General features: G+C 72.2%; 119 protein-coding genes and 2 pseudogenes (1 of these 121 cut by a window edge). 36 read left to right on the forward strand and 85 right to left on the reverse strand.

Features of this window, described 5'->3' with window-relative positions:
* Window positions 1-504 precede the first annotated feature (504 nt).
* The 3 genes from ACWDRR_RS18225 to ACWDRR_RS18235 all read left to right on the forward strand — a co-directional run bounded on the left by ACWDRR_RS18225 (window position 505) and on the right by ACWDRR_RS18235 (window position 3,123).
* Entirely contained in the window at window positions 505-729 is a 225-nt protein-coding gene (locus tag ACWDRR_RS18225; RefSeq protein ID WP_449773193.1) for a hypothetical protein, read from the forward strand.
* Between the two features lie 257 nt (window positions 730-986).
* Window positions 987-1,400, forward strand: coding sequence for a plasmid mobilization protein (locus ACWDRR_RS18230; RefSeq protein ID WP_449773194.1), 414 nt, complete (start codon window positions 987-989; stop codon window positions 1,398-1,400).
* Window positions 1,401-1,428: 28 nt separating this feature from the next.
* Window positions 1,429-3,123 carry a relaxase/mobilization nuclease domain-containing protein gene (locus ACWDRR_RS18235; protein WP_449773195.1) on the forward strand — a complete coding sequence of 565 codons (1,695 nt, stop codon included), beginning with the start codon at window positions 1,429-1,431 and terminating at the stop codon, window positions 3,121-3,123.
* Between the two features lie 79 nt (window positions 3,124-3,202).
* On the opposite strand, the gene ACWDRR_RS18240 is transcribed toward ACWDRR_RS18235, so the two are convergent.
* On the reverse strand, window positions 3,203-3,478 hold the full coding sequence (locus ACWDRR_RS18240; RefSeq protein ID WP_449773196.1) for a hypothetical protein: 276 nt from the start codon (window positions 3,476-3,478) through the stop codon (window positions 3,203-3,205).
* A 169-nt stretch (window positions 3,479-3,647) separates the two neighbouring features.
* On the reverse strand, window positions 3,648-4,115 hold the full coding sequence (locus ACWDRR_RS18245) for a hypothetical protein (RefSeq protein ID WP_449773197.1): 468 nt from the start codon (window positions 4,113-4,115) through the stop codon (window positions 3,648-3,650).
* Between the two features lie 310 nt (window positions 4,116-4,425).
* On the opposite strand from ACWDRR_RS18245, the gene ACWDRR_RS18250 reads away from it, so the two are divergent.
* The 5 genes from ACWDRR_RS18250 (at window position 4,426) to ACWDRR_RS18270 (ending at window position 9,918) form a co-directional block, all read left to right on the forward strand.
* Entirely contained in the window at window positions 4,426-5,745 is a 1,320-nt protein-coding gene (locus ACWDRR_RS18250; RefSeq protein WP_449773198.1) for an MFS transporter, read from the forward strand.
* Window positions 5,746-5,783: 38 nt separating this feature from the next.
* Complete coding sequence (locus ACWDRR_RS18255) at window positions 5,784-6,911, forward strand: GNAT family N-acetyltransferase (protein WP_449773199.1); 1,128 nt, start codon at window positions 5,784-5,786, stop codon at window positions 6,909-6,911.
* Window positions 6,912-6,967: 56 nt separating this feature from the next.
* Window positions 6,968-8,236 (forward strand): ATP-grasp domain-containing protein, encoded by a 1,269-nt coding sequence (locus tag ACWDRR_RS18260; RefSeq protein ID WP_449773200.1) that lies wholly within the window; start codon window positions 6,968-6,970, stop codon window positions 8,234-8,236.
* A gap of 119 nt (window positions 8,237-8,355) precedes the next feature.
* Window positions 8,356-9,348 (forward strand): hypothetical protein, encoded by a 993-nt coding sequence (locus ACWDRR_RS18265; RefSeq protein WP_449773201.1) that lies wholly within the window; start codon window positions 8,356-8,358, stop codon window positions 9,346-9,348.
* 165 nt (window positions 9,349-9,513) lie between these two features.
* Window positions 9,514-9,918, forward strand: coding sequence for a hypothetical protein (locus ACWDRR_RS18270; RefSeq protein WP_449773202.1), 405 nt, complete (start codon window positions 9,514-9,516; stop codon window positions 9,916-9,918).
* 137 nt (window positions 9,919-10,055) lie between these two features.
* Here ACWDRR_RS18270 and ACWDRR_RS18275 read toward each other — a convergent pair whose 3' ends face one another.
* The 46 genes and pseudogenes from ACWDRR_RS18275 to ACWDRR_RS18500 form a co-directional block, all read right to left on the reverse strand.
* A complete protein-coding gene (locus tag ACWDRR_RS18275) occupies window positions 10,056-10,424 on the reverse strand; it encodes a hypothetical protein (RefSeq protein WP_449773203.1) in 369 nt (122 codons plus the stop codon).
* A complete protein-coding gene (locus ACWDRR_RS18280; protein WP_449773204.1) occupies window positions 10,421-10,834 on the reverse strand; it encodes a hypothetical protein in 414 nt (137 codons plus the stop codon). The genes ACWDRR_RS18275 and ACWDRR_RS18280 overlap by 4 nt, the downstream gene beginning before the upstream one ends.
* A 91-nt stretch (window positions 10,835-10,925) precedes the next feature.
* The gene (locus tag ACWDRR_RS18285) at window positions 10,926-11,096 is read right to left on the reverse strand and encodes a hypothetical protein (RefSeq protein WP_449773205.1); all 171 of its coding nucleotides are present in this window, start codon (window positions 11,094-11,096) and stop codon (window positions 10,926-10,928) included.
* An 83-nt stretch (window positions 11,097-11,179) separates the two neighbouring features.
* Window positions 11,180-11,548 (reverse strand): DUF317 domain-containing protein, encoded by a 369-nt coding sequence (locus tag ACWDRR_RS18290; protein WP_449773206.1) that lies wholly within the window; start codon window positions 11,546-11,548, stop codon window positions 11,180-11,182.
* A 276-nt stretch (window positions 11,549-11,824) separates the two neighbouring features.
* Window positions 11,825-13,627, reverse strand: coding sequence for a hypothetical protein (locus ACWDRR_RS18295; RefSeq protein WP_449773207.1), 1,803 nt, complete (start codon window positions 13,625-13,627; stop codon window positions 11,825-11,827).
* Window positions 13,624-14,844 (reverse strand): AAA family ATPase, encoded by a 1,221-nt coding sequence (locus ACWDRR_RS18300; protein WP_449773208.1) that lies wholly within the window; start codon window positions 14,842-14,844, stop codon window positions 13,624-13,626. Before ACWDRR_RS18300 ends, ACWDRR_RS18295 begins: the two co-directional genes overlap by 4 nt.
* 45 nt (window positions 14,845-14,889) lie before the next feature.
* Window positions 14,890-16,470: a type II toxin-antitoxin system HicA family toxin gene (locus ACWDRR_RS18305; protein WP_449773209.1), complete on the reverse strand. Its 1,581-nt coding sequence runs from the start codon at window positions 16,468-16,470 to the stop codon at window positions 14,890-14,892.
* A gap of 366 nt (window positions 16,471-16,836) precedes the next feature.
* A complete protein-coding gene (locus tag ACWDRR_RS18310) occupies window positions 16,837-17,034 on the reverse strand; it encodes a hypothetical protein (protein ID WP_449773325.1) in 198 nt (65 codons plus the stop codon).
* 176 nt (window positions 17,035-17,210) lie between these two features.
* Window positions 17,211-18,908, reverse strand: coding sequence for a DUF317 domain-containing protein (locus tag ACWDRR_RS18315; RefSeq protein WP_449773326.1), 1,698 nt, complete (start codon window positions 18,906-18,908; stop codon window positions 17,211-17,213).
* Entirely contained in the window at window positions 18,875-19,660 is a 786-nt protein-coding gene (locus tag ACWDRR_RS18320) for a hypothetical protein (RefSeq protein ID WP_449773210.1), read from the reverse strand. Before ACWDRR_RS18320 ends, ACWDRR_RS18315 begins: the two co-directional genes overlap by 34 nt.
* Before the next feature lie 13 nt (window positions 19,661-19,673).
* A complete protein-coding gene (locus ACWDRR_RS18325; RefSeq protein ID WP_449773211.1) occupies window positions 19,674-20,249 on the reverse strand; it encodes a hypothetical protein in 576 nt (191 codons plus the stop codon).
* Complete coding sequence (locus ACWDRR_RS18330; RefSeq protein WP_449773212.1) at window positions 20,246-21,829, reverse strand: DUF317 domain-containing protein; 1,584 nt, start codon at window positions 21,827-21,829, stop codon at window positions 20,246-20,248. The genes ACWDRR_RS18325 and ACWDRR_RS18330 overlap by 4 nt, the downstream gene beginning before the upstream one ends.
* A 35-nt stretch (window positions 21,830-21,864) precedes the next feature.
* Entirely contained in the window at window positions 21,865-22,638 is a 774-nt protein-coding gene (locus ACWDRR_RS18335) for a hypothetical protein (RefSeq protein ID WP_449773213.1), read from the reverse strand.
* A 201-nt stretch (window positions 22,639-22,839) separates the two neighbouring features.
* On the reverse strand, window positions 22,840-23,730 hold the full coding sequence (locus tag ACWDRR_RS18340; RefSeq protein ID WP_449773214.1) for a hypothetical protein: 891 nt from the start codon (window positions 23,728-23,730) through the stop codon (window positions 22,840-22,842).
* Window positions 23,727-24,593 (reverse strand): hypothetical protein, encoded by an 867-nt coding sequence (locus tag ACWDRR_RS18345; protein WP_449773215.1) that lies wholly within the window; start codon window positions 24,591-24,593, stop codon window positions 23,727-23,729. Before ACWDRR_RS18345 ends, ACWDRR_RS18340 begins: the two co-directional genes overlap by 4 nt.
* Complete coding sequence (locus ACWDRR_RS18350) at window positions 24,590-24,913, reverse strand: hypothetical protein (RefSeq protein ID WP_449773216.1); 324 nt, start codon at window positions 24,911-24,913, stop codon at window positions 24,590-24,592. The genes ACWDRR_RS18345 and ACWDRR_RS18350 overlap by 4 nt, the downstream gene beginning before the upstream one ends.
* Window positions 24,914-25,020: 107 nt before the next feature.
* Entirely contained in the window at window positions 25,021-25,704 is a 684-nt protein-coding gene (locus ACWDRR_RS18355; RefSeq protein ID WP_449773217.1) for a hypothetical protein, read from the reverse strand.
* A 125-nt stretch (window positions 25,705-25,829) separates the two neighbouring features.
* Window positions 25,830-26,603, reverse strand: a complete 774-nt coding sequence (locus ACWDRR_RS18360; protein ID WP_449773218.1) for a hypothetical protein — start codon at window positions 26,601-26,603, stop codon at window positions 25,830-25,832.
* 15 nt (window positions 26,604-26,618) lie between these two features.
* Complete coding sequence (locus ACWDRR_RS18365) at window positions 26,619-27,545, reverse strand: DUF4259 domain-containing protein (RefSeq protein WP_449773327.1); 927 nt, start codon at window positions 27,543-27,545, stop codon at window positions 26,619-26,621.
* A gap of 64 nt (window positions 27,546-27,609) precedes the next feature.
* Window positions 27,610-28,386 (reverse strand): hypothetical protein, encoded by a 777-nt coding sequence (locus tag ACWDRR_RS18370; RefSeq protein ID WP_449773219.1) that lies wholly within the window; start codon window positions 28,384-28,386, stop codon window positions 27,610-27,612.
* Between the two features lie 41 nt (window positions 28,387-28,427).
* Window positions 28,428-29,129 (reverse strand): HAD family hydrolase, encoded by a 702-nt coding sequence (locus ACWDRR_RS18375; RefSeq protein ID WP_449773220.1) that lies wholly within the window; start codon window positions 29,127-29,129, stop codon window positions 28,428-28,430.
* 30 nt (window positions 29,130-29,159) lie between these two features.
* Entirely contained in the window at window positions 29,160-30,416 is a 1,257-nt protein-coding gene (locus ACWDRR_RS18380; protein WP_449773221.1) for an MFS transporter, read from the reverse strand.
* Window positions 30,417-30,457: 41 nt separating this feature from the next.
* Window positions 30,458-31,330 (reverse strand): winged helix-turn-helix transcriptional regulator, encoded by an 873-nt coding sequence (locus ACWDRR_RS18385; RefSeq protein ID WP_449773222.1) that lies wholly within the window; start codon window positions 31,328-31,330, stop codon window positions 30,458-30,460.
* A gap of 45 nt (window positions 31,331-31,375) precedes the next feature.
* Window positions 31,376-31,879: a hypothetical protein gene (locus tag ACWDRR_RS18390; protein ID WP_449773223.1), complete on the reverse strand. Its 504-nt coding sequence runs from the start codon at window positions 31,877-31,879 to the stop codon at window positions 31,376-31,378.
* Window positions 31,876-32,631, reverse strand: a complete 756-nt coding sequence (locus tag ACWDRR_RS18395) for a hypothetical protein (protein WP_449773224.1) — start codon at window positions 32,629-32,631, stop codon at window positions 31,876-31,878. The genes ACWDRR_RS18390 and ACWDRR_RS18395 overlap by 4 nt, the downstream gene beginning before the upstream one ends.
* 16 nt (window positions 32,632-32,647) lie before the next feature.
* Entirely contained in the window at window positions 32,648-33,223 is a 576-nt protein-coding gene (locus ACWDRR_RS18400) for a DUF4913 domain-containing protein (RefSeq protein WP_449773225.1), read from the reverse strand.
* Between the two features lie 373 nt (window positions 33,224-33,596).
* Window positions 33,597-33,833, reverse strand: coding sequence for a hypothetical protein (locus tag ACWDRR_RS18405; RefSeq protein WP_449773226.1), 237 nt, complete (start codon window positions 33,831-33,833; stop codon window positions 33,597-33,599).
* Between the two features lie 211 nt (window positions 33,834-34,044).
* Window positions 34,045-34,398 (reverse strand): annotated as a pseudogene (locus tag ACWDRR_RS18410) (DNA cytosine methyltransferase); the annotation flags it as partial.
* A gap of 174 nt (window positions 34,399-34,572) precedes the next feature.
* Window positions 34,573-35,067: a hypothetical protein gene (locus ACWDRR_RS18415; protein WP_449773227.1), complete on the reverse strand. Its 495-nt coding sequence runs from the start codon at window positions 35,065-35,067 to the stop codon at window positions 34,573-34,575.
* Between the two features lie 159 nt (window positions 35,068-35,226).
* The gene (locus ACWDRR_RS18420) at window positions 35,227-35,712 is read right to left on the reverse strand and encodes a hypothetical protein (RefSeq protein WP_449773228.1); all 486 of its coding nucleotides are present in this window, start codon (window positions 35,710-35,712) and stop codon (window positions 35,227-35,229) included.
* 216 nt (window positions 35,713-35,928) lie between these two features.
* The gene (locus tag ACWDRR_RS18425) at window positions 35,929-36,576 is read right to left on the reverse strand and encodes a hypothetical protein (RefSeq protein WP_449773229.1); all 648 of its coding nucleotides are present in this window, start codon (window positions 36,574-36,576) and stop codon (window positions 35,929-35,931) included.
* Window positions 36,573-37,166, reverse strand: a complete 594-nt coding sequence (locus ACWDRR_RS18430; protein ID WP_449773230.1) for a hypothetical protein — start codon at window positions 37,164-37,166, stop codon at window positions 36,573-36,575. The genes ACWDRR_RS18425 and ACWDRR_RS18430 overlap by 4 nt, the downstream gene beginning before the upstream one ends.
* Window positions 37,163-37,735: a hypothetical protein gene (locus ACWDRR_RS18435; protein WP_449773231.1), complete on the reverse strand. Its 573-nt coding sequence runs from the start codon at window positions 37,733-37,735 to the stop codon at window positions 37,163-37,165. Before ACWDRR_RS18435 ends, ACWDRR_RS18430 begins: the two co-directional genes overlap by 4 nt.
* Window positions 37,736-37,787: 52 nt before the next feature.
* A complete protein-coding gene (locus tag ACWDRR_RS18440; RefSeq protein ID WP_449773232.1) occupies window positions 37,788-38,948 on the reverse strand; it encodes a DnaB-like helicase N-terminal domain-containing protein in 1,161 nt (386 codons plus the stop codon).
* 202 nt (window positions 38,949-39,150) lie between these two features.
* Window positions 39,151-39,942: a hypothetical protein gene (locus tag ACWDRR_RS18445; RefSeq protein WP_449773233.1), complete on the reverse strand. Its 792-nt coding sequence runs from the start codon at window positions 39,940-39,942 to the stop codon at window positions 39,151-39,153.
* A gap of 135 nt (window positions 39,943-40,077) precedes the next feature.
* Window positions 40,078-40,449: a hypothetical protein gene (locus tag ACWDRR_RS18450; protein WP_449773234.1), complete on the reverse strand. Its 372-nt coding sequence runs from the start codon at window positions 40,447-40,449 to the stop codon at window positions 40,078-40,080.
* The gene (locus tag ACWDRR_RS18455) at window positions 40,446-41,285 is read right to left on the reverse strand and encodes a hypothetical protein (protein ID WP_449773328.1); all 840 of its coding nucleotides are present in this window, start codon (window positions 41,283-41,285) and stop codon (window positions 40,446-40,448) included. The genes ACWDRR_RS18450 and ACWDRR_RS18455 overlap by 4 nt, the downstream gene beginning before the upstream one ends.
* A gap of 62 nt (window positions 41,286-41,347) precedes the next feature.
* A pseudogene (locus tag ACWDRR_RS18460) lies at window positions 41,348-43,115 on the reverse strand (type IV secretory system conjugative DNA transfer family protein).
* 161 nt (window positions 43,116-43,276) lie between these two features.
* Window positions 43,277-43,771 (reverse strand): hypothetical protein, encoded by a 495-nt coding sequence (locus tag ACWDRR_RS18465; RefSeq protein ID WP_449773235.1) that lies wholly within the window; start codon window positions 43,769-43,771, stop codon window positions 43,277-43,279.
* Window positions 43,772-44,026: 255 nt separating this feature from the next.
* A complete protein-coding gene (locus tag ACWDRR_RS18470; RefSeq protein ID WP_449773236.1) occupies window positions 44,027-44,830 on the reverse strand; it encodes a DUF317 domain-containing protein in 804 nt (267 codons plus the stop codon).
* Window positions 44,831-44,849: 19 nt separating this feature from the next.
* Complete coding sequence (locus tag ACWDRR_RS18475) at window positions 44,850-45,305, reverse strand: hypothetical protein (protein WP_449773237.1); 456 nt, start codon at window positions 45,303-45,305, stop codon at window positions 44,850-44,852.
* Between the two features lie 11 nt (window positions 45,306-45,316).
* Entirely contained in the window at window positions 45,317-45,910 is a 594-nt protein-coding gene (locus ACWDRR_RS18480; protein WP_449773238.1) for a hypothetical protein, read from the reverse strand.
* Between the two features lies 1 nt (window position 45,911).
* Window positions 45,912-46,298, reverse strand: a complete 387-nt coding sequence (locus ACWDRR_RS18485) for a hypothetical protein (protein ID WP_449773239.1) — start codon at window positions 46,296-46,298, stop codon at window positions 45,912-45,914.
* A 90-nt stretch (window positions 46,299-46,388) separates the two neighbouring features.
* The gene (locus tag ACWDRR_RS18490; RefSeq protein ID WP_449773240.1) at window positions 46,389-47,003 is read right to left on the reverse strand and encodes a hypothetical protein; all 615 of its coding nucleotides are present in this window, start codon (window positions 47,001-47,003) and stop codon (window positions 46,389-46,391) included.
* A gap of 245 nt (window positions 47,004-47,248) precedes the next feature.
* The gene (locus ACWDRR_RS18495; protein WP_449773241.1) at window positions 47,249-47,728 is read right to left on the reverse strand and encodes a hypothetical protein; all 480 of its coding nucleotides are present in this window, start codon (window positions 47,726-47,728) and stop codon (window positions 47,249-47,251) included.
* Between the two features lie 32 nt (window positions 47,729-47,760).
* Window positions 47,761-48,468: a hypothetical protein gene (locus tag ACWDRR_RS18500; RefSeq protein WP_449773242.1), complete on the reverse strand. Its 708-nt coding sequence runs from the start codon at window positions 48,466-48,468 to the stop codon at window positions 47,761-47,763.
* Between the two features lie 15 nt (window positions 48,469-48,483).
* Here ACWDRR_RS18500 and ACWDRR_RS18505 point away from each other — a divergent pair, with 15 nt between their 5' ends.
* Complete coding sequence (locus ACWDRR_RS18505; protein WP_449773243.1) at window positions 48,484-48,864, forward strand: hypothetical protein; 381 nt, start codon at window positions 48,484-48,486, stop codon at window positions 48,862-48,864.
* 104 nt (window positions 48,865-48,968) lie between these two features.
* Here the strand turns inward: ACWDRR_RS18505 and ACWDRR_RS18510 are convergent, their stop codons facing one another.
* The 11 genes from ACWDRR_RS18510 to ACWDRR_RS18560 all read right to left on the reverse strand — a co-directional run bounded on the left by ACWDRR_RS18510 (window position 48,969) and on the right by ACWDRR_RS18560 (window position 58,802).
* A complete protein-coding gene (locus ACWDRR_RS18510) occupies window positions 48,969-49,379 on the reverse strand; it encodes a hypothetical protein (RefSeq protein WP_449773244.1) in 411 nt (136 codons plus the stop codon).
* Between the two features lie 26 nt (window positions 49,380-49,405).
* The gene (locus ACWDRR_RS18515; protein WP_449773245.1) at window positions 49,406-50,167 is read right to left on the reverse strand and encodes a hypothetical protein; all 762 of its coding nucleotides are present in this window, start codon (window positions 50,165-50,167) and stop codon (window positions 49,406-49,408) included.
* An 11-nt stretch (window positions 50,168-50,178) separates the two neighbouring features.
* Window positions 50,179-50,592: a hypothetical protein gene (locus ACWDRR_RS18520; protein WP_449773246.1), complete on the reverse strand. Its 414-nt coding sequence runs from the start codon at window positions 50,590-50,592 to the stop codon at window positions 50,179-50,181.
* A 45-nt stretch (window positions 50,593-50,637) separates the two neighbouring features.
* Window positions 50,638-51,096, reverse strand: coding sequence for a hypothetical protein (locus ACWDRR_RS18525; RefSeq protein ID WP_449773247.1), 459 nt, complete (start codon window positions 51,094-51,096; stop codon window positions 50,638-50,640).
* A gap of 413 nt (window positions 51,097-51,509) precedes the next feature.
* Window positions 51,510-52,781 carry an ATP-binding protein gene (locus tag ACWDRR_RS18530; RefSeq protein ID WP_449773248.1) on the reverse strand — a complete coding sequence of 424 codons (1,272 nt, stop codon included), beginning with the start codon at window positions 52,779-52,781 and terminating at the stop codon, window positions 51,510-51,512.
* A 251-nt stretch (window positions 52,782-53,032) separates the two neighbouring features.
* Window positions 53,033-53,473 (reverse strand): DUF6238 family protein, encoded by a 441-nt coding sequence (locus ACWDRR_RS18535; protein WP_449773249.1) that lies wholly within the window; start codon window positions 53,471-53,473, stop codon window positions 53,033-53,035.
* Window positions 53,474-53,485: 12 nt separating this feature from the next.
* Window positions 53,486-54,949, reverse strand: a complete 1,464-nt coding sequence (locus ACWDRR_RS18540) for an SCO6880 family protein (RefSeq protein ID WP_449773250.1) — start codon at window positions 54,947-54,949, stop codon at window positions 53,486-53,488.
* Between the two features lie 67 nt (window positions 54,950-55,016).
* Entirely contained in the window at window positions 55,017-56,486 is a 1,470-nt protein-coding gene (locus ACWDRR_RS18545; RefSeq protein ID WP_449773329.1) for an SCO6881 family protein, read from the reverse strand.
* Between the two features lie 39 nt (window positions 56,487-56,525).
* The gene (locus ACWDRR_RS18550; protein WP_449773251.1) at window positions 56,526-57,224 is read right to left on the reverse strand and encodes a hypothetical protein; all 699 of its coding nucleotides are present in this window, start codon (window positions 57,222-57,224) and stop codon (window positions 56,526-56,528) included.
* The gene (locus ACWDRR_RS18555; protein WP_449773252.1) at window positions 57,224-57,541 is read right to left on the reverse strand and encodes a DUF6112 family protein; all 318 of its coding nucleotides are present in this window, start codon (window positions 57,539-57,541) and stop codon (window positions 57,224-57,226) included. The genes ACWDRR_RS18550 and ACWDRR_RS18555 overlap by 1 nt, the downstream gene beginning before the upstream one ends.
* A gap of 97 nt (window positions 57,542-57,638) precedes the next feature.
* The gene (locus ACWDRR_RS18560) at window positions 57,639-58,802 is read right to left on the reverse strand and encodes a C40 family peptidase (protein ID WP_449773253.1); all 1,164 of its coding nucleotides are present in this window, start codon (window positions 58,800-58,802) and stop codon (window positions 57,639-57,641) included.
* Window positions 58,803-59,515: 713 nt separating this feature from the next.
* Between ACWDRR_RS18560 and ACWDRR_RS18565 the strand changes: the two genes are divergently transcribed.
* The 13 genes from ACWDRR_RS18565 (at window position 59,516) to ACWDRR_RS18625 (ending at window position 73,087) form a co-directional block, all read left to right on the forward strand.
* A complete protein-coding gene (locus ACWDRR_RS18565) occupies window positions 59,516-60,289 on the forward strand; it encodes a DNA-methyltransferase (RefSeq protein ID WP_449773254.1) in 774 nt (257 codons plus the stop codon).
* 110 nt (window positions 60,290-60,399) lie between these two features.
* On the forward strand, window positions 60,400-61,077 hold the full coding sequence (locus ACWDRR_RS18570; protein ID WP_449773255.1) for a DUF317 domain-containing protein: 678 nt from the start codon (window positions 60,400-60,402) through the stop codon (window positions 61,075-61,077).
* 44 nt (window positions 61,078-61,121) lie between these two features.
* Window positions 61,122-62,585: a DUF317 domain-containing protein gene (locus ACWDRR_RS18575; RefSeq protein ID WP_449773256.1), complete on the forward strand. Its 1,464-nt coding sequence runs from the start codon at window positions 61,122-61,124 to the stop codon at window positions 62,583-62,585.
* A gap of 54 nt (window positions 62,586-62,639) precedes the next feature.
* On the forward strand, window positions 62,640-62,804 hold the full coding sequence (locus tag ACWDRR_RS18580) for a hypothetical protein (protein WP_449773257.1): 165 nt from the start codon (window positions 62,640-62,642) through the stop codon (window positions 62,802-62,804).
* Window positions 62,801-63,832, forward strand: a complete 1,032-nt coding sequence (locus ACWDRR_RS18585; protein WP_449773258.1) for a hypothetical protein — start codon at window positions 62,801-62,803, stop codon at window positions 63,830-63,832. Before ACWDRR_RS18580 ends, ACWDRR_RS18585 begins: the two co-directional genes overlap by 4 nt.
* A 198-nt stretch (window positions 63,833-64,030) precedes the next feature.
* Window positions 64,031-64,915: a DUF317 domain-containing protein gene (locus ACWDRR_RS18590; protein ID WP_449773259.1), complete on the forward strand. Its 885-nt coding sequence runs from the start codon at window positions 64,031-64,033 to the stop codon at window positions 64,913-64,915.
* Between the two features lie 221 nt (window positions 64,916-65,136).
* Window positions 65,137-67,110, forward strand: coding sequence for a DUF317 domain-containing protein (locus tag ACWDRR_RS18595; protein WP_449773330.1), 1,974 nt, complete (start codon window positions 65,137-65,139; stop codon window positions 67,108-67,110).
* A 61-nt stretch (window positions 67,111-67,171) separates the two neighbouring features.
* Entirely contained in the window at window positions 67,172-68,101 is a 930-nt protein-coding gene (locus ACWDRR_RS18600) for a DUF4259 domain-containing protein (RefSeq protein WP_449773260.1), read from the forward strand.
* Window positions 68,102-68,196: 95 nt separating this feature from the next.
* The gene (locus ACWDRR_RS18605) at window positions 68,197-69,048 is read left to right on the forward strand and encodes a hypothetical protein (RefSeq protein ID WP_449773261.1); all 852 of its coding nucleotides are present in this window, start codon (window positions 68,197-68,199) and stop codon (window positions 69,046-69,048) included.
* A 63-nt stretch (window positions 69,049-69,111) separates the two neighbouring features.
* Window positions 69,112-70,644 (forward strand): DUF317 domain-containing protein, encoded by a 1,533-nt coding sequence (locus tag ACWDRR_RS18610; protein ID WP_449773262.1) that lies wholly within the window; start codon window positions 69,112-69,114, stop codon window positions 70,642-70,644.
* Between the two features lie 116 nt (window positions 70,645-70,760).
* On the forward strand, window positions 70,761-71,171 hold the full coding sequence (locus ACWDRR_RS18615) for a hypothetical protein (RefSeq protein WP_449773263.1): 411 nt from the start codon (window positions 70,761-70,763) through the stop codon (window positions 71,169-71,171).
* A gap of 173 nt (window positions 71,172-71,344) precedes the next feature.
* Window positions 71,345-72,157, forward strand: coding sequence for a hypothetical protein (locus ACWDRR_RS18620; protein ID WP_449773264.1), 813 nt, complete (start codon window positions 71,345-71,347; stop codon window positions 72,155-72,157).
* A gap of 318 nt (window positions 72,158-72,475) precedes the next feature.
* Window positions 72,476-73,087, forward strand: coding sequence for a hypothetical protein (locus ACWDRR_RS18625; RefSeq protein WP_449773265.1), 612 nt, complete (start codon window positions 72,476-72,478; stop codon window positions 73,085-73,087).
* Between the two features lie 94 nt (window positions 73,088-73,181).
* On the opposite strand, the gene ACWDRR_RS18630 is transcribed toward ACWDRR_RS18625, so the two are convergent.
* The 3 genes from ACWDRR_RS18630 to ACWDRR_RS18640 form a co-directional block, all read right to left on the reverse strand.
* Window positions 73,182-74,039, reverse strand: a complete 858-nt coding sequence (locus ACWDRR_RS18630; protein WP_449773266.1) for a DUF5655 domain-containing protein — start codon at window positions 74,037-74,039, stop codon at window positions 73,182-73,184.
* Window positions 74,040-74,898: 859 nt separating this feature from the next.
* Window positions 74,899-76,308 (reverse strand): tyrosine-type recombinase/integrase, encoded by a 1,410-nt coding sequence (locus ACWDRR_RS18635; RefSeq protein WP_449773267.1) that lies wholly within the window; start codon window positions 76,306-76,308, stop codon window positions 74,899-74,901.
* Window positions 76,309-76,418: 110 nt separating this feature from the next.
* A complete protein-coding gene (locus ACWDRR_RS18640; protein ID WP_449773268.1) occupies window positions 76,419-77,060 on the reverse strand; it encodes a hypothetical protein in 642 nt (213 codons plus the stop codon).
* 93 nt (window positions 77,061-77,153) lie between these two features.
* Here ACWDRR_RS18640 and ACWDRR_RS18645 point away from each other — a divergent pair, with 93 nt between their 5' ends.
* Window positions 77,154-77,600 (forward strand): helix-turn-helix transcriptional regulator, encoded by a 447-nt coding sequence (locus ACWDRR_RS18645; protein ID WP_449773269.1) that lies wholly within the window; start codon window positions 77,154-77,156, stop codon window positions 77,598-77,600.
* A gap of 152 nt (window positions 77,601-77,752) precedes the next feature.
* Here the strand turns inward: ACWDRR_RS18645 and ACWDRR_RS18650 are convergent, their stop codons facing one another.
* The 3 genes from ACWDRR_RS18650 to ACWDRR_RS18660 all read right to left on the reverse strand — a co-directional run bounded on the left by ACWDRR_RS18650 (window position 77,753) and on the right by ACWDRR_RS18660 (window position 81,141).
* The gene (locus tag ACWDRR_RS18650) at window positions 77,753-78,355 is read right to left on the reverse strand and encodes a 3'-5' exonuclease (protein WP_449773270.1); all 603 of its coding nucleotides are present in this window, start codon (window positions 78,353-78,355) and stop codon (window positions 77,753-77,755) included.
* Window positions 78,356-78,418: 63 nt separating this feature from the next.
* Entirely contained in the window at window positions 78,419-80,371 is a 1,953-nt protein-coding gene (locus ACWDRR_RS18655) for an ABC transporter ATP-binding protein (protein WP_449773271.1), read from the reverse strand.
* Between the two features lie 266 nt (window positions 80,372-80,637).
* Complete coding sequence (locus ACWDRR_RS18660) at window positions 80,638-81,141, reverse strand: TauD/TfdA dioxygenase family protein (RefSeq protein WP_449773272.1); 504 nt, start codon at window positions 81,139-81,141, stop codon at window positions 80,638-80,640.
* A 455-nt stretch (window positions 81,142-81,596) separates the two neighbouring features.
* On the opposite strand from ACWDRR_RS18660, the gene ACWDRR_RS18665 reads away from it, so the two are divergent.
* The 8 genes from ACWDRR_RS18665 to ACWDRR_RS18700 all read left to right on the forward strand — a co-directional run bounded on the left by ACWDRR_RS18665 (window position 81,597) and on the right by ACWDRR_RS18700 (window position 90,833).
* Complete coding sequence (locus ACWDRR_RS18665) at window positions 81,597-82,763, forward strand: aldo/keto reductase (RefSeq protein WP_449773273.1); 1,167 nt, start codon at window positions 81,597-81,599, stop codon at window positions 82,761-82,763.
* 33 nt (window positions 82,764-82,796) lie between these two features.
* Complete coding sequence (locus ACWDRR_RS18670; protein ID WP_449773274.1) at window positions 82,797-84,044, forward strand: methyltransferase domain-containing protein; 1,248 nt, start codon at window positions 82,797-82,799, stop codon at window positions 84,042-84,044.
* 119 nt (window positions 84,045-84,163) lie between these two features.
* Entirely contained in the window at window positions 84,164-84,883 is a 720-nt protein-coding gene (locus tag ACWDRR_RS18675; protein ID WP_449773275.1) for a uracil-DNA glycosylase family protein, read from the forward strand.
* Window positions 84,884-84,974: 91 nt separating this feature from the next.
* The gene (locus ACWDRR_RS18680) at window positions 84,975-85,751 is read left to right on the forward strand and encodes a nucleoside 2-deoxyribosyltransferase (protein ID WP_449773276.1); all 777 of its coding nucleotides are present in this window, start codon (window positions 84,975-84,977) and stop codon (window positions 85,749-85,751) included.
* Between the two features lie 162 nt (window positions 85,752-85,913).
* Window positions 85,914-87,695: an AMP-binding protein gene (locus tag ACWDRR_RS18685; protein ID WP_449773277.1), complete on the forward strand. Its 1,782-nt coding sequence runs from the start codon at window positions 85,914-85,916 to the stop codon at window positions 87,693-87,695.
* Entirely contained in the window at window positions 87,692-88,828 is a 1,137-nt protein-coding gene (locus ACWDRR_RS18690) for a beta-ketoacyl synthase N-terminal-like domain-containing protein (RefSeq protein WP_449773278.1), read from the forward strand. Before ACWDRR_RS18685 ends, ACWDRR_RS18690 begins: the two co-directional genes overlap by 4 nt.
* Window positions 88,825-89,841 carry a beta-ketoacyl synthase N-terminal-like domain-containing protein gene (locus ACWDRR_RS18695; RefSeq protein ID WP_449773279.1) on the forward strand — a complete coding sequence of 339 codons (1,017 nt, stop codon included), beginning with the start codon at window positions 88,825-88,827 and terminating at the stop codon, window positions 89,839-89,841. Before ACWDRR_RS18690 ends, ACWDRR_RS18695 begins: the two co-directional genes overlap by 4 nt.
* On the forward strand, window positions 89,838-90,833 hold the full coding sequence (locus ACWDRR_RS18700; RefSeq protein WP_449773280.1) for an alpha/beta fold hydrolase: 996 nt from the start codon (window positions 89,838-89,840) through the stop codon (window positions 90,831-90,833). The genes ACWDRR_RS18695 and ACWDRR_RS18700 overlap by 4 nt, the downstream gene beginning before the upstream one ends.
* Before the next feature lie 77 nt (window positions 90,834-90,910).
* Here the strand turns inward: ACWDRR_RS18700 and ACWDRR_RS18705 are convergent, their stop codons facing one another.
* A complete protein-coding gene (locus tag ACWDRR_RS18705; RefSeq protein WP_449773281.1) occupies window positions 90,911-91,300 on the reverse strand; it encodes a hypothetical protein in 390 nt (129 codons plus the stop codon).
* Window positions 91,301-91,872: 572 nt separating this feature from the next.
* Between ACWDRR_RS18705 and ACWDRR_RS18710 the strand changes: the two genes are divergently transcribed.
* The gene (locus ACWDRR_RS18710; RefSeq protein ID WP_449773282.1) at window positions 91,873-92,976 is read left to right on the forward strand and encodes a phosphotransferase enzyme family protein; all 1,104 of its coding nucleotides are present in this window, start codon (window positions 91,873-91,875) and stop codon (window positions 92,974-92,976) included.
* A 177-nt stretch (window positions 92,977-93,153) separates the two neighbouring features.
* Here ACWDRR_RS18710 and ACWDRR_RS18715 read toward each other — a convergent pair whose 3' ends face one another.
* The 14 genes from ACWDRR_RS18715 to ACWDRR_RS18780 form a co-directional block, all read right to left on the reverse strand.
* Window positions 93,154-93,675, reverse strand: coding sequence for an NUDIX domain-containing protein (locus ACWDRR_RS18715; RefSeq protein ID WP_449773283.1), 522 nt, complete (start codon window positions 93,673-93,675; stop codon window positions 93,154-93,156).
* Between the two features lie 85 nt (window positions 93,676-93,760).
* Window positions 93,761-94,240, reverse strand: coding sequence for a PPC domain-containing DNA-binding protein (locus ACWDRR_RS18720; protein WP_449773284.1), 480 nt, complete (start codon window positions 94,238-94,240; stop codon window positions 93,761-93,763).
* Window positions 94,240-95,265 (reverse strand): asparaginase, encoded by a 1,026-nt coding sequence (locus ACWDRR_RS18725; RefSeq protein WP_449773285.1) that lies wholly within the window; start codon window positions 95,263-95,265, stop codon window positions 94,240-94,242. Before ACWDRR_RS18725 ends, ACWDRR_RS18720 begins: the two co-directional genes overlap by 1 nt.
* A gap of 42 nt (window positions 95,266-95,307) precedes the next feature.
* Window positions 95,308-96,846, reverse strand: coding sequence for a hypothetical protein (locus ACWDRR_RS18730; protein ID WP_449773286.1), 1,539 nt, complete (start codon window positions 96,844-96,846; stop codon window positions 95,308-95,310).
* 72 nt (window positions 96,847-96,918) lie between these two features.
* Window positions 96,919-97,635, reverse strand: a complete 717-nt coding sequence (locus ACWDRR_RS18735; RefSeq protein ID WP_449773287.1) for a hypothetical protein — start codon at window positions 97,633-97,635, stop codon at window positions 96,919-96,921.
* Window positions 97,636-97,640: 5 nt separating this feature from the next.
* The gene (locus ACWDRR_RS18740; protein WP_449773288.1) at window positions 97,641-98,540 is read right to left on the reverse strand and encodes an SAM-dependent methyltransferase; all 900 of its coding nucleotides are present in this window, start codon (window positions 98,538-98,540) and stop codon (window positions 97,641-97,643) included.
* 68 nt (window positions 98,541-98,608) lie between these two features.
* Window positions 98,609-98,803 carry a DUF5999 family protein gene (locus ACWDRR_RS18745; RefSeq protein ID WP_449773289.1) on the reverse strand — a complete coding sequence of 65 codons (195 nt, stop codon included), beginning with the start codon at window positions 98,801-98,803 and terminating at the stop codon, window positions 98,609-98,611.
* Window positions 98,804-98,828: 25 nt separating this feature from the next.
* A complete protein-coding gene (locus tag ACWDRR_RS18750) occupies window positions 98,829-99,290 on the reverse strand; it encodes a hypothetical protein (protein WP_449773290.1) in 462 nt (153 codons plus the stop codon).
* Window positions 99,287-100,537, reverse strand: a complete 1,251-nt coding sequence (locus ACWDRR_RS18755) for an acyl-CoA dehydrogenase family protein (protein WP_449773291.1) — start codon at window positions 100,535-100,537, stop codon at window positions 99,287-99,289. Before ACWDRR_RS18755 ends, ACWDRR_RS18750 begins: the two co-directional genes overlap by 4 nt.
* Window positions 100,538-100,563: 26 nt before the next feature.
* Window positions 100,564-101,088, reverse strand: coding sequence for a GAF domain-containing protein (locus ACWDRR_RS18760; protein ID WP_449773292.1), 525 nt, complete (start codon window positions 101,086-101,088; stop codon window positions 100,564-100,566).
* On the reverse strand, window positions 101,085-101,648 hold the full coding sequence (locus ACWDRR_RS18765) for a GTP-binding protein (RefSeq protein ID WP_449773331.1): 564 nt from the start codon (window positions 101,646-101,648) through the stop codon (window positions 101,085-101,087). The genes ACWDRR_RS18760 and ACWDRR_RS18765 overlap by 4 nt, the downstream gene beginning before the upstream one ends.
* 25 nt (window positions 101,649-101,673) lie before the next feature.
* Window positions 101,674-102,057 (reverse strand): DUF742 domain-containing protein, encoded by a 384-nt coding sequence (locus ACWDRR_RS18770; protein ID WP_449773293.1) that lies wholly within the window; start codon window positions 102,055-102,057, stop codon window positions 101,674-101,676.
* Between the two features lies 1 nt (window position 102,058).
* On the reverse strand, window positions 102,059-102,511 hold the full coding sequence (locus ACWDRR_RS18775; protein WP_449773294.1) for a roadblock/LC7 domain-containing protein: 453 nt from the start codon (window positions 102,509-102,511) through the stop codon (window positions 102,059-102,061).
* 13 nt (window positions 102,512-102,524) lie between these two features.
* Window positions 102,525-103,886 (reverse strand): ATP-binding protein, encoded by a 1,362-nt coding sequence (locus tag ACWDRR_RS18780; RefSeq protein WP_449773295.1) that lies wholly within the window; start codon window positions 103,884-103,886, stop codon window positions 102,525-102,527.
* Window positions 103,887-104,336: 450 nt separating this feature from the next.
* Here ACWDRR_RS18780 and ACWDRR_RS18785 point away from each other — a divergent pair, with 450 nt between their 5' ends.
* Window positions 104,337-104,825, forward strand: a complete 489-nt coding sequence (locus tag ACWDRR_RS18785; RefSeq protein ID WP_449773296.1) for an ATP-binding protein — start codon at window positions 104,337-104,339, stop codon at window positions 104,823-104,825.
* On the forward strand, window positions 104,825-105,847 hold the full coding sequence (locus ACWDRR_RS18790) for an aldo/keto reductase (protein WP_449773297.1): 1,023 nt from the start codon (window positions 104,825-104,827) through the stop codon (window positions 105,845-105,847). The genes ACWDRR_RS18785 and ACWDRR_RS18790 overlap by 1 nt, the downstream gene beginning before the upstream one ends.
* A gap of 24 nt (window positions 105,848-105,871) precedes the next feature.
* Here ACWDRR_RS18790 and ACWDRR_RS18795 read toward each other — a convergent pair whose 3' ends face one another.
* From ACWDRR_RS18795 to ACWDRR_RS18815, 5 genes are all read right to left on the reverse strand, one after another.
* A complete protein-coding gene (locus tag ACWDRR_RS18795; protein WP_449773298.1) occupies window positions 105,872-106,588 on the reverse strand; it encodes a 2'-5' RNA ligase family protein in 717 nt (238 codons plus the stop codon).
* Between the two features lie 4 nt (window positions 106,589-106,592).
* On the reverse strand, window positions 106,593-107,939 hold the full coding sequence (locus ACWDRR_RS18800) for a hypothetical protein (protein WP_449773299.1): 1,347 nt from the start codon (window positions 107,937-107,939) through the stop codon (window positions 106,593-106,595).
* A 19-nt stretch (window positions 107,940-107,958) separates the two neighbouring features.
* Window positions 107,959-108,711: a creatininase family protein gene (locus ACWDRR_RS18805; RefSeq protein WP_449773300.1), complete on the reverse strand. Its 753-nt coding sequence runs from the start codon at window positions 108,709-108,711 to the stop codon at window positions 107,959-107,961.
* Window positions 108,712-108,713: 2 nt separating this feature from the next.
* Window positions 108,714-109,949 (reverse strand): tetratricopeptide repeat protein, encoded by a 1,236-nt coding sequence (locus tag ACWDRR_RS18810; protein ID WP_449773301.1) that lies wholly within the window; start codon window positions 109,947-109,949, stop codon window positions 108,714-108,716.
* A 327-nt stretch (window positions 109,950-110,276) separates the two neighbouring features.
* Window positions 110,277-111,659 carry a sporulation protein gene (locus ACWDRR_RS18815; protein WP_449773302.1) on the reverse strand — a complete coding sequence of 461 codons (1,383 nt, stop codon included), beginning with the start codon at window positions 111,657-111,659 and terminating at the stop codon, window positions 110,277-110,279.
* A gap of 284 nt (window positions 111,660-111,943) precedes the next feature.
* Between ACWDRR_RS18815 and ACWDRR_RS18820 the strand changes: the two genes are divergently transcribed.
* Both ACWDRR_RS18820 and ACWDRR_RS18825 read left to right on the forward strand, forming a co-directional pair.
* The gene (locus ACWDRR_RS18820; RefSeq protein WP_449773303.1) at window positions 111,944-113,455 is read left to right on the forward strand and encodes a pyridoxal phosphate-dependent decarboxylase family protein; all 1,512 of its coding nucleotides are present in this window, start codon (window positions 111,944-111,946) and stop codon (window positions 113,453-113,455) included.
* Window positions 113,456-113,534: 79 nt separating this feature from the next.
* Window positions 113,535-114,308 carry the 5' portion of a methyltransferase domain-containing protein gene (locus tag ACWDRR_RS18825; RefSeq protein WP_449773304.1) on the forward strand. The gene runs 159 nt beyond the window's last position, so only the first 774 of its 933 coding nucleotides appear in the window; it begins with the start codon at window positions 113,535-113,537; its stop codon lies off the right edge, out of view.

Consider the following 114,308-nt stretch of genomic DNA (forward strand, 5'->3'; position numbering starts at 1 on the left):
CGGTCCGGTCCCCGTGCCGGGTCCGTCCGGTCCGGTCCCCGTGCCGGGTCCGTCCGGTCCGGTCCCCGTGCCGGGTCCGTCCGGTCCGGTCCCCGCGTCGGGTCCGTCCGGTCCGGTCCCCGCGTCGGGTCCGTCCGGTCCGGTCCCCGCGTCGGGTCCGTCCGGTCCGGTCCCCGTGCCGGGTCCGTCCGGTCCGGCTCCCGCGCCGGGTCCGTCCGGTCCGGTCCCGACGACCGGACGGACCCGGGTGAAGCTGGAGGTGCTGGTGCCCGTCGCCCGAAAGGCCGCCGCCCGGGCCGGCCGGACCAACCGGGAGGTCGTAGCCGCTGGACTCCGCAAGGAGGGCTACACCATCAGCAACGCGCGCATGGGCCAGCTGCTCCGGATGATCGAGGACACCGACGCCAAACCTCCGCCGACCTCCCCGCCCGGCACCGCGCGCCCATCGCTCCCCGTAACACAGCGACCCCTCCCAACGCCCAACTCGCTTCCGAGGAAACGCCCATGACCAGCACCATCGCGCCGAAGACCACCCCCGATGCTCTGATGAGCCTCCTCCTGGACCAGCGCCTCGTCCGAACCGCCACCGCCGCCAGCGACGGAAGCTGGCTCGTCCGCCGGACCGCACACGGGCCCAAGGTCGTCCTGGAAGGGCCCATCGAGGTCATGGACTACGGCCTCGGCCTGCTTCTGGACGCCAAGCTCGAACTGGAGGAAGCCGCAGCCTGAACAGGGCCAAGTCGGCACCCCAGTAGAGCAGTTCGGTGCCTGACCGCTTGGCCCCTACGGCGCAGCAAGCTATCGCCTGGGGCTGCCCTACGGGCAGTCCCAGGCACTTGCCCTCGCCCCACGGGGGGCGAGGGACCTGGGGAGGAGTCGAGCGAGGGCGCTCGACTCCTCCCCAGGAACCGGAGCGAGGGCGCTCCGGGAACCGATGAGAGGAGAAGCCGACGACTACCGCTCAATCAGAAGACCCTGAAGCCGAGTTGAAGCCTGAGCGCCGCCCGCGTCGCCGACACCGCGACGCCCAGCAGCGCTCCCACCGCGTCGTCGTCCGCTTCAACCTCGCCGAGCGCGACGAGATCGCCGAAGCAGCAGCAGCACGACAACAGACCGTCTCCCGCCTCGTTGCCACCGCCAGCCTTGCCGCCGCCCGCGGTCACAGCGTCGCCACCGATCCGCAAGACCGCCTCGACCGCGCCGTCGATGAACTCGCCGCCAGCCGAGCGCAGCTCGCTCGCGTCGGCAACAACCTCAACCAGTTGACCTTCGGTCTCAACGCCGCCGGCTACGTCCAGCCGACAGAGCTGGCCCTCACCCTCGGCGCCGTTCGCCGGGCCGTGGCCGTAGTCGACGACACCGCTGCCAAGCTGGTGACCGGCGGTTCGCTTGGTTCCTGACGTCAGCCGTGGCAACAAAACCTACGGGTTGCTGGCTTACCTCTACGGCCCGGGCCGGCGCGACGAGCACTTCGACCCGCACTTGGTTGCGAGTTGGGACGGCTTCGCGCCGGACCCGGGCCGCGACCCGAACGCCACCCTCAAGCAACTGGAGCAAGCCCTCGACCTGCGGGTCAACCAGCGCGGTCGTCCTCGCCTGAAGAACCACGTCTGGCACTGCCCGGTCAGCCTGGACCCGGACGAGCGGGTGCTCTCCGACGATGAGTGGGGCGAAGTCGCCCGCCGCGTCGTCGCCGCCGTCGGCATCGCCCCGCCCGGAGACCCGGACGGCTGCCGCTGGATCGCGGTACGCCATGACCCCCGCCACATCCACATCATGGCCACCGTGGTGCGTGGAGACCTGCGCGGTGCCCGCCTCCACGGGGACGCCCAGCGCGCGCAGGACGAATGCCGCTTGATCGAGAAGGAGCTCGGGCTGCGTCAGCTCAACCCGGGCGACAAGACGGCAGCCAAGCGGCCCACCAGCGCGGAAGGGCACAAGGCGGAGCGCCTCGGTCGCCCAGAGCCCATGCGCCTGCAGCTCAGGGACCGGGTGCGCCAGGCGGTCGCCGGTGCCGCCGACGAAGCCGAGTTCTTCAGCCGCCTCGAAGCCGCCGGCCTGCTGGTAAAGCCCAAAGTCGGCCCGTCCGGCGACGTTCTCGGCTACTCGGTTGCCCACCCGGATGACCGCAACGCCCAAGGCGACCCGATCTTTTTCAGCGGCTCGAAGTTGGCGCCGGACCTCTCCCTCCCGCGCATCCGCAAGCGGCTGCACGGCGGTGTGCGGGCCGACGGAGCGAGCGCCGCCGAGCAGGGCGACCCAGTCACCGGCAAGGCCCGCGTGCCCGGTTCCAGGGCCGCACGGGCCCGCCGGGACGCCGCCGCCGCGGTCGACGACGCCATCCACACCATCGAAGAAGGCAGCGAGGAGGAAGCAGCAGCACAGCTGGTCGGGGCGATCGAGATCATCGACGTCCTCGCCGTCCGCGCCCCGGCCGACACCCGGGCACAACTCCTCTCGGCGGCAAGGGCGTTCGAGCGGGCATCGCGCTCCCACGTGCGCGCCGAGCGGGCCGACAACCGGGCGGTGCGAGCCGCTGCCCGCCAGATGCTCAGCAGCGGCTACGCCGGGAACAGGTCCGAGGACGGCGGTGTGACTGCCATGCTGCTGTCGGCCCTCATCCTGCTGGCCATCGCCTCCGCCCGGTGGCACTCCGCGCGCTCGCACGCCCAGCAGGCTGCCGCCGCCAGCGCAGCGGCCGAGCAGCTCCGGGCGGCGTACGCCACGGTCGCCGCCCGCCCGATGGCAGCCATGGCCGCCCGAGGCCGTTCCCTGCCGTCGCCGGTGCGCGATCGGCAGGACGCGGTGATCCGCGCGAAGCTGCCCGAAGCCGGGGCCGGCGAGAGCGGCGGGAGCGACTGGGACGCGCTCGCGGCCACCCTCGCGGAGGCGGAGGCGGCCGGCCACGATCCGGCCGCGCTCCTGGAGGAGGCCAGGAACCGGCGCGAACTCGGCACCGCGGACTCCGTCACCGCCGTCATGGTCTGGCGGGTCCGCCGGATCGCGCAGCTGTCGGCCGCCCCCTCGGCCAAGCCCGAGCAGCCCGGTGCCCGCACCAGGAACGAAGGGCCGGCGGCTCCGGCGCCCGCACCCGGGCGTCAAGCCCGTAACAGCCGGCACTGACCCCTGGGTCCGCCCCTCCCGCAGGCCCGCGCGAGGGGCGGACTCGCTGCGGCCCCGCGGGGCCGCAGCGGCCACTCCTCTACTCCTCCCAGCAGCTCCAGTCGCAGCTGTCCGGACTGTCCCCGTCAGGGAACATGTAGTCGGCAAGCATCGGCTCGGCGCAGTAGCACTCGCCGTTGACGCAGTCCCGCGTCCCGGCGCACCTGCCCCAGTCGGGGAGCGGGGGGAGCATCCGGGGCGGGACGGCACGCCGGATCCGGACCACGGCCGGGACCACCTCCCCGTTCCTCCAGACTCCCGTCGCCAGGAGCTCGTAGCCGTCGGGCTGGTCCATACCGGCATCGTCGATCGTCAAGGTCTACCTCCAGAGTTCTGCCGACCGCGTGGTCGGACGTCATGGCCGCGGAAGGCGATCGGGGAAGGCGGGGCAGCGTCCGCGGGCGGTGCCACACCCAGTGCCGCAGCAGGTCCGACGGTGAACCGCTGCGGCGCTCCGGCACCCCGTGGCACCGGAGCCGGTGCGGCTACAGCCGTACGAGCAGCACGGCCGAGATGACCAAGGCCGTGCGGTGGAGGGCCTGGTCGGCCAAGTGAACGCCGTTGAGACCGCCGGAGCGCAGTTCCGCGAATCCCGCCGAGCCGACGCGGCGAAGGATCCACCGGACCGGCCACCGGCGGTCCAAGATCGCGTGTGTGGCGAACGACCAGGCCAGCGCCGTCGTCGTGCCGAGCGCGGTCACGGGAAGCGGTACGAGGAGCCGGAGCGTGCCGTACAGGCCGGCCATGACGAGGTGATAGCTCACGCAGTGGGCCAGGCAGGCGCCCCAGCCACGGCGGGGGCTGACTCCGGCGGCAACCTCCTCCTGGCTGGGGGCGCCCTTGTGCGCGGCCTGCCAATCGGATTGGCCCAGCACGTAGTCGGCCAGCACGTGGCCGACCCCGAGCACGGCCGAGACCGCGCCGAACGCCTCAGCGAGATTGTGGTGCTCCATCGAGTTCTCCGTTCGTGGTGGTGGCCGAGCGCTTGTCGCACGGCCCCAGACATGGGCGAAGGGGGCCGGCACCGAAGTGCCGGCCCCCTTCGCCTGGGGGTGGGTGGTGTGGTTCCTGGCTGCTGGCTGATGCGGAAGCGGGGAGGTGAGTGGTGGCTGTCTCCAGCGGCGCCAGGGCGCGCTACCACAAGATCGGCCCGACGCGTCGGGCTCGACGGCCGCGAGTCTGGCTGTCCGCCCGCCGACGAACGCGATCGACGCCTCGTCGGCGGGCGTACCACCGAGTCGCCGACGCCAGCAGGAGCAGCGCATGTCCGTCTTCCCGTTCACGGAGCCCGGCGACCGCGCCGAGCGCGCGTTGCGGCGGGCGCCGCAACGCGACCGGGACTGGCTGCTGCGCTGTTACGTGCTGCGCGGCACCGACGCCCTCGCGGGTTCGGTGATCACTTACGCCGTGCCGCTGCTGGTCCTCACCCTCACCCACTCGGTGGTCTGGACCGGGGCGGCGTTCCTGCTGGAGTGGCTGCCAAGGCTCGCCGCGATCGTGCTCGGCGGCCCGCTGGTGGACCGGCACAGCCCGCAGACCGCGGTCCTGGCGACCAGCCTGGCGCGCGGCGGGGCCGCCCTGCTGACCCTGGTGGGGATGAGCATGGGCCTCGGCGTACCCATCGTGCTTGCCTTCGGCGTGGTCGCCGGGATGCTGGCCGAAGGTTCGTTCCTGGCGGTCGAGTCGCTCGGGTCGGAGGCGAGCAGGCGAGCCGGAGCCCAGGCCCACCGGGTGCAGGCGAGGTTCACCGCGATCGACCAGAGCGCCGCCCTGCTGGGTCCGCTGATCGGCGGCGTGCTGCTGCTCGCCGGTCCGGCGCTCCTGCTGGCCACCGTGGCGATCCTGTCCGCCGTCACCCTCACCATGGCGTTGGTGATGCGCACCCCGCGCGTACGCCTGCGCCTGGTTGCCGAGCACCGCCGCGAGCGGGCCCGCGACGCCCTGGCCGGCGGCCTGAACGGCGTGCTCGGCACCCCCGCCCTCGCCTGGCTGGTCGCCACGCTCGCCGCCGCGAACCTGCTGTCCGGCCTCCTACAGGTGTCCACCCCGATCACCGTCACCCGGGAGCTGCACCACAGCACCGCCGCCACCGGCCTGGTGTGGAGCATCGCGGCGGTCGCCTCCCTGCTGGCCGTCCTCGCCGCGAAGCCGGCCATCGACCGGTACGGCCTGTTCCCCGTGATCCTCGCCTCCTCCGTCGTCACCTGCGCCGCCGCCGCAGCAGCCGCCATCGCGCCGACCCTGGTCACCTACACCGCGGCGGTCGCCACCCTGATGGCCGCCGAGGGCGCAGCGACGGTCGCCCTGCGCACCGCCCGCGCCCGCCTGATCCCCGCCCGGCGCTTCGGCGCGACGCTGTCGGTCTGCGTCCTGCTCGTCCTGGCCCCGCTGCCGGTGGCCGGGCTGCTGGTCGCCGTCGTCCCCGCCGACGGCGTGCGGGCCCTGCTGTTCGCCGGCGCGGTCGCCGTCACCGTCGCCACCGCCTTCTGTCTGGTCGGCCTCCACCGGCACCGGCACTCTTACGAGCACCCGGCCGCCGGGGCCGCCACCCAGGACGAAGTCCTCCAGGCCGAAGCCGCCTGACCCGCCCCTGACCGCAACCCCTTGGAGACCGCCACCGCATGACCCTGCCCCGCACCGCCGTACCCCAGGTCACCGCCCGCTGGTACGAGCACCTCGACGACGCCCCGGCCGACACCCGCCGGGCGCCGCACCCCTCCCGCACCCGGGCCTGGGCGAGCGCCTGGTCGGCGCTGACCACCGAGCGGATCCTGGACCACCGCCACCTCCACCTGACCGACCCCGCCACCGGGGACGCCGAGAGCGTCTCCTTCTTCCTCACCGCCGCGGACGGCTCCCCGTACTGGACGAGCCAGGAGACCGACGCCGACGTCCCCCCGGTGTGGCCCGGCCGAGTCCTCTACGCCGGGAGCCCCCACGCCGAGTACGGCGGTGCCGGCACCGCGACCGCCGCGATGGCCGCCGCCACCACCCGGGCCGGCCTCGACCTCGCCGCCCGGCTCGGCGCCAGCGCCCTCGTCCACCCCGGACTCGACCAGCACCAGGCAGACCGGCTGACCGCCGCCGTCCGTGACGCAGATGCAGGACAGGTCCTGGACCTGGCCACCGACGTCGCCTGGACCCGAACCCTCGGGCCGACCATCGACCAGTGGTGGCAGGGCATGCCCTCGCGCCAACGCCGGGACATCCGCCGCCGCTGGCGCCGCGGCACCGAAGCCGGCCTCGTCCTCGACCCGGTCACCGGCACCCGCGACATCCTCGACGCCGTACCCGCCTTCGCCCCGCTGGCCGCCGGCACCGCAGACCGCCACGGAACGAGCTTGTACGGCCACGACATGTTCGAGCAGCTGGCCGCCGTGCCCGGCACCGTCCTGCTCGCCGCCCGCCACGACGGCCGCCTCGTCGGCGGGATCTACGGCTGGCTGTACGACGGCTGCCTCTACCTCTGGGCATCCGGCCTCGACTACGAACAGCCCCTCGCCCCGCTCGTCTACACGTGGCTGATGTGCGAATCAGCCCGCTGGGCGATCGACCAGGGCGCAATCCTCATCGACGCCGGCCGCGCCAACCACCTGGCGAAGCTCCGCCTGGGCTACCGCCCCCGCATCCTGCGCACCGTCGTCCACCTGACCGGCCACCAGCCCGCCACCGAACGGTCGCTGCGACGGCTGTCGCAGCGCCTCGGCGACCAGGCCGCCCCGCACCTGCCCCCGGAGGCCCGCTGGTGAGCACCACCGCGTCCGCCGACCTGCCCGCCGCGCCACCCCGTACCGGAAGGACCCGTATGACCACCACCAACGCCCCGACGAACGACACCTCCGGCGAGGGGGTGCTCCTGGTGCTGGGGTCGGGAGATAGGGCCTACAGGTCGTACTGTCTCGCCTCCGCCGCCGGGCGCAGCCCTCTGGTCCTGGTGAACGCCACCGACCCGACCTGGCAGCTGGACCACGTCCGCGACCACGAGGTCGCCCACCTCGGCGACCTGGAGCAGCTGCGCTGGGCGGTCGGCCGTCTCGCCGAGCGGCACGACATCAAGGGCGTGGTGACCTGGGACGAGTACGCGCTCGTCCCGGCCGCGCACGTCGCCGCCGACCTCGGCGTGCCCGGCCAGTCCTCGGCAACCGCCGCGGCCTGCCGAAACAAGGCCGCCTCGCGCGCGGTGTGGGCCTCCGAGGGCGTGCCGTCCGCCCAGTCGATCCGGGTCACCTCCCTGGTGACCGCAGGCCGCGCGGCCCGCCGCATCGGATACCCCGTGGTCCTCAAGCCGGCCTCCCACGCGGGCAGCATCGGCGTGATCAAGGTTGAGAACCCCGACGACCTGCCGGGTGCCTACGCCTACGCCAGCGGCCGGGCCGAGGACCAGGGCGAGGAGGGCAGCGGCATCCTCGTCGAGGAGTACCTGGCAGGTCCCGAGATCTCGGTGGAGTGCGTCACCGTGCACGGCATCACCACCGCCGTCGCCGTCACCCGCAAGGAACTCGGGCCGGAACCCTACTTCGAGGAGGTCGGCCACGTCGTCTCGGCCGGCGACCCGCTGCTCGCCCAGGTCGGCCCGGTCGCCGAAGCTGCCCTGGACGCCCTCGGCATGAACTCGGGCATCTCCCACGTCGAGATGCGCCTGACCGCCGACGGCCCCCGGCTGATCGAGGTCAACGGCCGCATCGGCGGGGACCTGATCGGACATCTGGTGCACCTCGCGACCGGCATCGACCTCGCCGCCGCGGCAGCCGACATCGCCCTCGGCCGCGAACCCGACCTCGCCCCCGCCCGCTCCGGTGCAGCCGGCGTCCGCTTCCTCTACCCGGCCACCTCCGGAACCGTCCGAACCGCCCGACCCCGGCCCGAACTGGGCGACCCCGCCTGGCTGGAGCGCCTGGTGTGGGAGTGCGAGCCGGGCCGGCAGGTCCTCCTGCCCCCGCTCGGAGACCTCGGCACCGCACGCCTGGGACACCTGGTGGTCACCGGCACCGACGCCGCCCAGGTCCACGACCACCTCGCCCACGCCGAGGGCCTGCTCGACACCGCGGTCGACCCCGCCCCAGCCGCGGGCTGACCCACCCGACCGACGGCGGGCCCGACGCACTGCTCACGCCGGGCCCGCCCCGCGACCGTAGCCCCTCGCCCGCACCGACGACAGCCCCCGGGCCCGAGCCGACAACCGAGAACAGGACCGTGGACCTCCCCTCCTACGCCACCGCCCTCGCCGCCCACCTGCCCGGCACCTGGACGGCCGAACACCACCAGCACCTCGATGCGGACATGGCCGACATCGTCTCGATGCTCGCCCTCGGCCCCCTCCAGCCCGCCGACTTCCGCAACGCCTCCGTGCTCACCGAGCCCGCCCGGCCGATCGGCCTCCTCGTCACCGAGGAGCAGCACGCCACCGGGCACGGCTACGCGATCCGCTCGATCGCCCTGACCGACGGACACGCCTACACCCGGCAGGCGGTCGCCGGCGAGCAGCTCGAACTCGCCCTCCCCACAGACCCGGAGACCGCGGCAGCCGACATCGAGCGCACCCTGCTGCCGTGCCACGACCGGCTCCAGGCCCGGCACCGGCTCGCCGTCCTGGAAGAAGCCCTCCATGGGGCCCAACTGGCCCTCGACCACTGGGACTCGATCTCCGACGGCCTCTGCGGCGACGACGGCTGGCCACTGGACGAGCAGCTCTACGACGACGGCAAGGTCCGCCGCGACACCAGCACCCTCGCCCACCTCCAGCGGGTCCTGCCCCACGCCGAGGCCCTTCTCCAGGACGGCTTCGCCGCCCACCGGCTCCTGCCGCCCGGGGAGGAAGCCGACCGGACCGGCTACCACCTGCGCACCCTGGCCGGCGCCTTCGAGGGAGCCAACCGGATCCTCGACGAGTGGAAGACCACCCTGCACCGCCACACCCGGGCGGACGGGACACCGATCGAGCCCGGCCATGCCACCGCGGTAGAGGAACGCAACGCGGACACCTGGTCGGATATCCACACCTGGCTCATCACCGGCCCGGCCCTCGCCGCCCTCCTGTACGAGGCCGACGCGACCCCACCGGCCGCCCGCACCGCCGCTGCTGAGGCACGCTCGCCCCGACTCCCCAAGGCCGCCTCCGCCCTTGTCATGCAGGTCCTGCGCGCCGAGCAGGTGTCGCGCTCTCCGTCCCGGACGTCTCGCAGGTGACATGGACCGCACGCCGTTCGATCTGGCTGCTTACCGCTCATCGGCCCGCTAGCAGCGGGATCGAGTGCCAGTTCCCTGTATCACACATCGGTAACAAAATGCCAATTTGGGAATAAATCCGACCCGTGCCCGGTTACACCCGGCACGTCTACGAAAGGGCTGTACTTGTCGGATTCGCCGAGACCTCACGACGGCCACGGTTCCAACGACCCGCTCGAGCCGGCTGACTTCCCGCCGCTCGATCTCCTTGAGCTCTCGATTCCCGACTTCCCCACGCTCTCGCCCGACAAGCCCGTGATCCGGGCGGTCCCGCACCACGACCAGCTGAAGCCCCGCGGCACCGTCATCCTTTGCGAGGAGTGCAAGGCGGCCCGCGACTGGCTGCTCCTCAATGTCCGCCGGCACGTCTTCGTCCGCTGCCGCTGCGGCCACGAGTGGCTGGAGGATCTCCTGACGGTCGAGTACTTCGATCAGCACTTCTCGGCGCCCGAGGCCGCCTGGGACAGCTTCGAGACCGCCATGGCGGCGGCGGGCTACGACGGGGTCTGGGCCGGCATCTACCTCAACTGAGCCGGCAGGCCGTAGCCGCCGCCGGCGGTCACGCGGTCCCTGTCACGGTTTCGGTGGACTCGGCGATACGGCGAAGGGGCGGCACCACGAGAACTCGTGGTGCCGCCCCTTCGCCGTTGCCCCGCAGGGTGCTGCGGCTACTGGTCGAGCAGGCGGATGCTGCCGCGCGCGTCCTGCGCGACCAGGCCGGCGTTCAGCAGCCGGGCGAGAGCGAGCCGCACGACGGCGACCCGCAGGCCGAGGCCGGCGGCAAGCTCGTCGGGGGTGTCCGTGCCGGAGGCCAGGGCGGCAAGCACCGCACGGTCGGCGTCGGCGTCGAGCCATCTGCTCACACGGTAGAGAGCGAGGGCGCACACGCCGCAAGCGGTCAGCTCGACGGCGACCCAGGCGTTGTAGTGGCGCAGGCCCGCCACGACGGCGGTGGCGCCGGAGAGGGCGGTGAGCGTGATGAACACGACCGCCGCGCGGCGCAGGCCGCGGCGGGAGATGTTCGGGTCGGTGGTCACAGAGCCTCCTGGGGCAGTGGAGCGTAGCGGGACTGGGAGAAGAAGGAGCAGTCGAGGCGGGGCGGGCGGATCAGGCAGACCCGGCACGGTCGCTCGGGGGTGCCGGGGACGACGTGGTGGTGGCAGAAGGTGCGACCACCACCGTCGGCGCGGACCGGGTGGGCGACGACGAGTTCGGCGAGCTGGTCGGCGCTGCTCCACCCGCAAGTGCCCTCGCGGGGGTGAGGCCGACCGTGTCCGCCGTCGATGCCGCCGACAGCCAGCAGGTAGCGGTCGGACGGGGCGAGGTAGGCCAGCACGTGGTAGCGGGCCCGCTCGCCCGCACTGTTCGTAGGGCCGTAGGCGGTGCCGAACGCTCGGGCGATTCCGTCTACGCGGTCGCCGCGCAGGTCGAGGGTTTCGGGTTCCAAGGGACCTCCGTGATCGCGGTGCTCGACGCGAGGTGCGCGTCGATGGCTGTGCCGCCGGGCCGGGGCGCGGCGGCGTGCGAGGAGGCGCAGGTCAGCAGTGCGGGCAGCGCTGCCGGGGAATCCGGCGGCCGGAGGGTTCGGCAACGGCCGGCACTCGCGAGAGCAGGACCCGCGCGACGACCAGCTGGAGGACCAACAGGAACAGGCCGACACGGACGGCGGTGTGCTCGCTGCGCAGCAGCGCGTGGAAGACGAGGCCCACAGCGGCGGCGCTGATCAGGTACTCGGCAAGGGCGAGGCGACGATGGGCAGGCAGGCGGAGAGTGAGGGGGATGGCGCGTCCTTTCAGGAGGTCGACGAGGTACTCGGGGACGGGCGGAGGGTGGAGCGGTTGACCAGATCGGTGAGGAAGCCGATGACCAGCTCGGCGGGAGTGTGCCGGTCGAAGGTGGCCCTCCAGCCGGGCTGCCGCGCGGTGCCGGTGAGCGCGATGATCCAGGTGTCGACGTGCCGGTTGTCCGGCTGGTAGCCGACATAGACCTGGGTACACGGCGACGCGGCGTGCAGGCCGCCTTCGGCGTCGATCACCCAGGACCAGCCGTGCACGCCGAGGAAGGTACTGATGGCGTTGGGGTTGCCCTCGCCGAGAGGCCAGGCGCGGTGGGCGATGGCGTCGCCGGGGCGCAGGCCACGTACGACAGGGGCGGAGATCACGACAGACAGGGAAACCATCCTTCGGATAGGCGCTGCGGGGTCGTCCATGTTGACTTGGACTGCCCCGTTTTGCGTAGTCCGTTCGAGGGTTCGTCTGCTACAGGCGAACACGCCTGTGCCCGGACCGAGTTGGTCCGGGCACAGGCGCGCTGTGTCAGCGTGAGCGGAGCGGCGCAGGGTTGCCGGCCTGGCGGGAAGGGGAACCGAGGGGGCCTCGGTTCGGGCCGGGAGTTCGGCGAACCGGCAGCGACGTCTACCGCACCAAAGCCCGACGCCTTAGCGTGTCCTGCGGATCGCGTCGGTCGCGGCCTTGGCGATGGCGGCGGGGGCGGCGGAGGGCTTGGGCAGGTGGAGCAAGGTGGTCCCCGGCAGGTGGCGGGACTTCTTGTCGAGGGTGAGCTGGAGTACGGCGCAGCCGGCGACGCCGAGGCGCTGGATGCGGGTGACGGCGTCGGCGGTCTCGTCGGGGGTGTACACGGCATCGGTGACGATCACCAGGAGGCGGCCGGCCCCGGGGCGGCTGAGGTCGAGGCCATGGTCGAGAGCGTCGAGGGCGTCGCCCAAACTGTGGCTGCCGCCGCTGGCGCGGAACGTCGTCACCTGCGCCGGTGCCCGGTGGGTGGGCCGGGTCAGGGCGGTCAGGTGCGAGTCGTAGGCGACGGTGGCCGTGCGGGAGTCGGGGCCTGTCATGGCTGCTGCCCGGGCCACGATCCAGGCGGCGGACGCCACGGGCTCGCAGGCGGCGCTCATGGAGCCGGAGACGTCCACCGCAATCCCCACCCGCAACGGCGGGGTGGCGGTGGAGCGGCGGCGGATGTGGGTGAACGGTTCCGCAGTGGGCACCGAGCCGGACGCGCGTTGGGCGTCGCGGGCGAGGGCGGCCCTCATGTTGAGGCGGCCGGGTGGGGTGGGGCTGGTGCTCCGCTCCTCGGCCCGCTCGCGGTAGGCAGCGGCACGGAGCGCGCGGCTCAGCTGCCCGGCGGCGGTCTGTTCGGCGGTGGTCGGCTTGCGGCTGCCGGTGATCGGGCCGGTGCGAGAACTGGGTGTGCCGTCGGGATTGACGGTGGCGCCGCGGGGGTTGAAGACGGAGCGGGCGGTGGCCGCGGCCTTGCGTCCGCTGCTGGCCCGCTGGGCGCGGTCCTGGGCTTGTGCCTCGGCGTGCGCGGCCAGGGCGACGTCGGCGGCGAGTTGTGCCGCGAGGTCCGCACGGTCGTTGGCGGCCATGCTGTCCATGACGACCACCACCGCGCCGGCCAGCAGGTCGGTGAGGTCCTCCGGCGGGGCGGGCAGGGATGGTGCGGCAGCGTCCAGGGCCTCGCACCAGTCCTGGGCGTGCGCGAGCATGGTCGTGGCGTCGTGGTCGGCGCATCGATGGGCCGCCGTCCAGATGCCGGTGAGGGTGGCCAGCAGATCTGCGCCAAGGACCTGTTCGCACAACGAGGCGACCGCCTGGGTCTCGCCGGCGTCCAGGATGCCGACGTCACGGCGACCGAGGATCAGGGCCGCCACGCTGGCGGCGTGTTCGATGCCCTGGAAGGTCGGATTGGCGATGTCGGGCATGACCAGGGTACGGGCGCTGGTGCGCAGGTACGTGCGGTCCATCGGACGCTTGGTCAGGTGGGTGCCTTCGATGCGGCTCTCCTCCAGCAGGAGCGCGGCCTCCACGATGCGGGGGTGCGCGCCGGCCGCCAGCTCCGTCCAACGGGAGTGGGCGGCATGGGCGGCCTCGTGGACAAAAACGCCCCAGGCGGCGGGGTACCTCTCTTCGTCGCCCACGATCCGCGGATGGATTTCGTGGGCCTGAAGAGGGTCGAACAGTGTGGCGTCGAACTCGACCTCGGCCAGGCCGGGGAAGTAGGCCGCCGGTGCGCCGCTGCGGGTGCCCGGTTGGCAGGTGACGAGCAGGTCGTGCCGGCCGGACAGGGCGACCAGCCGGTCGCCGAGCTCGGCTCCCACGCGCAGCCACGCGGCCGGGGACGAGCGGGGCTGTGCGGGCGGGGCGCCGTCGTCGTCCCAGCGCGCGAGGTCGGCGTCGTCGGCCGCGGTGACGGAGGACTGGACGTGGTGGTGGGCACTCATCGCCGGCGGCCCCGGGACACGGAGCCGTTACTCCCCGGGGGCTTCTGGGCAGCCGGAGCGGTCGCGGCGGAGAGCTGCCGGCCGAGCGTGAGGGGCGAGACGTCGTTGATGCCGGCGATCTTCTTGACGGTTTCGGCGACGACGGCGCGGTCCTCAAGGGGTGCGATGCCGATCAGGTTTCCGAGGGCGGCCTTGAAGCCGAGGACGGCCTCGGTCTTCTGGAAGGCGATCAGTTCCCGTAGTTGCGGGGCCCAGCCGAGCTCGCCGAGTCCGACCTGGTTGGCGAGGTAGCGGGCGACCCGGACCACCCGGGCATCGACCCGCAGGGCCTCGGCCAGGTCGTAGTCCGTGCCGACCTGGATCTGCACGCTGAACCGGCTCGCGAGCGCATCGGTCAGCACGGCACCGTGCACGTTGGGGTTGTGCCCGGCCAGCACGAAGAAGCCTTGCTTCGCCTGGATGGTCTCGCCCTTGTGGGCCTTGATCTGGATCTGGCGGCGGCCGTCCATCGCCGGGTAGAGCGAGGCCAGGACCTTCGGCGAGATCAGGGTCGCGTCGTCGATCAGCAGGGCGCGGCCCTCGGTCATCGCGGTGACCACCGGCCCGTACTGCCAGACGTAGCCTCCGCCGTCGTCCAGCGTGTACTCGCCGAGCAAGTCGCCGACGGTGGTGTCGCCGTCGCCGGCGACGGTGATCAGGTCGTCGAAGGCAGCCTCAACGAGCGAGGTCTTGCCGGTGCCCGGAGGACCGTACAGCAGCACCGGGATGTCGGCGTCGCGCAGGCGCGTCAGCGCCTCGACGTCGGGAAGGTCGGCCAGCTGCCGCGGGTGGTAGAGCTGTCCCCCCGGGCGGCGGATCGGGCCGGTCCACTTGGGCGCAGGCGCAGGCGCGGGTGCGGGTGCAGTCGTGCGGGCCGTGGCCGCGGCGGCGCGGGGGGAGTGGGTTCCCGGTGGACTGATCACCGGGGCTCGCCCGGCTGCGGCGGTCAGCGAGTTCGCACGGAACTGCTTCCCGGCGCCGACCCGGTCGGCCTCGCCTCGTTTCACCAGGGTCTCGACCGCTTGCACGACGGCGCCGCTGGAGTGGCCCAGCGCCTTGGATATTTGCCCGGTGGTGAGCGCGTCCGCCGGCCGGCCAGCCAGCAGGCGGGCGACCTTGGCTCGTAGCTCACCGCCCTTGGTACGTCCTGATGCAGCGGGCGGTGCGGGTGTGGTCAAGCGGGGAACCTCCAAGGGGTTGACGCCGACGGGTGCGCCCGGTGATCAGCGGACGGGCTTCCGCGGGGGCGTGGGGGCGGTGGTGGTGGCCGGGGGGCTGGGTGCAGCTGACGTCGGCGCGCTGCCGGAGAGGGCAGCGGCCCGCCGCTCCGTCGGGGTGGCCCGGCCCTCGGGGGTGACCGGGGTGACGATGGCGACCTTCCGGTCGGTCGCGTCGAGGTGAAGGCCGGTGGTGCTGCGCAGCAGGGGTTCGGGGGAAGCGAGTTCGCGGCAGAGGGCGGCGGCGAGGCGCGAAGGGGTGTTCGCGCTGATCTCCGCCATCCAGTACCCGAGGGCCCGGTAGCAGCTGATGCGGGCGGCGGGCTTGCCGCGCAGGTCGTGCAGGGCGGTCGGGACGTCGCAGTGGACGCTGACGTAGCCGTCGGGCGAGCGGAAGGAGACGGCGCCGCGGGGCTCGACCTCGCTCTTCCATCCCGCCTCGGCCAAGGGCAGGAAGCCCAGGCTCAGGACGCCGGCCCGGAATGGTTCTCGGGAGTCCGATCCGGCTTCGTCCAGGATGGCGAGAGCTTCGTCGACGACGCCGGCGATCAGCTCGGGCGGGACGAGGTCGCCGCTGGTGACGCGCCAGGCGATGCTCGCTCCCCGGTGCTGGGCACCCCAGACCCGCCAGGCGGCGCTCTGCCGCGTCCGGTCGTCGGTGCCGTCGGGCCAGGCGAGCCCGAGCCTTCCGCACGGGCTGGTCATCGAGGTCGTGTCCACCGTCCAGCCCAGGGAGGCGAGATGCCCCTTGATCTGCTCGGCGCCGCCACGGCCGGGGCCGGCGTAGTGGCGGGGGGTCACGCTGACGAGGTCCGGTTCGGGGCCGGTTTCGCGGGGTGGTTCGGTGGTGGTCGGGGCAGTGGTGGTCGGCAGGGGGTTCTCCAGGTCGGGCGGGAAACTTGGGGCCGCGAGCAGGGGGCGCCACCGGGGCAGGGTGGCGGAGGCGGCGGGTTCGATCGTGACCCGGGCCAGATGGTGGGCGGGGATCTCGCTGCGGCGGCGCAGCGCCGTGTCCGAGGCCACCATCGTCGCTGCCGTGCGCAGGAACGCCTCGGGAGCCCACGGCGAGGCGATGACGTCCCACGCCAGCTCGGAGCTGGTGTTGTTCAGGCCGAAGGCGAGGGTGCGCTCCGGGTGGGAGGGCACCAGGAGGGTGGCGGCGCCGGGCGCGTGGATGAACGTCCGCCAGGGCCCCCGCTTGATCGTCCATCCGGCGCTGGAGAGGATCCGCTCGATGTCGTCACCGGCCCTGCGGTTGGTAAGGACGGAGGCCGGGTCGCTGTCGAGTCGGCCGGCGGCGTCCAGGACGAGGCCGTGGGTGAGTTCATAGGGCGTCTGGGGGCTGAACCAGGCACACCAGATTTCCGTGGCGTCCGGCTCCCCGCTGTCGTAGGCGGAGAGCTGCCAGTGCTTCTGGAGGATGCTGCGGCCGAGGGTGAAGTCGCCGTGCTCCAGGGCCATGCGGCGGCAGGGGCTGACGAGCAGGGGTTCCTCGGGTGCGCTGAGCGCGTCGTGCTCCCAGCCGTACGCGGATACGAGATGGTCGCCCAGGTCGCCGGGTGGAGTCCCGGTGCCGGCAAGTTCCAATGGGCGAACGGCGACCAGATCGTCGTGGTCAGGGTCGGTGGGGCTCAGGGGGTCTCCAACAGCGCAGGGGCACCAGCGATCACGGCGAGGCTGCTGGTGGGTTCGAAGACGGTCCGGGTGCCCCTGACGGTCACCGACGCGGGCAGGCGCAGCCGTCGGAGGGGCGGGGGCGGGAGGATCACCGGGACCGTGGCGGTGCGGTCGGGCCGCCCACGGAACTCGCTTGGGCCGGGTCGCCCGTGCCCGCCGCCCCGGGCTGGGCCGGGGCGGCGAGGGCGGCCTCGGCGCGGGAGGTCTTGTCGCCGGTCAGTACGGGCGTACCTGGCAGGGGCGTACCGTCGGTGCTCACCGGCCGGCCGAGGGCTCTCAGGCGCACGGGGCGGCCGGCGTCGAGCAGCTCACCGGCTGCCGAGCAGGCCCGTGCGTCCCGTCCGGGCCGGTCTCCGTCGCTGGGCAGGCGCAGCCAGGAGCCTCCTCGAAGCCCACCCGGAGCAAGATCCGCCGGGCGGTGGCGTTGTAGCCGGTGGTGGTGATCTCGCCGGTGCCGGTGTGCCGGATCGGCACGAAGGGCTGGGCGGTGCGCACGGCCGGTGCCTCGTGGACGGACGAGGGCCCATCGACGTTGGCGATGGGGTCGAGAGGATGCGAGGTCAGGATTTCTCCGTTCGGTTCGGGGGCGGAGGGCTTGGGCGGCCGGTGCCAGCCAGGGTGCGGGACTCGGCGGTGCAGGGCCTGGGGCCTCACCGCTGCGGGGGGCTTGGGCGTCGGGGAACGTCGCCGGGGCGGCCCGCAGGCACCGTGGTGCCCGCTGCGGTGCGATCGGGCAGCGATCGGGCGACGGCTGCGGCCCTTCGGCCGGTGGAGGCGGTGAGGGACTGCGCGGTGACGGGGATGACGACGGCGACCTCCCGGTCGGTGGCGTCCAGGCGGAGGTGGTCGGTGTTGCGGATGAGGGGCGAGGGGTCGGCGACGTCGCGGCACAGTGCGGCGGCGAGGCGGGAGGGGGTGTTCGCGCTGATCTCGATCTCCCAGAAGCCGAGGGCCCGCCCGCAGGAGATGCGGGCTGCCGGCCGCCCGCGCAGTTCGTACAGGGCGTCCGGGGGGCCGCACCGGGCGCTGAGGAGCCCGTCGGGCGACTGGAAGGCGGCGGAGCCCTTGGGTGTGACCTCACTGCTCCAGCCCGCGGCTGCCAGTGGCAGGAACCCTAGGCCGAGGACGCCTGCCTCGAACGGCGCCCGGGCGGCCCTGTCGGCCTCCTCCAGCATCACGGCCGCCTCGTTGAGCAGGCCGTCGATCACTTCATGGGGGACCAGGCGCCACCCGGTGACCCGCCAGGCGACGCCCGCTCCGCGGCGCTGGGAGCCCCAGACCCGCCAGGGCTCGTATGTCCTCTCGCGTCCCCAACCGCGCGGCTTGTCCGACTCGGTGGGCCAGGCGACCCCCAGCCGGCCGCACGCGCTGGCGAGGACGCCGTCCCCGCGGACCCAGCCCTCGGCTTCGAGGCGGTGCCGAAGGCGCTCGACGGCGTTGGCGCTCGGACCGGCGTAGTGCCGCGGGGTGATCGCGACCAGCTCCGCCGACGGGCTGGGCTGTCCGGCAGCGGCCCCGTCCGGACCGGCCGGCGTGAGCGCCTGATCACCGCCGAGGCCGGGCAACGGACCTGTCCAGCGCGACGGGAGGGCCGAGTGTGCCGGGGCGGTCGAGACCCGCTCTGCGTGGTGGGCGGGGATCTCGCTGCGGCGGCGCACCGCCGAGTCCTCGACCAGCGCAGTCGCCGCGAACCGCAGGAGCACCTCCGGTGTCCGGGGCGACATGGAGATCGACCACTTCAACGCGGAGCTCGTGTTGAGCATGCTGAACGACAGGTCCCGCTCGGGGAGTTCGAAGGTGTGGGCGGCGCCGGTGTTGCCGGTGGGGGTGGTCATTCGGGCGCCGGGGAGAGGGTGCTCCCTCTCCAGCCAGCCGGCAGCGGCGAGGAGGTCGGCCGCGTCGTCCGCCTCGGCGCGTCGGGTCAGGACGCTGCCGGGTTCGGTGCCGAGGCGCTGGGCGGTCTCCAGGACGAAGCTGTAGGTGAGTTCGTGCGGTGTCTGGGGGCTGAAGCACGCCCACCACAGCCACTCGGAGTCCGGGGTCTCGCGGGCCGTGAGCATCCAGTTGTCGTCCAGCAGGACGTTGCCGGACAGGAAGGTGCCGTGCTGCACGCGAAGCCTGCGGCACGGGCTCTCCAGCTGCGGGTTCTCGCCGTCGGCGGCGATGTGCCACTGGTACTCGGAGGTGAGGTGGTGCAGGAGGTCGAACGGCGCGGTGCCGGGGCCGGCGAGTTCCAGCGGGCTGACGGCGACCAGGTCGTCGGGGGCGGGTTCGGCGGGCAGGGAAGGTCTCCAGGAGCGCGGGGGCGGCGAGGTCAGGACGGGCGGCGCCGCGGGGCCGGCACGGATCCGGCGTTGCCAGGGCGAGGCTGGCCGGCGGACGGCAGCGCGGCGGGTGCCGGCCGGGCACCTGCGCTCCTGGCCCGAGCGGCGCCGGAGCGCCCGGCGGGCGGCAGCCGTTCGGCGAGGGGCTGGGTGGTCAGCAGATTCCGATGCCGGGCCGGCAGCTGGTCTGCCCGGCGGACGGCCTTGCCCAGGAGGGCGAGGGCGGCGGCGGTCAGCAGCGGCTCGGGGGCCGTCGCGCTGAACCGCACGGTCCAGGTGCCGGTGTCGGCGGCGCCGGTCAGCATCACCTCGTTGCCGGGGGCCTCCAGCGGGACGGAGAGGGCTGCGTGCCGGTCCGGGGCGGAGACCAGCTCGTAGCCGTCCCGGTGGTGTCCGGACCAGCCGGCCGCGAGGAGCGCCGCGCGGGCGTGGTGGCCGACGAGGCGGCCGGTGCCGGTGGGGAAGCCCGGGGTGTGGCGGACACCGGCGGCTGCCTCGTCGAGCAGGGCCCGGGTGATCTCGGTCGGAACCTGGCGGCAGAAGTCGACCGACCAGCCGGTCCCGGTCAGGGCCAGGGGGCCCGGTCCCGATCCGTTGGAGAGCGCGATGCCGTTGGTGTCGCTCACGAGGACTACGTGGGTGGGCGAGTTGTAGGGGCGGAACCAGCCGTGCTCGGCGGCGAGGAGGGACAGCAGGTCCATCTCGCCGGGTCCGGCGAGGTGGACGGGTCGGACGGAGAGGAGCGGGTCAGTGGAGACGGGGGAGGCAGTGGGCACAAATCTCGTTCGGTCAGGGGGCCGGGACTCGGCCTCGGCCCGAATTCGGGGTGGCTGGGCGCAGGGGCCCGGCGGAGTAGACGACGACCGGTGCGGTGCCGGTGGGCAGGCTCGTGCGGGCGGTGGCCGCGCGAACCCGGCGGCCACCGCTGTCGGAAGGCGCTCCGGGATAGACCCCACGTTCCTCGGCCAGAAGCAGCGCGTAGTCGAGACGGGGCAGGAGTCGGCGGCGCACTGTCTCGGCCGCTCGCGCCGGTGACCCGCTGACGGAGACGCCGAACGGCGTCAGATCCTCCACCGTCCCGGGGTCCGTGCCTGGCGGGACCAGGGGCGCGATCAGGTAGCGGTCGGAGCGGAGCGGGCGCGGGAGAACGACCAGCTCCCGGCCCCGGCCATCACGCAGCACCCCGAGACGGTCGTTGACGACTTCAAGCAGGGCCCACTGGGTGATCCCAAGGTCCCAGAGCTGCTCGTACACCTCGGTGCGGGCCGCCGACTCGCTCACGTCCGCGAGCATCGGCCGCCAGGAGCCGGGGAGCCGGCGGGCCACCTGATCAGTGAACGCCTCCAGGGCGCGGTCGTCCCTCACCGCAGCCGGCCCCGGTCCGCGACGGCGTTCCGCGGAGCTGCGGCCGGATCGGACGAGGGGCCGTAGGAGACTGGTGCGGTGCCCGAGCGGGCGGCGCCGGAGCGGCCGGTGCCCTGCGCGACGACCTGCAGGTACGGCAGGTGCATCTCCGGCAGCGAGCGGCGGGTCCGCAGCACCGGGGCCGGGTCCACGGCGGTCAGCGCCGCCCGCGTGACCAGGTACGACGGCGTGCCACTGGTGAAGTCGGCGTTCCAGGCACAGAACCGGTCGACCTCAGCGGTGAGCGTCCAGGCGGGAGGGGCATGGCCCTCCAGTTCCTCGTAGCGCCCGAACTCGGCGGAGTTGTGCTGGAGCTTGACCATCGGGTCCGGCGCGCTGAGCGTGGTCCGCACGCTGAGGGTGCTGCTCGTCCAGCCGTGCCGGTCCAGCTCGAAGGGCGAGACGTACTCGGCGTCGTCGGCCGACCAGGCATCGCCGGTCACGGTCTCGGCGACGAGTCGGGTCACCTCGCCGATGACCTCGGCCGGCGTCTTGTAGCTGAAGGTCGCCTTCCACGTGGGCATGCCCAGTGGGCCGGCCAGCGCGGTGATCTGCCAGGTGTCCCGGGTCCGCTGGGGAAGATGCGCGACGCGGACGCTCTGGCAGTCGCTCTCCCACAGCCGCCCTCCCCGGACGGTGACGGACCTCCAGCCCGCCTCGCTGGTCAGGGCCGCCACCGAACGCTCAAAGGGGCCGGGCCCGGCCAGGTACAGCGGGCTGACGGCGACCGTGGTGTCCAGGCCGTCGGCAAGGAGTTCGGCGGCGCTCGGCAGCGCCGCGTGGGCCTCGGCTTCGCGCCGGTCGACCTCAGCCTGCTCGGCGCGGGCACGGTCGGTCACCCGCTGTGGCAGGTCGTCGCTGGTGCGGACGACCGGTCCGCTGTCGGCGACGGCGCCGTTGACGGCCGCGATCAGATGCAGCGGGGTGCACGAGCTGAAGCTCGCGGTCCATCCCACGTCCGGGTCGCCCGAGGCGACGCGCCAGTTGAAGCCGCGCCGCATGTCGGTGGCAAGCTCGTCGGCCGGGTCGATGAGCGGGTCGACCTCGTAATCGACCTCGCCGTCGATAGACCTGGTGCGCCAGTGGCCGTTGGTGTTAGACGTCTGCCAACCCGCTTCGGAGAGGGCCTCGTTGGCGTCGGCGAGCGCGCCCTCCAGCGACACGAAGGTGCCCGTGCTGTCGTCGACCTCGTCGTACTGCAGTGAGTCGGAAAGCGCTCCGAGGAACGCCTCGATGATCTCCGGCGGGGTGGCCTGGCTGAATCCGCCGCGCCAGGCGGGGTCGGCGAACGGGTCCAGGGCCGCGGCGACCTGCCACGCTTGCTCATGGTCGGGGCGGTAGCCGACGCGGATGCGGTGGCACGGGCTGGTGGCGATCACCTCGGTGAGGTACGGGCCGAGGGCCGTGACTCGCCACCGTGACCCGCGCAGGGGCCCGAAGGCGGTGTCGACGGCCTCCCGGTCGCCGGGGCCGGCGAGGTACCGGGGGCGGACGAGGGTCTCGAAGTCGGGATCGTGGTGCGGCAGATAGGCGTCGGGCAAGGGCGTGACCTCCAAGGTGGATGGTGAGGCGAGCGTCAGCGGCCGGGCCGGCGGCGGGTGCTGGGATCGGTCGCCGACGGCGCTGCCGGGGCTTCGGCGGGCGAGGGCCGCAGCGGTGCCACTCGAAGCCGGGCCGCCTGGGCCCGTGCTGCTACCGGCAGGGGCGCGGAGGTGTCCCGGGTCCACTCGTACGCGGAGTCGAGGCTGTCGAACTGCCCGTGGCGGAGCGTATAAGCGGGGCTCTTGTCATCGGGAAGGCGCCAGAAGAGGACCTCGGCCGGGCCGGGGGCCCGCTGGGTGTCGGTGGCGATCACCCATGTCTCGTAGGGCGGTTCGTGGCGGCTGAACGTGTCGTGGATCTCGAGCCGCTCGCCGCTGCCGCGCAGGGCGTCCTCCAACTGCTCGGTCTCGGCGTCAAGGGCATCGCTCCAGCCCTCCGGCTCCAGGACCTTGGTCAGGTCCGCGCCGCGGCCCACCAGCCAGTTCTGCGCCAGTGGGATCAGCGCGTGCGACGTCATAGTGGCTCGCACCGTGTGGGTGGCCGGGTCGCGGTCGAAGTGGGCGGCGACGATCTGCGGGGCACCGGGCCGCTCGGCGTGGCCGGCATACGCATCGAGGAGGAGGAAGTAGTCGTGCAACCGCGCCCCTGGGCGGTGGAGGGTGTCTGACGCCCACTGCTTCGCGATCATCCAGAGCGAACTCTCGAAGTCGAAAAGCTGGTTGAGGGTCCGGGCTGTCGCGTCGTCGGCCGCGTTGTACTCGTCGAGATCGAGTTCGTCGCGGGCGTCGTGGAAGGAGGCGATGTACAACAGGCGATCTCTCTGATCAGTGCCGAGGGCAGGTGGAGGGGGCGTGATCGTGGCGCCGGCTCGGGGTCGGTGAGCTGCAGAGCGCCCGCAGCGCGGGAGGTGCGTGATCGAGGGGCTCCTGGAGCGGTTCTCCGGGTCCACACCCGGCGGTGTGGAGCCTCACAGCGGTGTTGCTGCCCTCATGCCGGACCGCTTCCGGGATCAGCCACCGTTGGTTCGCCGGCTGTACGTCGCGGCGGCGGCCCGCACCAGATCCCGCTGCTGCTCGACCGGAAGGAAGTCGATGGTGGCGATCTTCTTCGTGATCGCGGGATCGAATATGCCGCTACCGGTGTCGGCCAGACCGGCGACGGTGAGGATCCGACCGACCACCTCGGCCTCGATCAGGGCCTCGCAGCTGTCGTGCACCTCGCAGTAGATCCGAACGTGGGTGGTGACGCCGACCAGGGCTTCGGACAGCGGTCCGCGGTGGCCCAGCAGCAGGCCCAGAGCGGCAAGTACTTCTTCGGCGGCGTAGCGCAGCAGGTCGGTGTCCTCTGCGTGGGACAGCCAGCGCACCCCCCTCATCTCGTAGAGCTCCTGCGCCAGTTCGGGATCATCGGAGCTCTCCACCTCGGCGGCAAGGCACGAAGCGATGCTCGCTTCGGTGGAGTCCAGGCCGCCGACGACGTGGTCGAGCCGGGTCCGCAGCTCGCTCTCGTAGACGGGCAGCAGCAAGGCGGCCAGCTGCGCGGCGGCCTCGGTCGGGTCGGCGGGCACGATGATGGAGCTGAGTGGGGAGATGCTGCTGTACACGGGCACGTCGAAGGCGATGAGGGGACAGACCAGGAAGGACCCGGCTTCGGTGGCGGGCAGTACCAGGAGGCTGCGTCCGTCGAAGCCGTCGAGCACGGCCATCCCCGCCATCGTGTCGCGGTCCAGCCCCAGCTCCTGGGCACGGTGGCGGTCCCACACCCGGTAGTAGAAGTGGTGGCGAAGGCTGGCGTCGTTCAGCAGGTCCAGCTCGGCGGCCTCCCACCGGTCCGGGAGCCGTTCGGCCAGGGCGTGCGCGAAGTCCGCCAGGGGGCTGTGGTGGTTCTGAGAGCTGGTCATGATCGGATTCCTTCAGCGGACTTCTTCGTGGACAGGCGATGAAAAACGCGGGGCAGGGTCAGCGCGGAGTCGAGGCGGCCGGCGGCGAAGAACACCGGGGAACCGTTGCTACCGGTGTCGCCGGGGCGGGCGAGGCTGTAGCCGACGGCGGCGCCCTGCGAGTCGGTGCGCCAGCGCACCAGCACACCGCGGGCAGTCAGCGCCGAGACGTAGCCGTCCACGGTGGAGGCTTCCCCCAGGGCCCCGCGCATCTGCTGCTGGAGCCAGACGCGGGACGTCTCGCCCCAGCCCTGGCGTTCGGCCTTGATGATCTCGGCAGTGGTCGGGTAGCTGGTGCTGCTCCGCTCGCCGAGCCCGACGGGCCGCAGCCCCCACTCGGCCTCGATGGCCCGGCACTCGGCCTGCGCCCGCATTGCGTCGCGGTGCATGCCGGGCCGGGCGCCGGAGGGCAGGACGGTGACGGCGGCGAGGTGGATGTGGTGGACGGCGTGGCGGACCGCCACCCACCGGCAGCCGGGGCCCTCCTGCGGAGCGAGGCCCGTGGCGCGGACCACGCGGCGGGCCACCTGAGCCCACTGCTCGTCGCTGAGCGTGGGGTCCTCCGGCGCTGCGCGGACGGAGCAGTGCCACACCCGGTGCGGCGGCACCGCCCCCAACTCGGCGGCCCGCAGCCGGGCGTGCTGGTCGAGGCGGTGCGCGAGGCGACCGACGCTCGCGCCCGGTTGGCGTCCCGGGTCGGGTGCTCCGTGCAGGTCCCACGCGGCGACGAGATGCGGGTCGTCGTGCTCCTCGCGCCGACCCGGGCCGTAGAGGTAAGCCAGCAGCGGGCGGATGCTGTTTCCCCGGGAGATGTCGGGGATCACGTCGCCTGCAGCACGGAGTCCAGGACGAAGTACGTCCGCTCGGCGACGAGCGGCAGGACCGCGAGCGCGGCCTCCCGCCCTGGGCCGTCCGCCGAGTCGCGGAGGGTGGTGACGGCGGCGTTCAGCTCGCCGGCCACGCGGTCGAGGGCTTCGACGAGCGGGCGCCGCGGGTCGCGGTCGGGGCGGTGGAGCGGATCGCCGCTCTGCGCGGCGGCCAGGGCGGCGGTGCCGACGAATCCGGCGATCGTGAGGCGCTCGGCGGCGGCCCGCTCGCCGATCGCGGCGATGGCCGCCGGGGTGAACCGCACCGTGGTCTGCACGCTGCGGCGCTCCGTCGTGCGCGGTCGCCGCTGAGGCCCGGTGGGGGCCGGCGACTGGGTGCTGTCGGTCGAGGAGATGTGCGGTCCTTCCGGGGGGTGAGGGGGCGTCAGCGGCGCTGCGGTCGTGCGGGGCGGTCCTCGGCCGGAGCGGGGGCCGGGGCCGGGGCCGAGAGGGTGATCGCGACCGAGCTGTGCGCCCCGGCGCCGGCAGCGCGGGCGCTGGGGGCCCCGGTCAGCGGCGGCAGCGGATTGTCCGGCTCTCCCACCCGGTCGACCCAGCTCCGCGCGGCGTCGACCGTGGCGAAGCCGCCCTGGCGCAGCGTGTACGAGTGATTCGCTGTGTCGATGTCCTCGTAGATGACCCGGACGGGCTGCTGCCCCGGATCGGGCCGGTCGTCGGCTGCGATGATCCACGTCTTGTAGAAGTCCGAGCTGTCGTGCGTGTAGTCGTCGATGTTCCTGAAGCGGTCTCCGGAGGCGGCCAGGAAGTTCTCCAGGTCCCGGGTGACCTGGTCGGTGGCCATGGGGTCCTCGAACTCCACGGTGAGCTGGTCCAGGTCGGCGCCGCGCTGGACGAGCCAGTTCTGGGCGAGAGCGGCGATGGGGTGGCGGCTGTAGTCGAGCCGGTACGTGCCGGCGCCGAGGTCGCGGTCGACGTGGATGGCCGCGTACTGGGCCATGCCGGGGACGTCGTGCCAGGTCATGGTGCCGTCGTACACGACATAGAAGCTGTCGCCGAGTAGCCCGGTGTGCGGATTCGTCGCGTGCTGGATCGCCAGCGAGGTGTACATGTCCAGGCTGAGGCAGAGGTCGTCGAGCCTCGACTCGTCGTCCGGGGTGACGGGTCGCAGGTCCTCGACACCGAAGCGGGTGTCTTCGAGGGCTTCGAGGGTGGTGATGGGTGGGGTCCTTCTGTTCAGCGACGAGGCCCGGGGCGGTGGCCGCCGGTATCCGGGGGCAGTGGAAGGCCGGTGGGGCTGCCGCCGGGGAGGACGGTGCGGGTGGTGGCCGCGCCGGAGCGGTATGTGCTGGTGGGCAGGACGTGTGCGGCTGCCTCGGTGCGGGTGAGAGAAGGCAGGGCGCGCTGCCAGCGGCCGGACCAGTCGTCGAGGGTGTCGTGGACCTTGGCGAGCTGGCCGCCGGCCGCAGTGGCCTGCAGAGCGCCGTCCGGCAGGCGTTCAAGTAGTTCCTGCTGTACGAGGACGGAGAGCTGGTCGGGCAGTTGGGCGCGGGCCGCGGCCGTCATCGGGCTGGCGAGATCTGCCTCGGTGGCCGGCCCGGAGCGCAGCCGGTCGAGCACCGGCGCGGTGAGCGGATGGGCACCGATGCGCAGGACCTCCTCGACGGCGACCACGATGTCTACCTCGTCGACCAGGCGGGGCCGGTGCTTGGAGGCCCAGCCGGCCGCGGCGAGGAACACCGGCCACAACTCCTTCGCCGCTGCGGTGGCCTCCGGCCCGGCGGGGCTGGTACGGAGCAGGCCGTGGCGCTCCAGGTCGCGGTGATGCTCCGCGACCTCGGCGGGGTGCAGACCGTCGGCGGGATCACCCACCGTGCTCCGCAGGGCTTCCTGCTCCTCGGCGGACTTTTCGGTGAGCCGGACGGACAGGAGCACGCGAACGGCGCCGGGCGGGCCGAGCGCGTCCAGGGCGCGGGCGACGCGCGCCTGGCGGGTGACGGTGGTGGGCACGGAGCAGAGGGTCCTTTACGGGCGGTGCGGGCGGTGGGAGGAAGCGGGCGGCGCGGCTGCTGCCGGCGGCGGTCCCGTCTCGGCGGCTGCACGAGGCGCGGTTCGGGTACGGGAAGCCGCCGACCGCGGGGCAACGGCCGGGTCCGTCCCGTTGGCGAGGGCGAACTCGTACCGGTTGGCCAGGTCCTGCAGGTCGCGGCTGGCGAGAGCGAAGCGGGCCCCGAGGGTCTCCAACTCGACGCCGGTGAAGCGCAGGGTGCCGTTGGGCTGGACGCCGGCGTGGTTTCCCTGGGTGATCTGCGCGAGCGTCTCGCCCGCGCGGGAGGCCGTGGCGCGCAGTTCCCGGTCGAGCGTGTCCACCTCGCTCGTCTGACGCTCCAGCAGCTCGGCCAGGCCCCGCGCCAGCGACCCTCCGGGGTGCCGGGCGGGCAGGTCCCAGGCGTCCTCGACGCCGAACCGCTTCTGGATGAGTTGCTGGCCTGCGAACACCTGCCGCTGCCGGCGGGGCGCCGCCGCAGGCACAGGGACGGGAGGCGGGTCGTCCACGAGGACGCGGCGGATCAGGTCCACCCCTGCGAGCCACTGCTCGCCTCGCGCCTGGTCGTACCAGCGGCTGACCTCGGCATCGGCGTGCGCGAGGACGCGGTCGAGCGCGGCGACCGCCTTCGGCCGCAGAGCCGCGGGCAGGGTCGGGACCGGCTCGCGCGGGCCGCTGCCGAGATTGACGTCCTCTCCGCCCTGGCACTGCGACGCGACGACTCCTGCAGCGGCGATGACCTCCTGTGCCGTGTCGGCGTCGAGCGGGCCCTCCGGCATGGCGACGGCGACGTCGAACAGGCGGTGGAGCCACGGTGACAGCTCGCTGGGGAAGAGGCTGTCGAAGCGCTCGGCGATGCCGACCGCGGCGTCGTTGTGGAACGGGCCGGTGTCCCAGCTTCCGATGAGAGCTCTCCTGTGTGGGGGCGATGGGCGGGCCCGGCGGGGCCTGCGGGGGTGGGGTCGGCGGTCAGCTGCGGGAGCGGCCCGCCGGCGGTGATACGGAGGCGGCGGCGGGGGGTGCCTCCGGCGCTGTGGGAAGGGCTACCGGCCGAGCACGGGCGGCGGCCGAGCGGGCGACGGGCGGCTTCGCTGCGAGGGCCTCGTACCTGGTCTGCCCCTCAGGGGTGAGGGTCAGATCGTGGCCCCGGAACAGGGCTTTGCGGGCGTAGTGGTCCACCAGGCCCTTGCCGATCAGGGCATCGACAGTGGCGATCGTGATGGCGGCCTCGCTGGCTATGACCCTCACCGACCCGCCCGTGCCCTTGAAGATGGTGACGGTTGACGAGCCGATCAGCTTCAACGCCTCCTCCTGCCGCAGCGGCAGCGGGCTGTCCCGTGCCGCCTTCGCCTTGCGTGCCGGGGCGGGACCACCTGTCGGTTGTGGCGGTGGGACGAAGGTTGGCAGTTCCTTGTAGAGGCCGATCAGCGCGGTCAGGGAGCGGTGCAGTTCGGTGCGGCGGGCGACCAGGAGGTCGAGGTCGAGCGCGCCGTTGCGCAGGATGCCGTTGGTGACGGGCAGGGTGGTGTCGTGGCCGGCCTCGATGCGCTGGAGGTCGTCCCGCAGGAAGCCGGCGAGCGCGACCAGGCGGATCTGGACGCCGTCGAGCCGGTCGGCGGTTGAGGCGACCTGGTCGGCGACCGCGCCGTGGAGGGTGGCCGTGCCGTGCCCGGGCAGGTCGCGGGGCTGCTCGACCTGCAGCTCGGACCACACGAGCCGGGTGCCGAGGTCGGTGTTGCCAGGCACCCGGGGCCTCCAGTTGGCGATCGGGCGTCCGCTGTCCGCGCTCACGCCGCGGCCAGCTGCCGGGAGGTGATGATGGCGATGCCGGTGGCGACGGCCTCCTGGACCGTGGCGACGAGCGGGACGCCGGCGGTGGCCAGCCGCGCCGCGCCGTGCAGTCCGGCGGTGTGCAGCACCGGGACGGCGCCGACGGCGTGCGCCGCGACCGCGTCGTCGACACTGTCGCCGATCACCAGCGTGCGCGCCGGGTCGACCCCCGGACCGAGGGCTCGCAGGTGCTCGATCATGGCGGGGGCCTTGCTCGCCACCGCCGCCCCTGGCCGGCCGTCGACCCGCTCCAGCAGGCCCGCGATGCCCGCCTTGTCCACCTCGCCGACGAGCCGCTGGTGCGGGGCCAGCGACAGCAGGCTCTGCCGCACACCCCTGGCACGCAGGCCCATCATCAGCTGCCGGGCGCCCGGCTGGAGGCGGACCGGCCGGTGGGCGAGCTCGGTGAGGAACGCGGCGTCGGCGCTATGCCACTCCTCGTCGCCCAGCTGGCGGCCGAGCACGTCGGCGTAGAAGTCGCGGATGGGCATCCGGTGCAGCGCCTGGTAGGTCTCCACACTGATCGGCTCACCGCCCAGACCGGGCAGGGTCGCATTCAGGGCCGCGACGTGATCGCTCAGGTCGTTTCGAAGCGTGCCGTTCCAGTCCCAGATGACGGTGATCGGCGCGGGCTTGGCCGGGGTGGTGCGGTTGGGCAAGAGGTCCAGCTCCAGGAGGAAGAGGGGGGATCAGGGGAGGGTGAGCCGGCGGCGGCCCGCAGCGAGTGCGGCAGCGGCCAGCGCGGCGCCGAGCAGGGGGGCGGCGGCCGTGGCGGTGTGGCCGTACGCGGAGAGCTGGCCGGCGGCGGCGGTGCCCGCGGCCTGGCCGAGACCGATCACCGCGATCAGCCAGGCGGCGGCCTCGGTGGCGGTGCCGCTCGGCGCCAGGGTGTCGCAGGCGACGAAGGCGGAGGCGAGCCACGGGGCGAGGAACAAGCCCGGCAGGACGCTCGCCGTGATCATCAGCCACGGCGGGGCGGGCAGCAGCAGGACGGCGAAGGCGGCGGCGTACGCGCCACCGACCGCGGGCAGGGCCCGGCCCGGCGGCCACGGCCGCTTGAGCCTGGCCCAGGCCGTGCCGCCGACGAGGCTTCCGAACGACAGCGCCGCCGGCAGCACGCCGGCGAGCCACCCTTCGTGGTGCCGGTCGGCGTAGGAGAGCGCCAGGACGGTGAAGGAGCCGAGCGTCACGCCGAAGAACACCGAGGCCGTGAGCAGGACGAGCAGGCCGGTGGACCGCAGCGGGCCGAGCCAGTGGACCGCGCGGGCTGCGGAGCGGACGCGGGCCGGACCGCGGGTGGCGACGGCCAGGGTGCCCGCGCCCCCGGCCACCGCGCACGCGACGAGTGCCCAGTCGGGCGAGGCGAGCAGGCACACCGCAGTGGCCAGCAGCGGTCCGGCGACGAATACGACCTCTTGGGCGGCGGCATCGAGGGCGAACACCTGGTGGTGGTGGCGAGGTTCGATCAGCCGACCCCACATGGCCCTGAGACCGGCCTCAAGCGGCGGCGATGCCAAACCCGCCACAACCGACAGCCCCCCGGCAAGCAGAGGACGCGCCGCGCAGTCCACGACGGCCAGCGCGGCGAAGGCGCCACCCGAGACCGCCGCGGCCGGCAGTGCGACGGCGGCCAGGGTGGAGCGGTCGACCACTCGGCCGAGCAGCGGTTGGCCGATCGCCCCGGCCAGTGCGTACAGCGCGGCCAGGACGGCACCGACCGCGGTGGAGGCGTGATCGGCCCGGGCCGCCAGGAGGACGGCGATCGGGGCCATCGCCGCCGGCAGACGGCCCACCAGGGTGCCGGCCAGCAGCGGAGCGACGTGCGGGGTCCGCAGGATCGACCGCCCACCCGTGCGGCTGACGCTCGCCGCAGGCGTCGGCCGGGGGCTGTCGGCCGGGGTGGGTGTGCTGCTCGTAGAGACGGAGGACGGGGAGGGCGTGATCATGAACCTCGGGTGGGATCGCGGGCCGGGCGGGTGGGGGCCGGTCAGCGCCGGTGCGCGGCGGCGAGCAGCGGAGCGGGCGGCTGCGGAGCCGGGGCGTGGGAGAAGCTGATGTGAAGGGTGATGGTGCGCAGGTCGGCCGCCGCCGCCCGGGACCTCACGGGCTGCTCGGTGCTCTGCGACGAGGAGAACAGGTCGTCCTGCGCCGGGCTCTGCACGACGACGGCCCCGGGGCCGGCTGCGGTGAGCGCGGGACCGAGCCGGGCGGGTGCGGCCGGTGTGTGGCCGCCGCAAGCCCAGGCCGTGAGGTCGCCGTGCACCCGGCCGATCGCCAGTCCCGCCTCGGTGGCGCTCCAGCGGTAGGTGCGGCGGGTGCCGCTACGGGTCACGAGGCCGCGCTCCTCCAGGGCGAGCAGCCGCTGGTAGGCCGCCGCCTTGTCGCGAGCGTTGAGCGAGGTGACCAGCTGCGGGTAGGCCCGAGGTTCGCTGCCCGCCAGCTCGCTCAGCAGCTGGACGGTGTGGGAGCTGGCCAGCAGACCGAGAACCTCCTCGATCATCTCGGGAGCCTGCTCGGACTCCCCGCCCGGGCGCGGGTAGCGGTAGGCCCAGGCGAGCGCGGAGGCATGCACGGGCGCCAGCGCCTGTCCGGCCGGGGACAGTGCGAGATCGAACCGCGAGGTGGAAGTGCCGATCGGGATCCGCGCGATGACGCCGGCTCCGGTGAGCGCGCGGATGATCGAGTACGCGCTGCTCACCGGGAGCATCGGATCGCCCGCCAGGAGGTCGCCACTGCTCGCCGTGCCCTGCCGCAGCGCGTGGATGATCCGGGTCGCCCACCGGGTGGAGAGGACCTCGGCGGCCCGCTGGACGGCACTGGTGGCGGGCTGCGGAGCGAGGGGCGTGGTGACGGTCGACACTGGTTGTTCTCCGATTCGAGCGTGCGGTTGGGCAGTTGGGCTAGGTCAGCGCTGGCGGGCGGCGGGGGCGAGGACGACGGCCGGCGACACCCCGGCCGATGCGGAGGCCGAGGAGGCGGCCGTCTGGGCCGGGGAGGTACGGGTGGAGGAGGCGAGAGCGGCCTGGAAACGGGCCGGCATCCCGGTGCGCCGTGCCTCCTGGCTGGCGGTCTGCCGCAGGCGGCGGGCCGCGGTCTCGTAGACCGCGACCCCCCGGCGTTCGCCGACGGCGACCAGGTGGATGCCCTGCAGGTGGCGAGGGTTGTGGGGCGCGCGGCGCTCCACGTAGACGAGCCTGTAGTCCAGCGCGTCGTCCAGGTACAGCTTCCGGGCGCCGCGCAGGTCGCGCTCCCCCTGCTCTTCGAGGAGGGGGCCGCGGACCTCGGCCCTCACCAGCCGGCCGAGGTAGCCCAGGGCCAGCATCCGCACGTGCTGCGGCACGGACAGCAGGTCGTCCAGGGCCTCGGGGTGGGCGCTGAAGCCCGCCAGCGGCCGGGTGGGCGTGGTCACCGGACGGCCCTGCGAGCGGGGGTGGCCGCCGCCGCGGCGGTGAGGGCGGGAGCGGGTTCCGCCGCGGCCGTCCGGCGCTGGCCGGTCGCGGTGCGGGCGCGCGCCGCGTTGGCCTGCGGGCTGACCACGACGGTCACGTCCCCGTCGGTGACCGGGGGCAAGGGCGTGCGCCGGGTCTCCAGCCACTGCTGGGCCTCCTGCGGCGAGCTGAAGCTTCCCTCGCGCAGCTTGTACCCGCGGTCCGGGTCGACGGTCTCCAGGTGCAGCAGGTAGGGCCGCTCGGCACCGGCGGCGCTGCCGTCGCGCAGCATCGCCCAGGTCTCGCCGGGCTCCGCACCGTGGTCGACGAGGCGGTAACGCGAGCCGGACTCCAGCAGGCGGGTGGCGGCGGAGGCACTGCGGGCGTCGGCCGGGGAACCGGGGTGGCCGGACCGGTCGAGGAAGGCATCGGTTTCGGCGCCGCGCTGGGCGAGCCAGGCTGCGGCCAGCGCGAAGGTGGGCAGGCGCTCGGTGGTGAGGCTGAACGTGGTGCCGTCCTCGCCGTAGTGCAGGTGCGCGGCGACGGCGGGCAGGGTTCCTTCGGAGTGGCCGGCGATGTCCTCGAAGAGGAGGAAGTCGTCGCTGCTGCCGTCGTGGTCGTGGTTCACCTCGGTCAGCAGTTCGTAGGCATCCTCCGCGGCGAGGAGTTCCACCTGGGCCTCGGCGGAGGCGGCGTCGGCGGGACGCCATCCGGGCAGGTTGAAGTCGGGCAAGGGTCGGCTCTTTCAGTCAGGCGAGGGGGCGGTCGGCAGGTGTGGTGTCGGTCAGCGCGGGGTGCGGCAGCAAGCGGTGGCTGATGTGGCCACCGCTGCTGGTGCAGGCGGCGAACGGACCGTCCGCGCTTCGCAGCTTCATCAGTGCGGGCTCCAGGTGGTCGCGCTGCCACGAACTCGGGCCGGCGGCACCCGACTCGGGGTCCAACGCGGCCTGCCACGCCAGCCAGACGGCGTGAAGTCGCGCGACCGCTTCCGGGTGCTCCTTCCACCGCGGGCACCAGGGCCGGCCAGCGGTGGTCTCGGGGCCGTAGATCTTGGTCCAGATTTCGTCTACCCACGGCGTCATCAGCTCCAGTTCCAGGTCGTACTGCGGGTCGTCGAAGGCGAGGATGAACAGCGGCTCGCTGCCGCCGGGGGCGTCCGGATCGCCGTCGTCTTCCGGGGGGAGGGCGGTGGTCATGCTGGCCAGCTGCTCGGCCTGCAGGTCGAATCCCGCCGCGAGAGCGGACAGCTTGGCGGTCAGCACGTCTATCTGGGCGCTGGTGTAGCCGTCCGGCGCGGACGTCGGGTCGGGCTCGGGGGTGGTCAAAGGGGCGGGTGCCTCTCGTCGGCGGGTGATGACACGAGGATGTGCGCTCGACGGCCCGACGTATCGGGCCGGACTTGGTGTATAAGCACCGCCGCTCACCGCCGCCCGCAGCAGCGGACGGCAGCGAGCAGATCAGCCGCTCCGAGCAACTGCAATGCGGCGGAAGCCTGTTGGGGAACGACGCCATTGCCCAGAGCGGTCAGCTGGGCGGCGCGGGACAAGCCCGGAACGGCGGTCACGTGGCCCTCGCCGACGCCCATGATCCACTCGACGAAGCGAGGGGCGAGCCGGCCCCGCTCGTCCGTCGGCTCGGGCGCGGGCCGGGTGACCCGCTCCCAACGGGCGATGGCCGGCCCGTACGCGCCCCACCGGCTCAGACCGGGCTGTCCTGCTCCCAGATCGGCAGCACCACGGCCGACAGCGGCGGCCGGAACCCCGCCCCTGCCCGGCGCCCCGGCGTCCCAGTGTCCGACGCGCGGGGAGTCGGCAGCAGCTGCGCCGCCGCCGACGGCAGTGTCAAGTCCCCCTTGGATCCGCGGGAGTTCGGCCCGCCGTGCGTCCCGTCGCTCGCCTTCGGGGTCGGGAACAGGTGCTCCACCTCGTCGCTCAAGTTCGGGCCGTGCCCGCCCTGGCGCCGCTTGTCCGGGTGCTGCGAGCCGCCGATCGAGCCCAAATTGCTCGTCGGGGTCTTCAGCAGGGTGACCGCATGCCCCAGGTCCTCCCGTTTCGCGTCCGGCCCCTTCGCATCGCGGGCCTTCGGCGTCGGAAGGCCAGGCGACGAGGAAGAGCCGCTCCCTCCTGTGGGGAGCGCCGACGGCGGCTGCGGGTAGCACCGTCCAGCGCGCATCCATCCCGAGGTCGGCCAGGTCTCCGAGTACCGCGCCGAGTGCCCGCAGAGCAGGCTCACCTCCGCTGTCTCCCAGATCGCACCAGCCGCACTCCAGGTCGCCATCGGCTGGCGAGGCAGCGGCTGCGCTGAGGATTCCGCGGACGTTTTCAATGATCACCAACTTCGGCTTGAGGACATCGATCGCGCGGGCGATGGTCAGCCACAGTCCGGAACGGGTGCCCGCCATCAGACCGGCCCGGCGGCCGGCGACGCTCAGGTCCTGACAGGGGAAGCCTGCGGTGAGGACGTCGATCGGCGGGGCGCTTGTCCAGTCAACTGCAGTGATATCGCCGAGATTTGGCGTCTCTAGGCCAGTGGTGGGCGAGAATGGAAGCGGCGTTGGGGTTCATCTCGGCGTGCCACGCCACGCTGCCGCCGAGGACGTCCTGGACACCCAGGTCCAGACCGCCGTAGCCGGAGCACATGCTCCCGATGCGCGGCCACCCGCCGCCCGGCGACTTCATCGGCGGGCTCCGCCGCGGGCGGTCGCCGCGCGCGCGGCGGGCGGTGACACCTGCACGGTGGCGCCGGGGCCGGCGGCCTTCCGCGACGTGACGGGCTTGGTCGGGCGCTGGTGCAGGGAGGCGGAGCGGGTGAGGACGATCGCGTCCTCACCGGTGAGGGCAAGGAAGTCGGGCTCCGGGCCGGTCAGGTCCGCCGCGACCTCCTTGATCTTCCAGACGGCCTCTTCGAGGGCCCCGCGGGACGCCTCCAGGGATTTGAAGTAGGCGGTGCGGTGCGGCCACCGGTCGGACTCGGGGCTGATCCGCTTGAGCGCGACGGCGACCAGGGCGGGCTGGGCGCGCAGGATCGCCTTCGCGGTCAGCAGCCCGGCGTAGGCGTAGGCGAGGGTGCCCCGCCTCCACGCGATGTCCTCGGGCCTGGTGGAGTCGGCGGCGGTGGTGTCGTACTGGTCCACGGCGTTAGCGAGGAGCTTCTTCTGCATGTCGGCCATGGCGTCCAGGACGGTGCCGAGGCGAGCGGCTTGCGGGGCCTGGTGGCAGTAGATGCTGAACAGCTCTTCGCTGAAGGTATGCAGGTTGGCGGCAGTGCCGAGCAGCCATTGGGCCTGGCGATCGATGGAGACGGTGGTGGTCAGTGCGGGTCCTTGGGGTCAGCGGCGGGGCGTGGGGGCGCTGGTGCGGGGCAGTGCGGCGATCGGGAGGGGGTCGGTGCGGCGGCCGGGTAGGGCGCGGCGGATCCGCTGGGTGACGCTGAGGGCGGCGGACCGGCGGGGCTTGGCTGGGACGGCGGAGACGCCGGCGGAGGCGAGATGGTCGGCGTCGATGCGCAACTGCCCTGCGGCGCGTCGTAGTTCAGTGGAGGTGGCGCTGTAGACGGCGGCCGGGTTGACGGGCTGGGCGTCAGGTAGGGCCCAGACGTCGGCGCTCACGGCGTGCTGGAGCAGGTAGGACAGGTGCCGGGTGGCCTCGGTGACCCCGGCGTGGGCGCGGGCCAGCGACAGGGCGGTGAGGCGGGCAGCCGTCATGGTGGTGGGGTGCGCCGGGAACCATTCGGAGAACTCGGCCGCGGCGAGCGTGCTGGTGTGCAGCTCCTGCATCGCGCGCAGGTGGCCGGCGACGTCGCGGGCGTCGGGCACGCCGGCGGTGGAAGCGGTGCGGGTGGTGGGCAGCTTCGCGGCGAGGGCCTCGGCCTGGCCAGCGACGTCACGCAGACGCCGCTGGTGCGCCTTGACCTCGGAGGTGGGGCGGTTGGAGGGCGTGGTGGGACTCCATCGGATCGGGATCCGCCGGGTGGACAGGCAGATTCGGTACGTCGGCGGGTGAGGTGGAACCGGGAGTGCGTGGCGTGGGTGTCAGGTTCGCCGCAGCGGTACGACCGTCGCCGACGGCGCGGGACCGGTCGGCGGTGCCGGGCGCTCGGCGGGCGGGGAGACCAGCACCAGGGCGGGCGAGCGGCGAAGGGCTGCGTCCACGCGGCGCTCGGAGTCGCCTGCGGCAGGCGGGTGGCCGGCGGCGGGCAGGGCCGCGGGGCGGCGGGAGGCGAGGGTGGTGACCTCGGGAAGGCCGGAGGCGGTGTGCACGCTCTCGCGCAGCGCCTCGGCCACCGAGCGCACGGCCTCGCTGGCGGTGCCGAGAGAGCGACGGGCGCTGCGCTGCGTCTCGGGTGTCGGCGCTGCCTCGGTGAGCAGGTTCGCCGCCCGGGCCAGAGCGGCCTGGGCGAGGGTGAGGGCCGTCGTCGTGGCGGTGAAGACGCCGAGCCCGGAGTCGGGGCCGGCGGTGGTGGTCGCGCGGAAGAAGGTCTCGTCCAGCGGGATCGTGGTCAGCTCGTGCAGACGGATCATCGGCCAGGCCAGCTCCCGGACTTCGGGCAGGGGCTCGTTCGGCGTCGGCGCGGGGATCGCCCCGGCGAAGGCGGCCAGGTCTTCGGCGAGCGAGCCAAGTGTGTCGAGGTCGGCCTGGCTGAGCCCGGGCGCGACGGGCGACGGGGAGTTGGTGGTCAACGGCGGCTCCTGGTGGGCGCGGTGGCCGACGAGCCGACTACGACCGCGGCCTCGGCGGCAGCCGCCGTCGGGACGGGCGCGAGGCGGTCGGTGAAGGCGAGTACTTCCTCGGCGCCCTGGGCCGCACACCGGTCCGCGCTCTCCAGAGCGCTGGCCGTGTGCTCGGCCCGGCGCAGGGCCAGCTTCTCGGCGTGGCTGCGCGGCTTGGCCGGGGCGGTCGTTGCGCACTTGATCGAGAGGTCGAGGGCGGCACCGAGGTGCCGGTGGACGGTGGCGGCGCGGCTCATCGCGGTCTCGTACGCGCCGGCCAGCGCCACCGCGGACGGGTTGTCCGCCGGCAGCTGACGGCGGTAGTGCTCGGCGCTCTCGCCGCAGTGCCGGATGAACGCCTGTGCCTGGCGGCACTGCCCCAGCAGGGCGTCGCGGTCGGGGATGTCGGCGACGGCTCCCAAGGGGGTGGCGGCGGCGTTGTGCCCGAGGGCGCGCAACATCCCGGCGACCACCGACAGGTCGTTGCGGTAGTCGGAGGGCGCGGCGGCGGACACGGCTCCGCCGAACGTCGCGGGGCGGGCGGCGGCCAGGGGCCTCACCGGCGCCGCCCCGCGACGGCGCTGTGCTGTCCGGCTCGGGCCGGCAGCGACGTGAGCGTCGGCGCGCCCGTTCCGGCGGCGGTCCGGGCGGTGGCGGCGACAGCACGCGGGCCCGGCCGGTGGGCGAGGCCGGCGACGGGGCCGGCGAGCGAGCGGGCATCGCGGCGCAGGTCCTCGCAGGCACCGGTCAGGGCGAGGCGGGTCCGCGAGAGCGCCAAGTTGAGCTGCTGCGAGCCGCGTTCGCGAACCTCGTCTGCGCGCGGGCCGCCGACACCGTCGATCTCGTAGAGGCGCCCGACCACGGCGGTGGCCCTGCCGAGCGCGCCGAGCGCCTCACCCAGCTGTGCGGTCGCCGCGGTCAGGGAGCGGACGACGGCGCGGTCGGCACTCTGGGCATGGGGGTGGTGCAGGGCTGCGGTGACGTTCATCAGGTCGTCCTGGCAGTCACGGATCGCCCGGGTGTGCTCGGCCAGTTCCTCCAGACCGGGCACGCCCTCCTCACGGTAGGCGCGCGGGAGTTGGGTCGTGAGGTGGTCGATGGTTTCGGCCGCCGCGTGCAGCCGGTGCACGGACTGGGCGCGGGGGTGGGCGGTGGTGGGAGGCAGTGGGATTCTCCGGAGGTCAGCGGCGGGTGCGGGCGACGGGCTCGCTAGCCCGGTCGGCGGACCGGGCCGGCGGGGCGGGCGGTGGTGTGGGGCTGCGGCTCAGGGCGGCACCCTTGCGCCGGGCGGTACCGAGGACGACGGGCCCGCCTCGCTCCGCGGGGGTGGCGGTCGCGGCGCGCAGCCGGTCCTGCACGCGGTCGGCGGGGGCCAGCGCCCGGATGGCCGAGCCGAGCAGCGGGCCTGCGGCGATGGAGGCGTCCAACGCCATCACCCGGACGATTCCGGCCGAGGTCGCGGCGGCGCGCAGCAGTGCACCCCGCAGGACGTGCTCCGCCCAGTAGGCCGGATCGCCGGGCATCCCCTCCGCGCAGACCTCCCGGACCCGGGCCACGGAGATCACGCCGGCGGCCAGCGCCCCGCGCCGCTGGACCTCCCACAGCACCGTCAGTTCGTCGACCGCCTCGCGTCGGTGCGCGAGAGCGGCCATGGCCAGGTAGACGGCGCGGTGGCCGGGGTCGGTGAAGTCCTCGCCGGTGAGCCAGGAGGCGATCTGGGGGATCTGCCGGGGTGCGCCGAGGAGGCTGGAGAGCAGTGCCTGTTCGTGCTGCCGGGCCGCCTCGACCGCGCTGGGGGCGGCTCCAGGTGAGGGCGGGGTGGGCAGTGGTCGGCGGGACCGTTGGTCGACCGTGCCCCAGGCGTCGGCGAGGCGTTGGATGACGGCGTGCAGGGCACCCGTCAGCTCCACGGTGGCCTCCACCGAATCGCTCCCGGCTGCGGCGAGCAGCCGGTGGGCGTGCTCTTCGAGCGCTCGCCGGACGGCTGTCTCCAGCACCATCCTGCCGTAGCTGGCCGCGTGTTCGGACCGCGGGCACGTCGAGGCCAGGGTGTGGCCGTAGCTGGCGCTGAATCCGGGGACATCGCGGGCCGCGGTGGCGATGGCAGTCAGCGCCCAGTCCTTGTTCTGCTCGTCCCCGGAGTCCGGGGCGAGGGCCGGGTGGCCAGCCGCGTGCTGGGCGAGCAGGATCGCGAAGAATCCCTCGTGCGCAGGACGGTAGAAGTGCCGGGGCTCCAGCCACCCTGTCAGTGCACCGACCTGCGACGGATCGAGCAGGCAGGCGCCGAGCACCGCCTGCTCGGCCTCCAGCTGCGGGCTCATGTCCCGGCTGGTGGGCGTCACCGCGGCGTCACCTCCTCGCGTGGATGGGCGGCGGCCATCAGGTCGCGCAGCCGGTCGAGGTCCTCGACGAGGGCCTCGTCGCGGATCCGGATACGGCCGGAGCCCACCGCCAGGTACCAGCTGCCGTCCGCGCGGTTGATCGGCAGGAAGGGGAGGTCGTTGTTGATGTCAACTCCGTTGTGCAGAAGGCAGGATGGGGTGCTCAGTGGGAAGGTCGGGCGGGCTGCCGGGGTGTGGTCGGGGCCGTCGTACCGGTCGCGGGTGCCGATACCGCCACCGCCACCGCGGCGTTCCCGGCTCGGGCGGCCCCGGCGCGGCCGGTCCTCCGGCTCCGCGGCGGGGCGGCGGCCAAGTCAGCCGAAATCTCGGCGTTGATCGCGTCCAGCGACCGCGCGTGCTCGCGGAACAGCGTCGCCTGGTCGGTGTGGCTGGCCTCTTCGGCGCTGCGCGCGAGATCGGTCAGCGCGGTGCTGACCCTGCTCAGCGCGGCCAGCCCGTCGGGCAGCTTGATCGCCGAGCTGTCCGAATCTCGCAGTTCGCCCGTCAGCGGCAGCAGGCCGACGTGAATCTCGCCCACGATCTCCCGCAGGATCTCGGCGTGGGCGAACGCGCGCCCGGCCAGGCCCTGCGGGTCGATGGAGCCGAGATGGTCCAGCCACCGTGCTGTGGCGTTGAGAACGCCCAGCTGGGTGGCGGCGGCGAACTCCGGGGCGGGCGGTGGCAGGAAGACGGAGGTGTAGTCGGCGACGGCTTCCCGGAGGCGGTAGGCATCGATGCCGTCGTAGGTCAGCATGAACTCGGCGTTGTAGGGGGTGAGCTCCGCGCCGCCGTCCCGGGCGGACTGCGCTCGGTTCTTCTCGTTGAACACGCCGTGCTCGGCGAAGCCGAACCAGGTCGCGTCGACCGCGCCGGCGGCCGGGGAGACGATCCTGACGCTCACGCCGTCCCAGGTGTCCGCCCGGATGGTCTGCGACAGCTCGGCGGTGACGACCATGTCACCGCGCCGGGCCACCTGCTTGAGACCGGCGACGGTGCCGTCCGGCAGCGGGCTGAGCAGCCGCAGGGCCGTGGCCTGGTCGACAGACTTGATCCAGGGAGACAGAGGAACCTCCTGGTAGTGGGGGTGGGGTCAGCGTGAGCGGGCCGTCTGCGGGGCCGGCCCTGCGGCACGCACCGGCTCCGAGACAGCAGCGGAGGAAGCGCCGGCCGGGCGGATGTTCGCGGCGGTGGCGCGGGGTGCACGAGGTGGGCTGGTCAAGTCTTCTGCCAGCCAGTGGAGTTCGTCGCCGACGCCCTCGACGGTGGCCGCGTGGGCGTCGAGAGCGGCGGCGGAGCGAAGGTCGCCCCGCCGCCGGAACACCTCGGCGGCCTGCTCCAGCACCTGGTGCAGTGGTGCGAGGAGGTCTTCCTCCACACCGGCCAGGACGCTCCCGAGGTCGGCGTCCTGGCTGGCGCGGTGCAGCCGGTCGAGGTGCGGGGTGGCGGTGGCCGGAGACGTCATGCGACTGCCTCGCCCGAGCGGCAGCTGAAGGGCGAGCAGCCGTCTGCGGGCCCGTTCTCCAGCTCGTCCTCACCCAGGTCCAACTGCGCCTGCAGGGAACGCAGTTCTGCCCGGGTCAGCTTGTCGATCGGTGCCTGGTCGAGTGGCAGGCGCGAGCGGTGCAGGTACGCCTGCCCCAGTAGCGGCCTCCCGTCCGCGTTCGCCCGCGCGTTCCCGGCCCGGATCGCGGCGTCGAATTCCACGACATCCGCCCACTCCTCGGGAGATGTGTCGCGAATTTCCCGCCATTGCGCATTTCCGTGGAATGGGCATCCGAGGCAGGCGGATTTCGGAGTCGATCCCCATCCGTGGTCGGCGAGGAGCTTGATGCAGTCGGCGCGGGACAAGCCGAGATCGAGCAGGGGAAACGTGTGCCGGGTGTACCGGACATCGGAGTCCTTCGCCCGGTGGAATTCGTCCGTGCTGATGCCGATCCACTGCTCCGCGTAGATCCCGTTCGGCACACGAGCCGGGTGCGGGTACCCTAGGATCTGACGGACCTGCCGCTTTATCGGCTTGATTTTGTACTCACCGGTACATTGCCGTCGAGTCATTCCCGGACTGCCGTCCCGGTTAAGAATGTAGAGTGGCATCGAGGCAAAGCGATGGGCCGGGTCAAGGGCATCCTGGCGAATGTTCCCGGACGACACGCGCAGGATCGGTATGTTGGCCGGCCGGGCGATCTTCCGCTCCACCTCGTCCAGATGACCATAAACCTTCGCCGGTTCCCATCCGGTGTCCGAGAAAATGGCGTAGTCGAGTTTCGGAAGCTCACCCAGTGCCGACAGGAGAAGCAGACAGGTCGATTGTACGCCAGCGCCTAGCGACAGAATTCGAGTTGCCGGTTCGGTGGTGTAGATCATGCGGCGCCACCGGCCTTGGCCATCGCCCGCTCGGTGATCAGAGAGGTCTGCCGGGAGGAGGCCGCGCCGACCTCTGCAGCGCCGGGCTCCTTGTACCAGGGCCGCAGAGTCAGCAGTGCCGGGCGCAGACCGGTCGCGAAGAGAAGCGCGCTTCCCTTTTTCAGGGCACGAATCTGATCGGGTGGGAGAATGCGCTCCTGGCGCATGCTGACGGACGTGGAGCGACCCGATTCCGACGTGGAGTGAGAAACCGTCTCCACGTCGTGGTCGCCGACCAGGCGCGAGAGCTTGTCAGCGAAATCGGCGTCGTCGATGCCGGAGCCGACCAGTTTGATGGTGGCCGCGCTCCACATCGCGTCCATTCCTGCCTCGCCCCACACTTTCTGGCCCTGGCGGTAGCTCTGCAGAATGGTGATCGGGATGACGCCGCGCGATCCGAGGTGGGAATACAGGTCGGGAAGGTCCCCGATTTTGCAGACGTTTGCCGCCTCGTCCAGAATGGCCAGGAGCGGCGGGTCGAGACGCCCTCCGGAGCGTTCGGCCTCGATGACCGCGGTGCGCATGACGGAGTCCGCCGCAGCCGCGATGAGGGCGCTTGCCGATCCGCCGCCGTCCTTGGACAGCAGGAAAAGGGAGTCCTTGCGGGTGACGAACTCCTCCGGCTTGAACTCCGGCAGGTCAGGATTCGGGGTGACCCATTTGGAAATCTGCGGATCGAGAAGGCAGGCGGCATATTGCCGTGCGGTTTCAAAAATGCCGTCGCGGGTCTCGACGGCGCCCGAGACGGTGCCCTGGAGCTGGTCCGCGATGGCAATCATCTGGTGCTCGCGGAGGAGGTCGACCGGGGTTCGGTCGGACGGCACCGCGAGCCACTTGAGGACGTGGGTGATCGGCCGGCGGTCGCAGCCCGCGGCGAGGAACAGGGCGCACAGGGTGTTCTGTGCGGCGGTGCTCCAGAAGTCACCCTGAGAGGACTCGTCGACGGCCGCGGCGACGAAGTGCCCGGCCAGCCGGCGAGCACCCGGGAGGTCCTTGGCGTCGGCCAGGATGTCCCACCACATGGCCTGCGGGGTGTGGGCGATCTGCTGCGGATCCATCGTCCACACCCGCCCGGCCTCGGCCCGGGCCTCTAAGACAAGCCGTGTAGGCGTCCCGGGCCGCCTTGTTCGAGGTGAGGAGCACAGGGCCGGGGGCGCGCAGGATGGCCGGGACGGCGATGCTGGTCGTCTTGCCGGAACGCGGCGCCATGATCGCGACGCAGACGTCCTCCCAGTTGGAGCGGACCTCGGGGCCGCTGGGGGCGAGGTCGCCGAGCAGGACGCCGGTGTCGTCCGGGCTGATCTCGCGCGGCTTGGCCTTGGAGAGGCTGGGGCGCAGGTCCCTTGCCTTGGCGGTGATCTCAGCGGGCAGCAGCGGCGCCAGTTCGCCCCGGCCTGCGAGGCCGGTCGGCCTGCGACGGTGCTTGGACCACAGCAGCAGGCCGGCGGCGCCGAGCGCGATCGACAGCAGTGCCGGGGCGATGCGGGTGCTGATCAGCAGCAGGAGCGGGCTGAGGTGGGGGAAGGCCCGGTCGGGGTGGAGGGCTGCGTCGACCGGCTGGAACGGGGCCCACGGGGCGGTGGCGGCGGTGGCGGCGGTGGCGGTGTTGCCCCCGAGCCAGGCGAAGGTGCCGAAGACCGCGACCACGACGCCCGCGCCGATGAGCGCGTAGAGGAGGGCATCGGAGCCGGGGCTGGCAGAAGGGGACTTGGGCGAGGCGGGCAGGAGCGGTTCCTTGGCGGGGGTTCGGCCTGCCGGGCAGGGGCGCGCGTCGGCAGGTGCCCGGAGCGGGCGGGGAGCGGGCGGCGATCACGGCGGGACGCAGGCCCGAGACGTGGGTGATCGGCCCGGTGGCCGGCGTGTGTTCAGCCGGCGGGGATGGGTGGTCAGCGGGAGGCGGAAGCCTTGGCCGACGCAGGTGTGAGGGTGGCGGGCGGCACGGGGGTTGTACCGGTCAGGGCTGCGGGACGCGCGGGCGGTGTCGTGCGGGCGCGGGCCGCAGCGGCGCGGGGCGCGGCCGGGGCCGGAGACGGCTCGTGGGTCTCATCCGGGCTGGCCAGCTGGGCCTCGGCGATGCGGTAGCCCGCGGTGGTGAGCTGGGCGCTCGCGTCCTGCAGGGCCCCGGACATGGCCGACTCGGGCAGCAGGTCCAGATCGGCGAGGGTCTCCAGCCGCTGGGAGGCGGTGTCCAGCAGCGCGGTGAGCCGCTCCAGCAGGCCGCTTTCGGGGTCCATGACCGCGAGCGCCACCGCGGTGACATCCTCCGCTGTGGTGGCCCGGTGGACCTGGGCGGTCGCCTGCACGAGCCGGGACTGGAGGTAGGCCAAGTCCCTTTCGCCGAAGGTGTTCTCGATCCTGCGGATCGGGAGCGGGGGCACCACCCGGGTGGCGTATCCGGCGTCGGTGAGGAGCTGTTCGGCGAGGCGGATGCGCTGGTTGACATCGCCGTGGCCGGCGTCCTCGGCGGTGAAGATCGCGCTGAGGCCGTCGGTGGAGAATCCGGCGCGGGCGAGGAGAGCTCGGCTGGCCAGGTCGGTGGCCTGGGCCCAGGCGTTGCCGGTGGTGGTGGAGCCCTCCCGCAGGGGGAAGCGGGCGAAGACGATCTCGGTGGGGTCGGACAGGGGAGTCCTTCCTGGTCAGCGGCGTGGGGGATGGCCATGGCCGGGGTGGCGGGGGTTGAACATGGCGCCTACGTACTCGACGGCGGTGAACCGGCGCATGGGGTCGGCGGGCCGGGCGGCCCAGGAGGCCAGCTTTGGCAGCGCGGCCTCGGACAGGGTGCTGCGGCGGCGGACCACGGGGGTGGGGTCGGCGATGGCAGAGGCCAGGATCGCCAGGTACCGCACGGGCGTTGAGTGGCCGAGCACGATCGTCCACTGGTCGCTCCAGGCGGGGCCGAAGGAGGCTTCTGCCATCCAGGCCCCCACGCCTTCCCCGCACTTGTCGTCGGTCGAGGTGGGTGAGTACCTGAAGCTGGTGGTGCCGTCCGGCGAGGTGAGGCGCACGAAGTCGGGGTCGTCCTGGAGCTGCCAGCCGGCCTTCAACAGGGGGCGCCAGGCGGTCGTCGGCGAGGCGGTCGGTTCTGCGACGATCTCGTCCCGCATCGTGTAGCCGTCGGCCGCGATGGCCTGGACGAATGCACCGACAATCTCCCCTGGGGTGTCTTTGGTGAACGTGGCCTGCCAGTAGGGGACTTCGTCCGTCGGGTGCTTGCGGACGCTGACCCGGTAGAGGTGGAAGACCCGGTGCGGCTCCATGGCGATCTCTACGCGCCGGTCCGGGCTGCTGGCGACCACTTGGGCGAGGGATTCGTCGACCGTGTATGGCCACTCGTGGAGGTGGAGTAGCGGTTGCAGGACCGGCAGGGGCCCGGGCCCGGCGAGGTGGCGGGGGCGGACGAGCACCTCGTCCTGAGCGGCGGCCGGGGGTGAGGTGGGCAACGGTGGGGTCCTCGGAGTGTCAGCGGTGGGGAGGTTCGACGATGCGCGGGTGCGGCGGCACGGCGACGGCGGGGGCGAGGTGGACGGCAGCCGTGGTGCCGGCGGCCCGCAGCGCCGGGGACTGGGTGGTGGCGGCCCGGCTGCGGGTGGTCTCGTCCGCGGCCTCGGCGATGGCGTCAGCGGTGGCGGCGGTGCGGAAGGCCGCGGCGGAGATGGCGGTGGCCTCGGTGAGCAGCGGCTCCCACAGGGGCGGACGGTCGCCGTACTGCTGGGCGACCTGGCGGCCGATCTCCGTGACCGCGTTGGCGAGTTGCTGAACCGCGCCGGGCATCAGGGTGAGGCCCAGCAGGACCTCGGCGGCCTCGTGGGCCGTCAGCGACGGGGCGATTTCGACGATCTCGGCGAAGGCGCGGCCGGCGCGGGCGATGGCCTGTTCGGCGGCATCGAGGGGGCCTGCGGTGCGGGCGTCGGACAACGGTCCTCTTTCTACGGGCGCCGACCGGCTTGGGCCGCGGCGGTGACGACGGGAGAAGGGGTGGGGAGGAGACCGGTCCGGCGGCCGGCGGTGCCGGCCGCCGCCGCGCGGGGGCGGTGGGTGCCGGTGTGGCGGCTCTCAGCGAGCTGGCAGACGGCCAGGGCGAGGGAGCGGTCGCGGCCGGTGTCCACGAGGGTGCCGTCCGGCCGGGCGAGCGGTGCGACGAGGCGGGCCTCGTGATCGCCGAGCCGCAGTAGCGCCCACCGGCACGAGGCCGGGTCACCGTCGGCGGCGATGCCGGTGGCGACCAGGATGCGCCGGGCGGTCTCCTGGAAGCGGTGGTCCGCAGGGCCTGCGGCGTCGGGGTCGGCGCGCAGGGTGCACTGCCACACCAGCCGGGTGCGAACGGCAGCTGCGGGCCCGGCCGGCGGGGGGAGGTGCGCGGCCAGTTCGGTGGCGAACGCCGCCTGGTCGAACCCGGGCAGGTCCGCGACGGGCCGCCAGGCGTCGATGAGCCGCAGGCGGTGCCGCTGCTGGGCGGCGGCGGCCGTGGCGGAGGCGATCAGGTCGCGGGTGGAGGCGTACCGGGCGATCGTGGGGTGCACGTCACCGTCCCGGGGCCGGTGTGCCCGCCCGGCCAACCGAGGCGGCTACCGGCTCCGCGGCCGGGGGCATGCTGCTGCCCAGGCGTGCGGTGGAGCGGGCGAGTGCGGCCTGGTGCCGCTCGGCGGCGTCGAGCGGTCCGTCGTAGTCCCAGGGCCATCGACCACCGATGGAATACCGGCCGTGCTCGTCCGGGGCGACGGTCTCTGTGCCGCCGTCCCCGTCGTAGTCGGGTGTCCACTCGAAGACCAGCGCGTCGCCGTCCCAACGGCCGGTCAGCCCGCAGTTGTCGGCGTCCAGGTCAACCAGGATGCGCTCGGCCACCGGCCGGGAGAAGGCGGGGCTGCAGTAGGGCCAGAGGTAGCCGGAACTCCCGCGGGGGTCGACCATGCCCGGATAGGGCCCGTGCTCGCTGCCGTCGACGTAGAAGTGGTACAGACGTTCCGAATTGGGGGTGGGCAGTGCGTCTCCTGGGGGCGTTCAGCGGGAGCGGGGCGTGCGGGCGGAGCGTGGGAGCGCAGACGTGGCGGTGGGGGCGGCTTCTGCCGGGGGCCTTCGCGGTGAGGCGGAGGTCGCGGCACCGGACCGCGGAGAGGGCCGGACGGCGTCCAGGCCGGAGGACCACTGGGCGAGGTTGTCCGCCGCCTGGCCGGTGAGGGCGGCCTCGGCGCGAATCCGGTCGACGAGGTCGTGGTGACCGGGCGAGGTCGTGGCGCGGACCTGCTCGGCGCAGGCCCGCAGGGTCTGCTCCAGGCCGTTCATGGCGCTGCCCGGGCCGGTGGTGAGCTGGCCGAGGAGGTCGGCCAGCTCACCCGCGTCCTCCATCTCGCCGATCAGGTCCGTGAGTTCGGCGAAGGCGGTGGAGACGTCCGTCAGCAGCGTGAGGGCCTCGGTGCTGCGGGCGGTGCCCTGCAGCGCGGGGTCGAGGTCGACGCTCCACTCGCCGTCCCGGAGCCACACCGCAGCCTCGGCGGCGACCGCCTGCCGGTCCAGGGGGCCCTCCGGGACGGACCGCCGGGCCGGGCCGCCCTCGGTCACCGGAGCTCGGAAGCGCAGCGGAGCGATAAGGGCGAGCGCGTCGGCCGGTCCGGACACCTCGACGCTGCCGTACCGGCCGCGGCGGATGGCGACCGGTTCGGGCCGGTGGCCGGTGGGTGCTTGAGGTGTGGGCAGGGGGAGCTCCAGGGAGGGGAGGGCGGGTCACCGGGCCGGTGCGGCGGTGCGGGGGGCCTCGGCGGCGCGGTGCGTCGGGGCCGGCCGGGCGGCGGCCTGTTCGGCGCGCAGGACCTGCACGACGAGGGAGGAGGCCGCCGCGATCCGGGACGATCCGGGGCCGGCGCTCAGTTCGGGTTCTCGGTGACGCGGTCCGCGCTGGTGGCGGCGGCGGCCAGCTCGGGCAGGTCGGCCGGTTCGCTCTCGCGCTGGTCGATCCACCAGCTGGCCTTGTCCAGCGTGCGCAGCTGCTGCTCGATGGCCAGCCAGCCGTCCTCGGTGACCGTGCCCTCGGCCACCAGGGCCTCGTAGGCTGCGGCCACCAGCTGGTGCCGGCAGCGCTCGCCCCAGGCGATGGCACGCGCGGGGCCCTCCAGCGGCGGCATGCCGAACCGGCCGGCCCACTCGGTGGCGGCCTCCTGCTCCTCGGCGCGGCGGGCGGCGATCCACGCCTCGCGCTCGGCGGTGTCCTCCTTGCGCGAGGCGAGCCAGCAGTCGCGGCAGGAGCGGGTGGCGAGCCAGCGGGCGTAGCCGGCGCGCTTGTCGGCGGGACGCGAGGACAGATCATGATCAACTTCGTGTCCGCAGTCGTGCTCGACGGGCCACATCTTCTTGACAGCCAGGGCTATTCTCCTTGCGGTTAACGGGAGTTGGTGTTTTTCGACGCCCATGCGATGCGCGGGTCGACGGCTGGGGCGGACGCAGCCGTGGTCGCAGCGGCGCTGGCATGCAGGGCGGCGGAGGAGCGGAGTCGGCCGCTGGTGGCGAGCGCGGCGCGGGCGCGGGGGCTGGCCGGCCCGCTCGTGCGGGCGGCCGGTGCGGCGGCGGGGCGGGCCGCGACGGCGGCGAGGTCCTTGCCCGCGCCGGCGAGCACGGTGGTGGCCTCGCCGATCACCGCCTCGACCCGGGCGAAGTCGACGCTGCCCGGGTTGGTGCGGACCTGGTCCTCGATCGCCCGCAGCCGGGAGGCGATCTCGGCACTCAGCGCCGCCCGGTCGTGCAGCACGGCGTCCGCGTGCTGGTCGTCACGGCTCGGACCGGCCGACGGATGGACAACCGTGCCGAACGGGTCCGCCGCCGCGGGGGTGACGGGCCCGAGGACGGGCGCCTTGAACACGCGGGTCTCGAAGGGGTCCTCGTTCTGCGCGACCCGGGTCGGCTGCGCGGCGGGCGAGGCAGGAGTGCGGTTCATCTCCTCGATCAGCCGGGTGGCGAACGGGTCGGTCGTCACGTACTGGTCGGACAGCGGCTCGAAGGCGAGGTCACTGCCGACCCGTAGCCCCTTGTCCCGCAGCGCGGCGACGGCGGTGGTGGCACGCTTGTCGCCCTCGTACTCGGGCTCGTCCATGACGTAGAGGGTCGGGTGCCCGCCGGTGCGGGTGAAGCCGGCCTCGGCGAGCGCGTGGGCGGCGGCCGGATTGCTGTGTGGGTTGGTGGCGACGATGCCCAGCTGCGGGTGCCGGCCGACGTGGACGTCGAAGCCGCGGGGCGGTGCCGGGGCGCTGGCCTGGACGACGGCATCGGGGCCGGCGGCGCGGGCGGCCGGGCTGTCGGGGGCGGCCCGGGCCGCGTCGTTGTAGTCGAAGGCGGGGTCCGCGGCGACCTTGACCCCGGCTCGGCGCAGGGCGGCGGTGGTCTGCCGGGCGTGCAGGAAGATGTTCTGGTCGCTGCGGTCGAGGGCGTGGCGCCCGTCGGCGAGCTGGCGGAAGCCCGCGCGGGCGAGCAGGGTGTGGGCGGTCGGTGAGGCGTCGGGGCCGACCTCGGCGACGACGCCGAACGCCGGATCGCGGGTGATGGAGACGTGCTCGGGGGTGATGCGCTGCTCCTCGGGGCAGATGGTGGACGCGGTCAGCGGCGGGCGGCCGGCGCCGGCGGCGGGGACGTGGGCACAGCGGGTCGGGGCTGGTCGGATGCGGCTGCTCCGGGCGCCGTGGTCGTGGTGCGGGCGGCGGCACGCGCTGCCGACGAGGGGGAGATGACGACGGCGGCGCCTTCGAGGCCGGACAGCTGAGGGGAGCGGGAGGTGACCGGGACGCCCATCTCCCGAAGGGTCGCTGCGAGTTGGGCTGCCTTCCGGGACTGGGCGATCGGGTCGTGCTCGGCCAGGGAGTAGCGCTCCGGGGCGTCAGGGAGGCCGAGGCGGAACCCGGCGGCGGCCAGGGCGTCGAGTACGGTCGGGTCGCGGCTGGCGGTGGTGGCGGTGATCCCGGCGGAGGCCAGGCGGCGGAAGGTGACGCCGGCGGGTTGCTGGTGGGGCACGCGGTGTTCTCCAGGAAGGGGGGCGGTCAGCGGGCAGCGTGGCGGCGGGTTGCCGGTCCCGGAGGGAGCGGTGCGCTGGCGGGGGAGGCTGCCATCCGTGCCCGGCGTGATGGACGGGCGGCCTGGGCGCGGGCGGCGGGCGGGTGGGTGGTGTCCCGCAGGTACGTCGCCCGGAAGTCGCGGCGGGCTTGCCCGTACCAAGTGGCGTAGTGGTCGGTGATGTTGAAGTAGCCGAGGCCGGGGTCGCGCCGCAGGATCATGTGCGAGTAGGTGTCGGCGCCCTCCGGAGAGCGGGCCAGCCACCACCCGACGTCGTCGAAGGTCTGCATCGCCTCCACGACGACGGCGCCGGACACCAGCTCGTTGGCGAGGTCCCGGCCAGGAGCGTTCAGGCGGCCGGCGGCGAGGTCTGCGGCGACGACCGTCCGGGCCTGGTCGGCGACGCGATCGGCGTCAGGGAAGGGGCCCTCGTCCTGCAGCCACCGGTAGAGCTCGGCCAGGTCTCCGTTGCGCTGCTCGGGGTGGTGCCAGTTGGCGACCGGCACCCGGGCCGCGACCAGCCGGTCGACGAGTCGCGCCGCGCTGCGGATCTGCTCGTGCGGGTCGACGCTCCTGCGCTGGTGCCAGCAGTCCAGCGCGTCGCCGCGCCTGGAGAACCCGGCCTGGTAGACCGCCTCACGGGCGGGCTGGGGTACCCGGCCGTTCAACACGACGAACTCGCCGTGGTCGTAGTCCCAGCCGAACGCCACCAGGCCGGGGGAGGCGCCGGGCCCTGTCGTCGTGGGCACCGGGCTCCCGCTCAGCGGTGCCGGGCCGGGGCCGGAACGGCCAGCACGGGCGCCGGAGCCGGGCCGGTGGCCGGTACGCCCTCGGCGGCCTTCCGCTTCGCCAGCTCCTCGCGAGCCTGGAGCAGCCGCACCAGGTCGGCCTCCAGCACGTCACGCTCCTCCGCCGTCTCCTCCAGCTTCTCCAGCTGCGCGTCCAGCTCGTCGAGGACGGCGTCGTCGACGCGCCGCTGGGCGGCGGCGACGTTGATCAGCCGCACGCGCTGGAAGGACACCGCGGTCTCGGCGGCCACCAGCGCACGGTGCGTGTCGAGCACCCGCGCGGTCTCCGCGTCCACCCGGGCCTGGGTGGCGGTCAGGGCGGTGAGGCTCTGGCCGAGGGCGGCCTCCAGTCGGGCGTCCTGGCGGGTGAGCGTCATGGTCGGCATGCGTCTCCAAGAGATAGGCGAAACAGGTGAGTTGGTGAGGGCCGGTCAGAACGGGGACCGGCTCCAATCGCTGGCCTCCGCGGTGTTCACCGGGTGCGGCACCGAGGCCGGGAGCGCGCCCGGCCGGCCGAGCACCGCCGGGGAGGTCCGGCGGGCGGCAGCTGCACGTGAAGCGCCGGGCACCGGGGCCTCGGCCGCGTAGCCGTAGGAGGTCCACTGCTCGCGTGCGGCGGCGAGGGTGGGGTGGCGGCTGGCGCCGTAGTAGCCGCTGCCCCGCTCGGTGTAGAACGCCGCAGCCTGGCCGGCGCCGGGGTAGTCGACCAGCAGCTCGATCGAACCCTCCGGCTCCTGGTGGTGCGCGTGGAGCACCATGTGGCCGGCGGCGATGTCCGCGTTCACCAGGTGCAGTGACAGGTTGCGGTCGCTGAGGGTGCGGGGCGGGCCCGGCGACGTCGGCGTCGCCAGGATCGGCGGGGGATCGGCGTGCAGACGCTGCTCGTCCACGCTGTACACCCGGGTGATCCCGTACTCGGCGTTGGCGAGCAGGCGCCGGGCGTCCCGGATCTGCCCCTCGATGGTGGACAGGCCGGTCCATTGGCGGATGCGGTGCAGCTGCAGAGCGTCGTCGCGGACGAAGCCGGCCTGCTCCAGCCAGTACGCGGCGCGCCGGTCTGGGGGGTCGGCGACGACCGTCTGCCGGTCGGGCAGGTGGGCGATGGTGACGTGGGCGATGACGACTCCTGGCGGTCAGCGGTGGTGGAGGTAGCCGGCCGGGGCGGGAGCCGCTGGGCCCGGCGCGGTGGCCCCGGCGTGTTGAAGGATTCCGCCCGCGCCGAGGCCGGCCTGTGGGACGATGACATCGGGCCCGATCGGACCGGGGTCGATCACCCCGTGGAGCCGAAGACGGCCGGGCGTGGTCATGCCGCTTCCGGGGCCGCATGCATCCGGGCATCGGTGTCGAACAGTGCCAACTCGGCACGATGCAGCAGATGTTGGACAACGAACGACCGCCCTGCCACCTTCCACAGTCCTCGCCCCTTGCCGAGGGCGGCGATGGCCGCGGTCTCGACACCGCTCAGGCCGAGCAGGCCGGCGGTGGCGGCCAGCTGGTCGCTCTCCTGCCGGTAGATCACGCGGGTCGCGCAGTCGGTCAGCAGGCCCTCGGCGAGCGCCCGGGTGCGCGAGCCCGCGTCACCGGCCGACAGCAGGTCGGACAGGCGGTGGATGATCAGCATGTTCGCGATACCCAATCCGCGGCTCAGCTTCCACTGGGCCTGCATCCGCTCCAGCAGCGCCGCGTGCCGCATCACGCGCCACGCCTCGTCGTAGATCACCCACCGGCGACCCCCGTTGGGGTCGGTCAGGGCCGCTTCCATCCAGGCGGACGCGCAGGTCATCGCCAGCGTCAGTGCGGTGTCGTCACCGGTGGAGCCGAGCCGGGAGAGGTCGATGGTCAGCATCGGGCTCTTCGGGTCGAAAGCCGCGGTCGACGGCGCGTCGAACATGCCCGCCAGGTCACCGTTGACCAGCCGGCGAAGGGCGTGGGCGAGGTCCTGGGCGGCTGCGCCGACCCGCCGGGTCGGGTCGCCGAGCGCGGCGTCCAGCACCCCGGCCTGCCCGAGGACGGCCGCGACATCGCCCAGCAGCGGGACCTGACCCGTACGCGCGCAGCGGTCGACCACCGCGTCCAGAGCGATGTCCATGGCGGTGTACTCCATCGGCATCAGGTCGCGCCTCAGAACCGTGCGGGCCAGCGAGCCGAGCAGCAGCAGCCGGCGCTTGCGGACCTCGCCCGACCAGTCCGCCAGATCGACCCCCGCCGGAGGCGCCGGAGCGTCAAGGGGGTTGAGCCTCCCGCTGAGGCCCGGCCCCAGCGCGATGGTGGTCCCGCCGATCGCCTCCGCGACGGACGTCCACTCCCCCTTCGGGTCACACGGGACGTAGACGCGGTAGCCAAACGCCGTACTGCGCAAGGCGATTGACTTCGCCAGCGCCGACTTGCCCTGGCCGATCACGCCGGCGACCAGCGTGTTCGGATTTGTAAAGTTTTCAACTTTCCCGTAGAGGGCGAACGGGTCGAACACGAAGCTCGCCTCGGCGTGGACGTCGCGGCCGATGAGGACGCCGGCGGACCCGAGGCCGCCCTCGGCGAGGAAGGGGTAGGCGGCCGACGCGGTCGCGGTGGTCATGCGGTGGGCGGGCAGTCGCAGTCGGCCGCCGCGCAGGGAGGCGGGGCCGGGGCGTCCGGCGGCGGGGTAGGCGGGGAGGAGTTCGGCGTTCTCCTCGCGGCGGCTCTTCGGACGGTGGGGGCGGCCGGCCTGGCGGGCGGTGCGGCGGGCGGCGGCGAGGTCGCGCTTGGCCTGGCGGCGGGCGGAGCGGTCCGAGCGGGTCGGGGTGAACAGGGGGGTGGCACTGGCGGAGCGCAGGAACGTTTCTCCTGTCAGGTGCGAGGGGCTGTGGTCGGGGTGCCGCGCAGTTCGGAGGGGGTGGCGATCACCCGGACGCGGCCGGAGGTGGTGCTGTGGCGCTGGCAGATCACCATGTCCGGGGCGCCCTCCGGCAGCCGCAGCGCGCACGCCTCGCGGGTGGGGCGGCGCCCGTCGGCGCGCGGGGCGTGGTGGTAGGCGTCGTGGAGGGCCTCGCAGGTCTGCCAGAGCCGGATGCGGGCGGCGTGCAGGTGCCCGGCCTCGGCCGGGGCGAGCGGCCGGGTGGTGCCGGTGTGGGTGTCGAGCAGCGCGAACAAGCTGACGCAGTGGGCGTGGAGCGCGTCCAACTCGCCTCGCGAGACGGGTTCTTGCTCCGGGATGGCGGTGTGGTGGTGGACATCGACGCCTGCGGTCGCGAAGCGCAGGAGCCGGTGGTCGCTGGGGTGGTGGTGCACGGCTGCCTCCCGTCAGGTGCGGGCGAGCGGCAGGGCCGCCTGCGCGAACGCCTCGGCCTGCTGCCAGCGCAGGAGCCGCGGGTCCAGGCCGGTGCCGGCGGCGGCGGTCTCGATCGAGGCGCAGGCGCGGCGAAGCTCGTCCGGATTGTCGGCGCTGACGACCACCAGGCCGGTCAGGTCGACGTCGGCGTGCCCGGATATCAGCTCGCGTTCGTGCTGCTTGGCGTCGGCGTACTCCATCGAGTCGGCCTCGGAGTCGACCTGGCCCTTGCGGACCCGTTCGGCGGCGTCGGCGATGATGCTCGACTTGGTGCGCTGCACCGCCTTGAGCGCGGCGTCCAGCGCCTGCGGTCCGTAGGTGAGGGAGAGGGTGCGGCGGGCGCCGCCGGCGAACACCAGCGGGTGGAGGAACCCGTGGGTGACCTCGGACCGGGGCCACTGCTCGATCCAGTACACCGCGTGGCAGGCGGTGTCGGTGGTGAGACGCCCTGGTTCCTCGACCACCACCACGGGGCCGGCGGCGGCCGGGTCGGCCACGGCCTCGCCGGTCTCCGACCACTGCTCCAGGTTGGCGAGCGCCTTCGGGTCGTAGGCCGAGCGGATCACGGCGGCGATCTCGCCGGTGCTCAGCCAGCCGCGGGGGTTGAGCCCGGCGTTGCGCAGCGACTGCTCGAAGCCGGGCACCAGCTGGGACAGGACGCTGAACGCACCGCTCAGGCCGCCTCCGGCCTCGCCGATCAGGCGGCGGGCGCCCTTGAGGTCCAGGCTGATCGCGATGTACGCCTCGTGCGGGGCCGCGGTCGGACCTGCGGCGGCGAGGAGGTCCTCGTAGACGGGGCCCGCGACCGCAGCGTCGGGGCGGCCGTTCTCCGCCCAGTACCGGGCTAGGGCGTCGCCGCTGTCGGGGACGGTCCGCTCGATCACCTGGACGGTGGTGATGTAGCCGGTGCGGGCGAGCGAGGCCAGGCACCGGCCCCAGGCGCTGACGTTGCCGGCCTGGGTGGAGGGGTCCAGCAGGGCGAACGCGCGGCTGCTGACCCGGATGACGGCGGTGAGGGTGTTCTTCTGCGGGTTGTGGATCGCGCCGAGCGTACCGCCGGGGGCGGTGACGGCGCGCAGGCTGGCGTCGGTGCCGGGCAGGTGGAGCAGGCCGTCGCGGCGGGGCCGGGTGGCGGGCCGGGCGAGCCAGACGAGCTGGCCCTTGGCGCGGCGGAGGTAGTACCGGATGAGGATCGGGGCCCAATCTGCCACGGAGCGGCTGTGGAGGCGGACGACGACGAGGGCGGCGGCCAGGGCCCAGAGCGGGGTGGCGAGGGCGGCCCCGGCGAGTCCGGTGGCGACCATGGTCGCCAGGAGCATCGCGCCGGCAGTGCCGACGACGGTGAGCTGGGCGGCGGTCAGCCCGAGCAGGACTCCCCGTCGGGATCGGCTGGGAAAGCGGACGGTCGGTGTGGGAAGGTCGGCCGACAGGGGCACTCCTTCGGTCAGGGCGGGGAGTACCGGCCGGGGCGCGCGGGCGGGCGCTGGCCCCGGCCGGTGCTGGTCAGGAGGTCGGCGGCGTCGGGGAACCGACGGGGCTGCTCGGTGCCGCAGCCGGGCCGGTGGCGGCCACCGACGGGGTGGCGGGGCCGGCGGCGGACGCCGGCGGGGCGGCAGGAGCCTGGGAGGCGGCGCCGCGGGCGCCACGCGCGGCGCTGAAGACGACCTGCGGCGCGGCGCCCCCGCCCGAGGCCGCAGCAGCAACTGCGCTCGCGGGCTTGGCGGTTGACCCCTCGCCCGCTCCACCCCCGGCGGACTGGCCGGAGGCCGGGGCCCGGGAGATCAGCGGCTGGCCCTGGTCGCCGCCCGACTGGGCACGTCGGGTGATCAGAGCCTTTCCGACCGCGTCGCCGCCGCCTCCGGAGGAGGTGCCGGGGAAGCGGAAGCTGCTCTGCGACAGGGACGAGCCTTCGCCGGAGCCCGAGCTGCCGGCACTGCCGCCGGCCGGGGCGTCCTGGCCGGGCACCTGCGCCGGGCCCTGCGGAGCGCCTCCGCCCATCGCTGCTCCGCCCGCGCCGCCGGCACCCGCGGTCGCGGCCATCCGGGCGCCCTTCTGGGCGGTCGCGGCGCCGACCTGCAAGCCGGTGGCGGTGCTGCGGTGCAGGTCATGGGCCTGCCCGCCGCTGTCGCCTGCCCAGTGGACGAACTTGTAGATCGCCATCGGGGAGAGCAGCACCAGCGCCATGACCACGAGGCCGGCGATGATGTCCGACAACGCCTGGATGCCGTCCTTGGTGTCGCTCTGGCCGAGTGCGGAGACGCCGACGAGCATGATGATCGTCATGATCAGCTTGCTGAAGACGACCGTGGCGGTGGCCTCGATCCACTTTCGGCGCCAGTCGCGGGTCGGCTCCCACGCGCCGCCGGCCGCCGCGAAGGGGGCGAGCACGACGAGCACGAGAATCGTGACCTTGCGCAGGACCATCGCGCCCCAGTAGAGGATCGCCCCGGCCGCGCAACCGAGTGCCACCAGGGCGGGGATCGCCCAGCCGAGCGGCGTCGTGATGCCGATCATCGACACCTTGACCAGCCTTCGGACCGCGTCGTCCATGCTGGAGTTGGCGATCTGGAAGAGCCCTCGGCTTAGGGCGTCGACGATGACCAGGGAGACACCGGTGAAACTGATGGCGGTCATGGCGAAGATCGTTGCGCTCACCGTGCCGGTGACGGCCTGGGTGAGTGCCTGGCCGTCGCGGCGCCATGCGGCCCGGACCAGCTGGAGGATGAAGGTCATCACCAACATGACCAGCGCGATCGGGAGGATCGTCGCGTAGTTGGTGCGGAACCATTCCGCGCCGAGGTCGACCGAGGTCGTCTTGTCGACGGCGCGGGAGGCGAGGTCGACCGCGGACTTGGCGAGGTCGCCGGCGCTCTTGGCGACCCAGTTGCCGATGGAGTCGGTGACGGAGTCGCTGACACCGCCGACGACGACGTCGCAGAGCAGGCCGGTTCCGGGAATGTCGCAGAACCCGATGGGGCGATCAACTCCTCTGGTGGGGAACGATGGTGGAGGTCAGGGGTAGACGGTGGGGGCGATGGAGGCGAGCGCGCAGTCGCGGCCCGGCCGGCACTGGACGGCCAGGGTGATGGCGCGGTCCTCGGCGCCCCGGCCGCCGTCGAGCCAGGAGATGGTCTGCTTGCCGGTGACGGTGACCGCGTAGACGTAGGCGATGGTGAGCTGCGTCGGGTCCTTGCCGATGGCCTGCTGCCACGCGGCGGGCAGGTGCGCCTCGGCAGCCTCGCCGACGGCGTGCTGGCCGTTGTCGCGCATCCGGCTCCACAGGACCGGGTCGGGCAGCTGGGCGGCCAGGGCGTCCGGGTCGGCGTACTTGCTCTCATCGGTGAGCCAGCCGCGGAGGCCGGCCAGCTGCTGGGGCTGGGTCGCGGTGCGGGTGTCGTAGCTCCACAGCGCGGTGGTGAACGCCTTCGCGTACGCGATCGGGTCGCTGGTGTGCGGCGGAGCGGCGACGACGGACGCGCTTGGTGTAGCTGCGGCCGAGGGGGTGGGGCCGGGGCCGTGCGACGTGGAGCTGGACGTTGCGGAAGCGGAAGGGGCGGAGGGGGAGTTGGCGGCGCTCGGGGCGCGGTGGCCGCCGCCCGCCAGCCGGGCGGTGAGCCCGGCCAGCAGGGCGACGACCAGGAGCACGCCCAGGCCGATCAGCAGCCGGCGCAGCATGGGGGACTGGCCGGTGAACGGCGAGGACTTCGGCATCAGTGGACGCTGGTCCCCACCGTGCTGAAGAAGGTGACGATGCCGTTCGCGGCGCCCAGCAGAAGGGCGCAGCCCGCCGCGACCAGGGCGCCCTGCTTCCCCTTCTGCTCGCTGCCGTGCGAGCCGGTGTGGTGGCCCCAGGCCCAGACGATGCCGCTGACGCAGAGCGCACCGACGACCGCGATGATCGCGAAGAGGTTGATCGAGCCGACCGTGGACTTCAGGACGGACAGGCCGGGCAGGCCGCCCTCGGACGGCGAGATGCCGGGATCGTACGCCAGCTGCGTGGCGGCGTCGGCGAGGTAGTAGGTGAGCAAACACACTCCACAGCTAGAGAGGGCAGGAAGATGCGCGGGCAGGCCGCGCGGGAGGGGGAGGATGCGCGAAGTGCGCTGAGACGGACGTCAGTTGCCGTCAGGGGGCGATGCGGCGAGCGGCGACGATGTCGGCCTTCCACGACGCGAGCGTGGAGATCTTGACCACGTCGCCCGTCTTTGGTGCGTGCACCACGAGACCCTGGCCGATGGCCATGCCCACGTGCTCCGGGCCGTCCGGGCCGGGCCGGGTGTACAGCAGGTCGCCCGGCCGGATGGCGTCGACGCTCACGCCGGTGCCGTTGTGGACCTGCTCGTAGGTCCGGCGTTCGATGGAGATGCCGCCGGCCTTGTACGCCTGCTGCGTCAAGGACGAGCAGTCGCACCGGCCCATCGGGTCCTGGCCGTGCGCGTCGGTGCAGGTGCCGCCCCACTGGTAGGGCGTGCCCAGCTGGCCGAGGGCGAACTTGATGGCGTTCTGCACGGCCGGCGGGACGTCGGTGGGGATCTGGTACCCGGCCGGCAGGACGCCGGGCGGGATGACGCCCCAGTTCGTTCCGTCGTCGCCTCCGGTGCCGCAGCCGCTCGGTGTAGCCGGTGCGGACGGACCGGTCGACGGGGTCGCGCCCGGCGAAGGGGTGGGTGCGGGAGGCGAACTCCCGGACAGCACCTGGGAGATGGCCTGCTGAAGAGCGGTCGCCAGCGGCTCCCACTTGGCGTAGGCATCCGGATAGCCGGACCGCTGGACCTTCTGCGCCGCCACGGTGACCGGCAGCTGCTCCCAGCCGGGAACCTCCAGCAGCGCCTTGTAGAACTTGGTCGAGGCGTACACCGGGTCCTGGATCTGCTCGGCCGTGCCCCAGCCCTGCGACGGGCGCTGCTGGAACAAGCCGAGCGAATCCCGGTCCCCGTAGGACAAGTTCCGCAGGGTCGACTCCTGCAACGCGGTGGCCAGGGCGACGACCTGCCCGCGGGCGGACACGTTCATCGAGATGCCCGTCGCCACGATCGTCTTCGCGAAGGGGATCTGCACGGCCGGGTTGTCCAGCCCGGCGACCGGGCCGACCTGCCCGGTCGCGCCGTCCAGGATCGCCTTGACCTGGGCGGCGACGGCCGCGCTGTCCACAGGCTGTGGACCGGGGCCGGTACAAGTGTCGGGCTTGGTGGAGTCGTTGGCGCTGACCGCCAAGGCGGGGAAGGCGATGGCGAACGGCGCCAGGAGGAGGCCGGCGAGACCGCCGCCGATCCACTTCTGCAAGCTCATCGCGCCCCCCGGACGTCACCTCCGGCCCGGGCGGAGCCGGGGTCCGGCGGGTGGGGCTTGGGCATCCGCATCCGTGCGGTGAGGGCGAGCAAGGCGGGGGCTCCTGTCGGGTCGTGCGGCGGGGTGCGGGGCGGGGCCCGCCCGGCCGGGGTGCGGGCGGGCGGGCCGGCGGGAGCGGCAGCAAGCCGCGCTCGTAATCTCGAAAAAGGCATGGGTGTCCCCTGGAATGAGTGGGGTGGAATTCGCTTGCGGTGGCCGAAGGTATCGAATCGAGGACTCGCAACCTAAAACGATGCGGCCCCTGCGATCCGGGATATACCGGCGGCGCTCCCGGCGGACGCTAATGCCTTCTCGGCTCGCGACCAAAAACGAGGTGATGGTCGGCGTGCAGGCAGAAGGCGGTGATCGACCGGGAGGCCCCACGGTAGAACCGCACCGGCTCGGAACCTAAAACGGCATATCCGGACCGGGTGATCTCCGGGGGTGTGGCAGACGATAGGCGCAGTGGGGCTCGCAACCTAAAACGATCTTCGCGAGGGTGATCGGGAGCGCGTTTTAGGTTGCGAGCCGCACCTGGGCTAGGTTCCCTGACGCAGCCGCAGCCCGAGCGACTCGGAGCCGCCCCGCCGGCCTCCCGCCGCCAGCCGAAAGGCCAGGTCACACCGGGGTTCCGGCTGCCTTCCCCATCCCCGACCAGGAGGTCAGTCCGCCCCTTGCCCTACGAAATCCACCAGGGCGACGCCCTCATCCAGCTCGCCGCGATTCCCACGAACTCCATCGACGCCGTCATCACTGATCCGCCCTACAACTCGGGCGGACGCACCGCCCAGGAGCGGACCGGGCGAACGGCCCGCGCGAAGTACACCTCGGCGGATGCCGCCCACTCCCTCGCCGATTTCCCCGGCGAGAACAAGGACCAGAGGAGCTACACCTACTGGCTGTCCCAGCTTCTGGCCGAGTCCTACCGTGCGACAAAGAACGGCGGCGTCGCCCTCGTTTTCACGGATTGGCGACAGCTGGCCGCCACGAGCGACGCACTGCAGGCCGGCGGATGGATCTGGCGCGGCGCACTCGCCTGGTACAAGCCCGCCGCCCGGCCGCAAATGGGAAGGTTTACGCAGCATTGTGAATTCGTGCTGTGGGGGAGCAAGGGCCCGATCGACGGTAAGGCCCACCCCGTCTACCTGCCCGGCCTCTACACCGCCTCCCAGCCGCGGGCGGGCCGCGTCCACATCACCCAGAAGCCCGTCTCGGTGATGCGGGAACTGGTCAAGATCTGCCGCCCGGAGGGGACCATCCTCGACTTCTGCGCCGGCAGCGGCAGCACCGGAGTCGCCGCCCTGCTGGAGGGCCGCAACTTCGTCGGCGTGGAGGCCACCCCGCACTATGCCGGCATCGCCCAGCAGCGCCTCGCAGAGACCGAGCGGCAGATCGCCGAGGGGACGACCGACCCCGAGGCGGTGGACGCGGAGCAGGCCGAAGCCTGACCGCCGAGGGCCGGGCCGCCGCCCGCCCGGCGGCCCGGCCCCCTTGCCTGAAGGAGACGGACCTGTTCAAGAAGTACGGCGACCCATCCACCTACTGGGACGCCGCCGACATGCCACCCGACGGCCTCGACCGGGCGATGCAGCCCCTGCTCGACCTCGGCGCCCACCTCACCCGCGCCGCGAAGAACACCACGGCCGTCACCCCCGACCACCGGATCCACGTCGGCTACGTCTTCCCCCACTGGAGCTGGCCCTCGTGGCGGGTGCTCGTCCACGACGAGCCGTTCGACCAGCCGCTCTGGGGCGCGCACCTCAACCGCAACACGCCCATCGAGGTCGTGGCCGCGGTCACGACCACGCTCGCCCGCCTCCACCAGGACGAGCACCCGCTGTTCGACTTCTGGGACACCGCCGACCCGGCAACCGCCCTCGACGGCTTCGCCGACGCCGGGTGGCAGAGGTCACCCGGACTGCGCGCCTACCCGTTCCACTACCTGGCCGCCAACGGCGACAAGGCATCAGCCACCCACCACGACCGCACCGGCCGGATGCTCGATCCGTTCCAGTCGGGCCAGGACGGCTGCTGGGACGCCAACGGCATCAAGGACAGCCGGTTCTGGTCGATCTCGGTGAGCGAAGCAGCCCCCGCACCGGTCCTGACCGCCCTGGTCGACGCGATCACCCGGGTGCACGACGCCCCCAACACCCTGCCCCCGGTGCTGTATCCGCCCGGCAGCGCCGCGGCACGGGCCGCCGCGAGCGATCCCATTCGGAAGGAGGCCCCCTGAGTACCCCCGTCCCCGACCTCGAAGTGGTCGTGACACCAGGCCACTTGGCCGGACCGGGCGACGCCGAAGCCGCCCTCGCGCACTTCCTCGAAACGTCCCCCACCTGGAGCCGCTACAGCCCGGGGCAGGACACCACCGTCGCCCTGCACGAGTCCCTCCTCGCCGCGATCGAACTCGACCACGACACCAGCACCGGGCCCCGCTGGACCATCGCCGCGTACGCCTCGCCCGTCGGCAAGCGAACCTGGCGCGCCACCTTCTGCACCCGCACACCGGTCGAGGTCGTCACCGCGGTGGCCGAGCGCCTCTCCCACGCCCTGACCGCGACCTCCGAGACGGTGCGCGACGAACTCCTGCGGGGACGCCGGTCGCTGGACAACACCATCGCGGCCGACTTGGAGGCCGCCGACGAACCATGGTCGCGGGAGACCAGCCCCGTCCACGGCGTCTACAGCTACACCCGCCCCGACGTCACCGCCGGCATCGCCGTCAACCACAACATCGGCGACATCCGCGGGATCGGTCCGACCGTCACCCTCTGGGGCGGCCCGCGCGGATACCCCAGCGAACGCTGGCACGCCGCCTTCACCGGCCACACCCCCAACGCCCTCATCAGCGCAGCGCTCGACGAGGTCGTCAACCCCCTGCCGGCGCTCCGCCAGCGCCTCCAGATCCCCGCCGCCAACCGCACTCAGGTCCGCCTCGAACCGAGCCCGCGCCGTAACCTCCCACCCGGCAACGGCCAGCAGCGAGGCCGGCAAGACACAGGCGAGGCACCAGCCGAACCCGAGCCCGCCGGCCCCAGCTTGCCGGACCCGAACGCGGTCACCATCCGACGCACCGACGAAGGCGCGATCGTGGCCAGCGGCGGGGACGGGCACACCGCCTTCCTCGTCGGCACAACAGGCTTCGCGCCCAACCCCGGCAGCCCGGACCACTACACCCTGCCCACCGGCCACCAGCAGCACGAGGAAAACGAGATCGCCACCGACACGGCCGTCCTCCTCGCCACCGCCGGGTACGACGTCACCCTCGACCCCACCCTCGGCGTCCGCCCGACGCCACCGCCCTTCATCGCAGTCACCGGCGACCGCCTGCCCGGCAACACCGCGGAACAACTGGCCGAGCGCATCGACAACGTCACCACCCACCTCCTGCGCGCCACCGATCCCGCCGAGGCCCGCAGGGTGGCCGGCGTCATCACCGGGGAGGGCGGCGTGCTGGATCGCAGCGCCCGGGCCCTGCGCGCGGCCGGCGGCTGGGCCCTCCACCACCGTGTCGGCGGGGACGCCGGTGAAGCACTCCGGCTGACGGCCGAGATCGTCGCCTCCGGCCGGGAGGCGGCCGACCATGCCGTCGGCCGCCTCGGCACCGACCGCTCACCGCGATCCGCCGCGGCCCGTGCCCGAACCACACCGGCCGCCCCAGCCACACTTCCCCCGGCCACCGACCGGCCCGGCCACGCCGGAGCGCCGGGCCGCGACGGCCCACCGCCGAAGTCCCGCTGACCGCCCGCACCGCGCTCTGGCCGCCCGACAGATCCCTAGGAGCACAAGGTAGATATGGACATCGTCCCCCTGGAGCGGCGGGCCGCCACACCGACCGGCGAGCGCGCTGCCACCGCACGCCGACTGCCGGCCGACGGCAAGGCGGCCACGGCCACCGCACTCCTGCCCGCCGAAGCATCTCGCACGCAGGCGCCCGCGCCCCGCCGGCGTACGCCATGACCGGCACCTGGGGACGGCCCGCAGCTGACCGCGTCGCAGAGCTACGTGCCAGTGCGGAGCGCTACGGCGACCACCAGGCTGCCGACCAGAGCGACTTGAACCTGCTGAACCAGGCGTACGAGCGCGTGCTGCGCGAGCAGATCGACACCCACGACCGGTACATGACCCTGCTCACCTCGCTCCGCGGTCACGACGCGGCCGTCCGCACCGCCGCAGTCGCGAGCTTCCGGGAGGGCGCCGACCGCTACGCCCTTCACCTCGTGCGCCAGCACATGCGCCCCTACGACGAACTCGCCTACCGGGTATCGCAGTTGTCCACTCGCCCCGGAGCGCAGCAGCTGGAGGACCTGCGGTCAGTGGCGGTCAGGGTGAAAGCCAGCCTCGCCAACCAGGACCCACCCGAGGAGTGGATTGACCCCGGCAACGCCAGGCACACCCTGCGCACCCTCAGCCACGTCGTCGGTGTCCTCGACGGCCGTGAAGGACTGGACGCCACCGAAGTCCTCGACCTGGTCAAGGCCGCGCTCAACGACGGATCGCTGCACGACCTGTTCACCGTCGCCGACCGTGGCGAGCGCCCCGGCGAGGACATCCCGGCCCCCGAGTTCGTCGGCCCGGGCTGGCAGCCCCTCCACCGCACCCTGTGGCACTACCAGGAGGAACCCGACCAAGCTCACGTCAAGGCGTACCCGCTCGGCGGCGACTGGTACCTCGACCTGTGGTCGAGCAGCGGCTCGCTGCTGGCCTGGGGCGCGGCCCCCGCCGACCAGGTCGCCGCGCTGGCACCCGCCCTGACCGCCCGGGCACCCGGCTGGGCCCTCGACCGGAGCGACTACGCCTGGCGCCGGTTCACCGACACGGCCAACGCGCTGCGAGCCCGACCCGCACTGTCCACAACCGCCAGCGCCCAGGCCGAGGTCCCGCGCGTGAGCGCAGCCCGGGCGACAGCGACACGGCAAGGCCGAGTCGCCGACATACCCGCGGCTCACCACAGGGCGCCCGCCGCACCGGCTCGCCCCACCCGCTGACCCGCAAGGTGTCGATGAGCCGGAACCCCAACCACCCTGTCGGGTCTCCCCCCGACATCCACTCCCGCGTTCACGGCCGCGCCGCCACCGCGCGCCCGCACCTCCACCGCCCCACGTCGTAGACCTGCCTGCCGCCGCACCCCAACCCCGGGCGGCAGAGCGACGGCGAGCCGCCTGAGACCACCGAGGGAACAGCTTTTGACCACCACCGCCCCCTACTGGACGAAGAAGGCCAACGACCAGCCCTGGCTGCAGGTCAGCATCACACCTGCCCTGTACGCCGGCCCCGCCCTGGACGCCGAACGCGCGATCCGTCCGCTCACCGACGTGGGAGCCGTCCGCCTCGACGACGGCCACGGCAACCAGCTGATCATCTCCACCGACAGCCGGGTCCGCCTCGGAATCGAGCCGGAGACCGGCAACGTCATGTGGAAGATCGCCGTCCACGAAAGCCCGAACCTCCCGCCGCTGTGGACGGTCGGCCTCACGGAGAACACCCCGGTCGAAGTGGTCGAGGCCATCACCACCGACCTGGCCGACCGGCTGCGCACCGGTGGCCGGCTGACCGAGGCCGCTGCCGACCCAGAGTGGCGTGACGCTGTTCTCTCCCACGGATGGACTCTCACCTGGGATGCCGAGACGGGCACCGAGACGGCGTGCGCCGAGCACAGCCCGCAGGTCACGATCGTCCTCAACACGCAGGCACCTTACGGGCTGGAGGAGTGGGAGGAAACCGGGCAGGACGCCTTCTGGAGCGTCGACATCGCGGGCGAACACGGCTGGTCCGCCGCGGCCACCCGCTCCACTCCGGACCGGATCCTGCACACCATGGTCAGCGCGATGCTCGCCCCCGCCATCCGCGACATCGGAGACCTCGGCGACCTGGCCGTCGGTGCGGCCGTCATCGGCGCCGCCGAACTGACCGAGATCCCCTCCGGCCCGACGCCGCTGGACGTCCACCGCGCCCTGGCCGCCCGCAGCACCCCCCGGCCCCGTGCTTCCGCCGGCACCACTCCGACCACCCTGTCGGCACGCGCGCCTGCCGCACAGCCGACAGCCGGGCCGGGGCCGCGTACCCGCTGAGCGCCTGCGCGGCGACACCGCCCGGCCGCGCCACCGAACCAGAACCCGCTGCCCGCCCCGCCCCCGTTATCCGCGGTCCCAGCCGCTGACAGCCCCGAGGAACCGCCATCCCCGAAACCACGATCGACGTCACCCCGACCTACCTCGCAGGGGCCCGCCACACCAACCGCGTCTTCGACCGCCTCATCCAGCAGGGCTGGGGCCGCAGCGCCGACGACGACCTGTCCCAGGAATTCGCCTGGAGCCCGAATCATCGCTTCCGCGTCGCGGACGGCCAGCTCGACCCCGGCGCCGCCTGGCGGATCACTGCAGCGCCGGAGCCCCTCGGCACACCGACCTGGATGGCCGGCTTCTCGACCGAGACGCCGCCTGAGATCATCATGGCCGTCACCGACGTACTCGCCCGCACCGGAGACACCCTCGACTGGACCGGCGAGACGCACCCCGCCCTCCAACAGCCGGCCGACCGGCGGACCCTGATCCGCACCCTCACCGACGCCGGCTGGCGCAGCACCTACCGCGGCGGCGTGCTCGACCTCGAAGCTCCCGACGAACTCGCCCGCGTCCAGGTCCGCCTGGACCCGCCCGGCGATCCGCACGACCTCATGGCCCACCCGCACCTGTACGTGGAGATCGGCCCGCGGGGATCCGGCGGCTACCCGCCCTACTGGCAGGCCATGGTCACCACCAACGCCCCCACGGTCGTTGTCGACGCCCTCGCCCAGGCCCTCACCGACCCCACCCCCCTGCAGCGGGACCGGGACTGGATGGACGAGGACCTGCTCGCCCACCTCGGCCACCGGACGGGGGCCGCCCCCGACAACGCCGGCCCGTACACCGAGGCGGACCTGCGGGGAGCGGCAGCTGAGCTGTGCGAGGAGGTCCTGGAAGAGGTCGAGCACTTCGACTTCATACCCGAGTGGTACATCGTGGACCGGGTCATCCCCAGCAGCCGGAGCGGCACCCCGACGACCTGGGGCCAACTTCCCGCTGAGCAAAAGGCCCTGGCGTGCCTGCTGGTGGAAGACATGGTCGTTGCGGCGGCGGCGAGTGCGCCGGCGCTTCTCGGCCTGGACCCGGGCGCCAACCTCGACCGGCGGACCGCAAACCGCAGGCCGGCACCTCCCCTCACCACGGCGCTGAATGAACTCCCCTTCACCATAGACGACTTGAAGGACGCGGCAGCCTACGCCGCCGCAGCGCAGATCAACGGGGTGGATCTCAGCGGGATCGCCGAAGTGCTGCACGACCGGCCGGTCGGCGACGGCACCACGTGGACCTGGGGATCGCTGCCGGACGCCCAGCACGAGCAGGCGCTCCACGCGATCGACCGTCTGCTGACCGGGGCCGCCGCGCGCACCTCGGAACTCTTCGCTCCGGACTTCCGGCCCGCGCCGCTGGCCCTCGTCGCCCCGGTCTACCTCGCCGGCCCCGGCCACGACCGCACCACTGCCTCCAAGCCCCTGACCGACCGGGGCTGGACCACCGAGCAGCAGGGCGCCACCACGGTGTACACCAGCCCGTGCCAGCGGCTGCGCACCCGGTCCACCACCGACCACACGGGGACCAGCTGGACCGCCTCCTTCACCTACCAGCCGAGCGGCGAGGAGGTCTGGCAGGCCACCGCGGACCCCCGCACCCCGCCGGAGATCGTGACCGCCCTGCACACCGCGCTCGCTAGCGACCCAGGCGAGCTGACCCGGCCCGCCTGGAACACCGACGACGGCCTCGTGCCGATCATCGCCGCAGGCTGGCACGACAACAGCACCCGCGAACACCTGATGTGGGACGAACCGGACACCGGCATGGCCAGCGTCTACCGCTGCACCGCCCCCGCCGGGCAGCTGTTCGTCGGCGAGAGCCGCGACTGGCAGATCAGCGGAGGCAAGCTCCATCCGGGCGAAGTCGAGGGCTGGACCATCGACATGTCGGAGAACATCCCGGCCCCGCTCCTGGAAGCCGTCACGGCCGCGATGACCGACCCCGCGCCCGTGGCCCGCCTCGGCCGTGACCTCACCTCCGAGCACCTGCAGTACCTCCACATCCGCCCCCTCACCCCCCAGGCCCCAGCCGGCCCGTCCGCGCGGGCCCTGGCCGCCCGCACCCGCGTCGTCCTCTCGCCACCGGCACCGGCCACCAGCCGCTCGACCACCGCCACCAACCCACCCGACCAGCCCCGGCAGCCCGCCCGCTGACCACCGCGAGCGGCACACGTCCCCAAGCCCACGACCGACGACCACAAGGAGCACCGCACCGATGGGTTCCTGGGGAACCGGCCCCTTCGACAGCGACCACGCGGCCGACTTCGCCAACGAAGTCGACCGCGCCCGCCCGCACCAGCGACACACCGTCATCCAGCACCGCCTGACGCGCTACACCGAAGCCGCCGAACCGGACGACTACGTCCAGGACGAGGCCATCGCAGCCGCCGCCCTGGTCGCCGCGCAGTGCCCCGGCGGCCTCGCCATCGAAGGCGCCTACGGCCCCCAGAAGCCGATCCCCGAACTGCCCTCGCACCTGCGCCCGCTGGCCACCACCGCGCTCGACCGCGTCCTGGCGAACGCACAGTCCACCATGGGGCGCTGGTTCCAACGGGAGTCCGCCGAGCAGTGGCTGGAGGGCGTCGAGCACCTGCGCACGCTGCTCGACCCGACGACCCCCTACACCACCGCGTACGTCCCCGGACCGCTCCAGCCGCACGAGATCGGCACCCGGACCGTCCACGAGGCGTTCGGCGTCGACCGCATCCGATACCTTCCCGGCGCCGGCGAGCCGGGCCCGCGCGGGATGCTCGTCCGTCAGCTCAACCAGGCGGCACTCAAACTCGACGCCGCCCAGAGGGATCTGCTGGAGGCTGTCGACACCTCCCTCACCCACCTGGACTCCGTCCGACGCGACCTCCAAGGGCTCGCCGACGGGGAGATCCGCGAGGTCCACAAGAACAGTGCGCCGGCCTTCCTGCTGCACACCGCCCTCGGCGTGCCCCTGGCCGCGCGCGCCGAACGCCACCAGCGCCTGGTGGGACTGATCGACCTGTACCGGGAGCTGTCCGCGGCCCCCTCCGCGACCAACAGGGCCACCGCAGCCCGAACCCGCAGCACCCTCACCCCGTCGGCCCCTCTTGCCGCCGAGACGAACGCGGCCGGCCCCGGCCGTACCGGGCCGCAGAAGCCGCACGGGCGCTGACGACCGCGCGCCTGCGCCCCGGCGGTCCGGTCCGACCAGGCTCGCCTTCGAGCCCACCGGCCCAGGCCCCGCCCCACCCCCACCGCTCGACAGGAGTGCCCATCACCGACACCGACACCGGCTTCGACGAGCTGCTCGACCTTGACGGCCTGGCCCCGGCCACCAAGGACGACGCGGCAGCGGAGTACAGCAACGCCCTGAACGCGGCCTCCTACACCGTGATCTCCCAGCACCACGCCCACGGGCGGCTCATGAACAACGGCGTGAGCAGCAGCTACCTGGTGGTGCGCGACAACTCGGCCACCGCGGGCATGCCCGGCGACCCGCACTATGTGGCCATCCACGTCCGGCGGGACCGGACCGCCGGGCTGTTCCACTACGAGAGTTCGCCCCACCCCCTGCCCGTCCTCGCCCAGCACTGGCTCATCCAGCGCGGCGCCGACACCACCGCCATCGCCGCCCTGGCCGGCCACCACAGCGTCCCGGCGAACGCGGAGACCATCGCGCTGGAGCACCGGATCCGCTCCAGCGGCGACGGGCTCAGGAGCGACGCCTCGTACACCAGGAACCTGACCTGGGATCCGGGCTGGAAGCCGGGGGAGGCGTGGCGAGGGGACGACCAGCTGGTGCACGACTGGTACACCTGGGTGATCCTCGATGACTCCCTGGCCCCGGACGGCAGCCCCGTCCGGGTGCTGTTCGAGGACGTCGACGTCCCCGCCGGCACCTACACCCTCACCGAGGGCTCCTTTCCGGATCACGAATCCGCCGATGAGTGGACCCACGATCCCCGGCAGCCCCTCCCGCACGCTTCGGCGGTCGTGCCCGCCCCGCCCCGGACCGCAGCCGCCACCGCCCGCTCCACCGGTCTGCCGAGCCCGGCCATCCCCGACCCGGCCCCGGTGCAACCGGAGAACGTCGCCCGGGGGCGGACGCCCGGCCGCTGAAGATCGCCCGAGCCAACCCCGCCCAGCCCCAGGAGGCCCCCGATCGCTGAACGACCCACGAAGGTGGTCCCCCGCCGGCTGGCCGGCCCCGGCCAACCCGGAGCAGTCTGGTCCGCGCTGATCCGGCGCGGCTGGCAGTCAGTCGACTGGCTCCCCGAGGGCGCAGGGCTGATCTCCCCGAACTACGATCTCGTCCTCGCCGCCGCCGAGCGCGACGACCAAGCGGTCTGGAAGATCACCGCCCACCCGGACACCCCGCTCAGCCCAGCGCGCTGGAGCACGTCGCTCACCCGCAACACACCCGCCGAGATCCTCGTCGACACCCTTGCCCACCTCACCAACATGCGGGGCCGCGACCGCCGCGCCGCACTCGAAGGACCGCACGACCTGCAAGGACTCTTCGCCTCCGCAGCGCGGGCCGGATGGGAGGAGACCCTCATCGACGGCTGGGCCCATCTGCAGTCACCCGACTTCGGGCCTGAGCAGGTCGCGATCTGGCACCACATCGCCGACGGCTGGGCACCCGGCCCCGACGGCCAGTCCGCCACGGACATCGTCGTCGGCGGGCACACCTTCGAGGACGCCGAGGCGCACGTGTGGCGGGCGGAGTTCTCCCGGCGGGCACCGGCTCATCTGGTCGCCGCCGTCCTGAAGGCGGCGCTCTCACCGAAGCCCGTCAGCCGGCGACCGGACGAGATTCCCAGCCTCTACCGCTCGGCGATCACGACGGCTGCAACCGCACCGACCGAAGACCCCCGCCCACCGGGCAGCCCGGCACCCGACGACCCCGCAGCGGCCTGCACACCGATCTACGACTGGGACTTCACCGACGACGAGCTCGGCAACCACCAGTTCAACAGCCCGTGCCACCGGGTGACCGTCCTGGACACCCCAGAAGACCGCCACGACGTTGCCTGGACCAGCCGGTGGTCCATCACCGCCGCGGGAGACAAGCCGATCGTGTGGTCCGGCGACGCGACCCCTCTGCGCTGGACGGCGATGTTCACCACCCACACGCCACCGACCGTCATCGCCGCAGTCACCTCGGCAGTCCGAGCGACCCTCGAAGACCTGGACACCCTCGAAGTCCTCGACGACTTCGAGACCAGCCCGGAGCCCAGCTTCACCCCCAACCGCACCTACCGGCCCGACCCAGTCCCAGGCAGCCGAGACCCCGACCTCGCCCACGCCCGACTCCGCCTTCAAGGCTGGGAGAACTCCGACCGCCCGAGGGCAAGGGCCAGCCGAATCCCCGGTGGCGACATCGAACTGTGGTCGGTCTCCCAGACCGAATCCAGCACCCTCGACGTCGTACCGGGCCCCGCGAGCTGGACCCTCGACGGCGGTAGCCCACCGAACCTGTGGACCGCGACGTTCAGCCCGGCCACACCGACGACCCTCGTACTCGCCGCTGCCCGCGAAGCAGCCCGCCTCACCGAGCCCGGCCCATCACCACCCGGCTCCGCGCCGCAGCTCGGCCTGTCCGCCGGCCGTGCCCAGGCCGCCCGCACCAGGACAACCCACCGCTCGCCTGCGGCAGAACCCACCGAAGCCGCGATGAGCTCCACGCCCACCGGTCGCCGCCACGCCCTCTGACCTTCGCTCCCATACGAGGAACCCTGAACCCCACCCATGCCACCGTCCTCACCTTCCTCGCCCCGCTGGAAGACGGCTTCGCCACCGGCCGCCAGGCCGTCGCCCGCCGGGGCGGCGTGCTGGTCACCGCCGAACTCGCCCAGGCCGGCATCCGGGACGACACGTACAACGGGATCCGGATCCGAACCGTCCTACTGGAGAGCGGCGCCGAACTGGGCGCGAACAAGTTCGACTTCGACGCCCACGGCACCGTTCCCCGACCCGGCTTCGTCCACACGCTCCACGACCTCGACCGTCTGCACCAGTTCGGACAACTCGACCCCGAACCTCTGCGCAGCGCGATCGGCCAATACCTGGCCCTCTACACCGACCCCCCGCAGCAGCAGCCGCAGCAGCACCGCACCACACCGGCCGCGACCATCCGTGCCGACGCGGCACGCACCAGGACAACCACTCCCGCACCTGCCGCAGCACCCGCCGGAGCAGCGACGACCACCGGCCCGACCGGTCACCGCCGCGCCCGCTGACCACCCAGCACCGACGGCACCCGCGCGCCCAGCCGGGGCCTCGCAACGGGAGCAGTACTGCCGCCGGCCCCCACATCGGACCGAACGAGGAAACCCTGACCAACACGAACGCCGACCTGCGCACGATCGAACGGATCGCCCGCGCAGCCCATCACCCGCCGGCGCAGCGCATCATGATCCGCGGCCTCCTCGACAGCCCCGGCGGATACAGCGCCCTCGCCGTCGCGGTGACCCGCGGTGAACTCCGTGACGCCGCGCTCGCCGCCGTTCGCATGCTCATCGAGCACGAGATCGACGCAGGCCGGCCCTGGCCAGCCGAAGCGGCACGGTGGCTCAGCCGCGCCAACGCGGACTGGCAGACCAGTGCAGCCCTGGCCAACCATCTCTCGTGGTACGCGCGTTGCCGACGCAACAGCGCTCTCGCCCACCTCACCGGCACCGACCACCTCGCCCAGCCCGGAACCGACCGCGTCCACGCCCAGGCGCTCCGGCACATCCACCTCGTCGGCCTGCGCTTCGACTTCCGGTGCCGCGGCATCCAGCAACTTGTCGACCAGACCCCGCAGCGCGAGCGCGCCCGCTGGGATCCGTACACTCGCGCCCTCGCCGCGTTCGCCCTTCTCGGAAGCTCCGCTCCCGACGCCCTCGAAGAGATGGACCGCAGCCTCGCCGAGGCCGGCGACAACCCCCAGGTCTGCCACGCCCTGCTCCACGGCCTCTGGCTCGGCGACGGGTTGCCCGACCAAGCCGAGCACATCCTGAAGCTGGCCGCATGGCCCACCTTCGACGACGGCGACCCGATCATGCTCTTCCGCACCGCTACCGCCTGGCGGAGCCTCGGGCGCCGAGCGGAAGCCCTGGCGGCGATCGACAGCGCACTCGAAGCCCTGGACCCGAACCAGCCCGAGGCCCACGCCGACCTCGTCCGTGAACGCGCTCTGATCACCGCACTGGCCCAAGCACCGCAGCCCCACTGCGGACACTGACCACCAGGCCCCGCCCCGCGCGCGGAGTCGCCACTCCCTGAAACAGAGGATCACCATCGAACAGCCGAACCCCCAGGAACGTCAGCCCGCCGCCCCACACCCCAGCCTCGCCGGAGGCGAGGCAGGCCGGACCTACCAGCGCGACCTGAGCCGCTGGGCCGCCCGCCAAGCTCACATCCAGCAGGCCCTCAACTCTTCCCCCACCCCGCCGGCCGAACCACCTGTCACCCCACCACCCCGCTCCCGCCGGCGGTGACCGCAGCCCCGGCGGACCGTCTACCCTTCGAGCCGGAGCCGTTCACCACGGAGGGGGGCGAAGTGAGCACGATCCGGGTCATGGCGTTCGCCGGGGACGAGCCGATGGTCGAGTACGTCCAGGGGCTGGGCTACCAGTTGCGGACGGTCCGCCGCCGCTGGAACCCCACTGGGCGCGGGGATCCCATCAGGATCGAAGTGATGACCCCGGGCACGGCCGCGGAGGCCCTGGAGGCTCTGCGCGCACCAGCCGATCTGATCGTGTTCGCCGGCCATGGTGGCTTCTCGGACGACGGGGTCGCCTGGGTTGGAGAAAACGTGGCCGACACCAGGCGGTGGATCAACCTTGATCGTCTTCGAGGGAGTCGAGGCGGCTTGCGCTGCCACGGCCTGGTGCTCGACACCTGCTCGAACTACGAGGAGTTCGCCAAGCGGGTCGAGCCCGCGCTGGACCAGCGCGCCGCGTACTTCGGATGCGACGGGAAGAACCTGTTCACCCACGGGCCGGTGTTGGTATGGGACCTGCTTGCCCGCCTGACCGTGGCAGAGAACCCGGAGATCGACGCGCAGAGCGTCATCCAGGCAGCGAATGCCGCTGTGGAGGCAGCCGGTGGCGTACTCCGGGGCGGTGACGCAAAGGCGTTGAAACGCTGGAAGGTGCGTCTGCTCGGCTGAGGCGAGCCCTGCGGAACCAGTCCTCCTGCGGATGGGCCGAACGACAGCGATGGGCCGTACCTCTTTCGGGGTACGGCCCATCACCCTTGACGGACTACGCAGCGGCGGCGTAGCTCGTGTGCAGCAGGGCCATCGACCGATCGAGGTCCTCCACCGATCCGATCCGGACCTCCAGCTCGCCCGTCCCGAGGTGGCCGATTCTCCGGACGTCCCGGGTCCAGCCCGGGATCAGCTGGACCGTCGTCGGGTCCACGCGCAGGAAGACGACCAGAGCCTGCGCCTGCGCCAGCACCCGGACGCAGGCGAAGTTCCGCCGGCGGCGGTAGGCGACGTAGTGCTGCAGTGACACCGAGTGGCCCTCGCCGAGGTCGAGCAGACGCGCGTCAAGCTCGTCATACAGCCCGCGGACCTCGCCGCTGGCCTGCGCGAGAACATCAGTGACCGTCCGACGGCTGGCCGAGACCGGTCGCGCAAGTTCCGACCGCCGACCCAGCAGGGTGCCGCACCCGCCGGCGACCGATGCCGCCAGCTCAAGCGTCACCAGGTCGTCCCCGTAGCGCCGGTAGACCACCATGTCGATCCGGTGGTGGGACATCCCGGCCGCCGCCAGGTCGTACCGGGTGAAGTCCGCCGCGATGCAGACCACCCGCGGGTTGCTCCAATCCACCTGCTCGGCGGCCTCGGCGCCGAGCCGCTTCTCGACGAGCGCCTCGAACTCGTCGCGGTGCTCCACCAGCCACGACAGGTAGAACAGCCCCTGAGCGAGGACGGACTCGCTGCTCGTGCGCTTGTACTCGATCAGCACCGGGCTGCCGTCCTCGTCCAGGCCCAGGCTGTCGATCCGGCCCCGGTGCACCGGACCAGTGGAGTACTCGCTCGCCAGGAAGCGAACGCCCAGCATCTCCTCCATGTTCGCCTCGACGAGAGCCTGGAGGTGACGCTCCAGCTCCACGGTGTCACCCTCGACACGACGAACATCCCCATCAGAAACGCGGAACACCTGCAGACCCGCCACGTACCCCCCAGCACATCATCCGCCGGCCCTCCCGGGGATGAACCGGACAAGATACATGCCAGAACCAGGACAATCTAGTGCTTGTTGCGTTTATCGCACTTGGTTGCGATCGGGAATACGGCCAGCGCGAGCCAGCGAGGGGACGGGCACGGTTACACGGAGGCGTCATCGCGTCTGCCTCCCTGGGCTCAGGCGGCGCCGCGGCGAGGCAGATCCACCCACCGCAGCCGTAGCCGGCCTACCCCTGGAGGGAGATCGCCCAGCGTGACGGTCGGAGAACAGCGGTCTAAGCTGGACGTTAGGAAGTTCTTCGGAGCACGGGGTGCCCGCGAAGTGCCCGGGACGTTCGGGCACCCGTGGGACGCGTGGCTCCACCTGGGACTCACCGGCACACCCACGGGTGCTCTGATCAGGCAAAACTGGGATTCGGAGCGGCCCGTTGGGACTGGTGGGCACGCAACCGAGCCCACTCGTAATGCGTAGGTCATGGGTTCGAATCCCATAGGCGGCTCACCGAGGCCCAGGTCAGATGCTATCTGACCTGGGCCTTTTCATGTCCACTGTCAATTCAATGGTCTAGTCCATGGCGCGTACATGTCAGGAAATTGCCCGAAACTTGCCCGGAGCCTCCGAGTGCTGTCGAGGCCGATTCAGCGGGGCCTCGGCCGCCGCGCTTCTCGGCATCCATCGCACCCCGTTGCTCGGTGACGGAGCGTGAAATCTTCAACCGATGCAGCCTCCTGAAACGACAGCGCCCGCCAGGAAGAATTTCCTGGCGAGCGCTGTCGGCAAAGGGTCAGGCGACGACGATGCCGGGCCGAGGGTAGACCGCCTTGCGGCGGGGGACGAGCTTCACGACGGCCTCGGCCGCCTCACGCGCGATTTCGTCCAGGACGGTCTGGTAGATGTCGCGGGTGATGGCCGTGTCGCTGTGGCCGAGCATCTCGGACACGACCTTGGGGTCGATACCCGCCAGCAGGGCGAGCGTGGCGGCCAGGTGCCGGAGGTCGTGGAGTCGGACGGGCGGCAGGCCGGCCTCCTCCACCAGGCGGCCGAAGAGGTCGCTGACCTTGCCCGGGTGGAGCCAGGTGCCGTCCTCCTCCACGAACATGCGGCCCGTGTCGGCCCACCCGGGGCCGAAGCGGAACCGCTCCGCCTTCTGCCGCTTCTCGTGGTGGACCAGGACGCTGGTGGTGTCCAGGTCCAGAGCGACGATGCGAACACCGCTGGCGGTCTTCGGCTCGCCTTCCAGGACGCTCCAGCCCAGCTGCACGAGCTGGGTCTCCACCGACAGGGACCGGTTGTCCCTGTCGAAGTCAACCCAGCGGGCGCCAACGCCCTCGCCGCGGCGCGGGCCGCGGAAGCAGAACAGGTGCCACAGCGCGTAGAGCCGGTGGTCGGAGACGTGGTCGAGGAAGATGCCGGCCTGGTCGGGGGTCCAGACCATGACCGGGGACGGCTTCTTGCCGGTCCGCTTCCACTCGGCGATGCGGGCGGCCGTCCACACCAGGGCCTTGGGCTTCGGCGCGGTCGTCAGCTCGACGTGGTGCGCCGGGTTGAAGACGATCAACTGCCGGGCGATGGCGGCGTTCAGCGCACCCCGCAGGGTCGCCTTGATGTGGTGCTGTGAGGACAGCCCCGTCACCCGCCGGAAGGGCGGCATCGCGGCGATGGCCTCGCGGGCGGTCCGGCGCGCCGCCCGGCCCTCGATCAGCTTGAGGTCTGCGACGGCCTGGTGCCGCTGAGCGTTCTGCTCCACGATCTCCACATTGGTCGCGTCGATCCCCTCGAACATCTCATCGAGGTGCTCAATGCTCAGCTGGTCGAGCCGCCGCTCACCAATGCGCGGCTTGAGGTGGCAGCGGACGTCCACCTCGTAGCGCGTCCACCCCGTAGGCCGGAGCTTCTTCTTGCCCTTGAGCCAGAAGTCCAGCCAATCGCCGACCGTGATGCGGCTGGTCAGCTTGAACCCCGCCCGCAGCAGCCGGGCGGTGTTCTCGGGGGCCGGGAGCGGCGAGCGCTCCTTCTGGCAGAGCATGATCAGATCACTGACGCGGGCCAGCGCATCGGGATCGTCCTCGTCCGCGAGGGCGAGGAGAGCCCGGACCCGGTCCAGCTCCTTCTGCGCCTCCTTCGACGTGTCGAAGCCGGTGCGGCGGAACTGGCGGCGCTTGCCGTCGGCGTCCGGGGCGACCTCCTGACGCACGGACCACTTGCCGTGCGTGGGGGCCCGGAGCTTGGGGCAGGGGTTAGACGCGGTGTAGAGGGCGCCGGTCTTCGAGTCCCGGCAGTAGCACGCGCGGGTTATGGAGCCCTTCAGTTGGGCACCTCCTCTTCTTGGGCGACAAATGCGAGGTGCTCCGGCAGCGGTGCCGGGTGCAGGTCAAGAGCGCGCATTCGTTGGCGGGTATCCAGCAGGCGTCGACAGTCCTCGTGGGCGATCCGCTCCATCTCGGCTGCCTGTCGGGTCAGTTGGTCGTATCTGTCCGAGCCGACGGAGGACTTGCCTGCCTGCGCCCGCCAGTCTCGGGCAGCGCGCGTGGAGATCGTCGCCGTCTGCACGTCCACCTCGTGCTCCCGGAACATCGCCAGCGTGGAGCGCGGGCTGCCCTCCGGCTCGTTGTCGGTGACGCCCTCGCCGGTGATCAGCTGAACGGCCGCCCAGCTGGATAGGCGCAGGTTCGGCAACAGGTCGATGCTGGCCTCCGTCCCGAGCGGCACCAGGAGGGAGGCGACGGGCAGGTTCAGCGCGGCGGCGAGCGCGAGGACCTCTTCGACCTTCAGGCTGCCGCGTCCGGCCTTCTCGATCTTGTTGATCGCGGTGGGCGGGATCGGCACGCCGAAGTCGGCGCAGCGCCTGGCGACCTCGGGGGCGGACAGCCCCTGGCGGGTGCGCTCCCCGCGGATGGCTTCGCCCACGCGGAGGGTGAGTGCGGTAGGGACCGGCTTCGTTGTCATGGGAAGCAGCATAGCTTGGCTTTTCGCTGCTCCGCGAGCAAGTGTGGTAGAAGTTTCTCCGACAGAGAACATCCCGCACGGGGGAGTGCTGCTTTGAACGACATGACAGCGAGGGTGCGTGCCAAGCGCTTCTCCCGCGAGGCCCTGGCGCAGCTTCCCCCCGCGCTGCTCGTGGCGGACGCCAACAAGCTGCTGGATCTCACCCGCAGTACGGGGTACCGCATGATCCATGAGGGCACCTACCCCTGCGCCGTCCTCAAGGTCGGTGACCAGCACCGCGTCGTCACCGCGGACCTCCTGCGAGTGCTGGATCTTCCCGACCTGCCGATCCGCCGGCGGATGGCCAGCCTTCCGCCGGCCATCCGCCTGCCCGACGCGAACGAACTGCTCAGCCTGAGCCGCACCACCGGCTACAAGCTCGCCCGAACCGGCCAGTACCCGTGCAGCGTGCTGCGGGTGGGGTCTGAATACCGCGTCCGCAAGCATGAACTTCAACGGCTCTTGCAGGTAGGCGACTTGCCTGCTGAGGCGGCTGCATGAGCGCCGGCAGTCCGCGTGCCCACCAGCGGGGCGCGAGGTGACCGAAGCGAAGCGGACAGGAGCACGCCTTCCCTGCCCAGTCGCAGTCGGCCGCTGACCTGGTCGCCGGTGCTGTGCGAGCGCCAGAAACACGTCCCCAGCAGGGGCTTTCATTACCAGAGCCCTTGTTGTTCATCCACCGGCCTCGGGCGCAGGGCAGGTGGAACTGCAATGGCCGTCAGGTCAGCCCAGGTGTCCAGGCGTTCGGCAAGGGCGAGGAGTAGCAGGGCGGTTGCGTGGGCGTCGTAGGCCGCACGGTGCCGCAGCCCCGCCACTTCGGCCAGCGGTACGGCGACCGCCTCGATCAGCGCATCGAGGGTGTGGCGTGCCAAGTCGGGACGGAGAGCCCTGGCCAGGCGCAGGGTGCAGATCACCCCGGCGGGCTCCCACCCAGGCAGCAGCCGGGTGAGGAGCCGGTAGTCGACGGAGGCGTTGTGCGCGGTGATCCACGCACCGCTTAGGTCGGCGCGTACCTGGTCGGCGATCGTCTCCCAGGTGGGCGCGTTCGCGAGGACTTGGTTGGTGAGGCCGTTCAGGGCGGAGGCTCGCTGCGTGACCGGGTTGGGTGGTCGCACCAGGCTCTGACGGATTGCGTCGGCGCGCGCCGTGCCGGCGGTGATCGGGACGGCGGCCAGCTCGACCAGGTCGGGCGGGCTCGCACCGGAGCCTTCTGTGTCTACAACCAGCACCTTCGGCGGCCAGGTGTGGAAGTCCATGCGCTGTTCCTCGTGTGGGCCGGGGCGGGCACCTGCGGGCGCCCGCCCCGGCGGTGGGTGCTGCTACTCGGCGGTGGTTCGCTGGGCCGGGACGGTCCGGTCCTGCTGGAGGTCGAGCAGCTCCCGGAAGAGGCCGTCGGGCCGGTCGGCGAGCTGGTCCCAGGTGCCCGTCTGCACGATCCGGCCCTGGTCCATGACGACGACCCGGTCCGCGAGCCGCGCGTTGGCCAGGTTGTGGGTGACCAGGAGGGTGATCCGGCCGTCCGCCAGCCCGCGCAGGGCGTGCAGGATCTTGTGCTCGGCGCGCGGGTCGAGGTCGGAGGTCGGCTCGTCCAGGATCAGCAGGCCCGGCTGACGGACCGTGCGGTAGAACGCACGGGCGACCGCCGCCCGCTGCCAGCCGCCCCCGGACAGTTCCGCCCCGCCCATCCAGCCCTGCGCGAGCAGGGTCCGCCAGCCCGACCGCAGCCGGGACACGATCTCGTCGAAGCCGGTCAGCGCGGCGGCCGCCACCACCTGCGGGTCGGGGGCGCCGTCGTGGTGGCCGAGGTGGATGTTCTCGCCGGCCGGGAGCGGCCAGCGGGCGAACTCCTGCGGCACGCGGGCGACCTGCCGCCACATCGCCTCGGCGTCCAGGTCGCCGATCGGCACGCCGTCCCAGGTGATCGACCCGCCCCCGGGCTGGGGCACGTACAGGCCCGACAGCAGCTTGAGGAGGGTGGACTTGCCGGAGCCGTTCTGCCCGATCACCGCGACGACCTCGCCCTGGGTGAGGGTCAGGTCGATGCCGCGCAGCGCCGGTTCCTGCTGCTCGCCGGGGTAGGTGTAGGTCAGGCCGGCGACCTCGATCGTCTTCGGCGGGCCGGGCACGGCGTCACCCCGGGCGATGCGGTGCCCGCCGGCCTCGTCCAGGAACCGGAAGAAGTCGTCCAGGAACAGGCCCATCCGGTACAGGCGGGCGCCGTTGCCGACCATGCCCTGCACGCCGTTGCCGGCGGTGCGCAGCGCGAACGTCGCCGAGCCAGCAGCCGCGAGGCCGATCCGGCCAGTGGACACCATGTACAGCAGGGCGCCCCAGATCAGCGCCGCCCCGGCGCCGGTACCGACCGCGGCGAGCAGCGACACCCTCGCGGCCGCTCGGCCCGCGCCGTCCGTGGCGGCGACGATCCGCGCCTCGGTCTGCCGGTACTTGTCCAGCATGTGCGGGGTGACCTGGTCGGAGCGGACCTGGTCGGCCCTCCCCTTGTCGATCAGGTACCAGCGGTAGATCCGCAGCGCCTGCCGCTCCTCCCCCGTCATCACCGAGGCGAGGTAGTGGATGCGGGCGGTACGCACCGCCGCGACGCCGGTGGGCACCGAGCCGAGCAGCAGGAACGGGACCAGCAGCGGGTTCAGCGTGGCCAGCACCCCGGCAGCGGCGACCAGCGAGACGGTGGAGGCGATCACGTCCTGCGCCGCGGACAGCAGGTCCGGGGTGGTGGCCGCGCCCCGGTCGGCCGCCTCCCACCGTTCCCCGTACGAGGGTTCGTCGTAGGCGGCGAGCTCGGCCGAGCAGCCGGCCTCGATCAGCGCCATGTCCGCCTCGCGGTTGATCCGGGGTGCGACCTGCCCGGACAGGGTCGTCACGGCGATGGCCAGGACGGCCCGCAGCCCGGCGGACAAGGTGAGGACCGACAGCGACGGCGCGGCGGCCCGCAGGTGCGCGGCAACCGGACCGGGGCGCAGCAGCGCGGCCAGGGTTCCGGTGGTCGCGTACAGGGCGAGCGCGCCGAAGATCCCGGAGGCGGCCTGGCAGAGCAGGAGCAGCAGGGTGGCTCGTCGGTCCGCGGCCCAGGCGAGGGCCAGGGCGCGACGGACCAGTTGGGGCAGGCGGCGCACCATGGCGCCGGTGGAGATCGACTCGCCGGCCTCCCGACGCTTGTCGCCGTAGAAGTGGGTGCGGAACTCCTCCGCGTGCTCCTCGTCCTCGGGCGGGGCATCGGCTGCTCGACTGTGGGTCGCGCTGGTCTCGGTCACATTGCTCCCTGGTTCGGCGGGCTGGGCGGCAGGTGTGCGGGCAGGCCGGACCACCGGGCCCGCCTGGCGCGGTTGGGCGCGGTCAGCGGGTTCGAGGGTGGGCATGCTCGGGTCGCAGCGGTGCCGTGCGGCAGGCTGCGGAGAGTGGGGCTGCTGGTGCGGACCCTGATCCTGACAGGGCGATCTCGGGCCGCCTGGCGTGTCTGAGCCGGACTCACTCGATCCGGGTAACTCGCCGTCGCCTGCGGCGCGTTTATGGATGTCGATCAAGCAACTCCTGCCGACCGGATACTCATGGCTGGCCCGATCGGCGTTCTGGGGATCCACTTGTCGCTGTCGCGTGCAGGGGAAGGACAGACCCTGGCCGTGAGCCGCCAGCCTCGCTGCGCCGAGGAACTTCTGCGCACCCAACCCGAGCTCGTCCTCGAGGCCCTGACCAGGTGGCACACGGAAGGGCGCGCCACGGCCACCGAACTCACCTTCAGCAGGAGCGCGCGGGCGCCGGTGGCGGGGTGGACGGGGGCGAGGGGGAGAGTGACCTCGGGCAGTTGTGTGAGGGTTCCGGATTGGGTGGAGGAGCGGCCGTCGGCGGCCTCGGCCTGCTGGGCACCGAGGTGCTGGGCGGAGTGGACGGTGCTCAGGCCGTCGACCCGTTCCCGGAGGTCGGCCGGCAGCGCCGCGTAGGCGCGGGTGGCGTCGGCGAAGCGCGTCTCACCACCCTCGCCGGGCGTGATGACCGAGTACAGCAGGGTGGCCTCACTCGCAGTCACGGATAAAGGTTCCTCGGGGCGTGAAACCGGAGCTTCAGAGACCAGGGTCACGACGGGGTGCCTGACGTCCGAAGCCCCGGTGGCTAGGGGTGAATGGGGGACAGGGGCGACGCCCCGGCACGTCGAATCATCAGCCTGCCCTCCCGCCATCGGTCGAGCCAGAGGCACGGGGGCTCATATCGAGGGTCATTCAGTTCCGCCTTCCACCACGCGGCAGGCAGCCTCAAATCCGGGCATGTCAGGGCTAATTGCTTGTAGGTGGGTCGTCTCTTCTTGGAGATGACCCCCGATATGAGCCGGTGGGCAGCTGGACTTCCCGTTCGGACAAATGTGACGGTGAGAGCGGGGCTGACAGAGCCGTGCTCCGCCCCACTTCTCTCCAGATTCCCCGGGCCGCTGCTGCCTCGTCGCTGTGCTGCACCACGGCGATCCGAGCCGGCGCCCTGTCCTTCGCGATGAGAGCGAGCCCCGTCGTGACCGCTGCACACTTGCCCCGGCGACGCCTGGTCGCCGGATGGGACGAGCACCCTATCGGCGTTGGTTGTCGGCCCATCGGGGGGCCGGCAACCAACCTGGGCCACGCCGCAGGATGGGCCTCCGTCGACGACGACTGCGCGGTTGATGCCCTCCGGCGCGCTCGTGAAGAGGGAGCAACTGTCTTCGACACCTCGGACGTCTACGGACTCGGGCACTCCCAGAGGCTGTTGGGCCGCATGCTTGCCCAGGTGCCCCGCGAAGGCATCAGCATCACCAGCACGGTCGGGGCCTTCAGGGGCACCAGCGTCAACGCCTACAGCTCCCTGAACCTGCACGGACAAGTGGAGCAGAGCCTTGAGAACCTCGGCGTGGAATCGCTGGATGTCCTGACGCTGCACCACACCGACTTCGGCCCTCGCGATCAGTACCTCCAGGAGGCGCGGGAGACGCTGGAGGCCCTGCGTGACCTCGGCAGGGTCAAGGCACTCGGGATGAGAGCGCCGAACCGGCTGGCGGCAGGTGCCGAGAGCTCGGGCGACCGCCACCAGGTAAGCGCGGCCCGGTTCGCGTTCCTCGTCCAGCAATTCGACCCCAAGGTCATCACCACCCCCTTCAACCCCCTCAGCCAGCCACCACCTGAACACGGGGCCGCCGACAGCGAAGAGGACGAGGACATCTTCAGCTTCGCCCGTCGCCACGGCGTCGCCACCATGATCACCGAGCCGCTGGGGCTGGGCCTGCTCACCGGCAAGTACCGTCCGGGCACGGCCTTCGGCCCCGGAGACGTCCGCTCCCGCCTCACCGCGCCGGTCCTGGACGCCGTCCAGCGAGGACTGCAGCCCCTGCGGGACCGGTTCGGATCCACCCCGCAAGACCTCGCCCGGATCGCCCTCCTGTACTGCCTCCGACGCTGCCCGGACTCGATCGTTCTGACCGGATTCACCAGTCCACAGCAGGTGGCCCTGAACTACCAGGGCCTCAAGACCGCGCTGAGCGAACCGGACTACGAGTTCGTCGACGCCGCGTACGCGGCCATACGCGCCGAGCTGGAGGAGGTCGGCCAGCCGCCCCGCTCCAGCGAGGCGGCGTCCGTGCCGTGCATCCCCGGAGCAGGCCAGCCTGCCCACATCCCCGAGGAGCGATGACGCCCCATGCGCGCCGCAAAGGGGGAGACCCCCATGAACCCAGACAGCACCTACTGGATGAAGTACGCCATCGGCCTCGCACAAGAGACGCCACCGCCAGGCCGGCGGGTCGGCGCCGCGCTCGTCTCCGAACACGGTCGGCTGATCTGCTCCGCCTTCGAGGGCGAAGTGCACGGCGCGTCCTGGTTCCGCATTCTGCGGCGCAGGGTCCAAGAACTCGGAGTGTCCAGCGCGCACAGCGTCTATCTGACGATCAACACCCTTTCGGCGGCCGGGTCGTTCGAGCTGGCCGAGCTCTTGAAGGAAGTGCGGATCGACAGGGTGTACATCGGTCTGCCGGACCCCGCGCTGACGAGCTACCTCGGTGGCGATCCCGCCACTGAGCGAGGCCATGCACTCCGTTTCCCCGACGATCTGCAGCGCGAGATCCTGGAGCAGAACCGAGACCTCTACGCGGCGAGCGGGCAAAGCATCGAGTGCAACCCCCACTACTCCACACATCGCATCAGTGAAGCCGTGTCCACCGGGCTGAGGTCGATGGGATTCGAGCTGTCCAGGGGTGATGTCAACGCGAACAGGGGGAGGTTTGCGCTCGCCTCGCTCATCTGCCAGAGGTATGAGATCGAGCACGAAGCTGCTGATCGCGCCGTGGGCGACGCACTGTCCGGAGCGTTCGACGCGAAGTACGGCACCTATGACTACGCGTACGACGCTCGTGCTGCCAACGTGAGGTGGGCCGACGACTTCATGTCGGTCTACAGGAGGTCGTCGGCAAAGCCCCTGTCCGCCGTCAGCGTCCTCAACGTCGGCGTCGGCGCCGGCCAGGAGGCAGCAGCCCTGTTCTCCGACTGCCCGCGGATCACCTTCGCCGATATCGCGGAAAGCGGCCTCGCCAACATAAGCGGACGCATTCCCCATTCGAGAACCGTCGTCTCCAGCGCTGAGGATCTTTCCGCCCTGCCGAACGACAGTTTCGATCTGTATGTCTCCTTGAGGACGTACAACTCGTCCTTCTTCGACACGTCCGCAGCGGCCCGGGAAGCGCACAGAGTACTGAAGCCCGGTGCGGTGATTATCGTCTCCGTGGCCAACGGGTTTCTGTATACTCAGCGCGGCTGCGTCGTGCCGGGACTGATCATCCCCGGAACTGAATTCGTCGACCTCTACCGTGGAATGGAAACGGCGAACCTGATCGGCGCGGAACTCGAGTGCGCTGGATTCAAAGATGTTCGAATGCTCCCAACAAGTACCGAGATCTACCTGTCGGCGGTCACCGTCTAACGCCTCCACCCGCCCGGCCGGCCGCGGTCGCGACGTCCCGTCAGTTCCGCGGGAAGGACAGCAGACGGCCGGGGCGATCGGATGGGCCTGGAGGGGCGACGTGAAGAAGGGCTTCTGCAATGAACGGGCGAACGACGGTTGCCGATCGCATCCTGCAGTTCAACGAGGGACTCGCGGATACGACGCTCGAACTGCCCCCCGGGTTCAGGGTCGTCAACCCTTTCAGCGGCCCCCAGAAAGAGCGCGTCCGCGAGGTGGCGACCGCGTTCTACCACAGGTACTACGCCGACGACATGCCCCGCCGGCTGGTCCTGGGCAGCTCGCCCGCCCGGCGGGGTACGGCCGTGACCGGGGTTCCGTTCGAGGACGCGAAGTTCCTGGAAAGCGACACGGGAGTCGACGTCGGCGACGGCTATGCGGTGAGCCGGCCCTCCGCCGGGTTCCTGCACGACGTCATCGCGCGCTACGGGGGCCGCGAAAAGTTCTACGCCGACTTCGTCATGAGCTTTGTGTGCCCGCTCGGCCTGGTGAGAACGAACCCCCAAGGAAGGGAGGTCAACTGCAACTATTACGAGAGCAAGAAGCTGATGGAGTTCCTGCGAGCCTTCCTCGTGGACGCCCTGGAGCGCCAGCTGGAATTCGGAGCTGACACTTCGGTTTGCTACTGCATCGGTAGCGGCGAGAACTTCAAATTCCTCTCGGCGCTAAACGACGGCCGGGGCTACTTCGAGAAGATCGTTCCCTTGGAGCACCCGCGCTTCATCACGCAATACAACGGCGGGAGAAAAGAAGAATTCGCCGAGAAGTACCTCAGTGCTCTGCGCGGAGATGGCGATTAACCGCGGCGCCCTCCGTAGCACCTTCCCCGGCCGGCTCCCCGGTTGAGGGCTCCCAACGCGACGGATCGAGAAGAAGGAGAACAGCACAGTGGTGTCAGAAGGCAGGGTCCTGGTTCACTTCGGCCCGGAAGACGTCAGCGTCCACCGCTCCCGGGGCGGCGGGCTGCAGCTGCTCGCGAGGGAACGGCTTCCGTTCGGGGCGGGCCTCGCCGGCGAGGCGCTGGCGGAGCGCGTCGGCGAGTTCTGCGCCGGGCTCAAGGAGTACGCCGAGGCCGTCGACAACAAGAGCACGCGGGTGCACGCCACCGGGGTCTTCCAGCAGTTGCCGCAGCCGGAAGCGGCCGCGCTGGTCAACAGCGTCTACGTCGACACGGGCCTGTACTTCAACATCGTGGGGGCCGAGCTGGAGCGGTTCTACCTGGACACGGCCCTGGCCGCCTGTGGTTCGAACGACATGGTGGACGGTCTGATCCGGCGCGAGTTCCGGACGGCAGTCGTCTGCGGGAGCTTCCAGCAGTCCCTAGCGCCCATCGAGGGCACCATCACCCAGCTGCGCGAAACCGGCACCGAGGTGCTCAGCCCCCGCAGCACCAGGATCAAGCCGGAAACCGAGGGCACCGACTTCATCCTGTTCGACTACCAGGACCTGCTGAAGAACCACCGCGACACCTGGCGGCACAAGTACGTGCACATGGACGCGTTCCGGCAAGCCGACGCTGTCATCGTGTGCAACCCGGGCGGTCGCGTAGGAAGCGGCACCGTCTTCGAGCTCGGCTTCATGTCCGCGCTCGGCAAGAGGGTCATCTTCACGGAGGAGCCCCTGGGCGTATCTGTCTCCTTCCCCTGCGAGGTGGGCCTGGGGGCCTGAGAACACCCGCTGGGGGCTGCCGCACCCCACCCCGTTCCGGCATCTCCGCCCGGATCGCGTCTCGGCGAACGGCGCAGTCCCCGAAGCAGGTCTTCGGCTCGTCCACTCCGTCCACCCCAATCCCGCTTCTCGGCTACGAAGACAAGGAAAGGACCCTCGCCGGTGGAACACATCGACATAACGCGCGACAGGCTGCGAGAAATCGTGGCATCTGTCCTTGAGGTGGACAAGGAAGCCATCGAGCCGGGTGCCCAGTTCTATGAGGAACTCGGCATGACCTCCTTGGAGAAGGTCGAGGTCGTGGTCACGGTCGAGCGCGAGTTCGGACCCCTGTCCGCCCAGGAAGCGGCAGCCCTCACCAGCCTGGACGCCGCGGTGGCCGTGCTCGGTGAGCGGGCGAGGAGCTTCCAGGGTCTCGACCTGATCGATCGTCTAGTGGCGGGCCATGTCTCCGCCGGCCGGGGTGACCGGGCCAGCTACCTCGACCCCCAGGCCGGGGAGATCACCTACGCGGGCCTCCTGGAGGCAGCACGCGGGTACGCGGTCGCCCTGCGGGCCGCAGGAGTACCCGAGGGCACCCGCGGCCTCCTGGTCGCCGACGACTCCGTGGCGACCGTGATCGCCGTCCTTGGCCTGTGGTGGCACGGCTGCGTCCCCGTGGTGATCAGCCCGGTGCTCACCGACGACGAAGTCCGCTACATCGCCGCCGACTGCGCCGCCGCGATGGTGCACCTGGACGCAGCTCCCTCGCGGCAGCGCGCCCTGGAGGAGCTGTTCGCCACGACCACCCGGTTCGCCGGCGCGGACGTCCGCGCTGGCCTGCCGACGGCCGAGGCCGGCCCCGCATACCGCCCGCAGGAGGCCGGGCCCCCGGCCGCGTGGACTGCGGGGAGCGAGGCGCTCGTGCAGTACACCTCCGGCAGCACCGGCATGCCCAAGGGGGTGCGGCACTCGGCGGGCGCGATTGCGGCCATGGCCGACGGCGTCGGCACGGTCCTGGCGCTGACCCCGCAGGACACCGTGCTGTCCAGCGCCCGGATGAGCTTCGGCTTCGGCTTCGGCAGCTCCGTCCTGTGCCCCCTGGCGGCCGGCGCCCGCGTCGCGCTCATCAGCGGCACCGTCGACGTCCACTCCCTTACCGCCGCGCTGCAGCTCCACCGGCCCACCGTGCTGTTCTCCGTCCCGCGGCTGTACGCGGCGCTGCTGAACACCGGGACGGCGCTCGCCCCCGGCACCGTCGACTCCGTGCGGCTGTGCGTGGCGGCGGGCGAGAACCTGCCCGGCCCTCTCGGCGAGCGGATCCGCGCCGCCTTCGGCGCCGAGCTGCTCAACGGCCTCGGCGCGACCGAGGTGCTCTACATCGTCGTCGGCACCCCGCCGGGACAGGATCGGCCGGGGACCTTCGGAGTGCCGGTGCCCGGGACCACCGCGACCGTCCGCGCGACGGACGGCACTCCCGTCGCCGACGGCGAGCAGGGACGGCTGCACATCGCCGGCCCGACCGTCGCCCTGGGCTACATCGGCCGGCCGGAAGCCGCGGCGGCGACCTTCGCCGACGGCGGCGCCTACACCGGCGACATGGTGCGCCGTGCGCCGGACGGCACCTTCACCCACCTGTGCCGCTCCGATGACGTGCTCAACCTGGGCGGCTACAAGGTGGTGCCCAGCGAGATCGAGAGCGTCGTCCGCGGCGTCGACGGGGTCCAGGACTGCGTGGTGGTCGGCGGCCGCGACGCCGACGGCCTGGAGCAGGCCGTGGCGTACCTGGTGGCCCGGCCTGGATCCGACCAGGCCGCGGTGCGGCGCGCCGTGCTCGCCGCGATCCGCAGCGGCCTCGCCGCCTACAAGCGGCCCGCCCGTCTGGAGTTCCTCGACCAGCTCCCGACCACCTCGACCGGCAAGGTGGCCGCCTTCGAGCTGAGGAAGGCGGCCACCCGACCGTGACGTGGGACATCACGGGCATGGCGGCCGTCGCCAACATCGGCGCCACCCCCGGGGAGATCTTCGCCTCGCTGTGCGCGGGCCAGGAGAGCCGCGCGCCGCTGAAGGCGTTCGACCCGGACAAGTACCGGGCGGCCTACGCCTACGAGATCGACGACCGGCCCGAGGGGGGCGGCGACCTGCCGCGGCGCGCCACCCGCTGGCTGACCACCGTCGTCCGCCAGGCGGCCGCCGACGCGGGCCTGGGCGAGGACCTGGCCCGGGTGCCCGTGCTGGTCGGCACGACCATGCGCGAGCAGCGAAGCCTCGAACTGTGGTGGCGCGACGGCGCGCAAGTCGCCCCCGAGGACCTGCACTTCGGCACCGCCCTCAAGGCGGCCTTCGGGGCGTGCACCACGTACACCTTCGCCAACGCCTGCTCCGCCTCGCTGTACGCGCTCGGCATGGCCACCGACATGATCCACCTCGGCATGGCCGACACCGTCGTCGTCGCGGGCACCGACGCCGCCACCGAGAGCGGCTTCGGCACGCTCGACCGGGTGCAGAACGACCTCCCCGACGCGCTGCGCCCCTTCGACACCACCCACAAGGGCATGCTGATGGGGGAGGGCGCGGCGGCCGTCATCGTCCAGCGCACCGGCACCGGCACCGAGCCCGTGCACGCCCGGGTGCGCGGCGTGTCCATGAACTGCGACGCACACCACGCCACCGCGCCTGACCCCGACGGCATCACCCGCGCTGTACGGGACGCCCACAGCAGAGCAGGGGTGCGCGCGGAGGACATCGACCTGGTGATGCTGCACGGCAGCGGCACCCCACTCAACGACGCGACGGAGTCGAGCGTCCTGCGCCACATCTTCCAGGGCGCGGGCGCCGGTCCGCGGATGACCGCGATCAAGGCGATGACCGGCCACACCATGGGCGGCTCGGGACTGCTCAGCCTCATGATGGCGGTGCTCGCCATGCAGAGCGGGACGGTCCCCCCGGTCCTGGGCCTTTCCGATCCGATCCCCGAGGCCGCCGGACTGCACCTGGTGCAGGGCGCCCCCGCCGCCGTCGACCTGAGCCTCGCCCAGGTCGACGCGTTCGGCTTCGGAGGGATCAACGCCGTCGCGATCGTGGAGGCAGCCCGATGACCGCGACGAGCACCTGGAGGTGGGCGGATACCCGGGAGGTCGTCGTCACGGGCATCGGGCTGGCGCTGCCCGGCGTCGCAACGCCCGGCGACCTCCTCGGACCGCTGCCGGCGCAGGGCGGCTTCAACCCGGCCACCGGCCTGATCGGACGCGAGCTGCGCCACAAGGACCGCGCATCCCGGCTCGCGCTGCGCGCTGCCGGGTCCGCCCTCCACGACGCCGCTCTGGCCGACGCCGACGGCATGTTCACGGGCGCGGCCGACCAGACCGCCGTCGTGGTCAGCACCAACCTGGGCAATGCGGACAGTGTCTGCGAAGCCGTCGACACCATCGCCACCGCGGGCGTCACGGGCCTCAGCCCCCTAGGGCTGCCTCAGACGTCCAGCAACGTCATCGCTGGCTGGGTGGCCATCCGCTACCGGCTGCGCGGCCCCAACCTGACCCTCAGCAACGGCACAACGAGCGGTCTGGACGCCGTGGCCTGGGCCCGCCACCTCATCGCCGCCGGCCGCGCCGAGGCCGCCGTCGTCGTCGGCGTCGAACCACGCAACCACGTGGTGACGAAGATCCTCGGCGAGCAGTCCACCGACGCGGCGGTCGCCGTCGTCCTGGAAACCGCGGACGCAGCCGCCTCCCGCGGCGCACGGCCCCGAGCGACGATCACCGGCTACGCACGGACCCGGAACCTCACCGAGGCACTGGCCTCCACCAGCGCGACCGCGGAAGGGCCCGTCGGACTGTGGCTCACGGACGGGGCGGAATCCGCCGGCGCCGCGGCGGGCCGCCTGCTCGAAACCGCACGCCGGATCGACCTGGAATCCCAACTGGGCCCGCTGTCCGGGGCGCTCGGCGTCCTGCAGTGCGCCGCCGCGGCCGCCCACCTGGCCAGCGGCGCCACCGGCAGCGTCCTGGCCACCGCCGGAGGCCCCCGCCACGGCGCGACGGCCGCCCTGCTGCTGACCCCGCCGCCAGCCCGTCTCCCGTCCACGCAGGAACGAGGACAACACCCATGACCACGACGAGCGTGACCATCGAAGAGCTCCGCGCCCTGATAGCCGACGTGCTGGAGACCGAGCCCGCAGAGGTCACCGACGATGCGCACTTCGCCCACGAGCTCGACATCGACTCGCTGCTGATGCTGGAGATCTCCACCCGGGTGAGCGCGTACGGTGTCCCGGACAACGCCGTGGCCGCCAGCGGCGTCACCACCCTGGCCGGGCTGCACGCCTTCCTCACTTCGAAGCTCACCGGCGAGACCTCGCCCTCCCCGCTCATCCGGCCCAGGCCGGTGAGCGACCCAGCGGCGCGCCTGTTCCTGTTCCACCACGCCGGCGGCTCGCACCTGCTCTACCGCAGCTGGGCGGAGCACTTCCCCGAGGACTGGGAACTGTGCCTGCTGGAAGCGCCCGGCCGCGGCAGCCTCCAGGCCCTGCCCCTGATCGAGGACTGCGACCAGCTAGTCGACTACTTCCACGCCGCTATCGCACCCCTGCTCGACCGGCCCTTCGGGTTCTTCGGCCACAGCATGGGCGCCCTGATCGCCTACCAGCTCACCCACCGACTCCTCCATGAGGCGGAACCGCTCCCCGCCTGGCTGGGGGTCTCCGCCTACGGCGCCCCAGAAGTCGACGCCGGCGGCAGCAGCCCTCACCTGATGTCCGACGACGAACTGCGCGCCTGGCTGCGCAACGGCGGCGGCAGCCCACCGCAGCTCCTCGACAACGACGACGTCTGGCGCAAGTTCGCCCCGGTGTTCCGCAGCGACTTCAAGCTCGTGGACACCTCGGCTGCGCCCCGCGACCCCGAGCCGCTGCCGGTCCCGCTCACGGCGTTCACGGGCCGGACCGACACGCTGATCGGCGAGGACCGGCTCCTCGCCTGGCAGGCGCTCACGACTGACTTCCGCGGACTCGAGAGGTACGAAGGCGGGCACTTCTACCTGCTGGACCACCCGCAGCAGCTCACCGCCGCCATCACGGCCGCGATGCGCTCCACATGCCTTTGAGTCCGCTCGCGCCAGCGCGCCACCCGCCAGACGACCAGCCCCGACGGGGCGGCGGCGCAGGGCGCGGTGGCGGGCGTTCAGGCGTCGGGGTCGACTTCGGGGTGCGTGAACCGCACAGGCCGGTCCAGCGACCGGGCGTAGGCGATCTCAGCCCTGGTGCTGACACCGATGTAGTTGCCGACCACGAGCACCTCATCAGACAGAAGGATCTTCGACTGGTGCAGTGCGTCCAGCCGAACCTTCAGCGCTTCGGCCTCGACAGGGTCGGACCAGAGCGGGTTCGGATTCTTCAGGTCGCAGCCCGGCTTGACGACGATCTTCCCGGCCTCGGTTTCCCGCACCTCGGCCTCGGCCATCTCGGCCATGAAGCGGGTGGAACCGCAGATCGCGACGATCCGCGGGAGGTTCAGCTGCGCTTTCGCCTCGGCGAGCCTGTCCTCGGGGGTGATCACTTGCGGGGACGACACTGTTCCTCCTGGTGGTGCTGCCCGAGGTATGCCTGCGGCGACAAGTACGCAGGCGCCCAATGTCGCTCTACGGCGAACCGCGAACACGCCTGCGCCCGCACTCTATGCGACGATCATCTCCGCACGGTGGTGCTTCGCCAGTCAGCCACTCGGCCGCAGCCCGTCCAGCGCGAGGCCGCCCTGGCCCCCTCCGCCACGAGGAACCGGCGACGACGCCTGCCGCAGCCGCCGCCTCAACCAGCCGCTGCCTCCCCACCGTCGCGCCCCGGCTTCGGCCTCGTCTGCCGATCCCCTGCCGGCAGCTGGCGGCGGTGCCGGGACTAGCCGGAGGCTACCGCCACCCGAACGAGCGAAGAACGACCAGCGGACCGCGTTGACGGAGGCTCCCCATTGGGGAGGACCCCGGCGGCATGCCAGCCCCGGCTCGCTGAACACGGCCAGGCCGCCTGTCGGCCGTTGAGGATGTGGCTGGAACCGGGGTGGATGCGGTCGCCTCACCGGCACCGCGTGCCTGCGCTGCGCCTACGCCCGCCCTGATCGCCGCGGCTGCCCGCTTACTGACCATGACCGCTGTGCATGTCGACGAGGAGATCATGTCCACCGCCTCCCACCAGCCGGGCCCCGGCAGCCCCGCTGCCGCCGCCACGCAGGAGCAGATCGCGGCGCTCGCCGAGACGCTGGTGCTCGCGTACGGACTGCACCCGGCGGAAATCACGCGAATCCCGGAGGGCACCGCGACGGACAACTACGCCATCGTGGACCAGACTGGCCGTCAGCACTTCGGCAAGGTCTACCGCATGGGCAGCAACTTGGACCTGGAGCTGGCGTCGGTCGAGCTGTCCGAGTACGCCGCCGACGGGGGTGTCGCCACCGCGCGGGCGACCCGCACGCGCGAGCATGAACTCATCGCGGCCCATGGGCGGCTGCCGATGTCCCTGTGGTCGTACGTGCCGCATACAGACACCGCCGAGGGCACCCTGACCGGTGCACGGTGGGCAGCCGTCGGCGCGGCGATGGGCCGTCTCCACGGCCGACTAGCCACCCATCCCGCCGCCGCACCCGCCCTGGAAGCCGGTGCCGCGATCTGCGACGTCGGCACTGCCCGAGATCGCTTCGCCAGGCTGATCTTCGCCTACCAGCACAAAGCGAGGCTGGGGGAGTTCGAGGCTTGGGCTCTGGAGGCGGCGCGGGAGCGGCACGCCGTCCTGGGCGACGTCGAGAGCGTCCTCGCGGGGCTTCCGCCGCTGACGGTCCAGGTCATGCACGGCGACCTGGCTGGTCCGAACGTCCTGCTGAGGAACGACGACGTCGCCGCGCTCGTGGACTTCGGGCCCCCCACGCCCGGCTACCTCGCCTGGGAACTCATGCGGCTGGGCTGTGACCCAAAGAGCTTCCAGTCCCACGGCGTCGAGAAGTGGCTCACGGGCTACACCGACCTCGCCCTCGCCTACCGAGACGCCAACCCCATGGCGCCCGCGGCCGACCTCCTGTCCTCGGTTCGCGTCGGCTGCGCAGCCATGCTCTGCTCGGCCTTCCCGCTGTCGGCGCCCGTGGACCGGCCCCACCTCGTCGACGCCGCACTCGAGTCCTACGCGCGGGCTCGGCACGCGGCCGCGCTGACGATTCTGGAGCAGCTGCCTACCCTGGAGGAGGTCCTGCGTGACGCCCTTCGCTGAGCCGCGGACCCTCGCGGCCGGCGCGCTCGCGCAGCCCGCACTCCTGGACAGCGGGGACAGCGGACTCTCCTGCTCCGCCCTGGCCTGCCGTACCAGCAGCGTTTCAGGGTCTGCTGAGGGCGCGGCCGACGCCCGGAGAGCGGAGGCGGCCGTGGAGGGTCGAGGGCGGGGCGGCGATCATCTGGTGAGCTGCTCCACCTGGAGCAGCTCGTCGGGGTTGACGTCGATCGCGGCGATGTCGGCGAGCCACTGCATCCACACCGGCTCGATGCCGGGCGCGGCCTCGAACGCGGTGTCCGTTACGCGTCCCTGCGCGTAGGCGACCGTGCGGTCTGCCAGCTCCTGCAGGGCCTCGGGGGCGATCCAGCGAACGTTCTTCGTCTCGCGGGCGCTCGGGGTGAGGTCGCCGGTGACGGTGGCCTGGTAGACGGTCCAGTCGTGGCCGGTGCCGCGGGCGCCGGGACGGCGGCGGCATGGGTTGTCCCGCCAGCCGCCGGTGACGCGGGTGAGGCTGGTGACGGTGAGGCCGAGTTCTTCTTCGACCTCGGCGCGGCCCGCGGCCTCGGCGCCGCCGTGGTCGTCGAAGTGCCCGGCGGCCGACGCCGCGCCGACGGGGAAGGTGGCGCGATCGAACATGAGGTAGCGGCCCTGGTGGTCGGTGATGATGACGCCGACCGAGGTGTTGTCGCACGATTTCATGGTCTGGCTCCTGACGGGCGCTGAGCATCACCGGCGTGCCGTGGCACGTCCGGCGTTGCGGACGACCGGGCCGCGTCGGAGGAAGTCAAAGGGCCCCGGTGTCGGGGCGCGGCGCGAAGCCCAGCGTCGGGACGGCGTGCAGCCCGCACAGCGGTCGCACCATCCGGGGGGAGAGGACCTCCTGGAGGAACATCTCCTGGATGAACTGCACCTGCGCCCGCAGCAAATGCGACACGCTCCCGGCAGCGGCGAGGTCCTTGCGGCCGACCGCGACATGGATGTGCGGGGCGAGGGCGTCGTTCTCCGGGCTCCAGGCGAGGGTGGCCGCGCCGACGGCCTCCACCGTGTGCAGCACCGTCTCTTCCCAGACGGGAGCTTCCGGGTCCTCCAGTGGGCCGTTCGTCCCCACCAAGGTCACTTGCCGGAACCCGCCGAGGAACATCGGGATGATCGCCTGCCGGATCCCCATCTCGGTGCAGAAGCCGGTCAGCTCCGCGACGAAGTCGTCGCCGTCGTCGAAGGCCAGCGCGAAGTTGCGCCCCATCGTCAGCTCTGCGTGCCGCATCAGCCACGTCCCTCCGGGGTCGTCCCGGCAGGAGCGAAGGCGGCGATGACCGCGCTGCGGTCGGCGCCGCTGCGCAGCAGGACTGTCAGCAGCAGGCGGGCCTTGTAGGGGTCCAGGTGGCCGGCGCCGATCAGGCCCCGGTCCAGGAGGTCCTTCTCCGAGCCGTCGAAGCCGTACGCGTGCGTGAGGGTGGTGCCGCCGCCGGTGCGGGAGGCGAGGACGACCGGGATCCGCTGGGCGGCCTCCTGGAGGACAGGCACCCAGGCGGCGGGTACGTGGCCGACTCCGAAGCCGGCGACGACCATGCCGTCGACCTGTTCGAGGAGCGGCGCCAGCAGGCTGCCGTCGTCGCCGAGGGATGCGGCATACACCCCGACGCGGGCCGGGCGCGCCGTCGCCGAAGGGAGGGGCAGCGGCTTGTGCGCCGGGACGGCAAGGAGTCGAAGGCGGCCTTCGGCCACGGCGCCCAGGGGGCCGGTGTCGGGCGAGGCGAACGCGTTCGTGCTGGTGCTGTGGATCTTGCGGACCCTCGCGGCGTCGAAGACCTGGTCGTTGAAGACGACCAGGACGCCCAGGCCACGGGCCTGAGGGCTCGCCGCGACGGTGACCGAGGCGAGCAGGTTCGCCGGCCCGTCGGCTCCGGCCAGGTAGGGGGCGCGCATCGCGCCCGTGACGATCACCGGCGTCTTGCCCCCGTACAGCAGTCTCAGCAGGAAGGACGTCTCCTCCAGGGTGTCGGTCCCCTGGGTCACGACGAAGCCGTCGAAGGCACCCTGACCGTCCATGGCCCGCAGCTGGCCGGCGAGGTCCTCGATCTCATCGAGCGTCAGGGACGCACCCGGCTTGGCCGTGAACGACTGCGTCTTGACGACGATGCCGGTGGCGGCCAGTTGCGGCACGGCCGCGAGCAGGTCCTCCGCGCTCAGCGTGGGCTTCGCCGCGCCCTCCGCGGTGGTGGGGGTCATCGCGATGGTGCCGCCGAGGCCGATCACGAGCACCGTGGGAGGGGAGCTTGGCTTCGTCAACGCGCAGTCCTCGGATCGGGGGTGGAGCAGGGCGAGTTGAGCCTATCGGCCGTCAGCGAGGCCGCCCAGCCTGCCGAGGAAGCACAGTGTCCGGTCGAGCGCGCTGAGGGTGAGCAGGCGGCTGCGGGGCCGCAGCATGCCGGTGAGCCCCTCCTCGGCCAGGCCCCGGCACCGGCCGGTCAACCAGGTCCAGTCCAGGTCGAGATAGTCGGCCAGCGCCGCGAGCCGTGCCGCTGGCGTCGGCCCGTCGACCAGGCTGTGGGCCCGTGCGTAGCCGATTACCTCCTGATAGGGGGCCACCTCCCGGCGCGCGCTGGTCATGGCGACCCGCCAGACGGACTCCCCACGCACCCAGTTCGCCAGGATGGCCTGGTTGCGGGCCAGGACGAACCCCTCGACCTCCTGGTACTCCTGCTCCGCAGTCAGCCACACCTTGACCCCGTACATCTCCATCATGGCGACCGTGAGGAACAGGAGAATTCGCTCATATGTCTCGCTGGAGCGGACGACGGACTCAGGTACGCAGAACGCGCGACCGAGCGCGCTCCCCGGTCCCGCGAAGCGATCGGCGACGTTCCGCAGGTAGTCGTGCTTGTGCCTGAACAGCAGCCAGGGTGCACATTCCTCCCCGGTGGCTTCGCGGGTCCAGAACGCCGGCACTTCGGGAAGGTCACCGAGATGGCGGACGATGTACTGGGCGCAGAGGTTAGAGCCCAGCCACGCGGCACCGACGGGGGACAGGTCGGGCATCTCGGATCGCGGCGGCGCTGAGTTGCTGATCCTGACGTAGTGCTGAAGCTGCTCGGCGCGGTCGGAGAGCGGGTTGTCGTCCGCCAGCAGTCCGTCGTCCATGACGTGCAGCGCCCATATGACGGCGTAGACCAGGTCGTCCAACTGGTAGGCGGCCGGGACGCGGGGGTCATGGCCCACCGCGAGGTTCTGGCGAGCGAGCGCGGCGTCCATCACGTACAGGCCGGACCCGCCGGCGGCACCGGGGGAGGCCAGAATCACACTCCTGCGCGAGGAGCGGACGAAGGTCTCCAGGTGGGGGAGGTCGTCGGAGCTGATCTCCATGACGTCCCCGCAGGGCCGCGCTTCGTACAGCTGCACACCGACCGAGGTGCCGTCGAAGTGCTTTCCGCCGGTGAGCTCCCAGCTGCCGAAGATGCCGGCGTCCGGGTCGCCGGGAACGTGCCGGGACGTGGGCCAGGTGTAGTCAAGGGTCCGTGCTGCGGTGCGCGTCCTGCGGTCCAGCGGGCGGGGGTGGACGAAGTCACGTACGGGGACGAGCTGGAAGAGGGACTCGACCTTCTTGCCGAAGTAGGTCTCGAGGATGGTGCGCAGGTCTCCGCGGGGGATGTGGGTGCCGGCCAGCCACCGCTTGTAGGTAGCCGGGGAAGGCCGGACCCGAGCGAGGCGCGGCTCTTGTAACGCTTTCGCGGCGTCTTCGGCCATGATCGGCCAGAGGACCCGGAACTTGTTCGGTGAAGCGCAGTTGAGCTCTGGAGCGTCCAGTAGGTGGTTGAGGAGCGGCACGACGGTCCGGGCCCGTGACTCCCGTGACTCCTCCAAGTGAGTCATGTCGTCCATACCTTTCTTCGTGGGTTGACCCGGGTGCGCGGTGCCCCTTCGCCGAAGGGCCATGAATTGGCATCACTGCGCTGGGGAGAAAGCGGGCGGGCCCGGTGGCGCGGGCAGGGTGCTGGGTGTTGCCTCGTCCGCGGAGCGGTCGGGCTGGGGCAGCGGCGGCAGCTCGTCCAGCACGACGGGGTTGCGCAGCTCGGCGACCAGCTGCTGACCGACCATGAAGTCGAGGTCGGGGTGGTGCAGGTCGACCTCTTCCCAGCGCGGGGCGTCACCGGGACGGTGCACGGTGCCACGGACCGAGACGATCTCGACCTCCGGCACCAGCAGCACCAGGCAGTCGAGAGCGAGGCGGCGGCAGTGCCGCTGCGCCTGGTGGGCGTGGCGGAGGCAGAGTGGCGGGTTCGCGGTCCGGATGGCCTGGGGGGCCGTGGTGCGCGGGTCCGGGTGGGCGGGATCGGCCGGTAGGAGCCAGAGCAGGCCGTCGCGCGTGCGGTGTGCGGGGCCGCCTCCCACCAGGCAGCGGGTCCGGGAGTCCATCAGCTCCAGCTGCCGGCCCGGGTGGTGCACCGTCCACAGCGGCGCACCCTGCGGCACGCCGGTCCACGACTCCCACCGCACGCCGTCGACGGAGAGGATGTCCGTTGCGCGGGGCGGGCCTGGGGCGGGCGGAGCCTCTCCCGTCCAGGCGAGGATCAGCGGGACCGGGAGGCCCTGGAACCGCACCGGGTCAGGGCACTGCGACAGCGGGCCGGTGCCGGGTGTATCCGTGGAGAGCATGGACATCGTGTTCACCGTGCCCCTCGGCCCGACGACACCGAGGCGCCCTTGCGGGCGGTAGCCCCATACAAAGAAGCGCCGCGCGGGGCTGCCGGTACAACTGCGGACCCCGAGGGCACGAGGAGGTCGAGTTCGGTGATCCCGTTTCCTTGGAGTTGCCAGTCACCCAGCAGCGACGCGAGGCTCGCTCGGGTCCGGGGGTGGTAGGCGATTCCGGCGCTGCGGTAGATGCACTCCAGGTCCCGGCCGGTCAGGGTGTCGGCGCGGTCGAGTGCCTGGTGGCCGACCACCAGGACGCTGCCAGCGCTGACGAGGTCGTACAGCAGGGCGACGGCCCGGCGCGCCTGCTCGTCGGTGAGTGACAGCAGGATGTCCGCCAGGATCAAAGCGACCGGCCGGTCCAGGTCCAGCACAGCCAGGCTCACCAGCGCGGACGCGAGTGCGGCTGGCGCGGCCAGGTCCTGGTGCAGGTAGCCGATGGCGGCGGGTGCCGGAGCGGTGAGAAGCGCCCTGGCGTGGGCCATCACGCTCACGTCGGTGTCGGCGTACACGATCCGGGCCGCCGGCCGGTGGGCGAGGACGACATCGTGGACCGGCGAGGACGACGGCACGGGGTAGCCGCATCCCAGGACGAGGTACTGGTCGATACCCTGCCGGGCGAGGTCGGCGGCGCTGGCGGCGGCGAACGCCCGGGTCGACCGCGCCACGGCAGCGCTGAGCGGGTCGAGGGCGGTGAGCTGCTCGGCCAGAGCCCGGTCCGGAGCGAGGTGGTCGCCGCCGCCCAGAAGGCTGCTCTGAAGGCGGGCCCACCTGGCTTGGTCGTGTCCGAGTCCGGCGCAGGGGTGACCCTCGTCGTTGGCTGCCTGGTCGCGGCCGATCAGGCTCCAGTGCGGCAGCGGCCTGTCGGGCACCGCCGTGGCGATGCTGCTGCTCGGGCACGAAGCGGAGGCTCGGGTGCCCTGGCGCGCCAGGCCGGCCTTCATGCCGTCACCGAGTCGCTCAGGCGTTGCGGGGCGACGCTACTGCCGTCGGGCAGCAGAGCACCGGTGTCCTCGAAGAGCACGACGCCGTTACACAGCAGGCTCCACCCTTGGTCGGGGTGGGAGTTGATCGCGACGGCGGCCTGGCAGGCCGGGTCGTCGGCCGTCGGGCAGTCGGGGTTGTGCTGGCACATGGAAGGTCTCGATTCTGAGGTCGGTCTACGGCTGCGGGCGCCGTTTTGCCGGGGGCGAGGCGAGCGCCCGAGGGGGCTGCGGTCGTCGTCCAGCCAGGGCCTCGCGCAGGTCGCAGGGGTCGGTGGCGCCGCGCCCGGGCGGGACGGCCCAGTGCACGTCCCGGCCGCTGCGCACATGCCACTGCGGGACTGCGACGACGGTGCCGTGCCGCAGTAACCGCGCGGTGCGCGTCGCCTCCCACGGCTCGTCGAACTGGTCGAGGAGGAAGAAGCAGATCTGGGCGTACGGGTTGGCGATCACCGGACCGATGCCGCCGTCGAGTAGCTGCAGCGCCTGGACGGCGTCCGACTGGTGTACCCGGATCGCCTCCCAGTGCAGGCCAGCAGGCAGGCGGATCGTCCAGACCTGCGGCACCCAGACGGGCGTGCCCACCATCCGACCGGGAGCCGGGAACTGCTCGACGTCGGACCACGCCGGGCGCTTCACCGCAGTGCTCCGTCGGCTGCGGCCAGCGCCAGCGCCTCGGCAGGCTCGGCGGCGGAGGTGGCCCAGGCCCCGTGGGACGCGAGTTGGTCGGCGAATCGCGCGGACCAGTCAGGGTGGCGGCCGGGGCGAAGGAGTCCCTCGGCCAGGCGGTGTGCCTGCACGTCCCCGGTCCCGGCCGGCGGTTCGACGCACCAGCTGTCCCGCATCAGCCGCGCCATCTCGCTGTCGGCGTACAGCGCGTCGGCCGCGTGGATCTCCATTCCTTGGCGCACGGAGTCCAGCAGCAGTGCCACGCTCTCGTGCTTGGAGGCGATCAGCGTGCCGTCGCAGGACTGCCCGCGGTCCAGCAGCGAAGCCGCCTGGTAGACCAGCGCGTTCGCCGCCGCCAGCCGGGCCTGCATCTTGCCGATTTTGTGTTGGACGACGGGCAGGTCGCTCAGCGGTCTGCTGTAGCGCACCCGGCTCTCGGCCTCGGCCACCGCCCGCTCCACGACCGCGCGGTGCAACCCCAACGCGACCGCCGCCAGGTTCGCGCGCCCGTACAGGATGCTGGAGGAGTAGGCGACGGCGAGCCCGTCGCCGACCTCGCCGACGACCGCCGACGACGCCACCTTGACGTTGTCGAACCTGATGGTGCCGAAGCTGAAGCCGTGCAGGCCCAGCCGCGGCTCGTGCGGCTCCAGCGTCACCCCGGGCCGGTCCGCCTCCACCAGGAACGCGGTCAGGCCCCGAGAGCCCGGGCCGGTGCGGACCACGACGCCGTGCACGTTGCCCACGTGGGAGTTGCCGACGAAGCACTTCTGCCCGTTCAGCACGTAGGAGCCGCCGCTGCGCTGGGCGGTGGACTGCATGCCCAGGACGTGGCCGCCGGACCCCGCCTCGGTGACCGCGATCGTGGGCAGCACGCTCCCGTCGGCTATCGCCGGTAGCCAGGTCCGCTGCTGCTCCTCGTTGCCGAACAGGGCGATCTTGGCGACGCCGAGCTGGGACGCCTGGGCGATAGCGCCCGCGGCGGCGCTGACGCGGCTCAGCTCTTCCACGATGATCGTCTTGGCCTCGTGGCCGGCGCCCATCCCGCCCCACTGGGGGTCGATGGTGACGCCTATCCATCCCTGGTCGGCGAGAAGTGACGCGAGTCCGCGGTCCACGGCGCGGTCGCGCTCCATCGCCGCGACCCGGGGGGCCACCTCCTGGGCGGCGAAGTCCGCCACCGTTCGGCGCAGTTGCTCGTGAAGCTCGGTGGTCACCTGCGTACTCCTTCGGTGTGCCGAGGTCAGTGGCTGCGGGCGCGGGCGGCGATCAGCTCGGTAACCTCCGCCTGGAAGGTCTTGATCACGGCCAGGGAATGCTGGCCGGTGGACAGGGGGAGGGCCTGGGTGCCGACGGCACAGACGGTGCCGAGGACGATGCCCGTCTCGGGGTCGGGCAGCGGTGCGCCGACGTAGGTCCGGATGCCGACCCGGTCGACCACCGGGTTGCTGGAGAACCGGGCCCACGCTTGTACGTCGGGCAGCACGAGTGCGCCAGTGCGGTCGAGCAGGGCCGGGCAGTAGCCGTGGTCCACGCGCATCGTGCGGCCGACCTGCGGCATACCGGGCGCGCTGTACAGGCCGACGAACGCCTGGACGTTAGTGATCACGTTGACCATGGCGTACGGCTGGCTGAGCGCGGCGGCGATCCGCCCGGCGACCTCGTCCAGGCCCTGCATCTGTGTCAGGTCCAGGGCGTTGATCCGGCGGATGCGCGCCCCCTGCTCCCTGGTCAGTGCCGGGTCGGGCGGCAACTCGGAGAAAGTCACAGCAGCGCTCCTCGGGAGGGAAGGCGGGATTGGGCGGCGTCCAGCGCGGTGGCAATCAGGGTGATCAGGACATGGGCCGAGGAGGTAGCGTCGCGGGCGTCGAAGAGGACGACAGGCACGGCGTCCGGCAGTTCCATGGCCTGCCGCACGTCCTCTGCGGTGTAGGTGTAAGGGGAGTCAGCGAAGCGGTTCACGCCCACGACGAAGGGGATCTGTCGGCGCTCGAAGTAGTCCAGCGCCGGGAAGGCTTCGGCCAGCCTCCTCGTGTCGGCGAGCACCACGGCGCCGGCTGCGCCGAGGACCAAGTCGTCCCAGCTGAACCAGAACCGCTCCTGGCCCGGCGTCCCGAACAGGTACAGCTCGAACAGGGCCCCGTCGTCGTCGAAGCTCACCTTGCCGAAGTCCATGCCGACGGTCGTGGTCGTCTTGTCCTCCACGCCTGCCAGGCTGTCGGTCTCTGAACTGGCGTAGGTCAACGGCACCTCGGTGGTTAGCGCCTCGATCTCGCTGACCGAGCCGACCATGGTGGTCTTGCCGACGCCGAAGCCACCGGTGATCACGACCTTCAAGACCGTGACCGCGGCCTCAGCCGGCCTGGGAGAACTTGCGTCGTAGCCCAGCAAGGGTGGCCTCCAGCTTCTGCACGTCGGGGCGCGCGGTTTCCAGCGAGGCGACGACCGACAGTCCGCCGGAGTCGATCAGGTCCGAGATGAGTACCTGCGCCACCAGGACCGGCAGCCGGAGCCTGCCGACGACCTCGGCCACCGGCAGCGGCCTGGTGCCGCACAGCTCCAGGAGCCGGAGCTCGGCGGGCGCGCAGTGGGCCAGCACATCGCGGGCGGCGGGCCCGGGGCCGATGAGGGTCTCCAGGCGCATCCGGTGCCGCGGGGCGGTCCGGCCGCCGGTGAGGGCGTACGCGGGGATGATGCCTTCGTCGTCCCGCCGCCACGGCTCGGTGCTGGAGACCATGTCAGCCCGCCACCCGCGCGGGAATGACGAGGTGCGGGGCGATGCTGTTCACGAACTGCTGCGCGGCGTAGGCAACGACACCGGGGTCGGCACCGCTGCTTGTGGCCACGCCGAGGACGCAGCCGGTCACGTCGGCGGTCTCGGCGGAGATCTTCCAGGGCGGCAGCCCCTCCCCGGCAGACATGATCATCACCAGGCTGCCGTCGCCCAGCTCGGTGACGCACTGTCGGCTAGGCCCAGCGATCCCACGAAGGGCTCCGAGTCGACTTGTGGTGTGGAAGGCGCTGGTCGTCAGCGCCGCCCAGTGCGCGCGGTCCGTTTCATCGGTCAGCGTGCAGGCCAGCGGCAGCCCGTCCAGGCTGGTGAAGACGGCGGCCTCGACGCCGGCCGTCGTGCCGACGAAGTTGACCAGCAGCCAGCCCAGGGCCTCGGGGGTGAACTCGGTCACGCTCATGTGTCTCTCTCCATCAACTCTGAGAAGGCTCGGTGGTCTGCAGATCCGCCTGCCGGCTGCCAGCGAGCCAGCTGGCCGCCAGCGCCGTTGAGGCCGAGGGCGGCTTGGTCCCCGGGGTAGCCGGGACGCGTTCGGGCCTCGCCGTCGCAGGCGGCACGCTCGCCCGTACCCGCCGCGGTAGGGGCGGGGCCCCGGAGCCGGTGCGCCCTGGCGGCGCTGCGCTGGCCACGGATGGCTGGACCCTCGGTCCCACCACGGCAGATGGCAGATGGCCAGCCTCGGGCGGCGCCGGCGGCGCCTCCGTGGTCAGGTACCGGCCGGGGACGAAGATCGCGGCTCGCACGCCCGGCGAAGTGGCCTCCAGCGAGACGGTGAGCCCGTGGCTGCGCGCCAGCCGCGCGCTGACCAGCAGGCCGAGCTGTCCTGAGCGCAGCTGCTGGATCGCCGACGGACCCTCCGGCCAAGCCAGGACTCCGTTAAGCCACTCCAGGTGCGCACGTGGCAGGGACAGGCCGCGGTCCTGAACGGTCACCAGCACGCCCTCGGCCACCACCGCGGTATCGACCACGACCGATGACTCGGGCGGGGAGAAGCGAGTCGCGTTGTCCGACAGCTCGGCCACGATCCGCGTCAGAGCCCAGGCCACATGGCCGGGCAGGTACAGCTCCTGGCTCGGTGGGATGTGCTTGACCTGCTGGAATGCATGGATTTCCGCAGATCCGGTGCGCAGGACGGTGGCCAGGGCGGTGCTGCGCGCAAGCCCGCGCGGGACCTGCCCGGCGAGCAGCGCTGCGTTCTCGATCAGGCGCCGCAGCAGTACCGCGCGGTGGTCGACGCCGAACAGTAGATCCAGCAGCTCGGGGTCCTCCACGCCCCGCTCTGCCTCGCTCAGGCCCACCACCGCTTGGTCCACCAGCGGATGCGCCCGCCTGGCCAGCAGCAGCAGCGCCTCCGTCCACGCGGGCAGCTGATCGGCGAGCGCCTGGCTGCGCTGCGTCTCCTGGAGCTCTCCGAGCCGATGCGTTGCGGAAGCGGCCTGGCCATGCCACTGTGCGGCCTTCTCCTGCTCTTCGGCACGCCCCCGAGCCAGAGCCCGGGCGTCGGCGACGATCGCCTCAAGTGCAGCCGCGAAGGCGGTGCCGAGCAGCACGTCATCCGGCGTCGGGTCGAATGGCTCCCTCCACCCGTGCACCAGCGCCGGCAGCCACCCCTCAGCGAGCAGCCGCAGCGCCGCCTCACGGGTGTGCAGTGACTCGGCCCGAGCTGCGACTTGGCCCCGGGTGCGGCGATGCGCCGCGCGTTCACGCAGCCACAGGAGTGCGGCGACGACGGCAGCGGCGGATGACGCAGCGGCTACGATCCCGGTCGTCAGCATCGGCCAGCCCACCCGGCCGCAGGCGGTGCGGAGCGGACGGCGGTGCGCGATGCCGCGGCCACGGCGGACAGCGCGCCGAGAACTTCGTCTATCAGCATCGTGGAAAGTCCCAGGGATTGAAGGAACTCGGTCATGGATCCGCTGCCGCCGAAGGTCGGGGGACGCCCCCGGCGGCAGCGGTGTCACAACCGTTGCCGTGAATCAGCGGCACCACTAGGCCGTGGAGTGGCCACCTGGTGGCCACCTCGCTAGCGCGCACCCCGACAGCACCCCGTCGAATGCACTGTTTATGACGGTTTGTCGCCCCAGGTAGCGCATCCGCCGAAGCGCGAGGTGGCCACCATGTGGCCACCTCGCGGCCTAGTGGTGCCGCCCCGCGGTGCGCCACCGTGGACTTGGGCCGAAGTAGGGCCCGCGCCGCAGGGAGCACCACAGCGCGAGGAGGCGACGATGCCCCCCACCAAAGACATCCCCGGCCTGGTCAACGAGCACAAGCTCGGCGACCTGCTCGACTCCACTGAGATCCGCTTCGCGGACGCGGATCGGCCACCCGCAGTGGCACGCAAGGCCGTGCGGTCGGCCCTCGGCCGGCGGGTGCCCGAGCTCGTCGACGACATCGTGCTGGTCACGGACGAGCTCGTCACCAACGCCGACACGCATGGCGGCGGGTCGGTGGGCCTCATCCTCAGGCTCTACGAGCGGGGAGCTGTCGTGGTGGTCGAAGACCTTTGCGGCAGCATTGAAGAGATCACGGACAACCTGTCGGCCGAGTCCGACGCGGAGGAGCAGCGCGTGGATGCGCTACAGCTGGCGGAAGGTGGCCGCGGCCTCTTCCTCGTCGACGCCTACGCCGCAGGATGGGGCGTGGAGACGGCATCGTCGCCGGGTTCCTCCGGCGTGGCCGTGGTGGCCGTCTTCTCGCTGGGAGCCGCATCCTGATGAGCCTTCAGGTGACGCCCCGGCTGCTCACCTCCCAACTGGCGGTCCATCCGCTAGGGGTCGGCTGTCGGGCCATCGGCGAGAAGCCACGCGGCCGAGCGGTGACCACCGACAAGCAGTGGATGGACGGTATGCGCAGCGCGGTCGAGCGAGGAGCGACGCTGTTCGATACCGCTGACACCTACGGCGACGGCCACGCCGAACGGCTTCTCGGCAGAGTCCTGCAAGAGTCCCGCCGCCAGGGCCTGAATCTGCAGGTCAGCAGCAAGATCGGGCATCGTGGCTCAGCACCGCACCCCTACGCCGGCCCGCATCTGAAGCACCAACTCGAGCAGAGCATGGACAACCTCGGCCTAGACCGCATCGACCTGTACGTACTGCCGACCTTCGACTTCGGCGACAACGACCGGTACCTGGGCCCCGCGATCGAACAGATGCAGACCCTGCACCAGCTCGGTTACATCGGGGCCATCGGCCTTCGCGGGCCGCGCGCCGAGTTGGCTGGTGACCAGATCCTGGAGAACACAGGCCGGTTCCTACAGCTCTTCCGACTGATCAAACCGGACGTCGTCCTCGCCGACTTCAACGCGCTCACTCCGCTGATCGACCTCGACGAGGACGAGGACCTGTTCGCCTTCGCAGCACGCCATGACGCCGGCGTGCTGATCACCGCCCCCTTAGCGGGCGGCTTCCTCACCGGCCGACCCGACCGGGCATCGTCGACGGTGCCCGGTCGGAAGCGAGGCGAGATCCTCCACCGGCTGACGGACCCGCTGCGCCAGCGCCTGGGGGACCGGCCGGGCCTGCTGGCCATGGCCGCGCTGCGCTACTGCCTGAGCCGGGGCCAGCACACCGCGGTCCTAGCCGGCTTCGGTACTCCTGACCACGTCGCCACCAACTTCGACAGCCTCGACCTGGCCTTGAGTGTCGAGGACCTCGACCTGATAGCGGGCATCTACGCCCGGCTGCGCACCGAACTGCCGACCGGGACGCAGGAGGCCCCCGTGGCCACGCCCGTCTGACTCCAGGTGAGGGCAGCCCGGCGGCTACACCAGCGGCACCCGGCGGAGGACGGTCCACCGGTAGGCGGACCGTTCCCGGCGCAGCTCCACGAGGTCGACCGCCTCGACAGTGACCGACACGGGGGCGAAGCGCCGAAGCGCGCTGACGGCCTCGACGACGGGCTGGGCGTCGCGCTCCACGGGGTTGTACGCGATGCCGAGGTGGGGCCGGAACCGGGCGGTGCTGCTGCCGCCGGGCACTCCGAGTTCCAGCCCGGCCTGGGCGAGTTGGGCGTGGAGCGCGACCAGGTCCGTCCACGGGGTCACCGAGAAGCGGACCGCACCCCGTGATCCGGCCAGGGGATGGGCCAGGAGCGGCAGGCGGGGGAGGGCGAGTGCGGCGACCCTCTCTGCCAGGGCGTCGACGGTCGCGGGGGTTACGGCGGAGGCGTCTCCGATCCGCAGGACGGTCAGGTGCAGCCCATCGGCTGGGACCTGGTCGAGACCGAGGTCCGCGAGCGCGTGCTGGCACTGGGCCGCGCGGTCGATCAGCTCCCGGTCGTCGAAGGTCAGCATCCAGTAGAGCCGCCGGGTGCGGTCCGACCAGCCCGGCCGGGCCCAGTGGTCGCCCATGCGTTCGACGGCGTCAAACGCCTGCTGGTCGGTGTGGACGATGGCCGCAGCGTCGTCGAGATCGCCGGGCGGGTCCGGGGGGAAGGACCGGCTGTCGGCCGCCAGCAGAGACAACGCGTGCTCACCCATCCGTTCACGACTCGTCCGGCGGGCGCCCGGCGGCGAGCGGCAGCGCCGCCGGCCGGGCCCGCCACGCCCGCAGTTCCTCGGCATAGTCCCCTACCGCGGGCTCGGTGCGCCACCGGTTGGCTTCCCGGTACAGCTCCACTCCGCGCTGCAGGACCGAAGTGATCGGTGGTGCCGTCCCGGACCGAAGGGCGGTACGCCCCAGGTGCATGGCGTGCTCGACTTCGGGGTTCTGCTGCCGCAGCAGTGCCGTGGCGACGTCCAGGCCCACCAGGGCCCGGCTCCACCCGGAGTCGGACTCCTCGATCAGCGGGTCGATCTCCTCGGCGAAGCGCAGCACCTGCGGCGCGTCCCCGAGCGAGAGGTACGCGGTGACGACGTTAGCCACCGTCCGGGCGCGCGAGTACGGCTCGAAGGAGATGCACGCCGTCAGCCCGCCGGGCACGGGCTGGGCCTCCGTCAGCGCCAGGGCCTGCCCGATCGCCCGCTCGGTCTCCGCACGGCGGTCCATCCGGGCCATAGCCCGGGCGCGCCCGTTGGCCAGCAGCCGGATCGCCTGCGGATGGTGCGGGGCCAGGGCGACCCCGGCCGCCGCCGCCTCGTCCGCCTCCCGGTACTGCCCCTGGTAGTAGAGGCCCAGCGACTGGGTTCCCCGGGCCCACATCTGCAGCTCGACGTCGCCGATCGCCTCAGCGAGCAGCAGCGCTTCCTCGGAGTAGGCGGATGCCGCGTCCGGACGCGCCGCGTTGACGGCCATGTAGCCCAGAAGGCCCGACACTTGGCTGGTGAGCCGGAACAGCTCGGCGCGCCGCGCCGGCGGCTGTTGGCCGTCGAGCAGGGTGTGGAGCATCGTGCGCAGCAGCTTCGCCTCGCCTGCGAGCTGCTGGGGCCCCAGCGCCTCGTATCGCTCGACGATGCTGAGGATCGCGGTCCGCGCCATACCCAGGAGTGAGGCGTCCACATTGGAGGTGGTCAGGCGCCGGGCCCGGTCCAGCACGGCCAAGGGGTCGTCCAGATCGAGCACGGGAGGGGATGCCGCCGCGGCGGACGGCGCAATCGCGTGAAACGGGCCGCCGAGGGCCTCGGGGTCGACGAGTTCGAAGAGCCGTTCAACGGACATCCTGAACATGTAGGACAGGACGATCCCCGGCCGGGTGGTGGGTGTGCCCTTCAGGCCGACGGTCATCCATCGGGTGTAGCTGCGCCGGCTGACGAGTACGCTCGCCAGCCTTCGTTCACCCGTCTGCTCCGCCGCGACGCGCGCGAAGTGGGCGAACTGCAGATTGAACTGCTCGAAGGTGCCCCAACCCATCTCCTGGGCCAGGACCTTCAGCCGGGGTACAAGCTCTCCCACTGTTGCCCACCCCCCTTCGTCAGCCGTTGCCCGGCTCGCTGTGGACGGGATATGCCACGGCGTTGCTCTGCAACTCCCGGAGTGTCTCAGCGAAGGCGGCGGTCAGCGCCTCCAGCACCGCCTTGCCCTTCTCCGGGGTACCGAGCGAGGGACGGCCGATGACGCCCGTGGGCGTATACGCCCCAAGGCCGCGGACCAGCAGATGGGGCCGGTCAGCCACATGGTCGGCCTGCTGGTAACTGTCACGGACGACCTCGGGCCACAGGTGCATCAGGACCGAGGTCTCGACCTCTCCGGCGTGCATGTCCTCGTGCCCGGTACTGGCCAGTTCGGCGACGGCCCGCGCGTGCTCCCAGTCCTCCCGCCGGGGGAAGAGCGCCATGCGTGGCGCTGGCCCGGTGTTCGCCTCCTGGACGATGTTGGCGAGGACGTAGTTACCCCCGTGGCCGTTGACCACCACCAACTGCTCGACGCCGGACTCCTGGAGCGAGGCAGCGACGTCGGTGATCACCAGGTTCAGCGTTCGGGAGCGGATGCTGACGGTTCCCGGCCACCCGGCGTGCTCGTGGGAGCAGGCGATGGTGATCGGAGGGAGCAGCAGCAGGTCGTACGCGCGCGCCAGAGCCTCGCTGATGCCGCAGGCCATGAGCGTGTCCGTGGACAGAGGGAGGTGGCCGCCATGCTGCTCGAAGCTGCCGACGGGGAGCACCGCGACCTTGGCCGCACGGCTCCGCTCATCGGTGGTGGTGGACGTCGGGAGAGGGAAGTTCATGGTCACATTCTGGGAGGGATGAGAGCGAGTGAGGACCGGAACGTCCGTAGTTCCGGCTGCTGCTGGTCGGCCCGTCCGGCCAGAAGGGCAAGCTGCCGCAGGCCGCGGTGGACACGGCTGGAGCCGACCGTCGCGTTGGCGGATAGCACCTCGCTCCCCAGCGACCCGGCCTCGGCGAGCCGACCCGTGTTGAAGTAGCTGACTGCCAGCCAGACCTGGGCAAGAAGCTCGTCCTGCCGGAAGCCCGCCGGCCACGTGCCAAGCACCTGCTCCAGCGCCGACGCTGCCAGCGCGAACTCGCCCAACAGCATCTGACAACTGGCCTCGTGCGCTTGGACGTAGGCGGAGACGCAGTGCCGACCGATAGTCGACGGGTCGTCCAGGCCCTCGGTCATGTCGGCGAGGTCGACCAGCTTCGCTGCCTCGGCGATCGCCGAACGGCTACCCCGTCCGTCGCCCGCGAGGGCGTGGGCCTGCGCCTGACGGACCGCACACAGAGCGCGGTCGCGAGGATTCTCGCCGGCGGCCTGCCACGCCTGGCCAGCGAGGGATAATGCGTCCGAGACCTCGTGCCGCTCGACGGCGCGCTGCGCCTGGCGCATCCTGACGTAGGAGACCAGCTGGGTGTGCCCCGCGTCCTGGGCAAGCTGCAGCGAGCGGTCGAGCCAGAACCCGGCGTCCGGGCCGTTCGGCGTGTTCTCGGCTGTCCAGCTCGCGAACTCCGCCCAGCGCGACTCGACGGCAAGTAGGGCCGCGAAGAGTTGACCGCCGGTCCGCTGCCGGAACTGGCCGATCACGGACATCTCGTGGACTGCGGTCTGGTGGAGCTGACTTGGTCCGAAGGCATTGTGCGTCGTCGCCAGGATTTGCAGCATCCCCGTCCAGTGCGGAACAAGGGACGGATCGACGAACCGGGCCCCCACAGGTTCCGGCATCTGCGCTGCCACCTCTGTCGGCAGAGCGACGGAAGCCGTCGCGGCAGGCTGCGGGATGGCCCCGAAGAGATCTTCCGCTGGAAGACCGAGGAGGTGCTCCAGCACCAGGCACGTCTCGGAGTTCGGGAGGCCCTTCAAGTCGCTGGCCATCCAGCGGGTGAAGCTGCGGTGTGAGACGGAGACGGCTGCGATGCGGTGATCCTGCTTCAGCTCGGCCGTCTCTACCGCCGCGCGGCCGAAATGTAAGGCGAATGCTTCGTAAGTCCAGCGCCTCGCCTTTACGCGGCGACGAAACTCGTTCACCCGTTCACCTCCGGCACCATGCAGCGGGACCGCACAGCACTCGCACCAGGTCACGATTTTGGACGACGGCTCCCAGTCCCTGCATCGGCAGCCATGGGTAATCGGAGCGCGCTGGCCGGTGCTTTCGTACCTCCAGGAAGACGGAGCTCACCGAGGTCCCTTCGGCTGGTAGCGGTCCGGCGCCTCGACCACGGGACTCAACCTCACCGCCAGGTTGCCGCGACTGTACGCATGGTGACCCAGTCAGAATGCCGCCCGCCGGGGTGTACCTGCAAGCAGTTCGAGCACACCGGGACTGGGCCGCGCCGCATCTGGCCTCGCAAGGTTTCAGTTGAGGTGAGCGAGTCCGGCACGGGCATGGCGAATGAAGCTGATCACTCGCGGTTCGGACTTCCACTCGTTCAGCGCTCCGACCAGGTCGAGAACGTAGCTGCGGGCGCGCGGGGAGTGAACCTGCCCGAGGACCGCGATAGCTTCACGGCCCATGTGGAGACCGCGGTCGAGGTCGCGCTGTTGGAGGTGAGTGGTACCGACGATCGCCAGGCGCATGCCGACGGAGCGGGTGTAGCTGCCTTGCGGCATGGCCTCGGCTTGGCGGTTCCAGGAGAGGGCCGCGCGGGGGTTGCGCAGGTCTCGGTAGATCTCGGTTGCGTCGGCGGCGATCCGTTCGTGGGTGAAGTATGCGAGCCATTCCGGGTCACGGGTGCCGGGACGGATGGTCTCCAGGAGTTTCTCTGACTGGCGGAGGGCGGCGGAGGCGGCGGGTGCGTCGCCGAGCCGGGCGTGTGCGCGGGACTCCATCAGCTTGATGAAGGCGAGCACGCGCGGGGCAGCGGCCTTCTTGCCGCGGTCGTAGGCCCCTTGGGCCATGTCCACGGCCTGGTCGGCGTCGCCTGCGAGGAGAGTCTGCAGGGCCATCGTGCCCAGGATGTACGAGCCCGCCTGGACGTCGCCGCCGGCGCGGGCCATGGCCAGGCCCTGGATGAAGTACCGCTGGGCGGCGTCATGGTGCCCGGTGTCGACCGCAGACCAGCCGACCACCCTGGACAGCTCCGCGGTGGCGGAGAAGAGGTTCTTGCCGACCGCTTCCGAGTAGCGGCCGTTCAGCAGCGGCACTGCCTCCTGGGTGAGGCACTGGCTGACGGACGACGCCTTCCAGTGGCCGCCTCCGAAGCGGCTGTCCTGGCGGCGAGCGTCGTCGGCCGCCGCCCAGAGTTCCTCGACGTCGCTCTGTCCGACGAACCGGGTGCCGCGCGGCGGCGTCGGGGCGGCCTCGGGGACCGCCAGCCAGCGGGTCACCGGCGTGGCGTAGGCGGAAGCGGCGAAGCCGGTGCTGGCGAGGAACTGACGACGGTGCACATTGCTCCAGAAGGCGGCGGCGCCGCGCACGGCGGCGATCGGATCCCTTGGGAAATCCAACCCCATCGTCTCCAGCGGGTCGTGCGCCCCGGCCATGCCGATATCCGCCTCGGCGAGGCGCCGACCGAGGCGTTCGCCCAGCGCAGCGGCCACGAGAGCGGGAATCGGCTGCCGGGGCGGCAGCCCCTGAAGCCAGCGAAGAACACTCGTATGGGTGTACCGCCGGGACAGGCCGGCATCCCGTGCGAGTTGGTTGACGCGGTGCGCCAGGGCCTTTCGGCTGTATCCGGACGCCTCGAAGATCCGGGCGAGGTCGGCGTTCTCTCCGGGTCGGTGCGATTCGTCGTCCAAGGTACTCCCCCTCCGACTACCCGTCCCGTACTGCGGGCCGCGAGACGGGAGAGGTCAGCCTAGACCGCAACTCGCCTGCGGGTGAACCCGCTTGGAGGCTAATGAACCCCCCGTATGAACCTCCTCACCAGCGCCTGACGGAGCTTTCCTGAACTCCCGCCGATCGCGACGAACCGCCGGCACGGGCGCCGAGGCTCAGGCCCCGCGGCCCTGCCGGGCCCCGTCGCGGCCGTGCCCCGTGGCAGCCGTGCAGCTGCCGCCCCGGACCCGCTGGGAGAGCACCGATGACCGCACCCACCGCGGTGGACCTCCGCCCGCGCCACCTGACCCCCGAGCGCCGAGAGCAGCTGCAGACGCTGTTCGGCCGTCTCATCGACCTCGGACTCGACTTCAAGCTCGGCGACTCGGTGTTCGAGTCCCGCCGACCCCCCACCGAACTGCGCGACCGGCTCCTCACCGCGCTGCCCGAGAGCGGTAGCCCGATCGAGACGGTGCTCGACGAGTTCGTCCGCGACGTCCTGCCCGAGTGCAAGAACGAGAACAGCCCGTTCTTCCTCGGCTTCGGCGACACGGGCGATGACGTCGCGGCGATCTGCGGCGGGCTGCTCGCCCTGTTCACGCAGCAGAACCTGATCAACCAGTCCTTCGACTCCCCGACCGCCACCTTCGTGGAGATCGCGGTGCTGCGGTGGCTGCGCGAACTCCTCGGCTACCGCAACCCCCAGGCCGGCCAGACCGAGTCGATCTGGGATGTAGGCGGCTGCGTCACCCACGGCGGCACGCTCAGCAACACCGTCGCCATGATGCTCGCCCGCGAGCACCGGGTGCCGGGGACGATGGACCGGGGCATCACGGACCCCTCGCGCATGTCGATCGTCGTGCCCCGGGGGATTGGGCACTACAGCGTCAAGAGCGCCATGGCGTGGATCGGCTGCGGCTCGCGCCTGGTCGAGGTCGACACCGTCGGCTTCCGCTACGACCAGCGGGCGCTGGAGCGCACGCTGCGCGAGCAGGCCGGAACCGTCATGTCCGTCATCGCCTACGCCGGCGACAGCCGCACTCACACCATCGAGGACCTGCGCGGCGTCCACGACCTGGTGCGCTCCATCGACAGCAGCATCTGGCTGCACGCCGACGCCTGCTGGGGCCTGGCCTGCGCGCTGACCGGCACGCTCGCCGACAAGATCGACGGGATCGGCGGGTACGACAGCATCACCGTCGACCCGCACAAGGTCATGGGCATCCCCTACGCGATGAGCGCCCTGCTGGTCCGCGACCCGCAGCACATGCGGATGGTCGCCAGCTACTCCGACCTGATCATGCAGGAGGACTTCGCGATCGGGCAGACCACGCCGTTCATCGGGTCGAAGGCGTGGCTGTCGCTGAAGCTCTGGATGATGATCAAGGCGTACGGCCGCGCCGGCCTGGCCGCCATGATCGACCAGCGGCTCGCCACCACCCGGCGCTTCACCGAGCTGGTCGACGCCTCGCCGCACCTCGTGCGCCTGAACGAGCCGGACCTGACGGCCGTGGCGTTCATGTACCTCCCCACCGGCACCGAGCCTGGCGCGCCCGACGTCGAGCGGATCAACGCCGTCAACAAGGCCATCCACGAGCGGATGCTCGCCGAGGGCGCCTGGCACCTGCACCAGTTCACCCTCCCCGACGACGGCATGTTCCGGGCCGGGGCCGTCCTGCACCCGCTGCGGTTCATGGGCCAGAACCTGCGGATCGAGGAGCGTCACCTGACCGGCGTCCTCGACTACGTCACCGCGCTGGGCCGCGAACTCGAGTAGCCCACCCGCCCGTGCCGCCGCCGCGAGCGCGGCGGCGGCACGCACCCCGGCCGACCGGACCACGACGAGAGGAAGCACCATGCCCGCCACCCACGACGCCTTCCGGGAGATCTACCAGGCCCCCGGCCTGTACGACCAGCTCCTGCTGCCGCACTACTTCGACGGGGTCGAGGACACCGACCTCGTCCGCCTGCTGATGGAGCGCCACTACGGGCAGCCCGGCAGCGAGCGGGCCCTGCGGGTCGCGGAGCTGGGCTGCGGCACCGGCCGCGTCACCGCCGCCCTGGCCCCGTACGCCCGGCACCTGCGCGCCACCGACTACAGCCAGTCCATGATCGACACCTTCCGATCCCGCTACCCCGGCGCCGAGGCCCTGCAGCAGGAGACCACCCTCTCGGTCGAGCGGATGCTGGCCGCCGGGATGGCTGGCACGTTCGACGTCGTCGGCGCGTTCTGGTCGCTCAGCTACCCGCTGGGCGACTACTTCGAGGAGCTGAGCGCCGACGGCATCGTCGCGCGGCCCGACGCCCAGCAGGGACGGGCCGAAGCCGGGCGCCTGGTGCGCGACATCGTGCGCCTGCTCGCCCCGGGCGGCCACTTTCTGGCCTTGTTCTTCGACGCGGAGACGCCCGAGCAGCAGCTGGTGACGCGGGCCTGGGAGAAGGTCGCACCGTTCCCCGGCACCGGCCGCGGCTACACCCGCGAGATCCTCCTCGACGAGCTGCGGGCCGCCGAGGCCCGCGGGCAGGGACGCCTGAACGTCACCCGGCACGGCGGCATCGCTGTCGCGCCGAACGAGGACGCCGCCCGGGCCTGGTTCACCACCGTGCACATGAAGTCCCTGCCCGCCCTG

The organism is Kitasatospora sp. NPDC003701, from assembly GCF_053587085.1.

Bases quoted from the DNA above. Each gene is read 5' to 3' on its own strand.
- ACWDRR_RS18715 (WP_449773283.1), bottom strand. From the start codon at position 93,675: ATGAAATCGTGCGACAACACCTCGGTCGGCGTCATCATCACCGACCAC.
- ACWDRR_RS18650 (WP_449773270.1), bottom strand. From the start codon at position 78,355: ATGGACTTCCACACCTGGCCGCCGAAGGTGCTGGTTGTAGACACAGAA.
- ACWDRR_RS18570 (WP_449773255.1), top strand. From the start codon at position 60,400: ATGCCACCCGACGGCCTCGACCGGGCGATGCAGCCCCTGCTCGACCTC.
- ACWDRR_RS18640 (WP_449773268.1), bottom strand. From the start codon at position 77,060: ATGACAACGAAGCCGGTCCCTACCGCACTCACCCTCCGCGTGGGCGAA.
- ACWDRR_RS18745 (WP_449773289.1), bottom strand. From the start codon at position 98,803: ATGTGCCAGCACAACCCCGACTGCCCGACGGCCGACGACCCGGCCTGC.
- ACWDRR_RS18580 (WP_449773257.1), top strand. From the start codon at position 62,640: ATGGACATCGTCCCCCTGGAGCGGCGGGCCGCCACACCGACCGGCGAG.
- ACWDRR_RS18785 (WP_449773296.1), top strand. From the start codon at position 104,337: ATGCCCCCCACCAAAGACATCCCCGGCCTGGTCAACGAGCACAAGCTC.
- ACWDRR_RS18735 (WP_449773287.1), bottom strand. From the start codon at position 97,635: ATGTCCATGCTCTCCACGGATACACCCGGCACCGGCCCGCTGTCGCAG.
- ACWDRR_RS18730 (WP_449773286.1), bottom strand. From the start codon at position 96,846: ATGACTCACTTGGAGGAGTCACGGGAGTCACGGGCCCGGACCGTCGTG.
- ACWDRR_RS18495 (WP_449773241.1), bottom strand. From the start codon at position 47,728: ATGTGGCCCGTCGAGCACGACTGCGGACACGAAGTTGATCATGATCTG.
- ACWDRR_RS18355 (WP_449773217.1), bottom strand. From the start codon at position 25,704: ATGTACACCTCGCTGGCGATCCAGCACGCGACGAATCCGCACACCGGG.
- ACWDRR_RS18250 (WP_449773198.1), top strand. From the start codon at position 4,426: ATGTCCGTCTTCCCGTTCACGGAGCCCGGCGACCGCGCCGAGCGCGCG.
- ACWDRR_RS18795 (WP_449773298.1), bottom strand. From the start codon at position 106,588: ATGGGTGAGCACGCGTTGTCTCTGCTGGCGGCCGACAGCCGGTCCTTC.
- ACWDRR_RS18340 (WP_449773214.1), bottom strand. From the start codon at position 23,730: ATGACCAGCTCTCAGAACCACCACAGCCCCCTGGCGGACTTCGCGCAC.
- ACWDRR_RS18780 (WP_449773295.1), bottom strand. From the start codon at position 103,886: ATGCTGACGACCGGGATCGTAGCCGCTGCGTCATCCGCCGCTGCCGTC.
- ACWDRR_RS18500 (WP_449773242.1), bottom strand. From the start codon at position 48,468: ATGGACGAGCCCGAGTACGAGGGCGACAAGCGTGCCACCACCGCCGTC.
- ACWDRR_RS18485 (WP_449773239.1), bottom strand. From the start codon at position 46,298: ATGGTCGACCCCCGCGGGAGTTCCGGCTACCTCTGGCCCTACTGCAGC.
- ACWDRR_RS18560 (WP_449773253.1), bottom strand. From the start codon at position 58,802: ATGAGCTTGCAGAAGTGGATCGGCGGCGGTCTCGCCGGCCTCCTCCTG.
- ACWDRR_RS18225 (WP_449773193.1), top strand. From the start codon at position 505: ATGACCAGCACCATCGCGCCGAAGACCACCCCCGATGCTCTGATGAGC.
- ACWDRR_RS18670 (WP_449773274.1), top strand. From the start codon at position 82,797: ATGAACCCAGACAGCACCTACTGGATGAAGTACGCCATCGGCCTCGCA.
- ACWDRR_RS18820 (WP_449773303.1), top strand. From the start codon at position 111,944: ATGACCGCACCCACCGCGGTGGACCTCCGCCCGCGCCACCTGACCCCC.
- ACWDRR_RS18700 (WP_449773280.1), top strand. From the start codon at position 89,838: ATGACCACGACGAGCGTGACCATCGAAGAGCTCCGCGCCCTGATAGCC.
- ACWDRR_RS18255 (WP_449773199.1), top strand. From the start codon at position 5,784: ATGACCCTGCCCCGCACCGCCGTACCCCAGGTCACCGCCCGCTGGTAC.
- ACWDRR_RS18585 (WP_449773258.1), top strand. From the start codon at position 62,801: ATGACCGGCACCTGGGGACGGCCCGCAGCTGACCGCGTCGCAGAGCTA.
- ACWDRR_RS18770 (WP_449773293.1), bottom strand. From the start codon at position 102,057: ATGGTCTCCAGCACCGAGCCGTGGCGGCGGGACGACGAAGGCATCATC.
- ACWDRR_RS18805 (WP_449773300.1), bottom strand. From the start codon at position 108,711: ATGAACTTCCCTCTCCCGACGTCCACCACCACCGATGAGCGGAGCCGT.
- ACWDRR_RS18720 (WP_449773284.1), bottom strand. From the start codon at position 94,240: ATGCGGCACGCAGAGCTGACGATGGGGCGCAACTTCGCGCTGGCCTTC.
- ACWDRR_RS18260 (WP_449773200.1), top strand. From the start codon at position 6,968: ATGACCACCACCAACGCCCCGACGAACGACACCTCCGGCGAGGGGGTG.
- ACWDRR_RS18415 (WP_449773227.1), bottom strand. From the start codon at position 35,067: ATGGCCGACATGCAGAAGAAGCTCCTCGCTAACGCCGTGGACCAGTAC.
- ACWDRR_RS18450 (WP_449773234.1), bottom strand. From the start codon at position 40,449: ATGACGTCTCCGGCCACCGCCACCCCGCACCTCGACCGGCTGCACCGC.
- ACWDRR_RS18550 (WP_449773251.1), bottom strand. From the start codon at position 57,224: ATGCCGAAGTCCTCGCCGTTCACCGGCCAGTCCCCCATGCTGCGCCGG.
- ACWDRR_RS18380 (WP_449773221.1), bottom strand. From the start codon at position 30,416: ATGATCACGCCCTCCCCGTCCTCCGTCTCTACGAGCAGCACACCCACC.
- ACWDRR_RS18520 (WP_449773246.1), bottom strand. From the start codon at position 50,592: ATGCCGACCATGACGCTCACCCGCCAGGACGCCCGACTGGAGGCCGCC.
- ACWDRR_RS18600 (WP_449773260.1), top strand. From the start codon at position 67,172: ATGGGTTCCTGGGGAACCGGCCCCTTCGACAGCGACCACGCGGCCGAC.
- ACWDRR_RS18245 (WP_449773197.1), bottom strand. From the start codon at position 4,115: ATGGAGCACCACAATCTCGCTGAGGCGTTCGGCGCGGTCTCGGCCGTG.
- ACWDRR_RS18775 (WP_449773294.1), bottom strand. From the start codon at position 102,511: ATGAGCGTGACCGAGTTCACCCCCGAGGCCCTGGGCTGGCTGCTGGTC.
- ACWDRR_RS18675 (WP_449773275.1), top strand. From the start codon at position 84,164: ATGAACGGGCGAACGACGGTTGCCGATCGCATCCTGCAGTTCAACGAG.
- ACWDRR_RS18665 (WP_449773273.1), top strand. From the start codon at position 81,597: ATGAGAGCGAGCCCCGTCGTGACCGCTGCACACTTGCCCCGGCGACGC.
- ACWDRR_RS18790 (WP_449773297.1), top strand. From the start codon at position 104,825: ATGAGCCTTCAGGTGACGCCCCGGCTGCTCACCTCCCAACTGGCGGTC.
- ACWDRR_RS18620 (WP_449773264.1), top strand. From the start codon at position 71,345: ATGATCCGCGGCCTCCTCGACAGCCCCGGCGGATACAGCGCCCTCGCC.
- ACWDRR_RS18295 (WP_449773207.1), bottom strand. From the start codon at position 13,627: ATGAGTGCCCACCACCACGTCCAGTCCTCCGTCACCGCGGCCGACGAC.
- ACWDRR_RS18530 (WP_449773248.1), bottom strand. From the start codon at position 52,781: ATGACCACCGCGACCGCGTCGGCCGCCTACCCCTTCCTCGCCGAGGGC.
- ACWDRR_RS18445 (WP_449773233.1), bottom strand. From the start codon at position 39,942: ATGGTCGTCACCGCCGAGCTGTCGCAGACCATCCGGGCGGACACCTGG.
- ACWDRR_RS18695 (WP_449773279.1), top strand. From the start codon at position 88,825: ATGACCGCGACGAGCACCTGGAGGTGGGCGGATACCCGGGAGGTCGTC.